Below are 110,837 nucleotides of genomic sequence, written 5' to 3' on the forward strand. Positions count from 1 at the left end.
ACCGTTCTCAGTTGATGTACCGGAAGGTTCCGACAGCATGGAGGCCAATCATAAGATTTTGGATAATCGGTTCTATGATTACCTTCGTATTACCAAGGAAGTTCTACGACGCTCTTCAAAAGTTGATGTTGTTCATGTATCCTCTAATGCTTGGTATATGTTCCCACTTATTTGGGCCTCGATCGGGAAGCCTATTGTGATTGGTCCAAATCTCACCTGGAAGACACATGGACCGATAGAAACGCTTAGCTCGGAAACAGTTTCGATCTTGAATGAGTATGATCCTGGCCGTGTTGAGAGGATGGAACTGTATGGAGAAGAAGTTGAGAAACTCAGATTTCTACTTGCCCATTACACTACCGTCGACCATACCCGTTTCGTATGTTTTAGTGACTATGTGAAACGAAATGCCCTGATTCAACGAGGCTTGCCTGAGAACATTATAGATGTTTTACCTTCGGGCGTGCCAAGAGACGTGTTCTACGCCGACGGACCTGAGGCCCCTAGATTAGGGTATGAGAAGGAGATCTTGTTTGTCGGTGGGAAGTCAACGAGTCAGTTTAAAGGACTTGGGGTTCTACTTGATAGCTTAGATATTGTAAATAATGACATTCATCTTCGCGTGATTGGTGCCAACGAGGTTGAAACCTCTCTGGAGACGAAATATCAGGCTGTCGCAGACAGAGTTCACTTTGAGGGCTGGATGCCACGCCGAAAATTAGCGAAATACTACCGGAGTGCAGATGCGTTTATACTTCCGAGTTATGCAGAAGCCGAGGCGACAACGAAGATCGAAGCTCTCGCATGTGGCACTCCCTGTATCGCTACTGATGATGGGGTTTTCCGTGAGAATGTCATTGGTGACAGTACAATTTTCTTCAAACGCGGTAATCCGGCGTCTCTGTCAAATTCTCTTCAAGATTTTTATGACAATGAGGCCTACTATAAAAGGGAGGCACACGCCAATGCTGAGAACTATGACATCGCAAAAACATTCAAACAGCTAAAACGGACATATCAAGCGGTCTGTGACTGAATTTCGTAGAGATCCGCGTAGACTTCGTCGTTCTCGATCAGCTTCGAATGCGTTCCTTGTTCGATAATCTCTCCATCATCTAGCGTATAAATCACATCCGCGTTCTCGACAGTGGAGAGTCGGTGGGCGATAACGACTAACGTTTTCTCTCCGCTGAGCGTTTCAATTCCCTGGTGGATGTTCTCTTCAAGATGGGAATCGAGGTCACTCGTCGCCTCGTCGAGGGCGATTATCTCCGAATCAGTCAACAGCGCTCGTGCGATAGCGATCCGCTGACGTTGCCCTCCGGAAAGTCGAACACCGTCGTCACCGAGTCTAGAGTCGTATCCACGCGGGAGGTCGTCGACGAATTCCGTTACGTGCGCGATTCGACAGGCCTCCCTGATCTCTTCGTCGCTCGCCGATGGGCGGCCAAGTGCCACGTTGTATTTTAGCGATTCATCGAAGATGAACGGGTCCTGTCTGACTATTGATATTTTTCGGCGCCACGCCGCGAGTTCAATTTCGTGTATCGGCATCCCATTAACATTGATCGAGCCGCTATCGGGGTTATACAGTCGAGTGAGAAGCGAAACAATCGTAGACTTACCAGCCCCTGACATACCGACGAAGGCAGCGAACTCCCCGCTATCGATCTGGAACGAGATGTCGGATAGAACCGTTTCATCTTCTTCGTAGCTGAACGAAACACTGTCAAAACTGAGGGTGTCTATTGATTTCGGTGGCTCCTCGGAGCCGCTATCGTCTTCGCGAGCTTCTTCGAGTTCATCGACGAAATTCTGAGTACGAACCAGATGTGGAAGGTTACCCTCTGCTTTGTAAATGAGATTATTAAGGGTGCTCACTCGCGGAGCCAGCCGAAACATGGCAAACAGGAAGACGCTGAGGGACGCAAGCGAGAGCGCTGCAACCTCAACTGCCACGTAGATGAGCCCGAAGACGACGACAGCAGTAAGTAGTTGATAGATGTTTTGAATCGCAGCTTCGTTTCGTCGCAGTAAAATAGTTGACTTGGCAAACCGGTCAACCGCTTCATTGAACTCGTCATAAACCCGTGCGGTGACTCCGAATAGTTTGACGTCCCGGATGCCTTGCGTTCCCGCCTGGACTGAGGTCTGAATTGATTCGTTGGCCTCTGCAACCTTGTCACCGACATCGTATCCGGATGTTAGAATTGACCGAATACTGTACGTGAGCGCACCAAGGATGATGCCAGTCGCGATGGTCAACACCGGTGCCAGATAAAGCGATAGAGCTAGGTACATCAAACACAGCATCGATTCCTGAACGATTCGGATGAGCCAGGAAATGACCTCGCCTGCTTGCTTGGATTGCGTGACGATAGCGTTGAGTATCTTGTCAGACCCGCGCTGGTCGAAATAGGAAATGCGGGCATCGAGAGTCTTTGAGAAGGTTTCTCGCTGAAGTGTTCTCACATAGTTTGTTTGAATAGAAAAACGAAGCCACGTAACGATAAACGACGAAATATATCGAAGTGAGATGACTGCTGAGACTCCTGCAATGATGTAGCCCAGAGTAAACGGTACGCCGATGAAGTTGTAGGCGGCCGTGAATATCTGAATGAGGCGTCCGCCATTGTCGCCACCGGCTTCAGTAGCACCCGCTTCTTGAATTATCGGGAGGAGAAAACTCAGCCCAATTCCCTCGAGGACAGCTGCTACGATGCTTAGAACGATAACGCCAACTACGAACGATGGGTTGTAGTGCGCGACTTCGAGAATGGCCTTCAGTCGTTTTCTAAATGAGTCCCTCATAATGAGAATCGAAAGCTAAACCTATACAACGATTTGTTCATAGCTTGGCTTAGTATATTCGATTCTCACAATAGTCGGCTCGATAACCCGATGCTGTTTTATCACTGGGGAGACGGCTCATCCTTTCGTGTTCTATCCGATATCAGTCCACTCATAGACCGTCCTGACGAACTGAAGTGGACCCGTTCCCACAGAGTTTATTAACTCGTTTCTACCTCAATACACCAATGGGAACCGGCTTGCGGTACCGGATTTTCGCCGTCGGCGGCGCACTGGTGCTTACTGCCATCGCCGTTGTCGTCGCCAACCACCCCCTGATCCAGATACTCGTCACCTCGATGCCGGTCCTCGACAATCTCCAGCCAATAACCAAGACGAACGGCGATCTCATCGACGAGATATTAACCACCTCTATCATCGTCCTCGCGGCCCTCTGGCCGCTTTTCAAGCCACAACCCCGCCGCATCCTCGACGCCGTCGCGCTGACGCACAAGCGGACGTTCCTGGCTGCGACGGCGCTCGCGACCATCGGATACTTCGACTGGTCGACGCGCCTCCCGCGCACTACACTCATCGCAACTGTCGCCATGCTTGGCGTCGTCTTCCCCATCTGGTTCGTCACCATCCGACGCCGCCCACTCTCTCCGACGCGCGCCGTCATCGTCGGTGACGACCGTTCGACCATCGAACGACTCTACGACGCCGCCGAGATGCCCATCCTCGGATACGTCTCTCCTGCGAGCGTCACACCAGACGATGGCCCGGCCATCACCGCCCGCGTCACAGACGGTGGCGTCACGACGGACACTGTCCCGGCCCATTCCAGACTCGGGGGCCTCTCGAAACTGGACGACGTCCTCGTCGAACACGACGTCGACACGGTCCTCCTGGCCTTCGACACGCCCGACCGCGAGGAGTTCTTCGGGACGCTCGCCACCTGCCATCAGCACGGCGTCCGGGCGTTCGTCCACCGCGACCACGCAGACCGCGTACTCGTTGCCGAATCGACCGGTGACGAACTCGTCAACACCGACCTCGAACCGTGGGACTGGCAGGACTATGCCGTCAAGCGACTCTTCGACGCCGTCTTCGCCGCGACGGGCATCGTCCTCCTCTCTCCAGTGATGGTCCTCATAGCCGTTGCCATCAAACTCGATACACCGGGACCGATCCTCTACAGCCAGCGCCGGACCGCGGAGTTCGGCGAGACGTTCACCGTCTACAAGTTCCGGACGATGACCGACGGGAAGGCGGACGTCCGGCCCTCCGAGGACGGCGAGAACCACCGCATCACCAGGATCGGGCGCGTCCTCCGGAAGACCCACCTCGACGAGATTCCACAGCTCTTCGCCATCCTCCGGGGCGACATGAGCGTCGTCGGCCCGCGCGCGGTCTGGACCGACGAGGAACACCACCTGGAACAGTCGGTGAGCAACTGGCGCAAGCGCTGGTTCGTCAAACCGGGCCTCACCGGCCTCGCCCAGATCAACGGCGTCTCCAGTACGGACCCCGACCGAAAGCTCCGCTACGACATCGAGTACATCCGCCAGCAGTCGTTCTGGTTCGACCTGAAGATCGTCACCCGACAGATCTACGGCGTCGTCGTCGACGCCGCGTCCATCATCTTCGGCTGGCCGGACGAGGACGAGGCGTAATCTACGGTGGGTAACTCTAAACCGGAGCTATCGTTTGCCTTTCCGCCGAGTAACAGCAAGGCGACGTGAGGAACTCCTGGTGGACTGAAAGGGCGAGGTGCGGTCGACGAAGTCCGACGAAGGTGAGCCGAGTGGAACAAGGCGAACGCCGGGAGAGCTTGCTCTCCCGGAATAAGCACCGAACAAAGTGAGGCGCGCAACGAGTCGCACGAGCCGAGCGCGCCGAGGGCTTTCTCCGTGTTTGCGGTAGGTACGTCGCTTCCTGCGAGTTCGCTCTATCGTATTCCATCCGATGATCGCCGGTACTGACTACACTTCGGCCTTATCGGACGAGGGCTCGTCGTCGACGAGCGGGACGGCGATGTCGACCTCGATGCGGTCGTACGGGACGATAGGTTGAGTCGACTGTCCCGGCCCGCTGTCCGCTAATTCGATGACGTCGAGGAGCGCTAACTGTTTGAGGTCGCCGTGGACGTCAGAGACGTCACGGTCGACGATTCGGGCGGTCTCGCGCATGCTTTCCGGTTCGTGCTCGGCGATGGCACGGACCAACGAGAGCCGCATCGGTGACAGGTGTTCGACGAGGTCGTCGTAGGAACCGAAGCTCAGGACGCGCCGATCTCCCCATTGCTCGACGTCGTCCTCGTCGCCGGCCGACGCGTCGTCGATCTGCCGGAGCGTTTCCTCTCGCAGGGAGTCGCGGTCTTCGATCGTGATGTGGAGCGTGGTCATGGTGCGTAGGTAGCAGGTTGTGGATTCGAGGCCGTTGTCAGTATCGACGGGGCGGGTCGCCACCGGCGGCGTTCCAGTACGCGTCCGCTTCACCCCAGAATTGCACGATGAGTGGTTCGATCCCGGGGAATTCGATCGTACTCTGGTCTGCCCCGACGTGCCGTTCGTGTCCTTTCGTGGATTCGTGGGCGTTGTCGTAGCGGAGGAGACCCAGGCCGTCAGTCGTTCCCAGGTGGAATTTGTAGTCCCACCCAGACGGATATTTGTCGAGCTGATCTGTCTCGCGAACGGTCACCGACTCGATCAACCCGTCTTCGACGTGGGTGTAGTTGGCCCGAGTCGAGTAGCCTGTGATCCCTACCCGTTGGTTTCTCTCCCAACAGGAAAACTGTTGGGATATTATCCAACGGTCGCGGTTCCTGACCGGTAATCAGATACAACGCTCCGTTCACTACGTCACATCGAGTTGCGGGTCAATGCCGATGGGAGCCCCTCTTCGCAATTGCACCACGAATACTACCGGCATCCACACTCCCAACTTACCTCCGACCCTCGAACACAACGACTTTCACAGGCTACTCCAACCAAACGCATAATGGAGATACTCGACGAGAAGGGGCGCCTGTTCGGCGTCGTGAACGTCGTCGACGCCCTGGTCGTGCTGCTGGTCCTCGCCGTCGTGGCTGCGGGCGTCGCGCTGGTCGTCGGGGGACAGGACTCACCCGACGCTGGCGGGACGAACGACACGGATTCAGAATCCACGCGATACGCGACGCTCTCCTACACCGTTCCCTACGAGAGCTCTGCCGCGACGCTCCGGAATAACGACACAGTACGATTCGTCGACGGCGGCGAGCACTACAACGTCAGCGACGTCTACCGGAGCTTCACGCCCGGTGGGTCGGTCCACGTCGTCACCACGGTCGCATACGACGAGGAGTTCACTGTGAACGGAAACCAGCTGTACGGCGGCCAGTCCACGCAACTGACCACCGGATCCTATCGCGTTACCGCCAACACCGTCGCCGTCAACCAGTCGACGGCGTCGATACCCACCCAGCAAGTTCCCGTCGTCCTATCGGCGAACGTCACCTCGTCGGTCGCCCAGGCCGTCGAGGAGGGTCAGGAGGCGACCATCGCTGGCGAGACCGTCGCCACCGTCGAGTCAGTCCGACGCGGTGAGACCAACGGCGACCGCCAGCAGGTGTGGCTCGGCGTCGAACTGCGTGCCTGGGACCGAACGACTGGCCCCGTCTTCGACGGCCAGTCGCTCCGCGTCGACAACCCGGTCACCGTCGTCACGGACACGGTCGTCGTCCGCGGCCGGCTCCACGAAGTCGGCACGACGGAGCTTCCCGAACCAGCCGACAGCTAACGCGTCACGTCCACTGCAGAAGCTCAGCTATCATGATCGGCCACTACTACGAGCATTCGATACTTCACTCGGTCGTCCAGCGATGGGGAACCAGTAGTACTCACCTCGACGAGGCCTATCGCAGGTCCTTACTCGGCCGAAGCCTCACTCGACTCGCCGCGATCACTCGCCAGTCGTACCTCTTCCGCTGGCTCACCGCCGAGCCAGACCCGGACGTCGTCGTCATCGACCTCCGGGAGACGTGGACCGTCGGCCCGGTCATCGCCGTCCTCGACTGGCTCGCGCCCCACGCCGCTCGCGCGTGGGACGGGTCGGGCGTCCGAACGAACGCGGAGCGAACGACCACCGCGTTCCGGGCCGCGCCGGTCCAGCTGTCGAGCGCACTCCTCTTGGGCGTCCTTGCCGTCCAGTTCGTCCTCTCCTGGAACAGCGCCAGCGACACCGCGCTCGCGGCCCTCTGTTTTCTCACCGCGATCGCTCTCCTCGGCCTGCGCGTCGACTGGACGTTGGAGGAACTCAGAGAGAGCTACGTCGGCCGAATCGCGGTGGCGTTGTTCGTCCCGCCAGATCCTCCTGAGGATGACGAACGAACGTAACGTTCTCACGTGACATGACTGACGATCTGGACGCCGAACGCGAACGCCTCCGCGAAGCGGTGCGTACCGCAGACAGTCCGGAGGAACGACGAACAGCGATTCGTCGTCTCGCTGCACTCGACCGCGAACGGAACCGGGAGACGTACGACGCGCTCGCAGACGAGTAGCCTTCTGCTGCTGAAATCGGCGCGGCACGAAACCCGGTGACTTTATTCTCGCGAGCGGACAGCACACGTACATGACAGACGCGGGCGGCCCGGCCGAGCTCCTGGACGAGCGTCCCGACCTGGCCGACCCCCTCGAAGCAGTTCTCGCCGTCGACGACCACGAGGACACCTGGTCGTTCGACGACGTCCCCGTCGACTCTGGGCCGTTCGGGGAACTCGTCTCGCGCGGCGTGGTCGAGCGCGCCGGCGACGACTACCGGGTCGCCGACCCCGCCGCCGCCCGCGCGGCCCTGAACGGTGACGCGGGCGCGGTCACCACCGACGCCGAGGACGCGTCGGGCCGCACCGTCCCCTCGTTCGAACTCCCGACCACCACCATCGACCGGATCTCGGCCGCCATCGTCGCCGCGGCCATCGTGTTCGTCGGGCTCGTCCGCGCCCACCCCATCCAGTCCGTCTACCGCGACGGGAACGTCGTCCTCTCCGGCAACGACCCGTACTACTACCGCTACTGGGTCGAGCAGGCGCTGGCCTCCGGCGAGAACATTCTCGACCTGAGCGCGCTGGCGACGCTTCCCAACGCGGTCCAGAAGGGCGAACCGCTCACTGTGGCGACGCTGTGGTGGGTGTCAGAACTCCTGGGCGGTACCCCCGACGTCGCCGGCCACGTCCTCGCGTGGTATCCCGTCGTCTCGGCCGTCGTCACGGCCGCGATGGTCTACCTCGTCGCGGTGTGGGTGACCGACGACAGGCGCGTCGGCGTCGCTGCCGTCCTCGTCTTCGCGCTGATTCCGGGCCACGCACTGCGGACGAGCCTGGGCTTCGCCGACCACCACGCCTTCGACTTTCCCTGGCTCGCTGCGACCGCGCTCTGCCTCGTCGCGCTCGCGCGGACGGGAGGGTCAGCTCTTCGAGCGCCGCGCACGTGGGCCGTGAGCACCGCACTGGGCATCGCTATCGCTGCCCAGACCCTGGCCTGGGAAGCGGGCCCGCTCCTCGTACTCGCAGTGGGCCTCGTCGTCGTCGCGAAGGCGCTCGCCGACATCCACGCGGGCCGCTCGCCGCTCCGTCAGGGCGTTCCGATCGTCGTCGGGATACTCACCGGGGCCGCGCTCGCTGCGCTCGTCCACGTCGTCGTGGGCTGGCACACGCAGCAAGTGGCGTTCGCCCCCGCGTTACTGTTCGTCGGGGCCGTCGGCGCGCTCCTGGCCGCCGAGGCCATCCATCGAACCACCGACGACGTCCGGCACCTGGCCGCCGTCGACGCGGTCGGCGCCGTCGTCGGCTTCCTCCTCTTCCGGGCCGCGCTCCCCGAGTACTGGACGCGCCTCCAGAGCGAACTGGACCGACTCTTCAGGAGCGACAGCATCGCCGAGACGGCCGGGCTGCTCTCCCCGGACTCGTTCGGCTTTCTCTACCTGTTCGGCTTCGCGCTCGCGCTCGCGCTCCCGTTCATGGCCATGGGTGCCTGGCGCGCGGTCGACGACGACCGCTGGCTCGTCGCGAGCGTCTACGGCTGGTACTTCTTCCTGCTCGCGACGTTCCAGGTCCGCTTCGTCGGCGAACTGGCGGCCTTCGCCGCCGTCTTCGCGGGCTACGGCTTCGTCTGGGTCGCCGCCTGGATCGACGCCGCGGGCCCGATCGGCGACCGCGTCGAACGTCTGCGCCTACCAAATCGCACCCAGCTCGGGACGCTGGTCCTGCTCTTCGTCCTCGTCGCCAGTCTCGGCATCGTCCAGGTCCCGGTCAAGACGAGCCAGGTGACCATCACCGACGATACGTATCACACCTCGCAGTTCCTCGCCGAGCACTCGGCCGACCTCGGCCAGGCGTACCCCGACAACTACGTCCTCAGCGAGTGGGGGCAGAACCGCCACTACAACTACTTCGTCAGCGGCGAGTCCCGGAGCTACGGCTACGCGCAGTCGAACTACGACCGATTCATCCGGAGTTCGAACCCCGACGAGTCCTACGACCGGCTGGAGGGCCGCGTCGGCTACGTCGTCCTCGAGACGGGCCGGCCGACCAGCGGCGAGGGAACGACGTACCAGCAGTTGACCGAAACGTACGGCAGTCGGTCCGACGGGACGCCCGGCCTCGCACACTACCGCGCGCTCTACGTCGCCCCGGGCGAGTCGCGCGTCGCCTACGCCGTCGTGCCCGGCGCGACGGTGACGGGCAACGCCCCGGCCAACGCGACAGTCTCGCTCGCGACGGACGTCTCTCTCCCGAACGCCGAGTTCACCTACGAGCGCCAGACGACGGTCAACGCCGACGGGACCTACAGCGTCCCGGTGGCCCACCCTGGGACGTATCGAGTGGTGGCCGACGGCGAGACGCGCGAGGTGACAGTGAACGAGTCGGCAGTGCGGAACGGAACGACGGTGTCCGGTTCGCGGGCCGAGTGAACGGCGCCCCTCGCTCGTCGCGTTCGACTGGTCACCACGTCCGGAAATCCGCCTGACGCGAGCGTTATCACCGATGAAAAATCGGCAGTCAGCTTTAGGCCGCCCGCTACCGGACCCGACGTATGAAAGACTGGTCGAACGAGTTCGGGCACGGAGCGATGAACGCCCGGCTCGACGTCGACGCCCTCGTCGACGAGTGCGGGCTTGACGAACGGGAGATCGCGTGGCGCAAGGAGTTCGTCGGATTCGACGAGACGGACGAACGACACCTCTCGAATCTGGAGTCGATGTTCCGTGACCACACCGAGGAGATCGCCGACGAGTTCTACGAGAACCTCACCGGTCACGACCAGACGACGGCGATCTTCGGCCGGTCCGAGAAAGGCCTCGAACAGCTCAAACGGACCCAGTCGGCCTACCTCGTGACGCTCGCCAGCGGCGAGTACGGCATGGACTACTTCAGGGACCGGGCCCGCATCGGGAAGATCCACGACATGCTGGAGATGCCGATGAAACACTACGTCGGCCAGTACGGCGTCTACTACGACCTCGTCTTCCCGCTATTGTTCGACCGTGTCGAGGATCGGCTGGTCGAGCGGCTGACGGGGGAGGACGGCGCCGCCGCGGGCGAGGACGGACCGCTCGCGAGTGACGGCGGTGCCGTCGCCGCGCAGGCCGACGCGGGGCCGTCGGTCCGGTCGACCGTCCGCGACGAACTGGACCGGGGGCTCGAAGAGATGCTCGCCGTGTTGCGTATCATCAACCTGGACATGCAGGTGGTCGCGGACACGTACATCCACTCGTACAGTCAGGAACTGGAGGCGTCGATCGAACAGCGGGAGGCACTGATGCGCGAGGTAGAGCGGGACCTGGCCCAGCCGATCGAGGGCCTGCACGAGTCGGCCACTGACGTGGCTGACAGCGCCGACGAGATCACCGCACTCGCGGATTCACAGGCCGAGTCGATGGCCGACGTCGGGAGCGAGGTCGGGAACATGAGCGCGACAGTCGAGGAGATCGCCGCCACTGCGGACGAAGTCGCAGCAACCAGCGAACGCGCCGAGGAACTGGCCTCGGACGGCCGTGCGGCTGCGACGGAAGCCATCGAAGTGATGGAACGGGTGACGGGGTCCTCACAGGACGTCGTCGCGGACGTCGACAGGCTCCACGAACGCATCGACGAGATCGACGAAATCGTCGAGGTGATCAACGACATCGCCGATCAGACGAACATGCTCGCGCTCAACGCGTCCATCGAGGCCGCCAGGGCGGGTGAGGCGGGCGATGGCTTCGCCGTCGTCGCCGACGAGGTCAAGAGCCTCGCCGAAGAGTCACAGGAGCACGCCGGCGAAATCGAGGGGATGGTCGACGACATCAAGGCCGAGACGACCAGCGCCGTCGAGAGTCTCGAGGAGACGACCGACGAGGTCGACCGCGGAATGGCACAGGTCGAATCCGCCATGGAGACGCTCCAGGACATCGCCGACGCCGTCGCCGAGGCGTCCCAGGGCATTCGCGAGGTCTCAGACGCGACCGACGACCAGGCCGCGTCGACGGAGGAAGTCGCGAGCATGGCCGACGAACTCGTCGCACAGGCCGACCGCGTCGCCGACGAGATCGAGTCTGTCGCCGCGGCCAACGAGGAACAGACCGTGAAAGTGAGTGAGATCCGCGAGACCGTCGACCGACTGACCGAGTGACCCGTCGGCGCCTACTCCACGGTGACGCTCTTCGCCAGGTTCCGCGGCTTGTCGATGGGGCGCCCGAGGAAGTTCGCGGTGTGGTAGCTCGCAAGTTGCAACTGGACGTTGGCGAGCGACGCAGCGGCCCGACGAGGCGCGGTTGTGCTGCTCTTAACGACTGTATTTTACAGCGGTATCGAGGCGAAAGCCCACCCCTAAAGGGGTGGGATGAAGCCGACAACTGGGAATCTATCCACATCCGTAGGCATGACTGGGGTTAGACAATTAAGTAACATCTATAGGTGTGGGAATTCTATATATTGACGATGCCTCGTGGGTTCGACAGGGAACGTACCTCGGTTCACAAACTCCAGTACCACTTCATCTGGTGTCCGAAGTACCGCAAGTCGGTACTGACTGGCGAGGTACGCGACCGTCTCGAAGCACTCATCGAGGAGAAAACCGACGAACTCGACCTCGAAATCTTGGAGTTGGCGATTCGCTCTGACCACGTCCACCTGTTTATCACGGGCGACCCGACGCTCGCTCCGAACAAGATAATGCAACAGGTCAAGGGCTATTCTTCTCGGCACCTCCGCGACGAGTTTGATTTCGGCCTGCCGACGCTGTGGACGCGCTCGTACTTCGTCTCGAGTGCGGGCGATGTATCCAGCGAGATCATCGAGGAGTACATCGACGCCCAAGCAGGGGAATAGCCATGCAACGGAATGTCTCGACCACGGTGCGGGTCAAACTCCACTCGCTCACCACCAGGAAGGCTGACCTGCTCGCTCGGGAGTACGAGGCGTTCCAGACCGCGGTTCACGGCGGAGACGCCGACCTCTACTCTGCGACCGACCAGCAGGCGTCGAAGGTTCAGCGACAGAAAGACCCGAACTCCGACACCGAACAACCCGTCGTGCTTCGCAACGACGTGTTCGACGTATCCCACGACGAGGACACCGTCCTGTCGTCGTGGTGGGTCAGCGTCCCCGTCTACGACCCCGAACGGGGACGGGGCAACTCCATCTGGTGTCCCGCACACGTCCCTCGGAAGGACGAACAACTCGTCCGTGACGGTAATATTCGGGACAGCGAACTGGTGTACCGGAACGGTGACTGGTACGTTCACCTCGTCGTCAAGCGGTCTGTGACCGTCAAAGACGAGTACGACGACGTGCTGGCCATCGACATGGGCGCACGGTGGGTAGCTACCTGCGCGTTCCTCTCCGACCGCAAAACTACATTCTACGGCGAGGAAGTCCGTCGTATCCGCGAACACTACAAGCAGTTGCGAAAGTCCATCGGGAAGGCCAAACCCCGACAGGGACAGCAGGTCGTGGAGCGTATCGGTGATGCAGAAGCGCGGAAGGTGGACGACCGCCTCCACAAGATTGCTCGACAGATCGTGGACGACGCCGACGAACGGAACGCAGTCATCGTCGTGGGCGACCTCGGTGGCATCCGCAAGGACAACGACAAGGGACGGTACGTCAACGACAAGACCCACAAGATGCCGTTCGCCCGCCTGCTCAACTACATCGAGTACAAAGCCCACGGCGCAGGTATCGACGTGCAGTTGGTAGGAGAATACGACACGTCGAAGACGTGCAATCGATGTGCCTGCGAAGGTGTCCGAGAGACGCAGGGACGGTTCGAGTGTCCCGAGTGTGGGTTGGACGACAACGCGGACAAGAACGGTGCGCTGAATATCGGCAAACGAGCCCTGGGCAAGTTCTCAAAACCGCTGTCCGAGGCGGGGGCTGTACTGGCACAGCCCGAAACGCAGGTCATCGTCCATCGTGACGACGAACCTGCGAACCTCTCCGTTTCCGTGGGTTCAACCCCCAGTGGGGGAACCCCACGGCTTTAGCCGTGGGAGGATGTCAGGTGGCGCACTGTCTGCAAATGTCCGTACCGACTCGGCTGCTAGGAGGCCCGAGAGTGGTTTCGGCAGGTCATCACAGGCCATCCTCATCGACGAGCCGTTCGTTCAGGAACGCCCGTCCCTCGATGACGACAGTCGACTCCTCGACGCCCATCGTTGCGAGCACGTCGGCGATCGCCCGCTCGGCAAGTCTGTCGCTGACCAGGACTGCCACGTGTGACGACTGGTCGGTCGCGTACTGGTACGCCAGACCAGCGAGGACGGCGTCGGTCGTCTCGACTTCGTCTTCCGTGACGTCGTCCGCGGAGAGACTGAAGATCCGTTCACGCGTTCTGTCGATCGCGTCGGAGACCTCGGGATCGGTAAAATCGACCTCGGCCCGATCGAGCCAGCCCGCATCTTGCGCCGACCGAAGCCGGTCACGCTGATATCGGTAGGTCTCCGGACTCTCACCGAGTTCTTCGGCGACGTGGTCGGGGATCCGGACAGCGATGTCTCGCCGAGTGACGTAGCTCTCGAACGCCTGGTACTTGTCGTTCGACGGGCCACCCATTGCGAATACGACGCTGGTGTCGACGATCGCGATGCTCCCGCGCGGAAGCTCCGGCCCCTGCATTTCTCAGGGCTCCACGTACGGGTCGTACGCGGTCGCGTCTTCGAGGACGTCCTGGAGAGCCGTGATGACGGTCGTTCCCTCGACGGGGTGGACGTCGAGCTTGTTGGCGGCCGTCCGCTGTGTCATTTCGCCGGCCCTTACGCGGAGCGTATAGTGCAGCGCTGCCGCCAGTTTCGGAATTCCCTGCCGCTCGACGAACACCCGAATATCCTCGTCGTCGTACTGTCGGCCGATGGCGTCGACGAGCACGGGCGTCGCGACCACTTCGCCGTGATCGGTGTCGACGGTGAGGTGAATCGGTTCGACGGAGATCCGTGTGGGCGTCTCGTCTTCTTGACGCGTCAGGATGCCCATCTCTTCGAGCTCGCCGACGTACTTGTACGTCGTCGAGTGGGGAACGTCGAGGTCCTCCTTGACCCTCTCGATAGCGACCGGGCCGTTTCGGAGGACGTAGACGTATAGTCTGGCCAACTGGGGTGTGGTCAGCAGTTCGGCGTAGGTGAGGACGTCACTGAGTGTCTCCTCGGGGTTGGCGGAGTCAGTGAGCCGATAATCCGTCGACATCACGATCCATATTATATGTATTGTGTATTAATCCTTCCGCTGCCCTGGATTAGTCGTCGAGACACCAGTGGGTTGTGGCAATCTCCAGTGGCTCTCTATCGCGTAGCTAGGGTGTTTCGAGCCTGTCTGATGAAATGTCAGTAGTCACAGCAAGGGCGGGTGTCGAATGGGTGCGCTCACTGGAAAGGGGACGACAGCAGCGTTCTTATTCCACTGTCACACTCTTCGCCAGGTTCCGCGGCTTGTCGATGGAGCGCCCGAGGAAGTTCGCGGTGTGATAGGCCGCCAGCTGGAGCTGGACGTTCGCCAGCACCGCGGCGGCGCGCGGATGAGTCTCCGGGATGGTCAGGACGTGGTCGGCGTAGCGTTCGATGTCCGACTGGCCGTCGGTGACGGCGACGACGGGGGCGTCGCGGGCCTCGACCTCCTTGACGTTGCCCACGGTCTTGGTCGCCTGCTCGCCGTCGCCGACCGTCGTGGCGAAGACGGGCGTGTCCTCGGTGACCAGCGCGAGGGTGCCGTGTTTCAGTTCGCCCGCGGCGAAGCCTTCGGCGTGTTTGTACGTTATCTCCTTCATCTTCAGCGCGCCCTCGAGGGCGACGGGGTGCATGTGGCCCCGGCCGATGAAGAAGTACGAGTCCGCGTCCTGGTAGTGCTCGGCGACTTCCTTCGCGTCGGAGTCGTCGATGAGCTCCTGGACCTGGCCGGGGAGGTCGCGCAGCGCGGCGATGATCTCCCGGGCCTCGTCGGAGCGCGTCGTCGCCAGCGCGAGCAGGTTGAGCGCGCCGAGCTGGCTGGAAAACGTCTTCGAGGCGGCGACGCCGATCTCCGGGCCGGCGCGGATGTACAGCGCGTGGTCGCACTCGCGGGCCGCCGTCGAGCCGACGACGTTTGTAACAGCCAGCGTGCGCGCGCCGCGGTGGCGCGCCTCTCGGAGCGCGGAGAGGGTGTCAGCGGTCTCCCCGCTCTGGGTGACGCCGACGACGAGCGCGTCGCCGATGGGCGGCGGGCTGGTGGCGTATTCGCTGGCGAGGAACGCCTGGGCGGGGATGCCCGCGGACTGGAACAGCTGGGCGGCGTAGAAGGCCGCGTGGTAGCTCGTGCCGCAGGCGACGAACTGGACGCCCGTTGGCGAGAGGTCGCCCAGGTCGCCGATGTCGACGGAGGCGGAGAGCTCGTCGACGCGCCCGCGCAGGCACTGCCGGAGCGCACGTGGTTGCTCGTGAATCTCCTTGAGCATGTAGTGGTCGTAGCCGCTCTTGCCGGTCTCCTCGGGGTCCCAGGAGACGGTGTCGACCGCCTTCTCGACGACGGTGCCGTCGACGTCCGACACTTCCCAGCCGTCGGGGCCGATGCGGGCGTACTCGCCGTCGTCCAGGTAGACGACCTGGTCGGTGAAATCGCGGAACGCGGGGACGTCGCTGGCGAAGAAGGTCGCGTCCTCTCCCAGGCCGAGCACGAGGGGGGAGTCGTTACGTGCGACGAACACCGACTCGGTGCCGGCGACGGTGAGCGCGACGGCGTAGCTCCCCTCGAGTTGCCCGACGGCCTGTCGGAACGCCGCTTCGGGGTCCAGCCCGTCGTTCAGCGCGTCCTCGACGAGGTGGGGGACGACCTCGGTGTCGGTGTCGGAGTGGAACGTGTGGCCCGCGGCGACGAGTTCGTCGCGCAGGGACTGGTAGTTCTCAATGATACCGTTGTGGACGACGGCGACGTTTCCGGTGCAGTCCTGGTGCGGGTGAGCGTTCTCGTCGGTCGGCGGGCCGTGTGTCGACCAGCGGGTGTGGCCCATGCCGACGGTCCCCTCGACAGTCATGCCGCTGAGGTGCTCGCGCAGGTCCTCGATCTCGCCGGCGCACTTGCGCACGTCGAGGCTCTCGTCGGCCAGCGCGACGCCCGCCGAGTCGTAGCCCCGGTACTCCAGTTTCGAGAGGCCGTGGACGAGCGTGTCGAGCGTGTCCTCACCGCGGCCGGCACAGCCGATTATCCCGCACATTATCGCACCACCTCCACGCCCTCGCCGACGTGGCCGTAGGCGTGCACGCCGGAGTGGAGCGTCGCCTTCGGGCCGACGAGCGTGCCCGGGGAGAGCGAGACGTTGCCACGGGCCCGCACGCGGTCGGCCAGTACCGCACCGAGTCGCTGGTCCTCGTAGACGTCGGTGCCGACCTGGACGTCGGCCGGGCCGCCCGGGATGGTGGTGTTCGCGCCGAGCGTGGTGTCCTGGCCGACGACGGCGTCGATGATGGTCGAGCCCGCGTCGACGCGCGCGTCCACGTCGAGCACCGAGTTCTGGACCGTCGCGTTCGCACCGACGGTCACGTTGTCGCCCAGCGCGGTGTTCGATCCGACGACGGCGTTGGGGCCGACCTCGCAGTCGGGGCCGACGACGACGGGGCCCTGGAGGGTGGCGTCCTCGTGGACCGTCGCGGAGTCGTCGACCCAGACGCCGTCGGCGCGTTCGTCTTCGACGACGCGTCCGCGGGCGAGCACCTCGCGGGCGACGGCGAGCAGGTCCCACGGGTAGGTCGCGTCGACCCACATCCCGTCGGTCATGATCGCCCGGACGCGCCCGCGCTCGATGAGCCGCGCGATGGTGTCGGTCAGGGCGAGTTCCCCGTCGGAGCGGGGCGTCTCGTCGATGGCGCCGAAGATGCTCTCCGGGAAGGCGTAGATCCCCCCGTTTATCAGTCGGTACTGGTTGGAGTCGGGCTTCTCGACGATGGAGACGAGGTCGCCGTCGCGGAGGTCGACGGCGCCGTAGCGCTGTGCGTCGGCGCGCTCGATCACCGCGAGCGCGGGCGTGTCCTGGTCCTCCTCGAAGTGGTCGACGACGGAGGCGACCGTCGCCCCGTCGATGAGGCGGTCGCCGTTGACGACGAGGACGGGGCCGTCGACGACGGAGCGGGCCTGGAGGAGGGCGTGGCCGCTGCCGAGCTGTTTTGCCTGGGTGACGTAGGAGATCGGGACGTCGCGGTACGTGGGACCGAAGTAGTCCTTGACGCGGTCGCGCTTGTAGCCGACGACGGCGACGATTCGGCTGATGCCGGCGTCGATCAGCGCGTCGAAGACGTACTCGAGGATGGGGCGGTTCGCCGCTGGCAGCATCGGCTTGGGGCGGTTACGCGTCATCGGACGCAACCTGGTCCCCTCACCTGCCGCGAGGACGACGGCTGTTCGAACGCTCATACAGCAGTAGACTGCGGGAGGCACTTTCAACGTTGTGTCCCTACTACCGTTCGCGAGAACGCTAGACGGTGGCTAATCCGCCCGTTCGTCCAGTTTTCTGTGGAACGCGCTCGCTACTGATCGGCAATTCTCCGGAGAGGAACACCCGGTACGACATTGCTTCGCATCGGCCCGGCTGGTTCACGAGAATCCGACTGGCAAAACTGGATAGCGCCGCCAACGACAAACCATTAGGCCCGCAGTCTCGAAACTCCGGCCATGACAGACGTGGACCTGGAGTCGGAGCAGTACGAGAAACACCGCGAAGCCGGGCGAATTCTGGCCGACGTGCGCGACGAGGCCGCGGAGATGGTCGAAGTCGGCGTCTCGCACCTGGAAGTCGCCGAGTGGGCCGAGGATCAGATCCGCGAACTCGGCGGCGAGCCGGCGTTCCCGGTCAACATCAGCATCGACCACGAGGCCGCACACGCCACGCCGAGCAAGGACGACGAGGCGACCTTCGGCGAGGAGATGGTGAACCTCGACATCGGAGTCCACGTCGACGGCTGGCTGGCTGACACCGCCGTGACGGTGGACCTGTCGGGCAACGACGACCTCGCGCAGGCCCCCGCGGACGCGCTGGAGGCCGCCATCGACACCGTCGCGCCGGGCGTCAGCACCGGCGAGGTCGGCGCCGCCATCGAAGAGCAGATCGAGGGCCACGGCTTCAACCCCGTCGTCAACCTCACCGGCCACGGCCTGGGCCACTGGGAGCAACACACCAAGCCGAACATCCCGAACCGCGAGATTGCCCAGGGTGCGACCTTCGACGTCGGCGACGTCGTCGCCGTCGAACCGTTCGCCACCACCGGCGGCGGCAAGGTCAACGAAGGCACCGACGAGGAGATCTTCGCGCTCGAACGCGAGGGCACGGTGCGCAACCGCGCCGCCCGCCAGGTCCTCGAACAGATCACCGAGGAGTTCAGGACGCTCCCCTTCGCGGCCCGGTGGCTCGACTCGCCGCGCGCGAAGATGGCGCTCCGCCGGCTCAAGCAGAACGACATCGTCCACGGCTACCCCGTGCTCCAGGAGGCCGAGGGCGAACTCGTGAGCCAGAAGGAACACACCCTCATCGTCACCGAGGACGGCTGTGAGGTCACCACGCGGTCGCGGTAGGTTTCGGACTCCAGCTCTCTTTGCTTGCTCCCGCCGAGAATGAGGCGAGTGGTCGCTGTCTTGAGAGCAACCGCGGCTGCGAAGCGACCTCTCACAATCGTGCCGTGTGGTCAGTACAGGAGGTTTCACTCATCGTTTAATGGCGATACTGGTAACAGCAGTCCCGGCTACCGCGAGAAGCAATCCCACTCCAGAAAGGGCATCGATTGATTCACCCACTATGAGGAAGACGATCGCGAGCAACGTTATTTGTACCCCCGCAAACATTGCTTTCACGTTCGGTTCATCTCCAGTCATACCGAACGACGACATGTAGGACTGCTAAATTGTTGCCGATCAGTTCACACGGCTACTGAACAGACAGTCCGGCAGACCGAACCTGCAACCAGAACCGACTCCATCCGCGGTGCTAGATGTCGTCCGACGGCTCGTGTTCGTCGCGCATTCGTTCGACTTCGGTGGCGTACCGTTCCCGAGTCGCCTCGTCCTCGACGGCACCGAGGTTCGAGCGGGAGACGAGTACCGATGCGCTCGTCCCGCGCGAGTCGCTGAAACTCGTGAGCGCCCGTTCCTTCCGGTAGTCACGGCGGCCGTCGGGCGTGGCGTAGGTGAGAATGATCAGGTTCTGTTCGTCGTCGGAGTAGGTGCGCTCGACGAGCCAGACGCGTTCCTCGTCGCTCGCCGCCGGTTCGCCCTCGTCCACCGAGTTCGCGACCATGCTCGTGCTTCGGACGCCAGCCGTTTCCCCTTTCCCCAGTCCGGGTGTGATACTGTCCCAGACGCCGCTTTCACTTTCGCCCCGGTACCCACACGTTTTTAGTTCAGCAGATATTTTATACAATTAGGGGTCAGGGCTAAAGTCACACGCTCCGGGACCCCGTTCCCATCCTCTCGACGTCGACACCGGACAGCTGCCGGACTACCGGGAGACCGTCGTCGGACTACCGCTGGACGAGGTCGAAGAGCCGGTCGAACCAGCCGGCGCGACCAGTGATCGGTCTGTCGGAGTCGAACAGTCGGACAGTCAGGTAGATCATCCCTGCGGCGAAGACGAGTTCGTAGGCGAGTCCGGCCACGACCAGCTCTGTCCCGCCGAACAGCAACTGCTTGGGCGCGATGACGGGGTGCGTGAACGGGATGAGGAACAGCACAGCCTGCATCGGGAGCGACAGCGAGGTGAAGTCGGTGAACATCGTCATGAAGAACGGCACCATCGTCAGTCCGACGAGGGGAAGGAGTAGCATCTGGGCGCCCTGCTGACTGTCCGCGAAGATGCCGAGCGAGAGAGCGAGCGCCAGCGTCCCGACGAGCGCCAGGAACAGCGAGAGCCCGATCAGAACGTATTCCAGCCCGCCGAGCGTGAGCGCACTGGTCGCCCCACCCGCGAAGTCACCGCCGACCTGGAGGAAGCTCAGACCAACCATGTAGACCGCGGTGGCGAACAGGCCGATGGCCGAGCCGCCGACCAGTTTCGCGGCGACGATGGTCCGGCGCGGCACCGGCATCGTCAACAGCGTCTCCAGCGTGCGATTCTCCGTCTCGCTGGCCATCGAGTTCATCACCATCTGACCGGAGAAGAGGATGGTCACGGTGATCACCGCCGGGACGAAGAAGAACTGGCCGGCCAGCGTCGCCGACAGTTCGGCCGGAGATGTCTCGATCCGCTCGCCGCGGACGATAGTCGTGTACGAGTGGCCAATGGGGTCGAGTTCGGCCCGCGTCGCGCCCGTCTTCGCCACGGTGACGTTCGTCGCGGCGCGCTGGAGCACGCGCTCGACGTCGGCCGACGAGACGGCGCCGAACAGACTGACACTGTCGGTGACCGTGTACACGTGGACGGTCCCGCGCTCCCCGTTCTCGATCCGCTCCGAGAAGTTCGTCGGTATCACCACCACCGACTCGCCGTCGGCGGCCCGCGTCTCACGAATGGCGGCCTCCCGGTCTGTCCCCCGATAGCTGACGTTGGCCTCCGACCGGAGCGTCTCGGCGACAACGGTCCCGTACTCCCCGTCGTCGTGGTCGACGACGCCGACAATGGGGTCGCCCGCACCCGAATCAGCCACCGCGCCGATGCCCTGCCCCATGCCGACGAACAGCACCGGAATCAGCAGGATCGGGAGGATGTACTGGGGCCGGAGGAGTTCGCGGGCCTCCTTCCAGACGAGCCTGAGGAAGGGCCTCACGAGACCACCTCCGGACCGACGGTCCGGCGTAGCCGCGCTCGCTCTCGACGGTCGTTCACGCGACCACCTCCATGAACACGTCCTCGAGGTTGGCAACGTCGTAGCGCTCCAGCAGTTCCGCGGGCGACCCCTGGGCGACGATCTGTCCGTCGTCGAGCAGCCCCACCCGGTCACAGAGGTACTCGACTTCGAGCATGTCGTGGGAGGACAGCAGAACCGAGCGGTCCTCGTCGGGGTAGGACTTGATGATCTCCCGGACCTTGCGGGAGTTGCGCACGTCCAGTCCCGACGTCGGTTCGTCGAGGATGACCAGTTCGGGTTCGGTCATCAGCGCGCTGGCGAGCAACAGTTTCCGCGTCATTCCTTTGCTGTACTCGCCCGCGGTGTCGTCGATGCGCTCGCCCAGGTCGGCCATCTCGACGCCCTGAGCCACGTACTCGTCGGCGTCCCCGTAGAAGTCCGCGACGAACCGGAGGTTCTTCCGCCCCGAGATGGACTCGTAGGCGCCGGCCTCGTCGGGCAGGTACCGTATCGACTCCCGCACGTCGATCGCCGCCTGCTCGACGTCGTGTCCGCAGACGGTGACGTCGCCGTCGTCGACGTGCAACAGCGTCGCTAGCGTCCGAAGGGTCGTCGACTTGCCCGCGCCGTTCGGGCCGACGAGGCCGAATATCTCCCCGCGGCGGACCTCGAAAGAGACGCTGTCCAGCGCCTGTACGTCGCCGTAGCGCTTCGCCAGTTCGTCCACAGAAACCGATGGCGGCGACATCTCGTATCTTGCCGACACGTCCGAAGGAACGGGTTTGAACGTACCGGTACGCGGCCGAAAACTACTCCGCGAAACCCTGCAGGACGCCCTGGCCGTCGACCGCCCCGATGTCGGGGAGCGACGCCCGCTCGGGGTGGGGCATCATCACTGCCACGTTGCCACTCTCGCCGACGATGCCAGCGACGTTGTGTTTCGACCCGTTGGGATTCGACTCAGGCGTCACCTCGCCCTGGGCGTCGCAGTACTTGAACAGGATCCGGTCGTCGGCTTCGAGTTCGTCGAGGCGGTCGTCGTCGATCTCGTAGCGACCCTCGCCGTGGGCGATGGGAAACTCGACGACCTCGCCCTCCTCGTACGCGCTGGTCCATGGCGTGTCGGCGTTCTCCACGCGGAGATGGACGTGCTCGCACTGAAACCGCGCGCTCTCGTTGGTCGTGAACGCCCCCGGCGTCAGTCGTGACTCACAGCCCACCTGGGCGCCGTTGCAGACCCCCAGCACCGGGACACCATCGTTCGCTGCGTCGCGGACTTCGGCCATGATCGGCGACCGCGCTGCCATCGCTCCCGCGCGAAGGTAGTCCCCGTAGGAGAACCCACCAGGGAGCATGATCCCAGAGACGTCCTCGGGCAGGCCGTCCTCGTGCCAGACGATCTCGGCGTCGATACCCAGGTGCTCCAGCGCCTGCACGGAGTCGCGGTCGCAGTTCGACCCGCCGAATCGGATGACGGCGACTGTCACAGTGACCACCCCGTGTGGGAACAGAGAGTCGTCGTCATGGAGACGGCGACGGTCATTCGGCCTGCTCGACCTCCACGTCGTAGTCGTGGATGGTCGGATTCGCCAGGAGCCGCTCGGCCATCTCGCCGGCCCGCTCGGCGGCGTCGTCGGCGTCCGCGGCGTCGAGGTCGATCTCGTAGCGGTCGGTCGAGCGCAACGCGTCGAGTTCGAAGCCCAGCCGGTCGAGCGCGCGCTTGGTGGTCTCGGCCTCGGGGTCCAGGACGCCCCGCTTGAGCCGAACCGTCACCGTGGCAGTGTACGCGGTCATTACGTGTTGGGCGGTGTGGGCCGGAGAAAACGCTTGTGTTCTGGCGGGCATGAATTATTGACCATAGAACAAGCCATTTCAAATTTTATTAATTTTCGTACTTGTAAAACGCCGGCCCTGGCTCAAATGTATTATAATATTTTAATATGAATTTGGATATACTCATATTTCCATTTTTGACTTCCTTCGCATCATTGTACCTCATATATCCAGTATAGTAAACACCTCCCTCAGGGGATATCGCCGTTACATTAACTGATTTTGGAATCCATGATTCGTCTGCCCAAGTTCTACTTTCGTTCAAATAACCATCTACTGTGGCAGCGTAACCCTTAGCAAGTTCTCTTGATTCATTACGAGTGGTCTGGTTGTTTTCTGGGGCCTTCATTTCATAAGTTAAGAAAACTGTCTGGTTGTCAACATCCATGGTTGTATTGACTACGGTGATATCATTATCCCCCAACCCAGCAAGATACGCATCCATGAAATAACCGTACTTTTCTCGCGTTGAGAAGTTTTCTAGCTCAGTATTCGTTTCTGACACCTTGATTTCGGTAGTAGTGGTATCTATGGAAGGTGACGCTGTTTCGTCTTCATCAATAGAAGTTGGCGTGGTATTAGCCTGAAAATCACTACATCCAGAGAAAAATATTAGTAATATTATAATTGCCCCAGAGATTTTTAAATCATTTATCATTTAGGGAGCACCCCCAATAGACACGACCTATCATTTTCCTTATCCAACCATTGTGGCAGAGATTCGTTGATGTCGTCATAGTTATTGCTAGGGGTAATTAGGTGGTAATGTCGGCGTTGGGACTGTTGGGCCACTTGCGTCATCGGTTGAACCGGAAGAGCTAGATGAGTCGGATTCCGATTGATATCGGTCTGGGGCATTGTTCGAGATTCTTGTATTGTAGTTAGGCTGAGTATCCCTATCATATGAATTATCTACTGTGCTTCTGGTCAAAGGTGAGTTAATTGATTCTCGAAGATTGACAATCGCTTCCTGGCTCACCATCTCAACCAGTTCCGTACCGCCCTGGAAAAGTTGCAGCCCTTCCTCGCCGTTCTGTTCCAGCACTCGGTCTTCGTAGATCATGTCGGCGTCGCCTTCGCCAGTACAGCCGATGAACTCGCCGTCGAAGCCGAAGTACGGTGACCCGCCGTCGGGACAGTGCTCGTAATCACTGGAACTGCCGAGGACGGGACCGGAATCGACGTAGACGAGGCGCGACGTGGTTTGCGAGTACCCCTTCATGTCGAGAACGGTGGCGTTGAGTCGGTAGGGCTTCGTCTCGGAGAACGAACGGTTCACCGTCACGGTCTCGTTCTCGCCGGAGAGGTCGACCGTCCGTTCGACCGAGCCGTTCTCGATCCAGTACAACTGGCTGAGGTTGGCGCTGCCGGCCGAGGCGTTGACAACGAACGATGTCTGCGAGTCCGGCGTCGTCTCTCCCGGCCCCAGAATACCCACCGACGGACCGCTCGACTCCTCGACGGTGACGTAGAGTATGTCGGTCCGGGTCGCGCCGTCGTCGTCGGTGACGGTGAGGTTCGCCGTGTAGTTGCCGGTCTCGCTGGGCGTGAACCGCGTCCGGACGCTGGCGTCGTCGGCAGTGTCGATACTCGCTCCGTCCGGACCGGTGATCTCCCACGACACGGTGGCGAGGGAGCCGTCGGGGTCCACCGAGCCGCCGGCGTCGAGGTAGACCGTTGTGCCGTTGTCGACGGTCTGGTCGAGGCCGGCCTCCGCGAGCGGGGGTTCGTTCCCGTCCGCGGCACTGGCGCCGGCGAACAGCACCGCTATCGCGACGACTACCAAGACGGTGACCCCCAGCCGTGCCATCGTACGTCCAGTTGGTCCCGGATTGGGTTATAAAATTTCGGTTCGTGTCTGGGAAATTAATAGGTGCTCGTTCCCGACGAGAGAGGACGCTCTGATGGGGTCGTGCGAACGGAGTCCCGTCCTAGCGGGAGCTACGGTCCCCGTGAGCGATGGCTGTGACTCGGTGGCAGGAGCGGGTGGTCGAAACACGAAGGCTTTTGGCTCGCGCTGTCGGATTCTGGAGCAATGACCGCCGGTAGCGCGACGAGGTGGGCCACATGACGCGCCACCTCACGGAGATAACCGTCGTCGGCGAGGACGACACTGGCCTCATCGCGGAGGTCACCTCGCTGCTGTTCGAGCGAAGCATCAACATCGAGGACCTGGACCAGGCCGTCCGCGAGGGCGTCTTCCGGATGACGATGCACGTGGACACCGAGGGGATGGTCTGCACGGAGGAGAAGCTCCGGGAGGACCTCGACGAACTCGGGGACAACCTCGGCGTCGACGTCCAGGTTCGCTTCCCAGCCGAGCGCGAGACCCAGTCGATCGCCGTCCTCGTCACGAAGGAGAGTCACTGCCTGGAGGCGCTGTTCGAGGCGTGGGCAAGCGGCGACCTGGAGGCCGACATCGACGTCGTCATCGGCAACCACTCCGACCTCCAGCCGCTCGCCGAGAAGTACGACGTCCCCTTCCACGACATCGGCGACGAGAAGGGGACCCCCGACGAGGACGAACTGCTGGACCTGCTGGCCGAGTACAACGCGGACCTGATCGTCCTCGCGCGCTACATGCGCATCCTCAGCCCCGACGTCGTCTTCCGGTACGAGAGCCGGATCATCAATGTCCACCCGAGCCTGTTGCCCTCGTTCCCGGGTGCCTCCGCGTACATGCAGGCCATCGAGGAGGGCGTCCGCATCGCTGGCGTCACCGCCCACTACGTGACGACGGACCTCGACCAGGGCCCGATCATCACTCAGCGGGCGTTCAACGTTCCCGACGACGCCAGCGAGGAGGAACTCCAGCAGATCGGCCAGCCCCTGGAAGCCGAGGCGCTGCTGGAGGGCATCAGACTCCACCTCGCCGACGAGGTCACCGTCCACCGCGGCCGGACCAAGCTCCGGGACGCCGACGACGTCGACGCCCAGCTGGGAGCACCCGCCGAACTCGACGATATCAATCCAGACCGACCCATCGACGGGCTCGGCGAGTTCGTCGCGGGAGCGGACGACGAGGACGCCGAGGTCGAAGCGGACGACTAGGCCAGGGAGGGCCGCTCGCAAGAGCGTGCCCGACCCCGTAGTCGGACGGTTCGCAGAGGCGGACGACTAACCGCTGGACGACGACTTATTCTCCGACGGCGAAGTAGCGGTCCCGGTGGCGCCGGCAACCCGGATTGAACGCCGCTCCGCACTCGGGACAGCTGTCGTCGCAGTCGAGGTACGCGTCGACCGACAGCGTCACGCCGCAGCCACCGCAGAGGACTGCAGGCCGGTCGAACCGATCCGGCGAGATTCGCTCGGGCTCGTGATCGGTGACCGTCTCGTGGCAGCGGAAACACGGGTAGTAACAGTCACAACAGGCGAACCGTATCGCGACCACGTCGCGGTCCGAGTCGTAGTGGTCGCAGCGGGTCGCAGGGTCGACGGCGACGCCGCGAAGCGGGACGGAGAACCGGTCGTCAGCGTCCGGGGGCGCCGTGGTTCGCCGACGAGTGCCGTTCACGTCCGTGTGGTCAGTCATAGATTGCTGTCGTCCCCCTGAAGAGCGAGATAGCCGCCGTCGAACTCAGAGGTCCCCGACCGTCTCGACGGCGTCGTCGAGCGACGGCGCGTCGAACACCGCACGGCCGACGTACGCGTTCGTTCCGGCACAGTAGAGATCACGAGCGGCCTGGATCACGCCCCCATCGAGCGGTTCGGGCGACTGCTCGCACAGCGACTTCCAGTCTGCGACGCCCTCGACGTCGGCCCGCTCCTTGGCCTCGGAGACGGCGGCGACCCAGTCTGGCTGGGTCCGCTTGTGGTACTGGCGGACGACTTCCTTCGAGACCTGCTGGCCGTCGTAGGCGAAGCGGTTCTCGTCGAAGGTGCCGACGACGTCCGCGACGCGAATCTCGCCCTGGTAGTTGAGACACTCGATCTTGCCGTCCTGGTGGACGAGGCCGGCCTCGGCGGCCTGCTCGGTGACGACGCGGTTGACCTCACGGGCGACCGCTTCCAGGTCGTCGACGTCGGCGACACCGGCGATACGGTCGGCCTCCGCTCGGTCGAGATAGCGGTCCTGCTCCTCGTACTTCGTGGAGAACTCGACGATGGGGTCGTCCAGTTCGACGGTCTCGTCGGGCCACTCGTCGAGGTCGAGGCCGTGGTCGGCGGGGTCGGTGCGGGAGCGTAGCGAGGAGCCGACGCCGACCCGGTTCCGGAAGACGATCTCCAGGGGGACCAGGTAGTTATCGCCGGCGTCGGCGTGGTAGGCGTCGTAGGCGTAGCTCCCGTCCTCGAAGGGGAGGTCGGGCACCTGCGTGAGTTCGATGGCCATCTCCCGGGGCGCGACGCCGTCGTCGAGGGCCGCGTCGAGCGAGACGGTCTCGCCGACTCGCGGTTCGTCACCGCTCGCGCGTTCGGAGGCGCGTGGCGCCTCCCCGTCGACCACGACGCCATCGTAGTGCGTGGGGACTCCCTCGTCCTCCAGCAGTTCGAAGTTGAACGCGCCCATGGTACACAGCGAGGCGCCCTTGTCGGGAATCTCGTCGGGCATCTTCCCCCAGTCGAAGACGGAGTAGTCGTCGGTGAAGACGAACGCGCCCCGGCCGAGGTCGGCGGCGGTGGCGGGTTCGTCCACGCGGAACTCCTTCACAGAGGTCATTGGCGAAGGCTCTCGGGCCCGGACCAAAGACGTTTCTCACTCGCGGTTCCGCTCCGTCCGCGCGCACTGGCCGCCGTCCCAAAACAGCTATTCGGCTGGTCTGACCAGTGTGACGCCATGGCTGGATCGACCGCCTTCGCAGCGGGGATCGTCGTGGTCGCGACCGGGGCCGTCTGGCTCGGGAGCGCCTGGCTAGAGGGTGCCAGCGAGGATCTCTCGGGGTACTACGGCCTCCCGCAGGTCGTCCAGGGATCCATCGTCGCCGCGGTCGGGTCGAGCTTTCCGGAGCTGGCGACGGTCGTCTTCTCCGCGGTCCTCACGGAATCGCTCGGGCTCGGTGCCGGCGCCATCGTCGGCTCGGCTATCTTCAACATCCTCGTCATCCCGGCGCTCGCCGGCATCTCGACCGAGGAGGACATCGAGGCCAACCGGACGCTCGTGTACAAGGAAGCCCAGTTCTACATGCTCGCCGTCTCCGCGCTGGTGATCACCTTCGCGATGGCGGTCATCTACAACCCCGATACGACCGTCGACTACATCGCCGGGACGCTCACCCGCCCACTGGCGCTGATCCCGCTCGGTCTCTACGGGCTCTACCTCTTCATCCAGGCCCAGGACACGGCCGACTACGTCGCCGATCCGTCCGCCGGCGAGGGGGTCGACGTCGGTCGGCAGTGGGGTTTCCTGCTGGCCGGACTGGTCGTCATCCTGGTGGCCGTCCACGAACTCGTCGGCGCGGTGGAGACGCTCGGGACGGTCGCCGGCGTCCCGGAGTTCATCATGGGCGTGACCGTGCTCGCGGCCGCGACGAGCCTCCCCGACGCGCTGGTGAGCGTCCGGGCCGCCCGCGACGACCGCGGCGTCGCCTCGCTGGCGAACGTCCTCGGGTCGAACACCTTCGACCTGCTCGTCGCCATCCCCGTCGGCGTCCTCATCGTCGGCCAGTGGTCGTTCAACTTCGCGCTCGCCGTCCCGATGTTCGCCGTCCTGACGCTGGCGACGGTCCTGCTGTTCACCGTCCTCCGGACCGAGCTCGCCCTCTCGACGGCCGAATCGGTCGCCTTGCTTGTCGCTTACGGGCTCTTCGTCGCGTGGGTCGTCCTCGAAACCGCGACGAGCGTCGTCGACTACCTCCCCGCCGGCGGGTGAGAGCGGCCCTGGAAAGCCCTCGTTTGTCCGCACTAGGGTCGGACAATCCCCAGCACGCGAGCGTTCTCGTCCCCCTACTCGGCCCGGCTGTGGCGCGTCTCGCTCAACGGACCCGCTAACAATAGGCCGGTGGCCCCATGCCCGGGTATGCATCGAGCGAAATCGACAGTCGTCGCCGTCGCCGTCCTGCTCACGACCGCGATCGCCGCGCCCGCGCTGGTCGGAACCGTCGCCGCACAAGAACAGGGCCAGCAGATCGACGAGTGTACGACCATCGACGAGTCCGGAACGTACGAACTGAACAGGTCCATCGGCGTGAACGACTCGGCGAACGAGGCCGCCGCCAGCGACGACGGATCCACCGACGTCGTCGCCACGTCCGGGGATTCGAACGAGACAGCCCTCCCGGCCGAGACCGGCGTCGTCGCAGCCGACGCGAACGCGAGCGCCTGCATCGCCGTCGAAGCCAGCGACGTCACCCTCGACGGCAACGGCTACACCGTCGACGGGAGCGACGCGAGCGCGCTGAACATCTCGGGATCCCAGGTCGACGCGACGAACGCGTCAGACGGTGCGACCGTCTCCGACGGTGCGAACGCCTCGGCCGACGTCAACGAGTCGGTCGTCAACGGCATCGTCGTCCGCCCGGGGACCGAGAACGGCACCGTCTCCAACGTCACCATCAGCAACGTGACCGTCCAGCACTGGTACGTCGGCGTGTACGTGCAGAACGCGGACGGCGTGACGCTCCGCAACGTGACCATGGCGAACAACACGGTGCCCGGCTTCCGCCTGGACAACTCCACCGGCCTGTCGATCCAGAACACGAATCAGAACACGAATCAGAACACGAATCAGACCGCAACCCGGGGAAACTGACGGAAAACCAGTCGTTTCCGGCTTCCCGCACGTTTTTACTGTGGTCACCGTAGGCAGAGGCAGATGTCGGACGCCTCACGGTCGCCAAACGTCCCCCGCGACGAGTTCGACTTCCGTCACCGGCCGGAGACGGACCAGTCTTTCGAGAACGCGCTGGCGAAGGCCCGCGACGGCGAGCGCCTGACGGTCGACGACGGCGTCGAACTGCTGACGACGGGCACGGACCACCAGGGGATCGACCCCGTCCGGAAAGAGCAGGTACTGGAGGCCGCAGACCGCCGCCGCGCCGAGGTGGTCGGCGACGAGGTGACCTTCGTCGCGAACCTGAACAACAACGTCACCACCGCGTGCAACACGGGCTGCCTGTTCTGTAACTTCAAGGACCGCTCGGAGCAGTTCCGCTCGGCGAACGACGAGGATCACGGAGGCTTCACCAAGACGCCAGCGGAGTCCCGCCGGATCGTCGCGGACGCCCTGGAGACGGGCATCTACGAAGTGACCTCCGTCTCGGGGCTCCACCCCGCCTTCGCGCTGGACGACGAACACCGCGAAATCCTGGAGGCGAGCGACCGCGAGGACCTGAACTACCGCCCGCCCGCCGAGTACGACGTCGACCCGGGCACCTACTGCGAGCAGATGGAGGCCATGTCCGTCGGCGGCGTCCACCTCCACTCGATGACGCCCGAAGAGGCCTACCACGCCCGCCGCGGCACCGACTGGAGCTACGAGGAGGTGTACGGCCGCCTGAAGGACGCGGGCCTCGATTCGGTACCCGGCACCGCCGCCGAGATCCTCGTCGACGAGGTTCGCGCGGAAATCTGTCCCGGGAAGATCCGCACCGACGAGTGGCTGGAGGCAATGGAAGCGGCCGCCAGCGTCGGGCTCCCGATGACCTCCACGATCATGTACGGCCACGTCGAGAACGAGATGCACCGCGTCATGCACCTCGAACGTCTCCGGGAACTTCAGGACCGGACGGGGAACATCACCGAGTTCGTCCCCCTGTCGTTCATCCACCCCGATACGCCGCTGTTCGAGCGCGGCATGGTCTCCGGCGGCGCGACGACGGCCGAGGACGAACTGATGATCGCCGTCTCGCGACTCTTCCTGGACAACGTCGACCACATTCAATCCTCGTGGGTGAAGTACGGCGACGAACAGGGCCTGAAGATGCTCTCCTGCGGCGCCGACGACTTCATGGGGACCATCCTCTCCGAGGAGATTACCAAGCGCGCGGGCGGGGGCTACGGCGAGGCCCGCTCCTTCGCGGAGTACGTCGAGATGATATCGGCCATCGGCCGGACGCCCGTCGAACGCTCGACGGACTACGAGCAGCGCCGCCGAATCGACCCCGACGACCCACCCTTCGGGCCGGAACTCGGGCCCCAGGCCGACGGGACGCCGCTGGTGGCGCGACGGGAATGATTATTTGACGGGAGTCTGAATCGGCTCCCGATGCCCGATCCCCTCCACGCCGCCCTCCAAGAACGAACGATGCTGGGTTCCGTTCTCGGCTGGGCGACCGTTGCCGGCATATTCTGGCTCATGTTCGACGGTGCGCTGGTCCAGGTCGCACTCGTCGTCGCACTCCTCTTCAGTATCGATTCGATCGACGTCCTGCGCGACGTCTACGGGTTCAGTTCCGCTATCAAGCCGCTCGTCGTCGGCACCGTGGGCCTCGCCGGCATCGGTGCGGTACTGTCCCTCGATTCGCTGGCGATGTTCGACGAGCCAGGAGGAACGTGGCGGTTCCTGTTCTTCGCTGCCCTCACCGCTGCCGCCTGCTGGATCCTGTACGACGGCGTTCGACGACTCCGCCGCGAAGGCGTCTGGTCAGACGACGCCGGATAGCGCCGCCACGCAGGTGTCACTGGTGCGGCAGGCGGCGCGAAGGAAACGGTTATTTGACACGACCGAGAGACGACGATCGATGGCAGATGTCCTCCAGCACGCGATTCGGGACCGGGTAGACCCCGAGTCACTGCTGGAGAATCTCGTCCTCGTCGCTTTCATCTACTGGCGAATCCGAACGTCGACGCTATCGTTTATCGACGCTGCTGTCGGTATCGGCGTCTCTGTCGTAATTATCGGTCTGGCGGGTTGGCTGGTCGAGCGGTACGACCTGCGGTCGGCAGTGAAGTCACTCGCTGTCGGCGCGGTCGCGACGACCTACGGCGCGACCCTGTTCGTCTTCGGCGGGGTGCCACAGGCCGCCGCCGTCGGATTGTTCGTCGTCGGCATCTGGTTCCTCTTCGACGCCGTCCAGGTCGTCCGACACGACGGTCTGTACGCCGACGGGAGGGGTCCTCCCGACCGACCCGGCGTCCCTCGCGACGACGTTGCCCGGAACGTCGACTACGCGCTGCGCGACAGGCCCAGAACGAAGCGCGAACTCTGCGACGAACTCGACCTGGTCGAGGCGGCCGTCGACGACGCCCTGGCGACGCTCGACGAGCGGCGCGTGCTCACCCGCCAGGGGAGCGAACTCAGGACCAGTCGGACGCCAGTCGAAGAGCCAGGTTCCGTCGCCAGGATTCAGCGCGCAGTCCGACGGAGCGTCAGCCGCCTGGCGCGTCCGGTCACCGTGGAGTTGCAGGGCTGAACGGTCGGTTGGGACGGCGTGTTACGCCGGATTCTCGCCCGTCCGAAGCTCCGACCGGTAGCGACCGGTGCGGCCATCGTCGATCGAAATCGGGCGGCAGCTCGACGGAAATGATTATCTGACGACACGCCAAACCGTCGTCCGATGGCAGAGACCCTCCGCGGTGCGGTTCGAGAGCGAGCGACCGCGCGAGCGGTGGTCGGGTGGATCGTGGTCGTCACCGTCCTGTACGCGCTGCTCGGGTCCTCGCCGCTCCAGCTGACGACGTCGCTCGCGACCGGTGCCGTCGTCGGCACCGCCGGCGTCCTCACCGAGGTGTACGACCTCCGGGACGAGATCGAGTCCCTCGCGCTCGGCGTGGTGTCACTGGCCGGGGGCGCCGCGCTGGTCGCCGTCGAAGGCGGCCACCAGTCCGCCGGCGTCTCCTTTCTCCTGGTCGGGGCGTGGACGACCCTCGACGCCGGCCAGGTGCTTCGTCACAGAGGGATCGCCGACCCCTCGAAAGCGCGGGACGGGCGCGAGGTCTACCGCGAGTACGTCGGTCGACGGGTTCACGAGGCCGTCCGGGACCGACCGCGAACGCCGCGCGAACTGCGGGAATCACTCGACCCGGACGGCGAGGACGTCGACCGGGCCGTCGAGGAACTCCAGGATCGCGGCGTCCTCCGGCGCGTCGGCGGCGAACTCCGTGCCGACGACGACGAGCAGGCCGACCGCGGACCGCTCGCGCGGGCTCGGTCCGCAGTCGCGGCGGGCCTCCGCCGGCTGGCGCGACCGGTCGCGATAGAGTTCGAGTCGGAGTCGTCGGCCACGGGCGACGTTCGATGAGGTCGGGCAGCGACCGACGTCGTCAGGCCGGATTCTCGCCCGTCCGGAGCACCGACCGGAAGCGCTCGCCGTGGACGTCGTCGGCGTCGATGGCCTCGCGGATCCGGTCCGACACCCACTCCTCGTCGCTCTCGTCCACGAACCGCTCGTACACCGGGAGCCGCTCGCGGAGCGGGACGCCGGCCTCGTCGGCGATCTCCTCCAGTTCCCGGAGCGCGGGCCAGGCGTAGTCGGGGTTGATGTGGTCGTCCGTGACGGGCGATACCCCACCCAGGTCGTCGACGCCGCAGTCGAGGAGGTCGCGGGCCGGCGCGAGGTTCGGCGGGACCTGGACACTGACCTCGTCGGGCAGCCCCACCCGGGCCATCGCCGTCACGCGCCGCATCGTCTCCAGGTCGGGCGTCCCGTCCTGCCAGCGCTCGTTCTCGACGACGGGCTGGACGATGACCTCCTGGATGTGGCCGTAGCGTTCGTGCATCTCGCGGATGGCCAGGATGCTCTCCGCCCTGTCGGCCCAGTCCTCGCCGATGCCGACCAGAATCCCCGTCGTGAACGGCACGGAGAGCTCGCCGGCGTTCCGCAACGTGTTGAGCCGCTGGCCGGGGTTCTTCGCCCGCGGACCACCGTGAGCCTGCACGTCCGCCGTCGTCTCCAGCATCACGCCCATCGAGGCGTTGACGTCGGCGACGGTGGCCATCTGCTCGCGCGTCTGGTCGCCGGGGTTTGCGTGGGGGAGGAGGCCCTCGTCCAGCGCTATCTCGCAGGCCTCCCGGAGGTAGGTGTGGATAGAGTCGTGGCCCCACTCGGCTAACTGGTCGTGGACGGCGGTGTAGCGATCGTCCGGGTCGTCGCCGAAGGTAAACAGCGCCTCCGTACACCCTGCGTCGGCGCCGCGGGCGCAGACGTTCCGGACCTCGTCGGGCGACATGAGTTCGGCCTGTCCGGGCGGGTCGTAGTACGTGCAGTAGGTGCAGGTGTACCGGCACGCCGTCGTGAGTGGGACGAAGACGTTCCGCGCGAAGGAGAGTTCCGGCGCCGAGTCGACGTCCGCGGGCGTGACCGCCAGGAGGCATTCGATACGCTCCTCGTCGACGGTCAGGTCCACGTCGTACTCGGCGGCGCCGGGTATCACTGCTACTGGCTGGGAGTGCCTCGCTCAAAAGGGTTCAGTATCGGTAGCGCACGCGGAGGTGGCGGACGACCACTCACGCGGACCGCCGACCGGCCAGCACGATGAGGACGGCGACGGCCAGCGGCGGCACCAGACCGGCCAGGCGGGGCAGGCCGTAGAGGAACTCGACCAGCGGGGCGAACGCGCCCGTGACGAGTTCCTGCTGTTCGGCCGGCGTCGAGATGATTCCGGCGACGTACAGCGACCCCACGAACAGGTAGCCCAGCGCCGCGAGCGTGGCGTCGTACCGGGCGGTCGAAACCCCGCGGCGGTGCCGGCGGGCGACGAACAGAATGGGGGCCAGCAACGGGGCCACGACGGTCAGGCCGACGAAGATGAAGAAGGCCCGCGAGAAGGAGAACGACCCGCCGGGGGCGCCGGCCGTCGCACCGAGCAACACGACGACCGACAGCCCGAACAGCAGCGCGACGGCGAGCGCCAGGAACCCGCCGACCAGGGCGTAGCTCTTGAACAGGTACGACTGGCTCGACCAGAAGGCGTAGGGAAACGCGCCGAACACCCCGGCGTACGAGTCGTCGTCGGAAACGGACGCGTCGGCCTGGTCGTCCGAATCGCCCGAGTCGTCGGACGTCGCACGTCCGTCGGCGTCGTCCCCGGGAACGGCGGCGGCGAAGGAGTCGGCGACATCGTCACTGTCGACTGAATCACCGACCTCGTCGGTCGAGTCGTCGGCCATTGGCCGGAGGTTACCCCGCTCCGGGGTTAAGCCCGGTGGTTTCACCAGCCCGCGGGGCGACGGAAGTGGCGGGTACTTTTATCGGCGCCAGTCGAGGACCGAACCATGTACGTGGACATCGGAAACGCGCTGGCGTCCGTCGCCGACCCGGGCGTCACGCGGTCCGAACTCGAGGGCATCGACGACCAGGTCGCAGCCGCCCACTCGCGCATCGCCGAGGGACGCGCGGACAACGAGTTCGGCTACGCGGCGCTGAACCTGCCCGACCTCGTCGACGCCGGAAGCATCCGCCGCGCGGTCGAACCGGTCGCCGACGCCGGGACCGTCGTCACCGTCGGCATCGGCGGGAGCGCGCTCGGTGCGCGAACGATCACCACCGCGCTCACCTACGACGCCGGCGACAGTCACGTCGTCCTCGACAACGTCGACCCCGACGAGATCGAGGGCGTGCTCGCGGATCTCTCCTTCGAGGACGTCGCGGTCAACGTCGTCTCCAAGTCCGGGACGACGGCGGAGACCCTCGCGAACTTCCTCGTCGTCCGCGAGGCGATGGCGGCGGCCGGCGTCGACTGGACCGAGCGGACCGTCGTCACGACCGGGCAGTCCGGCCCGCTCGCGGATCTGGCCGCCGAACACGACCTGCCGACGCTCGCGGTTCCGGCGGGCGTCCCCGGCCGATTCTCCGCGCTCTCCGCCGTCGGGCTCGTGCCCGCGGCGATCCTCGGCTGCGACGTGGAGGCGGTCCTCGATGGGGCCGCGGAGGCCGCTGAGAGTCTGGGGCCGTCGCTGTTCGACTGCCCGGGCTACGCCTACGGCGCCGTCTCCTATGCGCTGGAGGCCCGCGGCGCGACCGTCAACGCGTTCATGCCCTACGCCGAGCGGCTGGAGCCGTTCGCCGAGTGGTTCGCCCAGCTGTGGGCCGAGAGCCTCGGCAAGGACGGCAGGGGCCAGACCCCCGCACGCGCCCTCGGCGCCACCGACCAGCACTCCCAGCTCCAGCTCTACCGGGCCGGCCGGCGGAACACGATGGTGAGCTTCGTCACGCCGCGCGAACGGCCCGCGGTCGAGGTGCCCGAGCCCGACGCCGAAGCCCTGGCGTATCTCGCCGGGACCGACCTCGGGGAGTTGCTCGACGCCGAACTCCAGGCGACAGAGGCGAGCCTGGCCGAAGCCGGTCGCCCCAACGTCCGCATCGAGATCGACCGGCTGGACGCCCACAGCCTCGGGGAACTGCTGTATGGAATGTGCGCCGCGTGTATCGTGGCCGGCGAACTGGCCGGCGTCGACACGTTCACCCAGCCGGCCGTCGAGTGGGGGAAAGAGACCGCCCGCGACCTGCTCCAGGACGAGGAGACCGACCGGACGACCGCCGTCGAGGACAAGACCGAACTCGTCGTCGAGTAACCGGTGCAATCTTGGCTCTCGGTCCCGAACGGTGCCGTAGCTTCGCATGGAATCTACTGGTGCTGCCGTCGACCGGGTCGACGAGCGCTTGCTGGTGGTGAGTCTGTTCGGCGCGGTGGCCGTCATCTCCGGCGCCTTCCTGCTGGCGGTCATCTTCCAGTCCGTCGTGGCCCTGGCGCTGGGCGTGCAATCGCCCGAAGCGATTCAGGGCCAGCCCGGCCTCTACACGGTCCTCAGCGCGAGCACCTTCGTCGGGTTCATCGTCGCCGCCGTCGGCTTCCTCTCGATTCGCGAGGAGTGGGACGTCCTGCACGTCCGCCGACCGACGCTCCGGGACGTGGCGTTCGTCGTCGCCGGCCTGCTCGCCCTCGCTATCGCGGCGACGGTGACTTCCGCGCTCGTCTCGGCGATCATCGCCGTACTGGATTCGGCGTTCGGCGTCGACGCGCAGTTCGCGACGAACGAGGTCATCGAGACCGGCCAGCGGAACCCGACGACGTTCCTCTACATGATTCCGGTCGCTATCCTGCTCGTCGGCCCGGGCGAGGAACTCGTCTTCCGCGGCGTCGTCCAGGGACTGCTCCGGCGGGCCGTCGGCGTCGTCCCGGCGATACTGCTGGCCAGCCTCCTGTTCGGCCTGGGTCACTACCTCGCCATCGCCAGCGGGAACGCCTGGACGTACGTCTTCGTCGCTGGCGCGATGGGTATCGTCCTCGGCGCCATCTACGAGTACACGGAGAACATCGCCGTCCCCGTGGCCATCCACGGCCTCTGGAACGCCGCGATTTTCGCGAACCAGTGGGCCAACGCGACCGGCGCTTCGCTCCCGTTCTGACCCGTCGCTGGCGTCAGACAGCGGTCTGACGGGTTTTTATAACACGAAATCGCATACCTGAATTCCCATGCCAACCCGGTTCGCCGTCGCGTGCGACGAGGATCAAGCCCAGGCGGTATCGCGCCTCGCCCACCGGTACGGCATCACCGAGGAGGAGGTCGTCAAACAGCTGATCGACCTCGGCCTGGAGTCGCTGGAAGAGGAGGCCCAGTAGCGCACCCAGGCGAGCCGTCCACTTCGCTATCGCTCCGAGTTCTCGTCGTCCGGTAACCGTTCGATGGCTTTCTCCCAGTCGTAACGCGCGATACCGCCCAGCTCGGCGAACCGGCCAGCGTACTGTTCCGTGGGTATCGGCCCCCACATAGAACCGCTCCCCTCCCAGCCGCGCGACCGCCAGAGCCACAGGCCAGACAGGCCGACCCACAGCACGCCGAAGATGGCGAGCCCCACGAACCCGTCGGGGTACGCGACGGCGATCCCGACCGCATCGAGCGCCACCAGGAGCGCCTGCCCGCCGAAGACCAGCCCGGAGCATACGGCGAACGCGGCGACCAGGAACCGAAACACCCGCTTCGGCACGCCGGAGACCGAAATCGTCCGGGACATGGTCGACGGTAGTCGGCCCACTGACAAGAAGCTAGCCGGTCGCGGGCGACTGTGACGCGAGTGACCGTCGGTCCGTACCCTACGCCGGGTTCTTCCGCGAGAGGTCGCTGCCACACACCGGACAGCGGTCGTGGTTCTCGTCGAACTCGCGGCCGCAGCCCGCACACTGGAAGCGCCAGTCGCGCTGCTCGTCGATGCCCTCCTGTGCGATGACCTCGACGGAGACGTTCAGCTTCTCGGCGACGTTCTGCATCGCGTAGTCGTCGGTGACGAGGCGAGCGTCGAGTTCGAAGGATGCGGCCACGAGACGAACGTCGGTGTCGGAGAGCGTCGCCAGGTCGCCGGTCTCCCGGGCGGCCCGCTCGACGCGCTCGACGGTCTCGGGTTCGGGGATGTGCATGTGCATGCCCGAGCCCTCCAGCGCGTCGAAGCGGAACGCGCTCTCGTCTTCGAGTTCCTCGCGGACGAGCGGGATGGAAGCGATGGGCTCGTCGGTGTGATACTCGTTGATAAACGCGGACGAATCGAGAACGTACATCTAGCGCTTGATGATCATGTGGTCCTTGACCGCCTGGACCCGGTTGACGGGGACGAGGATCCGTCCGGTCTCGTCGCGGTCGAAGCCGGTCTCGCCCACCGACTCGTTGGCGTCGATCACCAGGTCGTGGAGCGCGCCGGACTTGAGGTCCATCGTGATGTTGTACAGGCTACCCAGCTCGGCACCGTCAGTGCCCATGACGTCTTTCCCCGAGAGATTCTCGGCGAGGATCTCTGGCATACCGACTCTTTCCGAGTGCGTGAATATAAACGCCACGGGCTGTCTGACAGACGTCAGCGGTGAGAGGGAAGCACGGCGTGGGAACGCTCCGAGAACGCCTCGATAACGACGGCTCTAATTCGGAGGAGCCGCTAGGGTCGCTACATGGCTACCGTCGGCGCGCTACGCAGGTCCACGCCCGACGTGACGTCGGTCCAGCGTGATCGGGCCATCCTGGCGCTCACTATCTTCGTCGTGCTGTTCGCGCAGGTGCTGCTCTATCCCGGTGTCACCGACTTAGTCGCCGCACTGGGCGCGGTGGGGGACCTCGACGCGAGCACGTGGTTCCTGGGGTCGGAGTTCGCCGCGTTCGTCCTCTTCGCGGGCCTGTGGGGCGTCGTCAGCGACCGGACCGGGCGGCGCGTCCCGTTCATCGTCGCCGGCGCGGTGGGCGGGTCGGCCGGCTACGCCGCCCTCGTCGTCCTCGGCGGGACGCCCGGTGCGACCTTCGAGTCGGTGATCGTCGTCCGGTTCCTCCAGGGCATCGCGACGATCAGCGCGTTCTCGCTGGCGATGACGATGCTGATGGATCTCGAGGGAGGGAACGGCCAGAACATGGGCGCGGCGGGCATCGCCATCGGCCTCGGGACCGCCTCGGGCGCGCCGGTCGGCGGCGCCCTCACCGAGATCGGCCCGTTCGTCCCGCTGTGGGTCGCCAGCGGCGCGCTGCTACTTGCCGGCCTGCTCGCCCTCCTCCTCGTCGACCGGGCGCCGACCGGGAAGCGGGTCGGCCTCCGGAGCGCCGTCCGTCGCCTCCGCGAGACGCCGGCGCTGGGGTTCCCCTACGCCTTCGGCTTCATGGACCGGCTCACCGCCGGCTTCTTCGCGCTCGTCGGGACGGTCTATTTCAGGGACGTCTTCGAACTCGACGCGGCCGGCGCGGGGATCATGCTCGGGCTCTTCTTCGTCCCCTTCGCTCTCCTCCAGTACCCCTTCGGTATCCTCTCGGACAGGGTCGGTCGACAGGTTCCGGTTGCGGTCGGCTCGATATGCTACGGCGGCGCCGTCGTCGCGGTGTACCTCGCGCCGACGGTGTGGCTCGCTGGCGCGACGATGGTGCTACTGGGCGTGCTGGGTGCGCTCATCTCGCCGGCGACGATGGCGCTGGTGTCGGATCTGTCCGGTGAGACCGACCGCGGCGTCGCCATGGGCGGGTTCAACGTCTTCGGCAACCTCGGCTTCCTCGCGGGCTTCGTCGTCGGGAGCGTCGTCACCGATACCTTCGGCTACGGCGCGGCGTTCGCCACCGCGGGACTGCTGGAAGCCGGCATCGTGGTCGTGGCCCTGCCCGCGTTCCTGCGCCTCGACCTCGCCCGGACGGCGACGTTCACCGAGTGAGGGCCGGATCGAACACCGCCGAGGGCGTGGCGGCGAGAACCGGCCCGCCCTCCGGCGGCGGCCATTACGATGCACTTATCCGGCACCACCGGCTTCTTTCTGACAACTTCTGGACGGTGACTTCTATGGCAGAAACAGACGCAGACTCCGACGACGGACCGGACGCGGGCGCCCTTCGTACCCCCATCGTCGCGGTTCTCGGGCACGTCGACCACGGCAAGACCAGCCTGCTCGACAAGATCCGCGGCTCCGCAGTGACCGCCGGCGAGTCCGGCGCTATCACCCAGCACATCGGCTCGACCGCGGTCCCCCTGGACGTCATCTCGACGATGGCGGGGGACCTGGTCGACCCGACGGACTTCGACCTCCCCGGCCTGCTCTTTATCGACACGCCGGGTCACCACTCGTTCTCGACGTTGCGCTCGCGTGGCGGCGCGCTGGCGGACATCGCCATCCTCGTCGTCGACGTCAACGACGGGTTCCAGCCCCAGACCCTCGAAGCGGTGGACATCCTCAAGCGCACCGCGACGCCCTTCATCGTCGCCGCGAACAAGGTCGACACCGTCCCCGGGTGGAACCCGAACCCGGACGAACCGATCCAGGTGACCAAGGAGAAACAGTCCGATCGGGCGAGTTCGGACCTGGACGAGAAACTCTACGAGATCATCGGCGAACTCTCCGACAACGGCTTCTCCGCGGACATGTACTGGCGCGTCCAGAACTTCCAGGCCAACGTCGGCGTCGTCCCCGTCTCCGCCGAGACCGGCGAGGGCGTTCCCGACCTTTTGACGGTCCTCATGGGCCTCTCCCAGCGCTACCTCAAAGAGGAGATGTCCGTCGACGTCGGCGGCCCCGGCGTCGGCACGGTGCTCGAAGTCAAGGAGGCCCGCGGGTTCGGCACCACCGTCGACGCAGTCGTCTACGACGGCACCGTCCGCGAGGACGACCAGATCGTCGTCGGGGGTCTCAACGGCCCCATCGTCACGGACGTGCGCGCCCTGCTCAAACCCAAACCGCTCGCCGAGATCCGGACCGAGCAGGAGTTCGAGCGCGTCGAAGAGGTCGCCGCCGCCGACGGCGTGAAGATCGCCGCGCCGGACCTCGACGCCGCGATGGCCGGCGCGCCCGTTCGCGTCGTCCGCGACCAGGACGTCGACGAGGTCGTCGAGGCCGTCGAGGCGGAACTGGCCGACATCGCCGTCTCCACCGCGGAGGAGGGCCTCGTCGTCAAGGCCGACACGCTCGGGTCACTCGAAGCGCTCTCGGGCACGCTCGAGGAACACGAGATACCGATCGTTCGCGCGGAAGTCGGCGACGTCGCCCCGCGCGACGTCCGCGTCGCCGGGACCGCCAACGAACCGACCAACCGGACCATCCTCGCCTTCGGCGTCGACGTGCTGGACGACGCTCGCGATCTTGCCGACCAGGAGGACGTCAACCTCTTCGAGAACGACGTCATCTACCAGCTGATCGAGGACTACGAGGACCACGTCGAGGCCATCGAGACGGCCCAGCAGGACCAGATCCTCGACAACATCACCCGGCCCGCTCGCTTCCAGATACTCCCCGACCACACGTTCCGCCAGTCCGACCCCGCCGTCGTCGGCGTGGAGGTCCTCTCCGGGACCGTCACCCGCAACTCCAACGTCGCGCTGTTCGAGGACGCCGAACCGGAGCGCGTCGGCCGGATGAAGTCCATCCAGGACGAGGGCGAGGACGTCGACGAGGCCCGGATGGGCGACCGCGTCGCCGTCTCCATCGACGGCCCCACCGTCGGCCGACAGATCGAGGAGGGCGACGAACTGTGGACCGAACTCCCAGAGAAACACGCCAAGATCCTCGAACAGGAGCTCAAGGAGGACATCCCCGGCGACGAGCGCGAGGCGCTCGGCCTCTACCTCGAGAAACAGCGCAACCGCGACCCCTTCTGGGGCAAGTAACGGCCGGTTCGCTGTCGCTGTCACAGGCCGACGCACGGACTAGTCGTGGAGGCCGTGTGCCGGTCCGACCGTCCGGTCGCTGCTCCGGTAGAGGTCCCGTTTCGTGTAGAGATAGCCCAGAACCACGACCGAGATGGCGATGCCGACGACGTTCACGTTGAACAGGTCGACCACGAGACCGAGCCCGAGGACGACCATCGCGATCGTCCAGGCCCACGAGTAGAGTTTTATCAGTCCGATCGCGGTAAACAGCTGAACGACGCCGAGGAAGATGACGAAGGGGCCGAGTACCAGTCCGAGCAACCCCGAGACGGAGACGGCGAGGCCGGTGACGATGGCCAGCAACGCGTCGAGGATCGCAGCGGCGCTGATGATCGTGACGCCGAGCGGTGCTGTGTTCGAACGCATGGAAACCAACTGGAGGCAACAGGGTATAATTCTTCCCTCGGGCCAACGAACCAATGTCGTCTCGACGCGCTCACCGGAGAGAGCGGGCGGCGGGTCGCGGTCGCGTGAAGTGGTGCGATCGCTGCCGGTAATAACATTTAATTAGAAAACGCCCGTCCGTTGAGGTAGCATGTTCCCCTCCGTCCCCATCGCGACGGCGGACGTCGTGCTGGCCGCCGTCGCCCTCCCGATGGTGCTCGCGACGCTGGTCGGACTCTTCTACTCCGTCCAGTTCGCCGTCGCGCTCGGCGCGGGGAGCGTCCCCGCCGGCGGTACCATCGGCTACGCGCTGTTCTACGACCCGCCGAACGAAACGTAGCGACCGCAGAGAGGAGAGAGAAACCGCCGTTACTGTGCGACTGCCGGCGCGTCGCCGCCCATCGCGTTCTTGACCTGGAGCGCCGCCGAGGCCGCGAGTCCGTGGACCAGGTCGTCCAGTTCGTCGTCGTCGATGCGGGCGTCGTCAGACTCGGGCGTGAAGTTCGCGCTCACGACCGCGCCCATCGGCGGCTGGACCGCGATCGTCGCGCGGACGCCCGCGTCGTCGTTCGTGATCTCCGAGCCGACGACGAACTCGGCGGGCAGCACGTCACGCATGCGCGCCGCCATCGTCGAGAGGTCCTGCCGAAGCAACTGCCGCTGCTCGGCCGTCAGGGAGACGGTTTCGGGCTCTGCGCCGAGGGGAGAGTTTCCATACATGAAGGGTTCGACTCCTCTTCGGCGACGGCGCTTAAAAGCCCGGCGGTGCTCGCAGTTGCAGCCCATTCGCGGCTATCGCCGTTCGCTCGTTCGTTGGCGCTTCGCTTCGCTTTCACGGCTGCGCCGTTCGAGCGACCGCGGCGCGTCGCGCCGCTCTGTCAGCGCCGGCCGGCCCACGGGTCACTTCGTTCCCCGTTCCCCCGTAAGCCGGCCCCTCCCTTCGGTCGGCGCCGGCCTGCTCGCGTGTCGCTAGCGCTCCCGCTCGCTCGTTCGCCGGCCCCTCCCTTCGGTCGGCGCCGGCCTGCTCGCGTGTCGCTAGCGCTCCCGCTCGCTCGTTCGTCGGCGCTTCGCTTCGCTCAGCGCCGGCCTGCTCACGGGTCACTCCGTTCCCCGTTCGCTCGTAAGCCGGTCCTCCGCTTTGCTCAGGACCGGCCGGCTCGCGTGTCGCTAGCGCTCCCGCTCGCTCGTTCGTCGGCGCTTCGCTTCGCTCAGCGCCGACCGGCCCTCCCCATACACCGCACAAACCACTGCACTCGCGTACTCGTCGGTCGCCGTCGCGGACTCGACGACGACCTGCTCGTCGACGAAGGCCCAGTCCCGGAGTTCCCGGCCGGCAGCGAGGCCCTCGCTGATCTCGGACTCCACCGATTCGGGGTCGTCGCCGTCGACCTCGTAGAAGATGCCACGTCCCGACTCGCTTCGGGCCCAGCCGACGCCCGCCGCGACGGACTCGCCCGGCGCGGCGACGGCGGAAGACTCGACGACGTGGAGTTCGTCGCCGACGGGGCCCAGATCCGGGGCAGTCCCGACCACCTCGATGTCGGGACCGGCGGGGATGACCGACGACAGCGTCACGAGGTTGTAGTTGTGGACGCCGGCGTCGGCCAGTGCCGTATCGAAGGCCGACAGCTCCGTGGGACCCTCGCCTGCGCCCCAGACGACCCTGATGAGACTCATTATCGGATCTGAACGACCTGCGGGGTAAGGCGTTTCGCTTCCGGGCGTCGCCGGTCTCTCGTCGAGAGCGCCGGGATCAGCGAGAGCGACCGCGTGGGTCAGTTGCGGCGGCCGTCTGCCCGGATGTTGCTTCCCGGCAACAACCCCGGATGCAAACGAGGCCTTACCGTAACAACCCATTTTGCGCAGACTGTCGTTACGTACCCCTACGGATGCAACGGCCACGTCCCGGACTCCTGACCACGGCGCTGATCCTCTGCGTGGCCGTGGTGCCACTGGCGACGAGCGTCCAGGCCGTGCCGTACGCACAGGCGGTCGCACCCGACCAGCACCTGCCGGCCCAGCAGGTCGAAGGGACCGACACCGGATCGCCGCCAGCCAGCAACGAGACGACGCCGACGGGCACCGACGGCGTCATCCTCTCGGTCGACCTCTACGAGAACGGGACGGCAGGCTGGGAGATCGAGTACCGGACGCGACTCGAGAACCGTGACGACAGGACGGCGTTCTCGCGCCTCCAGCGGAACCTCGAGTCGGACGCTCGAAACGCCAGCGGCGGGTTCCACGACCGGATCCGGGGGACCGTCGCGGCCGCCGAGTCGGCGACGGGTCGAGAGATGGCCGCGACGGAGTTCGACGTCCGAACGACGGTCCGGCGGATCCCCCGCGAGTACGGGGTCGTCGTCTACAGCTTCCGGTGGGACGGGTTCGCGACCGGCGAGGACGGGGAGGACGGGGAGCTCCGCGCCGGCGACGCCCTCGAGGGGTTCTTCCTCAGCGGCGGCGAGCGCCTCGTGGTCACCTGGCCCGAGGGATACGAACTCGACGCGGTCGAACCGACGCCGGACGCACAGCGCAAGCGGACCGTCGTCTGGCGCGGCCCGACGACGTTCGGGGCGGGCGGGCCACAGCTCACCCTCAGCCAGCAGCCACTGGCCGGCACGAGCCCCGTCCCCGTCGCCGCAGCGGTCGGCGTCGTCGCGCTCGCCGCGGGCGCCTGGGCCCTCCGGGGCCGCGTCGGAACGCCCCCAGCCCCCTCCCTGGCGCGACTGCTCGACGACGGCAACGGGAGCGACGACGCGGAACTCCTGAGCAACGAGGAACGCGTCGTCCGCCTGCTGGAGGAACGCGGCGGTCGCGTCAAGCAGCAGGAGGTCGCCAACGAACTCGGCTGGACCGAGGCCAAGACCAGCTACGTCGTCTCCAACCTCCGCGAGGAGCAGTGGATCCGGAGCTTCCGGATGGGACGCGAGAACGTCCTGTCGCTCGCAGACTCGTTCGACGGCCAGGGATCCAGGACATGAGTCCGCACCGTACGACGCGACAACGCCACGCCCGACTTTCGATACGATGACCGACGACTCCACGTCCGACGCGCGACCGATCGCTCTCCTCCTCCTGGCAGCCGCGGTCGGGCTCGTCCTCTTCGTCCCGACCGCGTCGGCCCAGGACGTATCGTGTACCGAGGTACTCGAGAACCAGAGCGACGCCCACAACGCCACCACCGGCCCCGGCGGGCTGCTCGCCGACGCCATCGGCGACCAGCGCGACGAGATCGGCAACGAACTCGACGAGGACGGGTTCGAGGCGCGCCTCGACAACGCCACCTCGACCCGGGAACGGGCCAGGGTGATCGCCGAGGAGGTCCGGCGCATCGAGGCGAACGTCTCCACGGTCGAACGGTGCTGGGGGACCAACGGGACCGAACCGGTCGCGAACAGGACTCTCGACGAACTCGACGCGAGCGAGCGCGCGACGCTGGAGAACCACACGGCGTCGCTGCAGGACCGTCTCAACGCGACGCGGAACGCGACCGACCGGCTTCCCCGGTCGGTGCGTCGCAGCCACGACGTCGACGCCCGACGGCTGACGTCCCTGGAGCGACGAGTCGTCGCGGTCCGAAACGCCACGGCCCGAGCGGAGCCGACGACGGACGACCGGTTCCCCTTCTGACGAATTCGGCGGAGAGACCGCACCTGTCACGCGCAGAAAACGCGCTCGCAGGCCTCACCCGAGGTCGGCCGGATCAACGACCTGGCCGTCGAGCAGCACCACCACGTTGTCGGTCGCCGTCTCGAACGCCGTCACCTCACCGCTGAACAGGTACTCGTCGACGCTGCTCCCGGTCACGCGCCCCGTCACGGCGTCGACCAGGTTCCCGTCCGGGTCGGCCGGGGTCCCCCCGGAGATGGACTCGACGGCGCCGGAGACGGCGAGCTCGTAGTCGACCGCCGGACCCTGGGCGTGAACGGAGAGCCGCGTCGGCCCCTCGCGTTCGCCCGGACCGTCCCGCCGGAAGTCGAGTTCGACCGCGACCTCACCCTCGACCACTTCGAGGTCCACCATCGGGCCGGAGAAGCGGTAGCCCTCGCGCTCGCCCTCGCCGTCCAGCCGACAGATGGCGACGTCGTCGTACGATGGCTCCGAGTCGCCCAGCAGGCAGTCCGATCCGATCTCGCCGCCGACCTCGACCCTGACGATGGCCCGCTCGGAACGGGCCTCGAGGACGAGCCTGTTCGGCTTCGGGTGGCCGCGGGCCGCGTCGGCGTCGGTCCCGGCGACGTCGGCCTCGCCGGGTCCGGCCGGGCTGTCCGTGGAGGGCTGTCCGTCGACGCCGCCGGTCGCGCGTCCCGCGTCGGCGGCCTGGTCGTTGTGTGACATCACCAGACACCGGGACCGGACACTGTGTCAAGGCCGAATATCGTTCAGTTCCGTTGGCGAGAATCGGGGTGAGTTCGACCCGATCAAGGCCGATTCAACCGAACAAGGGGGGCCTTACCGCCAGACGGAGCCGCGATAGCCCGCGATTTCGAACGCGTGTCGCACCGATTACGAGTGCCCGTCACTGGGTACTCGACCGGCCCAGCACCCGAATTTAGCGCAGTTCGGCATCGAAAACAGTCGTTCGGGACCGGATCAGGCGAACGCGACCGGGAGGCTGCCGTCCTCCGTCTCCGATTCGATCTTCTCGAGCGCGTCGTCGAAGTCGACCTTTCGGACCTCGGTTCGCTCGTCACGAATGGCGAACATCCCCGCCTCCGTGGCGACGGAGGCGATTTCGGCCCCCGAGAGGCCGTCGGTCTGCTGTGCGATCGGGGCCAGGTCCACGTCGTCGGCGAGGTTCATCTCCTGGGTGTGAATCTCCAGGATGCGCTGGCGGCCGTCGAACGCCGGGTTGGGCACCTCGATGAGGCGGTCGAAGCGGCCGGGCCGCAGGATGGCCCGGTCGAGCATGTCGAAGCGGTTGGTGGCGGCGATGATGCGTATCTCGCCGCGCTCGTCGAAGCCGTCCATCTCCGAGAGGAGTTGCATCATCGTCCGCTGGACCTCGGCGTCGCCAGAGGTCTTGGATTCGGTCCGCTTGGCGGCGATGGCGTCGATCTCGTCGATGAAGATGACGGCCGGTTCCCGCTCGGAGGCGAGTTCGAACAGGTCACGAACCAGTCGCGAGCCCTCGCCGATGAACTTCCGCACGAGTTCGGAGCCGGCCATCTTGATGAACGTCGCGTCGGTCTCGTTGGCGACGGCCTTCGCGAGCATCGTCTTCCCGGTCCCCGGCGGCCCGTGGAGCAGGACGCCGCTCGGCGGTTCGATGCCGACCTCGCGGAACTGGTCGGCGTTGATTAGCGGCTCCTCGACGGCCTCGCGGACCTCGCGGATCTGCTCTTCGAGGCCGCCGATGTCATCGTAGGTGACTTCGGGCGAGCCGGTGACCTCCATCGCCTGGGCGCGGGCGTCCGTCTCGGCTTCGAGGATCTGCTTGACGCTGAAGGAGTCGTTGATGGCGACCCGGTCGCCAGCGTCGAGGTTCTCGCGGATGGAGGGGGCGACTTCGGTCAGCACCTCCTGGTTGTTGCCGTGCTGTTTGACGATGACGCCGTCCTCGGTAACCTCCTCGGCCGTGGCGATGTACAGCGACGACGTCTTGAGCATCTCGTTTTCGCGTTCGAGCTGGTCGACGTCGTCGGTCAGGTCGGCCTGTCGGCCGCGGGCGGCCTCGAGTTGCGATTCCAGTTCACGGTGGACCGTCGAGAGCTTGACGAAGTGCTCCCGGAGCGCCTCGAGGCGCTCGTCGGGGGTCATTTCCGGGTCCAGGTCCAGCCGGGGTCTGTCGGGAAGCGAAGGGCTGCGCGACATCGGATATCGGTCGTACGGCATGGAACTACAAAGTGCCTTTGGGTGCGCCAGGGTTCGCCGTCTGTCGAAGCCGTCGCTATCGGGCCGTCGGGGAGCTGGGCGACGCGGCCGGCGGCCGGCCGGCTACAGCGTCTCGAACCCGTAGACGAACCCCTCGTCGCTAGGGGCCGCGACGGTGCCGTCGACGACGGCCGGCCTGTCGTGGAGGCCGTGGTACGCGTCGTAGGACTGCCGGAGTTCACCGGTTTCCGGGTCGAACCCGTGGAGGCGCCCGCCTGCAGTCGCGGCGTACGCCGTGCCGTCCGAGATCGTCGGCATCGAGATGGGGCCCTCGTCGGCCGAGAACTCCCACAGCGGCGAGCCGTCGGCCAGCGACAGGGCCCGGTAGTGGCTCGCCGGGGACCCGACGGTTCGGGCGACCACGACGCCATCCGATCCCGCGTCAGCGATCACTTCGAGCCCCGTGACGTTGTTCGACAGATCGCGCGTCCACACCGTCGTCCCCTCCTGGTCGACGGCCCGCACGGCGTTCCGCCAGGACGCGACGGCGTGGTCCGATCCGCCGGCGAGCGCGTACACCCGCTGGTCCACCGACCAGCGTTCGGAGCCGTCGGCGGCGTCGTACCCGTGCAGGCCGTCGTCGACCTCGGCGACCACCACGTCGCCGGCGACGGCGGGCGTCGCTCCCCCGACGTCGATAGACGGCGCACAACGGCCGGCACCGACGGCCCACTGCTCACTCCCGTCGGCGGCATCGACGGCGTAGATAGCGCCGCCACCGTCACCCCAGCCGAAGTAGAGGGTCCCGTCGTGCAGGCAGAGACCGGTCCGCGCCTCGCCGGGAGTGCTCGCCCGCCACGCGACGGAGCCGTCCGACGGATCGCGGGCGAGGAGGGAGAACGACGCGTGAAAGCAGTACTCGTCGTTCGCGACCGGCCGGCCGACGAGGTCGTCGTCGCTGATCTCCCAGCGGGTCGCGCCCGTTGCGGGTTCGAGTGCGGCCAGGGCGCCGTCGTCGCCCGACGTCGAGGCGGCGTAGACGACGCCGTCCCCCGCGACGGCCACCCGGTCCGGTTCGTCGCCGACCTCGGCCCGCCAGCGGACCCCGTCCGGGCGCTCGTCGATCCGGTAGACGTCGTCGTCGTCGACGACGGCGTACAGCGCGTCTCCCGCCGATACGGTGCGGACCGGTTCCGAACCGACGGTGTCGATATAGCGACGGGAGAAACGCCAGCGTTCGGAGCCGTCGGCCGGGTCGAGGGCCGCGACCTCGTCGAGGACGCCCGCCCCGTTCTCCACGACCGACTGCAGCGGCACGTAGAGGTGTTCGCCGTCGGCGACGAGTGTGGAACGTCGGTCGGCGATCGCCAGATCGACCGTCCACAGCGTCTCCCCCGTGCCCGCGTCGAGCGCGCGAACGCCCCGGGGGTAGTGCTGGACGAACAGGCGACCGTCCGCGAGGACCGGTGCCGTGTCGACGTTCTCGTCGAACGTTCGCTCCCAGACGAGAGTGCCATCGGCGGGCGAGAACGCACGGACGGCGTCGTGAGCCGTCACGTAGACGGCGTCCGCGGCGACGGGAGCCGCGTACGGCGACGCGGCGACACGCCAGCGTTCGGTGCCGGCGGCCGGGTCGAGCGAGTACAGGAACTCGCCGTCGGTGACGTAGACGGCCGACCCGTCCGGGGCGACCGCGGGAGCCTTCCGCGAATCGTTCGCCATCGATATCGACGCGACGTCGTCCGCGAAGCGCCACTGCTCGTCGCCGGTCTCGACGTCGAACGCCAGGAACGCCCCGTTCGCCATCGCCAGGAAGACGGTTCCGTCGGCGACCGTCGGCGTCGACAGTTCGGCGTCGAGGTGGTGGGACCACTGGACCGTGCCGTCGGTCGCGTCGAACGCGTATACGCAGTTCCCGAGGGCCGCGACGAGCGTCCCGTTAGCCAGCGCGAGTGCCGTTTCGTCTCTGTTGCGGTCGACCTCGCCGTCGACCGTCTCGGCCCAGCTGACGGCACCGGTGTCGCGGTCGAGCGCCGTGACCGTCGCCCCGGACTGAACCGTGAACACGCACTCGCTACCGATGACGGGGCCGCTCGCGTCCCGGTCGAGTCCGGTTCGCCACGAGTACATCGGGTCCGCCAGCCCGGCCCCGCCGGGATTGTATCCCGTGTTAGCTGGGTCGAACTGGTACGAACCCCAGCCGGAGGGATCAGTCGTCGCGGAGTCGGACTCCGTTTCGCCGGAGCCGCGGGACGCGCTCGTAAGGGCGCCGAGACCGAGCGCGCCCGAACCGACGACGCCGAGCGCCTGGAGGACCGTCCGTCGCGAGCGAGGATGCTTCGACATTGTCCGTCCGGAATCGGTCCGGAGACAATCCTATGCAGCAGATAAGGATCGTTTAGCTGGTATCTAAGCTGGCGACACCGCCCTCAGACCAGCGCTGACAGTTCGTCCAGGTAGTCACCGTACGTCGACACCGCGCGCTCGACGGGCTCGGGCGAGGCCATGTCGACGCCAGCGCCCCGCAGGAGTTCGAGCGGGTACTCCCTGGATCCGTTGGAGAGGAAGTCGACGTAGCGCTCGGCGGCGGGCTCGCCCTCCTCCAGGATGCCGTCGACCAGCGCGACGGCGGCGGAGATGCCGGTGGCGTACTGGTAGACGTAGAACGCGCGGTAGAAGTGCGGGATGCGCATCCACTCGCGGGCGATACGGTCGTCGACGGCGGCCGGTTCGTAGTACGTGCCCTTGAGGTCGCGGTACAGGTCGTCGAGCCGGTCCGGCGTCAGGGGCTCGCCGGCCTCGTCCATCTCGTGGGTCCGGTGTTCGAACTCGGCGAACATCGTCTGGCGATAGAGGGTCGAGCGGAACCGTTCGAGGTACTCGTTGAGGACGTGTCGTCGCAGTCGCTCGTCCTCGACCGTCTCGAGCAGGTGGTGGGTCAGCAGTGTCTCGTTGACCGTGGAGGCCACCTCGGCCACGAATATCTCGTAACCCGAGTAGACGTAGGGCTGGTGGTCGCTGGTGTACTCCGAGTGCAGCGAGTGGCCGAGTTCGTGGGCCAGCGTGTACATCGACTCGACGTCGTCCTGGTAGTTCATGAGGATGAACGGCTGGGAGTCGTAGGTGCCCCCGGAGTACGCGCCGGACTGCTTGTTGGCGGTCTCGTAGACGTCGACCCACCGTGATTCGAGTCCGTCGGCGACGCGGTCCTGGTACGCCTCCCCCAGCGGCGCCATCGCGTCGACGACGAATTCGCAGGCCTGCTCGTACTCGAGTTCGGGCGACTCCTCCTGGACGACCGGGACGTACAGGTCCCACATCTGCAGTTCGTCCGCCCCGATTGCGTCGCGTTTCAGCTCGGCGTGACGATGCAGTTTGTCGAGGTTGTCGTTGACCGTCTCGACGAGGTTGTCGTACACCTCGACGGGGACGTTCGGCCCGTCGAGGGCGGCCTCGCGCGCCGTGTCGTAGTCGCGCGCCTGGGCCATCTTCACGTCCGTCTTGACGCTGTTCTTGTAGGCCGCCCCGACCGCGTTGCGCACCGTCTCCCACTCGTCGTAGAACGTCTCGTACACCCGCTGTCGGAACTCCCGGTCCGGGTTCTTCTGCAGCGTCGTGAAGTTGTTCAGGGTAATTGGCTGAGGCTCACCGTCCGGATCGTCGACAGTCGGGAACGCCATGTCCGCGTTGGCGAGCATGTTGTACACCTCGCCGGGCGCGCCCGTGACCTCGCCCAGTTCCGCGAGCAGGTTCTCGATTTCGGCCGAGCGGGTGTGTTCCTTCATCCGGAGCACGTCGTCGAAGTAGTGCTCGTACTCGGCGAGTGCGGACTCCTCGTCCATCATCGCCTCGACGTCGTCCCACGCCAGTTCCTGGAGGGCCGGTTCGAGGAAGCTCGCCGCGCTCGACGCATCCGACGAGAGTGACTGGGAGCGAGCCGTCAGGGCCTGGTATCTGTCCCGCGTCGTGTCCTCGTCCTTGCGCATCCGGGCGTAGGAGGCGACGTTGGCGACGGTCCGCATCAGCTCCTCGTAGGTCTCCAGCGTCGCGAGGAGCGTGGCGGCGTCGTCGGTCGCCCGCCCTTCGTAACTCTCCAGGTCCGCGACGAGTTCCTCGGCCGACTCGTAGGCCGCCTCCCACGCCTCGTCGTCGGCGAACAGGGACTCCAGGTCCCACTTGTGCTCCGCTGCGATCTCCGACCGTTCGGGCACCGAACTCATTACCCGGGCTTGGGTCGGTCCCCTCCTAAGCCTTTCCTGGCAGTCGTCTCGGGGGACGCGAGCCCGCGACCACAGCGTCGGTTCCGTCCCCACACCGCTAGTCCAGTCCGTCCAGAATCGATCCGGCCACGCGCGCGTTCGTCGCGTGCTCGACGCGGCGTTCCGAGAACACCGACCGCGCGCTCGCTGCAGCCTCCGCGTCGACCGCGAAGTCGACGTCGTAGACCACGTCCCACAGCACGAGCGGTGGGGCTGGTGCGGTCGGAACGCCGGCCGGCCCGGAGAGCGATTCGTTCGAGAGCACTCGCTGGACGCGCTCCGGCGCGGCCGCGTCGCTGCCTACCTCGTCGACCAGCCCGACGACGCGACGGACCATGTGTCGCGCGAATCCGCCGGCGCGCAGGCGAAGGACCAGAAAGTCGCCGTCGCGCTCGACGCTCGTCTCCAGCGTCCGGACGGTCCCCCGCTCGTCGGGCGTCAGGTTGTGGAAGTCGTGCTCGCCGGCGAGCGCAGCGACGGCCTCCTCGGCCAGCGCGTCCTCGGCGTCAGGCGCGTACAGGTGATACAGGTACTCGCGCTCGAGTGCGTCGTGGGTCGCGTGGAAGGAATCGGAGACGGTCGCGCTCGCCCAGACGCGCACGTCGGCGGGGAGTTCGCTGTTGAACGCCGCAGGCGTGAGCCACTCGGGGGCGTCGAAGGCGACGGTCTGAGCGAGCGCCGAGACGCCGGCGTCGGTCCGACCCGCCGCCGCGTAGGCCGGCGGTTCGTCGCCGTCGACGGCACCGAGGCGACCGAGCGCGTCGAACAGCACGTCCTCGACGGTGGGGACGTCCGGCTGGCGCTGGAAGCCGTAGTAGGGCCGGCCGTCGTAGGCGACGCGATAGGCGCGCATGCTCTCTCGTCGCCGGGGGAGACACTTAGCGCGCACGGCTCCGGGCGAGCCCGTCGGACCACCGCCGACCGGATTCCCAGTTTCCCGGAACGGCGTCTGGGGTTTAGATGGCTGGAGGACGTAGGGACATCCAATGGCAGCCTCCCCACCGACGGCCGACGAGTCCTTCCCGCGTCCACCGCTGTCGTTCGTCGACGGCGACGACCGCCGGATCGCTCTCGAGGCGACCGACGGCGACGACGCGTACCAGGACCTCGTGGCCATGTACGACGACTTCGCCGACGAGGACCTCTCGCAGGGAGTCCCGCCCCGCGACGAGCAGCGCCGGCACGGGTGGGTCGAGGAACTGCTGGCCAACGGCGTGAACGTGCTCGCCCGGCACGAGGACAGCGTCGTCGGTCACGCCGTCCTCGTTCCGTTCGACGACAGGTCGGAACTGGCCATCTTCGTCCACCAGGACTACCAGCACGCCGGCATCGGGTCGAAGCTCATCCGCGCGCTCCTCGGCGAGGGGGAAGCCGCCGACATCGACCGCGTCTGGCTCTGCGTCGAGCGCTCGAACAACGTCGCCATCAACCTCTACCGCTCCGTCGGGTTCGAGACGACGGTCGACCGGATGGAACTGGAGATGGAACTGGAGTTCGGGGACGAGTCGGAGACGGAGGATACCGCGTAATCACTCGACTTCGAGGGGGCGCCCGTGTTCGTCCGTTCGGGCGTCCAGATCCTCCGTCTGCAGCAACCGTTCGATCTTTCGCTCGAACTCGTCCTCACTCAGTTCGCCGTCGACGTATCGCCCGCAGAGCCGGTCCACTGTGATGGGTGGCACTATTGCAGTACCCAATTCGGTCGCCTCGTCGCTGGTAATTACCGCTCCGCACCGGTAGCGACCACGAACGCCGTCGTTGGCCTGATCTTGGCTTCTCCGTGCGCGGTGCTACCCAATCTCGGCGCCCGGTGAGTGACCCGGACAGTAGCCGTGGTGGAACCGGGACGGACCAGTGTCACCGACGAGATAGCGACGAGCTGGGAAATTTTTGTCCCCCCCGGTTAGAAATGTAGGACCGATGGTACAGAAAGTGTACAGGCGGATCGGCCTGTCGATAGCGGTCGGAGTGATTTACGCCGCGTCGATGTACGTAAACGCGTACGTGGCACTGGGATACACGCTCTCGGGGAACACGTTGTGGTGGACAGTGGGCATCGCCTACCAGCTTATCGGTATGTTCGTGCTCGCGGCTAGTTCGACCTATCTGTTGCTCCGCCTCGGTCTCCTCGTTCCGCTGCTCGTGACGGCCCTGTTCACGGCACTAAGCGTCGGCGATCACTTCGTCGCTGGGCTTGAGGACTTCACACCGCTCTATCTCGGGATCTGGTTCGTCTTCGCGGGGTTCGTCGCGGCCAGCGCCGCCCTCGAGTACGGACTCCGGGCGGGCCTCTCACTGTACCCGCCCGAACCGCTCGCGTAGTTCAAGGAGAACTCACACCGAAAGGGCAGTCAATCCCTACGGTTGGATCAGGTCAACGACGGAGGCAAGGGGAATGGAACGGTCCGCGGGCTGCCGAAGGGGGGTTGAAAATTCGGTTCCGAGGATGGCTATAGGGACCTAAATTCCATGCATACGCAGGTCCAAGCACACGGATATGAGAAGCACGAACATTAGCGTCCGCGACGACTTCTACCGGGCGCTGAAAAACGCCAAGGGCGAAGATGAGAGCTTCTCCGACGTCATCGACCGCCTGCTGACGAGGAGCGATGGGGAGCATCCGCTGTGCGAACTCGTGGGGACGCTCGACAAGGACGAGGTCGAACGCGTTCGCGACCGGCGTGACGCGTTCCGCGAGAACAACGCCCAGCAGTAAATCAGGTTCAGGCGAAGTCGTCGTACGTCGGCCGGTCGCGGTCGCCGGGGAACTCGTCGACCGGCGCGGTCGTCTGGTCGCCGCTCTCCATGTCCTTGACAGTCACTTCGTCATTCTCCAGGTCCTGTTCGCCGACGATGACGACCGTCTCGGCGTTGATGGAGTCGGCGTAGCCCATCTGGGCGCCGAAGCTCCGGTCGGAGACGTCCGTCTCGACGACGTGGCCCGCCTCGCGCAGGTCGCGAGCGATGCGGGCGGCGACCGAACGCGTGTCGCCGACCTGCAGGAGGTAGTAATCGGTCGACAGTTCCTCCTCGGGCCAGACGCCGGCCCGCTGGAGAAGCAGCGGGAGCGTTGAGTTCATCACACCCGGGGCGAACCCGACCGCCGGCGTGGGCTGGCCACCGAACCCCTCTATGAGGCCGTCGTAACGCCCGCCGCCGAAGACGGAGCGGGAGACCTCGCCAGTGGAGTCGAAGCACTCGAAGACGACGCCGGTGTAGTAGTCCAGCCCGCGGGCCGTCGTCAGCGACACCGTACAGTACTCGCGGACGCCGAAGTCCTCGGCGGCCGAGAGCACGGCCTCCAGGTTCTCGACCGCGGCCGCGACGTCGTCGGAGCCGGTCATCTCCGCCAGCGTCCCGAGTTCGTCGGCGTCGGTGTGGAGCATCTCGTCGAAGTTGTCCGCCTGGCCGTAGTTCAGGCCCGCGTCGGTGAGCAGGTCCATGTACTCCTCCTCGTCTATCTTGGCGCGCTTGTCGACGGCCCTGATCGCGTCCTGGACGTCCACGTCCGCCTCGAACGATTCGAGGAGACCAGAGAGGATGTCCCTGTGTGAAACCCGGAAGTCGAAGTCGTCGCTCGTCAGCCCCAGACCGGTGAGCACGTCCACGGCGACGGCCATAACCTCGGCGTCGGCCGAGGGGTCGCTAGATCCGAAGATGTCGATGTTGGTCTGGTAGAACTCCCGGAATCGCCCCTGCTGGGGCTCCTCGTAGCGCCAGAACGGCCGCGTCGAGACCCACTTGATCGGCTTGGGGAGTTCCTGTTGCTTGGCGACGACCATCCGCGCGACCGTCGGCGTGAGTTCCGGGGTCAGCGCCACGTCGCGGCCCCCCTTGTCCTCGAAGCTGTACAGTTCCTCGACGATCTCTTCGCCGGACTTGTCGACGTACATTGCCGTCGGTTCCATCGCCGGCGTGGCTATCTCCCGGAACCCGTAGTTCCGGGCCGTCTCCTCGACGGTGTCGATGACCTCCCGGTGGGCGGCCATCTCCTCGGGATAGAAGTCGCGAAACCCCTTGATCCGGTCGTACATGTCACGCGCTTCGCCGAGCGCACAATTGAAACTGTCCTTCTGTGCGTCGGCGACGTCGGCCCACGTCACCTATTCGCTCTCGTCCGCCGTGGAAGGCTCGCGCTGGACGACGAGCACTGGCCCGAGAAACTGCTCGGCAACCTGGTCGGCCGGCATCCCGAACACGAAGGTCGTCAGGGACGGGTCGGTCTCGCCCATCACGACGGCGTCGTACTCGTCTGCTGCGCCGACGATGGCTTTGAGAGGGCCGCTGTCGCGCTCGATACGCGTCTGGACCCCCGGTCTGTCGAGCCCGAGGTCGCGCATCCGGTCGACGACGCCGTCGAGGAGCGTCTGGACGTCCTCGTCGGTCTCGTCTTCGTCGGCGACGTGGTACAGCGTCACCGAGACGTCGGTGTCGGCGAAGAGTCCGACGACCGCGCGGGCCAGTCGGTCGACGCCGACCGCGCCGCGGACCGCGACGAGGACGTCCTCCGGGGGGCGCGTGGCGTTGGGGACGAGGACGGCCAGCGCGTCGTACTCGGTGATCATCCGGTCGATCGTCTTCTGCCCGTCGTGGGTGAACACGAGCCGCCGCTCGACGCTGGCGCCCGCGTCCTCGAATATCGACTCGTACTCGTCGAGGCGCTTGATCGCGCGCTCCTCGAACTGCATCTGGGCCTGTCCCGTCGCTGTCTGGTCCGGCACGACGTGATAACCCAGCAGGACGACGTGGGCGTTCGCCAGGAGCTCGGGCACTCCCTCCGGAATCGATTCCCCCTCGAGCACGCGAACCGGGACGAGTATCGACGGTCTCTCTGTCATGGCTAGATGTCTCCTTCGAGGACGACGTCGCCCGCGTAGTATCTGTACCAGAGGTACGAGACGAGCATAACTGCGACGCCGATGACGATAGAGGCGGGTTGCATGAACGCGATCAGGCCGAAACTGGCGAGCGCGCCGACCGCCGGAACCAGCGGATAGGCCGGCGTTCGGAAGTCGGGGTCGTACCAGTCCGGGTCCCGGCGGCGCACGACGATCAGCGCGACGCAGATCAGGCCGTACATCACCAGGTGGAGGAACGAGGCGACCTCGGCGAGCAGTTCGACCTCGCCGGTCGCGACGAGGACCAGGATCGGGCCACCGGCGGCGAGCAAGGCGACGTGTGGCGTGCCGTACCGGAGGTTCACCTCGCTCGCCCGGCGCGGGAGCAGGGCGTCCCGGCTGAGCGCGTACACCGCCCGCGAGGCGCTGAGTATCGACGCGTTCGCGCTGGAGAACGTCGCCAGGAGTCCGGCACACAGGATCGCTATCGCACCGGGCAGCCCGAGGAACTCCCGGGCCACCTCGACCATGGCCGTCTCTCCGAACCTGCCCAGCTGGTCCGCGCCGAAGGCGCTCGTCGCGACGAAGATGGTGACGACGTAGAACACGGTGACGACGACGACCGAGCCGACCATCGCCAGCGGGAGGTTCCGCCCCGGCTGCTTGATCTCCCCCGCGACGGTCGCGACCTGGGCGAACCCGAGGTACGACGTGAACACGAGCGCGGCGGTCGTCAACACTGGGACGTACCCCTGAGAGAAGAACGTCTCCGGGACGGCGCCGCCGCCGAAGACGCCGGCCGCGTCGAGGACGCCGTAGGAGAGAAATCCCGTGAGGACCACCAGCAGGATCCCGACGACGCCGTTCTGGAGTTTCGCGGTGTTCTCCGTGCCGCCGATGCTCAGCGCGGTCAGTCCGGCGCCGAACACGACCCCGATGGCGATGACCGGATTGATGGAGAGCGAGAGGCCGACTTCGGCGAGGACGGCGGTGGCGTAGTGACCCAGTCCGACGAGGTAGAACGCGGCGGCGAAGACGAGCCCCAGCCACAGGCCGAGGCCGACTATCGCGCCGAATCCAGTGCCCATTCCCCGCGAGATGAAGAAGTAGCCGCCGCCGCTCCGGGGCATCGACGTGGCGAGTTCCGAAGTCGGCAGCGCCACCAGCAGGGCGATCACACCGCCGATTGCGAAGGAGAGCGTCGCCGCGAGACCGGCGTTTTCGGCCGCCAGCCCCGGAAAGACGAAGATACCCGCGCCGATCATGGTACCGATCCCGATCGCCAGCCCGCCGGTGAGCCCGATAGTGCGTTCGAGTTCGACGTCCTCGTCGTGGACCGTCGCCTCGTCGGTGACCGCGTCAGGCTCCTCGGCAGGCGCCTCACCGGCGACGTTCTCGCCCGTGGACACCGCTTCCACCGGACGGTCGACCATACAGGATCGTTTTCACATCACGTAGAAAAAGCCGGCGGCGGGAACTGGGGCCAGAGCACCGATTCCCGTGCGACCGTCACCGAAGGCCGACGACGCGGGACTGCGTGTGTTCGGGGAAGACGTCGTCGACCGTCGCCGTCCCGTACTCGTCGGCCAGCAGCGCGCGCAACTCGGTCTCGTAGTCGGCCTTGGGAACTGTCTCGCTGGGCCCGGACTCGACGACCAGCCGCTCCTCGACGAGCCGGTCGATAGCGCCGCGCCCGAAGCCGGCCAGCGGCGCCACGTACTCCACGCCGAACCGGTCCTCGACGCTCTGGGCCAGCGGCCGGTCGACCGTGGGCGCCCGGTCGTCCCGGCGCGTTCCGTCGGCGACCGCGTCGAACGCTCCCACGTCTGCGATTCGCTCCAGGGCGTGTTCGTGGACCAGCTGGATACCCCCGCTGGGGTAGCCGTCCGCAACCATCCGCTCGACCGCTGCCTCGGCGACGTCGGCGTCGAGAGTCAACGCCTCGAAGGGGAGTCCCACCGCCTCGGCCGCGTCGCGACCGTTCTCCACGACGCCGTCGTCGATGCCGAAGCTGCCGCTCACGAGCGTCACGTCGAAGAAGTCGTCCAGCAGGAGCGCGGCGAGCGTGGAGTCCTTGCCGGCGCTGTACAGCAACCCGCAGTCCATCTACCGGCGCCGGATGTCGAAGCTCTTCGAGTCCGGCGTCATCTCCTTGAGCAACTCCTTCATCTTCTCGTCGTCGATCTTCCCCTGGACGCGACCACTCTGGGCGAGAGCGACCATCTGCTGTTCGACCTGCTCGCCGACCTGGGGCTTTGACATCTTCAGCGTGTTCAGGCGCTGGCGCGCGTCGTCGGTGAGGTGCTGGCGCAGGACGGCCTTCTTCTGGGCCTCGGCCCGGTCCTGGGCGGCCTGCTGAGCCTCGGCGTCCTGGCCGCCGCCCTCCTGTTGCTCCCGGAGCTGTTCCATCTTCTTCTGGCGCAGTTCGTCGAGCTCTTCCTCGTTTGGTTCCCCACTCATGGCTTACGCTATATACCGACTTCTGGGGGAAAGGAGTTTCGACCCCACCTTTTTCTTCGTCGGGTTCGCGCTCCGCGCGAACCACTCCTCGAAAAACGTGGGCGAAAAAGGCCGGTCGCGCGGAGCGCGACCGATGAACCGGCTCGCTTCGCTCGCTGGATGCTTGACCGCAACTACCGGTTCAGCCACGCCCGGTACACTCCGCGAATAGCTGTTCAAACCTCAATGAGACCTAATCGAGATCCATCTACGTATCTTGACTGGCCATCGACGGCATCTTTGCAGGCCACCAAGAGCGGGCAACACGAGCATACCGCTCGCCGAAGGCGAGCGGTTTCACCGTCAGAGCGGAGCTCTGACGAGCCCAACGTCGTTGCACTCCGTTAGACACCGGACGCGAACGGAGTGAGCGTCCGGCTTTTTTCGCGAACGTTTTTCGAGGAGTGGTGCCCGCAGCGGGTCACGAAGTGACCCGCGAGGACACCCGACGAAGAAAAAGGCTCAGGCGTAGCGCTCGAGGTCCGGTCGGTCGAGGTCCTGGAGGACCTCACCGGCGAGTTCGTCGAGGAACGCGGTGCCCTCGGCGGAGACGCGCCGTCCCTCACCGCCGGCGGCCTCGATGTAGCCGACTTCCTCGAGCTGCTGGAGCGCGGTGCGGATGACGTTCCCGGAGGCCTGGGCCTTCTGCGGGGGGCGGACCTGGTAGCGGTTGGATCCGCCCTTGGCATCGCCGTACTCGGTCCGGAGGCTGTTGACGCCGACGGGGCCGTCGACGGCGACCTTGCGCAGGAGGCTGGCGGCGCGGCGCTGCCAGAAGTCGTCCTGTTCGGGGGGCAGTTCGCGGGAGTTGCCGGTCTTGGTGAACTCGGCCCAGTCGGGGGCCTCGATTTCGTCCTCGTCGGCGAGCTCGACTGCGGCGGCCTCGATGAGGTCCTCCGCGGGTACGTCGTAGAGCGTCGTCATTGCAGAAGGATTCCCGTCGGCGTCATTTAAGGCCATCGTTAGCGACCGGTGACGTCGCTCCGGTCGGCCCCGAGCGCGCTGGCGACGCCGCCGCCGAGCAGCGTCGGGAGCCAGTAGGTCGCACCGCGGTGGATCAGCACCGCCGACGTCGCGATGGCCGGTGACACGGGCGTGAGCGAGACGAGCAACGTCGCGATGACCGTCTCGATGGCGCCGGACCCCCCGGGGAGCGGCGTCACGCTGGCGATAGAGCCGACGGGGATTACGAGGAGCATCGCTGCGAAGGGGACGTCGATGGCCGGAGCCAGCGAGTACAGCGACAGCCACAGCGACGTCGAGAGGGCGAGCCAACCGAGCGCGGAGAACCCCAGGGCGCGAAACAGCGTCGAGCGGTCGCCCGCGACCCGGTCGATGGCCAGGAAGAAGCGCTCGATGCGCTCCGCGATGGCGGCCGGCGTCGGTGCGGACCGCCCGGGGAGCAGGCGTCCGAAAGCCCGGACGACCGGGGTCAGCAGGCGGACGACGGCAGCCTCGAGTTCGTACCGGTAGCGCCAGCCGAGGTACGAGCCGACGGGGAGGGCGACGGCCAGTACGGCCACGGCGCCGGCGGCAAACAGGAGGTTCCGGCCCAGTCGCACGGTACCGGCGATGACGAAGGTGAACCCCACCAGCGAGAACCCGATAGTCGGGACGAAGTGGAGCGCGTCGACGCTGGCGATGGCGGCGAGTCCCGTCTCGTACTCGCTGTCGGCGGCCTCCGAGATGAGGAGTGCGCTCACCGGTTCGCCGCCGGCCTGGCCGAACGGAGTGACGTTGTTGGAGAACACGGCGGCGGCGTAGACGAGGATCGCAGTCCGGGCCGACACCGGCGAGCCGAGGGCGTCGAGGACGGTCTGCAGCGCGAGCCCCCACGAAGTGAGCCAGACGGCCGCGACGACGATGACGAGCCCGATGACGGGGAGACTGGCCTGCGTAAGGGCTCGAACGATGTCGTCGACGCCGACGACCCACACCAGGATCGCGAGCACGACCAGCGCCCCCGCGAAGCCGAGTACGGTCGGGAGCCGGTCGCTTTCCATGGCGGTACAGAGGCGTGGCGGCCGTTTCAACCCCACGATGGCGGAGACCGACGGTTTTAGTGGTTCGCCGTCGACCCACGTCCATGGACGAACGGGCGGCCCTCGACGCGCTCGCCGACCGCCTCCCGACTGCGGGCGACGACTGCGCGGTCGTCGACGGGCAGGTGCTCACGACAGACATGCTCCACGCCTCGACCGACTTCCCGGCGGGGACGACCCACTACACCGCCGGCTGGCGCGCAGTCGGCGCCTCGCTCTCCGACGTCGCCTCGATGGGGGCCGAGCCGACCGCCACCGTCGCCGTCTACGGCGCACCGACGTTCGACGAACAGGACCTGCTCGCGTTCGTCGACGGCGCCACCGACGTCTGCGACGCGGTCGACACCGAATACGTCGGCGGCGACCTCGACAGCACGAGCGAACTCACCGTCGTGTCGACCGCACTGGGCCGGACGGACGACCCGGTGTTTCGTTCCGGCGCCGAAGTCGGGGACGCCGTCTGCGTGACCGGGACGCTGGGCCGGAGCGGGGCGGCGTTCCGGCGCTTCGAACGGGGCGACGTCGAGATAGCCAACGACCTCTACCAGTTCCTCCCGCGCGTGGCCGCGGGCGTCGCGCTCCGCGAGCACGCGACGGCGATGATGGACTCCAGCGACGGCCTGGCCCGGTCGCTCCACCAGCTCGCCGAGGCCTCCGGCTGCGGATTCGCCGTCGAACCCCCGCTCCCCATCGATCCCAGCGTCGACGCGGTGGCCGCTGACGAGACAGACCGACTCGAACTGGGCGCGTTCTTCGGCGAGGACTTCGAACTGGTGTGTACGATGCCGAAGGGTGATGTCTCACGTGCACGCGAGGCGGTGCCCTGCGATTTGACCAGAATCGGGACGGCGACGGAGTCGGGTGTGGCCCTCGACGGGGACCCGCTACCGGATCGGGGCTGGACGCACTAAGGGTGAGAGTGGGCGTTCGATTGCTGGCTTTGCTTCTCCGAGTGGTCTGTACAGATCAAGGACTGAGCGAATAGTGGCGTCGGGTTCGGCGCTGATAGCACGAACTCAAAAACTCGAAAGCCCTCGGCGCGCTCGACTCGTGCGAACCCGCTGTCGTCCGAAAATCGAAGATTTTCGTGATGACGAGAGAGCGAAGCTCTCTCGAACCATGCGCGCTCGTTCCTCGCGTGCTTGCGGGTCCGGACGTCGTCGACCCCGCCTCGCCCTTTCAGTCCACCAGGGACAGCCGTTGCTCGCGCGATGAAACGCGCTCGCGATTAGAACCACCACTCCTCCCCGGTCGCTCGCCGTCCGGCGAGCGACACGCTTCCTGACCGCAACCGCCCGGCGGTCGGCCGGGAGGCCGTCTCGTCGGCCGACCAGGGGAAGGGCAGGGCTGCGGTGCTGTGCTGGGCCTGGAGGACTGAAAGGGCGAGTGCGTTTCCGGGAACCTGGACGACGCAAGCACCGCAGGCGAAGCCGAGGAGCGCAGCGAGTCCCGGGACCGGAAACGCGCGAGGGCTTTCTGGGTGTTGGCGTTCTCATTTCTTCCACACCCCTCTCTTGAGAACCCACTGTTCCATACACACAAGCCACACATCAGGAGTCTCTGCGACCGAAGATAGCGCGAAGACCAACGATCACACCTGGGCGCCGAGTTCGAACGGAACGGGCGTGAAACAGAGGATGCCGAGGACGAAGGTCAGGATGGCCAGCGCGACCCGTTTACTGTCCAGCGGCGTGTCCCGGATTGGGGTTGCCGGCCCGGCGTAGGCGAGCCCGGTCGCCAGCAGCCCCCACATCACCCAGATGCCGACGGCATTGGTGACGTCCGAGATGAAGTAGAGATAACCGGCGAGTCCGAACAGGGCGGCCGGGACGGCCGCGGCGACCGTCTCCTGGCGCTGGCCGAACACCGAACGCACGATGTGGCCGCCGTCGAGCTGGCCGACGGGCAGGAGGTTCAGGAACGTGATGAACATCCCGACCCAGCCGCCGAAGACGACCGGGTGGTACGCGTTCTCGGCGAGCTTCGCCGACGTGCCGGTCGCGGCGGCGATGCCCTGGAGCAGGAGCGGGAAGTGGAACTCGACGACGGTGGCGCCGGGTTCCGGCGTCCCCTGCTGGACGGCCAGGGGGTCCAGCTGGAGGCCGATGGCCGAGACGACGATAGTCGCGACCAGTCCGGCCAGCGGGCCCGACGCACCGATGTCGAACAGCGCCTTGCGGTCCGGGATCCGGCCCTTCATCCGAATCACCGCGCCCATCGTCCCGATGAGCGTCGGAAAGGGGATGAAGTAGGGCAGGCTCGCCTCGACGCCGTGGTACCGGCTGGCGACGTAGTGGCCGAGTTCGTGGACGGCGAGCACGCCGAGGACGGCCGCGGCGAACGGCCAGGCCCGGAGCAGCGCGAGGGGGTTGCCGGTCGGGTCGATCTGGTACCACTGGACGGCACCGACCAGAAGCGTCGAGCCGATGGTGAGCAAGAGGAGGACGACGTTGGTCCACGGGATCCCGTCGATGCCGGGCGTGCGCGGCCGGGCGACGAGCACCCACCCGTGGGTCGGGATCTGTACGTCGGATTCCGGGTCGTAATCGCGCTCCAGCGAGAGCTCGTACCCCGCCTCGTGGAAGGGCTCCCAGAGTCGCCGTTCGATGGCGTCGGGCGTGGTTCGCGGGTCGCCGACGTACAGCAATCGGTCGCCGTCGCGCCGGACCTGGTAGACGTGGAAAACCGGCTTGAGTTGCTCGACCGACGGCGCACCCGCCAGCGAGTCGCCCGCGTCCATTACCGGAAGTTAGGCCGCGCGCCTGCATAAAACCCCGGACGGGCGACTGTCCAGGGGCGACGGGTCACGGTCGAGCGACTGGCCGTAGGCTGTTCGCAGGAGTACCTCACAATCAGGGCGAAAGGGGAACGAAAGGAGAACGAAAACAGGGTGCGTGGAGGGGACCGCGGGCGGCCTAGACCGATTCGACGCGCCAGGTCGTCGCGCTCGTGTACGACCACTTCTCGACCTCGAGTTCGGCCGAGTCCTTGAGCTTGACCATCAGCGCGCCGATCTCCTTGGGGGAGAGGCCGACTTCGTCGGCGATGAACTTGCTCTTGAAGTACATCTCGCCGTCGGCCGCCTTGTCCTGCAGGAAGGCCTTCAGTCGGTCTTCCTTACTGAGCTGTTCGCGGGAGGGCTGCGCAGTTACGCTCATGTTGTTGACCTCAACTATCCATTACCCCGGGATGAGTATATAAAGAAAGGAAGCTTCGAGTCACTTCGGGCACTTTCAGGTTGAAACGTCGGTACGCCGATTTTTCACGACTTTTCGAGAGACGCTTAGACCTTTTACAATCTGATCTGAGGGCGTATTACGACGACCCAAACGGAGTTTCTGAACGGTTCAGAAAGGGTCGATTGAACGGCAAACGGGGCGTAAAACAAGCATTTATTGCCGATAGTTTCCGCCGGTCTGACGGTCGTCTGACGACCAGATAGACCCGGAGCCCCGGGTATCGAGTCAGTAGGTCGTGGTCCCGGTGCCGGCGTCGTTCGGGGTTGACAACCCTTAAGACCGCCACGGGGGTACGCCGACCCAATGAAGGTAGTCGTCTCCGTCGGCGGGAGCGTCCTCGCGCCGGACCTCGAAGCCGACCGGGTCTCCCAGTACGCCGCAGCGCTCGAAGGCCTCGACGACGAGGGCCACGAACTCGGCGTCGTCGTCGGCGGCGGGCCCACTGCACGCGAGTACATCGAGACCGCCAGGGAACTGGGCGCCAACGAGATCGAACTCGACGAGATCGGGATCGCCGTGACGCGACTGAACGGCCGATTGCTCATCGCCGCCCTCGACGAGCGCGCCGCACCCACGCCCTCGGAGACGTACGAAGACGGGCGGGAGGCCCTGCGTCGCGGCGACATCCCGGTCCTCGGCGGCACCGTCGCGGCCCAGACCACCGACGCCGTCAGCGCGGCCTTCGCCGAGTACGTCAACGCCGACCTGCTCGTCTACGCGACGAGCGTCCCAGGCGTCTTTAGCGCCGACCCGAACGTCGATTCGGCGGCCGAGAAGTACGAGGAGATGACCGCCGACGAACTGGTTGACCTGATCGCCGGCCTGGAGATGAACGCCGGGAGCAACGCCCCCGTCGACCTGCTGGCCGCGAAGGTCATCCAGCGCGCCGGACTGCGAGCCATCGTCCTCGACGGCAACGACCCCGAGGCGGTCGCACGCGCCATCCGAACCGGTGAGCACGACGGGACCGACGTCCTCCCGAACGGCCACGAGACGGACCCCGAGCAGTGGGACCGAGAATGAGCGACAGCGACGCGGACTCGGCGACGACCGATCCGTACGCCGTCGGTGGACGAGAGAGCGGCGAGGACGATGGCGCGGACGCACGGCACGTCTTCTGGGCCGACGAGGTCGCCGACCGCATCCTCGAACGTGATCCGAGTGAACCCATCGTCGTGAAGGGCGGCATCTCGCCCTCGGGCGTCCCCCACCTCGGCAACGTCAACGAGATTATGCGGGGCTACGTCGTCGCCGAGGTCCTGCGCGAGCGCGGCCACGAGGTCCGGCAGGTGTTCACCACCGACGACCGCGACCCCCTGCGAAAACTGCCCCGGAAGCTCGCCGACCTCGACGGCAACGTCGTCGACCTGGGCGACGTGAACGCCGGGGCGCTGGGGAAGAACCTCGGCCATCCCTACACGGACATCCCGGACCCCTTCGGCTGCTGCGACTCCTACGGCGACCACTTCTCGTCGCTCATCGAGGACTCGGCGACCCTCCTGGGCGTCGACATCGACGTCGTCTCGACGACCGACCTCTACGAAGCGGGCGAGTTCGAGGAACTCACCCGCTACGTCCTCGAACATCAGGACGAGGCGCGCGAGGTCCTCTCGGAGTACCAGGACAAGATCGACGAGGAGTACGTCCCGTTCAACCCCATCTGTGGCGAGTGCGGGAAGATTACGGAGACGGTGACGGCGGTGGACCTCGATTCGGAGACGGTCGAGTACGAGTGCACCGACATGGAGGCCGGCGACCAGACCATCCAGGGCTGTGGCCACGAGGGTACCGCCACCTTCCGCGAGGGGAAACTCCCCTGGCGCTTCGAGTGGCCCGCCGGCTGGGACGTCCTCGGCGTCGACTTCGAGCCGTTCGGCAAGGACCACGCCGAGGGCTCGTGGCCCTCCGGCGTCGACGTCGCCGAGAACGTCTTCGACATCCAGCCGCCGGTCCCGATGGTGTACGAGTGGTTCACCCTCGACGGACAGCCCTTCTCCTCCTCGGAGGGCCACGTCGTGCTGGTCCACGACCTCCTCAAGATCATCGAACCCGAGGTCCTCCGGTACTTCTTCACGAAGGACCCGGGCAAGGCCCGGGACTTCAGCGTCGAGCGACTGGACCAGACCGTCGACGACTTCGACCGCACCGAGGCCATCTACTTCGGCGAGGAGTCCGGAAGCGAGCGCGAGGAAGCGCTGGCGTCCCGGACCTATCCGCTCTCCGTCCGCGCCACCGTCGCCGACGCGTTCAGTTCAGAACTCGACGAGACAGCGTGGCAGACCCTCGCCGACGACCCCGAGGGTCGCGTGCGCGTGAACGAACTGCTCGACGACGAGTTCGCCGACCGTGTCCGGATCCCCTACACGTTCGCCGCCGTCCTCGGGATGTTCGACGACCCAGACCTCCGCGAACAAGTGGCCCGGAAGGAGGGGCACCTCACCGACGCGACGCCCGCGTGGGCCGTCGACACCGCGCTCGGACGGGTCGACCTCGCCGCCGAGTGGGCCCGCCGTACCGACAACGAGTTCAACTACGAACTGAAGCGCGCCGAGATTCCCGACGCCGACTTCGACGCGGCGACCGAGGCCGCGCTGGACGAACTGGCCGACTTCGTCGCCGAGGGCCACGACGGCGAGGAAATCCAGGGCGAAATCTACGAGACCGCCCGGCGTCACGACCTGGAACTGGGCGACTTCTTCGGCGCCGGCTATCGTCTCCTGTTCGACGAGGATGAGGGGCCCCAGCTCGGACCGTTCATCGCCAAACTCGACCGGGAGTTCGTCGTCGAGCGCCTGCGACGGGAGGAGTGAGTTTCGCGGGACAGCGCGATTTCCGGGGGCTAACGGGAGCCATCGACTTGAAAAACCCTAAGCGACTGGTCTGTCAAAATGGGTGGGACTGAAAGGGGCCGCTTCCTCGTCGAGCGAGACGAAGCAAGCACCGTAGTGAGCGCTAGCGAACGAGGAGCACAGCGAGTCGCAGCCGGCGAGGAAGCGGGGGCTTTCTGGTTGTTCGCGGTATCGAATGATCCCACGACGGCTGGAACACATCGTCGCCATTCCAAACCCTCTTTGTCGGGCGCCGCCAGGGTTACGACGAATGGTGAGCACGCTGACGTGGGTCCTCGCCGGCCTCGTCGGATATTCGATACTCGTGATGGCGTTGCGGACCCGCGGACTGCTGCCGGAGTCGGTCAAGGTCTCCGGGCCGATTACGACGATACACACGAAGCGGGGGCGCGAGTTCCTCGACTGGGCCGCCCAGCCGAAGCGCTTCTGGCGGGCCTGGGGGAACCTCGGTATCGGCATCGCGCTCGTGGTGATGGCCGGTGCGTTCGTCGCGGTGCTGTTCGCCGGCTACCAGTCGGCGATCCAGCCGGCCGCCCAGCCGGTCCAGAACCCCCAGAACATTCTGGTGATCCCCGGCGTCAACGACTTCCTGCCGCTGTCGGCGACCCCGGAGATCGTCTTCGGGCTGGCACTCGGCCTGGTCATCCACGAAGGTGGCCACGGCCTCCTCTGTCGCGTCGAGGATATCAAGATAGACTCGATGGGGCTGGCGCTGCTGACGGTGGTCCCGCTCGGTGCGTTCGTCGAACCCGACGAGGAGGACCGGGCACAGGCGGACCGGGGCGCCCAGACGCGGATGTTCGCCGCGGGCGTCACCAACAACTTCGCTATCTCCATCGTCGCGTTCATCCTGCTGTTCGGCCCCGTCGCGGGTTCCATCGCCGTCGTCGACGGCGTCACGGTCGGCGACGCCGCGCCGGGTTCGTCAGCCGCTGAAGCCGGCCTCGAACACGGCGACGTCGTCACCGAGGTGGCGGGAACCCCCGTGGCGAACGCGAGTGAGATGGAACGCGTCCTCGGGGAGACCGACGACCGAAACGTGACGATCCGCCTCGCCTCCGGCGAACAGAAAACCGTCGAACGGCGACTGGTGATAACCCGTGCCGTCCCGAGCGCAGTGCCGGGTATCGACCTGGACGGGGAGCGGCCACCGCAGGTGCTGGCCGTCAACGGGTCCGAAGTCCACACTGAGCGGGGCTTCCACCGTGCCGTGGCAAATCGGAGCATCGCCGAAATAGAGACCGATAGCGGCTCCACGACCGTGCCCGTGGGCGTGTACGTCGCGCAGGTCGTAGCGGACGGACCGCTCGACGGGGCCGGCGCCCCCACCGACGGCACCCCCGTAGTCGTCACCCAGATAGGTGGCGAGCGCGTCCCCAACGCGACCGCGCTCTCGACCGTGCTCGACGGACACGAACCCGGCGACACGGCGACGGTCGTCGCCTACGTGGACGGAGAGCGACAGAGCTACGACGTCACTTTCACCGATGGCGACGACGGCGGCGCGCACCTGGGAGTCTTCCTCCGTGCCGGGACGACGGGGCTGACCGTCGACGACCTCGGCATCCACGAGTACCCCGCGTCGGGCTTCCTGCAGGCCATCGGTGGCGGCGGTGACTTCCTCGGCGGCCTCTCGGCCGACAGGGTCTACATGCAGATCCAGTTCATGCTCGTCTCGCCGTTCCTGAGCCTCATCCAGCCTGGCGCAGTGTTCAACTTCGCCGGCTTCACCGGCGGCGTCGAGAACTTCTACCGGGCGGCGGGACCGCTGTCGTTCCTCGGTGGCGGCGTCATCGCACTCGCGAACGTCCTGTTCTGGACGGCCTGGATAAACTTCCAGATCGCGCTGTTCAACTGCATCCCGACGTTCCCGCTGGACGGCGGCCACATCCTCCGGACCAGTACGGAGGCCATCGTCTCGCGGCTCCCCATCGAGGGGAAGCGGTCGGTCGCGACCGCCATCACGGGGACGATTACGATCACGATGATCGCCGCGCTCATACTGATGATCTTCGGGCCGCAGCTACTCTCCTGACCACCGCTCGGCGGCGGTCGCGGACGGGACATTCGTTATTCCTATACCGACGCCCCTGATAGCGCGAGTATGTTCCTGCAGCTCCGCGCGGAGGTCGAGGACGCCCTGACCGGGGCGCTCGACGCGCTCGACCTCCCGACCGACGACCTTGGGATAGAAGAGCCGCCGGAGGACGTGCCGGCCGTCGTGGCCTCCAGCGCCTCCTACCGGCTGGCCGGTGAGCTGGGCGCGCCGCCGCCGGAGGTAGCCACTGAGATAGCCAGTGAAATCGACGCCGGCGACCTCGACTACGTCGGGAGCGTCGAGACCCAGGGCCCCTACGTGAACTTCCTGCCGAGCGAGTCGTACTTCGCCGAAACCCTCGAAGCGGCCCAATCCGAGGAGTTCGGCCACCTCCCCGATCGCGACACCAGCGTCGTCGTCGAACACACCTCCGCGAACCCGACCGGCCCGGTCCACGTCGGCCGGGCGCGCAACCCGATCATCGGCGACGCGCTGGCGCGCGTGCTCGACTACGCCGGCTACGACGTCGAGACGAACTACTACGTCAACGACGCCGGCCGACAGATAGCCGTCTTTACCTGGGCCTACGAAACCTTCGACGAGGACGACCTGCCCGAACCCGACCGAGACTCGCCGGAGTACGACATGGTCCGGTACTACCGCAAGGGGAACACCTTCCTCGAAGACGCCGACGCCGACCGCGTCGACGAGGCCGAGAGCGAGATTCAGTCGATCCTCCAGGGCCTGGAGGAAGACGACGAAGAGACCTACGAGCGCGTCGGCGAAGTCGTCGACACGGTGCTTTCGGGCATGACCGACACGCTGGCTCGCCTCCCCGCGGAGTTCGACGAGTTCGTCAAGGAGACCCGCTTCATGCGCGACGGGGCGACCGACGACCTGGTCGACCGGCTGAAGGAGCTCGACGAGGCCGTCTTCGAGGACGAGGCCTGGCAGCTCGAACTCGACGAGTACGGCATCGAGAAGAACATGGTGTTCCTCCGCTCGGACGGCACCTCGCTGTACACCACGCGCGACCTGGCCCACCACGAGTGGAAGCTCGCCAACTTCGACGAGGCCGTCACCGTCCTCGGCGAGGACCACAAGCTCCAGGCCGACCAGCTCGACGCGACCCTCGACCTGCTCGGCAACGACACCGACCGCATCCGCTCGATCCACTACTCGTGGGTCAACCTCCCCGAGGGCGGGATGAGTACGCGCGAGGGGACCGGCATCGACCTCGACGACCTGCTGGACGAGGCCGTCTCGCGCGCCCGCGACGAAGTGGAAGAGCGCATGGACGACCGCATCCGCGACGACGACCTGACCGACGACGACGTCGAGCGCATCGCCCACCAGGTCGGCGTCGGCGCCGTCCGATACGACATCGTCTCCAAACAGCCGACCAAGGGCATCACCTTCGAGTGGGAACGGGCCCTGGACTTCGAGGCCCAGTCGGCCCCCTACGTCCAGTACGTCCACGCGCGCTGTTGCGGGATCCTGGACGAAGTGGATTCGGGAGTGCCCGAAGCGGTCGACTTCGACGCGCTCGACGCCCAGGAGGCCGAAGACCTCCTGCGGGCCATCGCGCGCTTCCCGGCCGTCGTCGAGCAGTCCGCCGAGGAACTCCGGCCCCACGTCGTCGCGACCTACACGCGCACGCTGGCCGAGCGGTTCAACGCCTTCTACCGCGAGTGCCCGGTGCTGACTGCCGACGACGAGGAAACGCGAAACGCCCGGCTCGCACTCGTGGCCGCCGCTCGCCACGCCGTGGCGAACTCGCTGGACGCGCTCGGCGTCGAGGCGCCCGACTCGATGTGATCGTCGAGGGGACTTGGTGTTCGTTTCCTGTGTTTGTCCGTTAGCGCCAGTGCAGGGCCGGTTTTGTGAACTGAGCGGATGATTCGCGTTTGAACGAGTGAAGCAAACACCGACAGCAAGACCCAGAAAGCCCTCGGCACGCTCGGGTCGCGGGGACCACCTTGCGCTCCTCGCTCCGCTGTCGTTCGAAAGGCGCGGAGCGCCTTTCGTGATGACGAGAGAGCTTCGCTCTCTCGAACCACGGTGCCAAGGGCCCGGCTTCCCCGACCCCGCCTCGCCCTTTCAGTCCACCGTCAGAGCAAGCTCTGACGAGCCCTGCCTCGCTACGCTCGGCAGGACCCCAGGACAGCACCGGCCCTTCCCTTCCCCTTCCACGCGAGCGAAGCGAGTGTGGGCTCGAAAGACGAGGTGTGCCGAGTCTTTCGGTGGGTCGCGCGATGAAACGCGCTCCCGGCCGTGCGGTTGCGGAAGGAAGCGTGATTCGGCGCGGACGCGCCGAATCCGGGGAGGAGTGGTGGACTCAATCGCGAGCGCCTCTGTGGCGCGAGCGAAGCTGAGCCTGGAGGACTGAAAGGGCGAGGTGGGCTCGGCGAAGCACGAGCCCGCAAGCACCTACGGCGCGCAGCGGGTTCGCGCGAGTCGAGCGCGCCGAGGGCTTTCGGGGCGTTTATTTTCATGCTCTCTGCTGGAACGTCGAAACCCGCCAATCGCTACGTAGCTGATCTGTACTGAACAGGTCAGGTAGTCATCAGCAATAGAGACGAACAACACCACGACTCCCGCGGACACATCGCCACCTAGTTGAACAGGCCGAAGACGCCGCCCGACCCATCTTCTTCCTCGTCCTCGCTCTCTTCCTCCGCGACGTCGCCGTCGACGAACCACTCCTCCTCGAACACCGTCTCCAGTTCTCCCACGGTCTTGCCGCCGAAGAAGAGACCGTCGAGGTTGTCGGTCAGCTGCCGGAACGCCTCGGCGGCGGGGCTCTCGGGCGTGTTGACGACGAGCGGTTCCTCGCTGGTCGCCTTCTGGTCGTCGGGGACGACGGCGAGCAACTGGAAGCCCAGCCGGTCCTGGATCTCGGCGACGTCGGTGTGGCGAGTCACCCGGTTGAGGACGGCGCCGATGACGTCGCCGTCGATGCGGTCGGCCAGCTGGGCCGTCTTGACGGTGTCGCCGACGGCGACGTCGTCGGGCGTCGTCACGAGGACGATGCCGTCGGCCAGCCCGAGCGGGACCGCCACCTCGTGGCTCAGCCCCGCGCCGGTGTCGATCATGACGACGTCGTAGGCGTTTCGTAGCGTCTTGATCACCTGCCTGAGCTTCGCCGGGTCGGCGTCGGCGAAGGCATCGAGGCTCTGCTCGCCGGGGATTATCGTGAGCCCGCCCGGCGCGTCGGTCAGTGCCTCGCTCACGGCCGCGTCGCCGGCGAGTATCTCGTGGAGACTGGTCGCGTGGTCGATACCGAGCATGGCCCCCAGATTCGCCATCCCCAGGTCTGCGTCCACCACCACCACGTCGTGACCCTTCTCCTGCAGCGCGGCACCGACGTTGACCGCGGTGGTGGTCTTGCCGACCCCTCCTTTCCCGCCCGCGATCGTACAAACGTACCCCGCCATAGTGTGCTAGGTAGGGGCAGGAATGGCTATCATATAAAGCCGTCCGTCGCAGCGGCCGGAGCGACCCGTCACACGCCACACAGGTTCTGTGCCCGCGACCCACTGCTTATCATCGACCGAGCCCTGGCCGAGGGTATGACTGTCACCACGCTGGTCGTCGCCGACGACCGCTCGGGCGCCTGCGACACGGGACACCAGTTCGCCGCCCGCGGACGCGAGACGGTCGTCGTCGGCCGCCGCGACCGGTCTGCCACCGCAGACGTCCTCGTCGTCGACACCGACTCGCGCTACGCCGACGCGAGTACCGCCGCCGAGCGAGTTCGCGACGCCGTGACGACCCGGGACCCCGACCGGGTCTACAAGAAGGTCGACTCGACGCTCAGGGGCAACCTCGTCGCGGAGGTCGACGCCGCGCTCACTGCCAGCGGCGCGGACCTGGCGCTGGTCGCCCCGGCGTTCCCCGCCGAGGGCCGGACCACCGTCGGCGGCTACCACCTCGTCGACGGGACCCCCGTCGCCGAGACGGCCGCCGGATCCGACTCAGACGCCCCCGTGGAGACCTCCCACCTGCCGACGCGATTCTCGGGCTCGAACTACCAGGTCGACCACCTCCCCATCGACGCCGTCGGCGACGCGTCGACGGTCGCGGGTCGACTCGCCGACGCTGCAAGTGGGGATGACCCGACGGTCCTCACCTGCGACGCGGCGACGGACGACCACCTCGCGGCCATCGCCGCCGGCGCCGCAGACGCCACCGACGCCGCGGACAGCCCGCTCGACGTACTGTACGTGGGCAGCGCCGGCCTCGCCCGCCACGTCACCGTCGGGAGCGAAAGCGGCCCGATCCTCGGTGTCGTCGGCAGCGCCAGCCCCAGAACCTTCGACCAGCTCGACGCACTCCCCGACGAACAGGTCGTCGTCCTGGACGGCCCGGCCCTGATCGACGACGAGGCGACGGCCGTCTCCGCGGCCGTCGACCAGGCCCTCGACCGACTCGGAAAGGGGACGTCGACCGTCGGAACGGCCGTCGTCGTCACCGCAGCGAAATCGCCCACCGACGTCGACGCCACTCTCCAGGCGGCAGAGGAGGCCGGTCTCTCGGGAGCAAGTGCACGGGAGCACGTCGCGTCGGGACTGGCGACCGTCGCGGCGCGAGTCACCGAGGTGTCGTCGCCGGGGGCCTACCTGCTCTCCGGCGGGGCCGTCGCCGCGGCGACGGTCGACGCGCTCGACGCCGAGGGTATCCGCCTCACCGGGCAGGCCGTCGAGGACGGCGTCCCTATCGGCCGCGTCGTCGGTGGCGCCGCGGCGACGTCGCCCGTCGCGACGAAGGCCGGCGCCTTCGGCGACCGCAGGACAATCCGTAACTGCCTCGGCGCCCTCGCTGGGTACGATGAGTGAGCACAAGCCGGTCGTCGCCGTGACGATGGGTGACCCCGCCGGCGTCGGTAGCGAAGTGATAGTGAAGGGCCACGCGCGAGCGAGTCGGGACGCGGTCCCCCTCGTCGTGGGCGACGCCGACGTCCTCAGGGACGCCGTCGAAGTCTGCGGGTCGGCGCTGGCGATCCATCCCGTCGACGACCCCGCCGACGCCCGCGACGACCCGGAGACCATCGATGTGCTCGATCTCGACAACGTCGACGACCCCTCCTACGGCGACCTCCGGGAGGCCTACGGCGCGGCGAGCCTGGAGTACGTCGAGCGCGCCATCGAACTCGCCAGAGCAGGCGCCGTCGACGCCATCACGACGGCGCCGATCAACAAGCAGGCCACCCGCCTGGCCGGCAGCGAGTACGCCGGGCACACGGGGATGCTCGCCGACGCCACCGACACCGACCACTACTCGATGCTGCTCGTCGAGGACGACCTGCGCGTCTCCCACGTCAGCACGCACGTCCCACTGGCCGAGGCCTGCGACCTCGTCACGGCGGAGCGCGTGTTCCAGACGGTCCGCGTCACCGACGAGGCGCTGCGCTCCCTGGGCGTCGCCGATCCAACCGTCGCCGTCGCGGGGCTCAACCCCCACGCCAGCGACGGCGGCCTGCTCGGCGACGCGGAGGCCGAAGCAATCGAGCCAGCTATCGAGCGCGCCCGGAAGGAGGGCATCGACGTCGTCGGCCCCGAATCGCCGGACACCGTCTTCTCGCAGGCCGCCGCGGGCGACGACGTCGACTGCGTCGTCGCGATGTACCACGACCAGGGCCACATCCCCATCAAGATGCTCGGCTTCCAGTCCGGCGGCGTCAGCGGCGTCAACGTCACCATCGGGCTCCCCATCGTCCGGACGAGCGTCGACCACGGGACGGCCTTCGACATCGCCGGCGAGGGAATCGCCTCCGAGGAGAGCCTCGTCGACGCCGTCGACCTCGCGGCGCGGATGGCCTCGAACTAGAGCGGCGTCTCCAGTTCGCCGTCGGCGTCGAACGCGAGCGGTTCGAGCTCCCCGACGGTCACCTCCGGGTTGTCGGCGAGTTCGTCGGCCACCGGTTCGGACACCAGCAGGTCGTCGGGTTCCAGCGTGTTCTCGATGCGCGCGACCCGAAGGTCCGCCGGGTCGCGGACACCGGTCATCGAGCAGGCCACGAGGAGCGCCGTCGCGTCCGCCGGGACGGTGTAGGGCAGGCGCGCCCGCGAGGGCTCGCCGCTCGTCGCGATGTTGACGTACGTGTCGCCCAGGTCGATGGCGTCGAGGACGTCGACGTGGGCGAAGTCGGCCAGCCCGACGCCCACCGCGTTCCCGTGGGACGCCTCGGTGAGCGAGCGGACGTAGATACGGGTGATATCAGGTGCGTCGGGCTCGGCCTGGCCGTGGAAGTTCACGCGCCCGAGGACGTTGGTGTCCATCCCGGTGCCGCTTACCTCCTTGCCCATCTCGTCGACGACCAGCAGGTCCAGGTCGTCGACCGGCAGCGTCGCGAGCAGGTCCTTCGAACGGTCCAGCAGTTCGGGCTCCTCGTCGAGGATCCGGTCCGCGGGGAGGCCGACGATTTCGGCCGCCCGCTCGTGAGCGTTCTCCAGCAAGGCCAGGCCGCCGACCACCGGTGCGGCGTCGAGGACTATCTCGGCGCGCTCGCCGATCACCGCGTCGAACCCGCGGGCCAGCGCGGCGTTGTGGGTCACTTCGGCGCCGCGGTGTTTCCCCATCCCGACGACCGCCATCTTCGACAGTCCGCTCTCCAGCCCGCCGCTGTAGTCAGTGTGGGCCTTCACCCGGTTCGCCAGGACGACGCCGTCGGCCGCCAGCGCGTCCGCCGCGACGTATACCGGCCGTCCTTCCTCGTCGGTTCCGACCTCTTCGACCGCCATCGACGACCGGATCGGACAGCCCACTCGCTCCTCGGTTATCCCCACCGACCGGAGCGTCTCGACCTGCCCCTCCGCGGTCGCCCCGCCGTGGCTCCCCATCGACGGGAAGACGAACGGCTCGTACCCCCGCGAGTCGAGGGCCTCGACGAGGGCCGAAAGCAGTTCGGGCGCGTCCGCGATACCCCGACTCCCGGCGGTTATCGCCACCTCGCCGCCGGCCGGGACGGCCGAGAAGTCTAGCTCTTCGACCGCTGCCTCCGTCGCCACGCGGACGTCGTCGACCGCCGGCGGGTCGCGGTGGCGCGTCGCTCGTGCGAACCGCGGCAGGTCCCCCAGGTCGTAGTCGTTGGCCCCCTCCAGCCGTTCGCGGCCGGGGATCGAGAGATCGACCATGTTGCTAGCTGTTGGCGGTCCCGGATGCTTGACGGTGTCGGCGGTGAAAGAAGACCGACCGCTGCTCACGGGTCGCTAGCGCTCCCCGTTCGCAATAAGGCGCCCCCTCGCTGCGCTCGGCGGCGCCCTGCTCACGGGTCGCTAGCGCTCCCCGCTCGCTCATACGTCGGGCCGTTCGCTTCGCTCGCGCCCCGACCGCTGCTCACGGGTCGTTCCTCCCCGTTCGCAATAAGGCGCCCCCTCGCTGCGCTCGGCGGCGCCCTGCTCACGGCTCACTTCGTTCGCCGGAAGACTCACTCTGTTCGTCTTCCGAGCCCTGGCTCGCTCCGCTCGCCAGGACGCCGTTCGCGTTCTGCAGGCCCCTCACTTCGTTCGGCGCCTGCCTGCTCGCGTGTCGCTAGCGCTCCCGCTCGCAACAAGGCGCCACCTCACTTCGTTCGGCGGCGCCCTGTCAACACTTTCTTACGCGCCCTCGGCCAATTCATGCCTAATGAGCGAGCAAGAGCAGGAGCAGACAGACAAACAGAAGTACGAGTTCCGGAAGGTGATAGAGGAACTCAAGGGCTACGACGGGTCCGGGACCCAGCTCGTCTCTATCTACGTTCCCGAGGACAAGCTCATCAGCGACGTCGTCGCCCACGTCACGCAGGAGCACTCCGAGGCGTCGAACATCAAGTCGAAGGACACCCGAACGAACGTCCAGGACGCCCTGACCAGCATCAAGGACCGGCTGCGCTACTACGACCACCACCCGCCGGAGAACGGCACCGTACTGTTCTCCGGGGCGGTCGACGCCGGCGGCGGCCAGACCAACATGGTCACCGAAGTGCTCGACAGCCCGCCCGAGCCCATCCAGTCGTTCCGCTACCACTGCGACTCCCATTTCCTGACCGAGCCCCTGGAGAACATGCTGGCCGACAGCGGCCTGTTCGGTCTCATCGTCCTCGACCGGCGCGAGGCCAACGTCGGCTGGCTCAAGGGCAAGCGCGTCGAACCGGTCAAGTCAGCCTCGTCGCTGGTCCCCGGCAAGCAGCGCAAAGGTGGCCAGTCCGCCCAGCGATTCGCCCGGCTGCGACTGGAGGCCATCGACAACTTCTACCAGGAGGTCGCCGGGATGGCCAACGACCTGTTCGTCTCGCGGCGCCACGAACTCGACGGCGTCCTCGTCGGCGGCCCCTCGCCGACGAAAGACGAGTTCCTCGACGGCGACTACCTCCACCACGAGCTCCAGGACAGCGTCCTCGGCAAGTTCGACGTCGCCTACACCGACGAGTCGGGACTGTACGACCTGGTCGACGCCGCCAGCGAGGTGCTGGCCGAACGCGAGATGCTGGAGGACAAGCAGGCGATGGAACAGTTCTTCAAGGAGCTCCACGACGGCAACGAGGCCACCTACGGCTTCGAGCCGACCCGGGAGAACCTCATCATGGGCGCCGTCGACCAGCTCCTCATCTCCGAGGACCTGCGCCAGGACGTCGTCACCTACACCTGCGAGAACGGCCACGACGAGCGCGAGATGCTCGACCGCCGCAAGTCGACGCCCGACCACGAGTGCTCGCGCTGTGGCGCCACCGTCGACGCCGAGCAGGCCGAGCGCGAAGACGCCATCGACCACCTGATGGAGATCGCCGGCCAGCGCGGGACCGAGACGCTGTTCATCTCCACGGACTTCGAGAAGGGCGACCAGCTACTGTCGGCGTTCGGCGGCGTTGCCGGCCTGCTCCGCTACTCCACTGGCGTCTGATCAGTTTTCTACCCGTCGCTCGCGAACGAGCAGAGGCACAAGTGTGGACGCCCCCGGAGGGGACGCCCACGATGCGGCAGTCCGGATGGTGGCATGGGACGGGTCGAAGGCGGACCCGGGGACTACGGAATGCCAAACTGTCAGAGGGATGGCTGCGTCCTCGGCATCCGCCGTGCCGTCGTTGCCGCAGCAGTTGGTATACAAGGCTTGCGTAAATCAGTCCTGCCTTACTAGTTAGGATTTCACAGCAATTGGGCCAGTTGACGCCGCCGTCCCCGGAGATCCGTCGCCGGTTCGAGCGCCGGGTCGTCCGCCAACCGGTCGACGACGAGCAACGGATCCGCGCCCGCCCGCTCGACTTGTTCGAGGAGCGCCGAGATCTCCTGGCGATAGAGCGCGAGCGACGAGAGGAGGCCGACCATCAGGGCCGCCGGCACCGCCGCGTCGTCGTTCGACGGGAACGCGTCGCTGATCGCCGTGAAGTCGGGAATCTCGTCGGGGGGATCCGACGTCGGGTGGAGCGTCAGGCACCGCCGGCAGATGGCCGCGCCCGATTCGTCGCCCGGGAGATACTCGCGATAGGCCTGTTCGACGGGGAAGACGAGCGTCGGCGCACCGCACTCCGGACAGTCCATGGCGCTACTGGACGCGGCACGGGGAAAAAGGACGCGGCGGTGGCACTCGCCACCCAGCCGGAGTCACTGCAGGTAGCCGAGCCGTTCGAGCTGGGCCTTCCGGCGACCGTCGATAGTGACGGCGTCGTCGACGTTCGCGTGTTCGAACGAGTCCAGCCACTCGTCGAGCGTCTCTCCGAGGTCCGCCGCCGTCCTGGGATTCGACGCCGCGACGTCGGTGGTCTCACCCGGATCCGACCGGAGGTCGTACAGCGACCGCGACCCGTCGGACCCGCGGACGAGCGCGTGCGATCTCGTCCGGATCGCACGGAGCGACCGGTCGTGTTTCTCGACGTGGGCAGGCAGGTCGCCGACGTGGTGTTCGAGCGCCGCCATCGACGGCTGGGGTGCCATGTACTCGCTGACGACGAACTCCCGGCTGCGCGCGTGCGTCGCCGGGTGGAACGAGCGCCCCTGGAACGTCGCCCGTGCGTCGTCGGCCCGGACCCCGGCCGCGTCGAGGAGCGTCGGCGCCAGGTCCACCAGGCTCACCAGGTCGGTCAGGTCGCCGTACCCGGTGAACGCGCCGCCGTGGACGACGAGGGGCACGTGGACCAGCGTGTCGTACAGACAGTACTGGTGGTCCATCATGCCGTGGTCGCCGACGTTCTCGCCGTGGTCCGCCGTGACGACGAACACCGTGTCCTCCCACTCTCCCGTCTCGCGGAGTGCCTCGCTGATGGCGGCGATCTGTTCGTCGACGGCGGCGATTTCGGCACGGTAGAGCCCCCGGAGGGCACGCAACTCCCGGTCGCTGAGAGTGACGTTCCCGGCGAGGTACTCCCAGGGCTCCTGTGGGACCGCCATCGCCTCGTCGTAGGTGACGTCGGCCGGCAGGTGCTCCTCGGCGAGTCGCCGCGGCGGACGGTAGTCGAGATGTGGTTCGATGTAGTTGGCCAGCAGAAAGAACGGCCGATCACCGGAGCGGTCACTCAGCCAGTGCTCGATCCACCGCGTCGACCGGGCGGCGCCGTCGTCGTTCCGGTCGCGGTTCCGGACGAGCGACTGGTAGAGCGCGTTGACACCGTTGACCACCGGGTTCCCCTCGAACAGCTTTCGGCCGACGGCGTCCACGCTACTCCCCTCGGTGACCTGCACGATCTCGCCCAGGCTCGTGTCCGACTGGACGAGCTGCCACATCTGGCGGAACTCGTCGAACCCCCGGTCGAAGCCCGAGGCCGAACTCAGCCACGTGTTGTTCGAGACGCAGACCGTCTCGTAGCCGGCGTCGCCGAGAAGTGCCGGGAGCGTCGGAAGTGACCCGTCGAGGCGCTCGTGACCAGTGTAGGCGCCGTGTTTCGACGGATACGAGCCGGTGAGCATCGACGCGTGGGCGGGGAGCGTCCACGGTGCGGTGGAGAACGCCCGCGTGACCCTGGTCCCCGCCTCTGCGAGCTGGGCGAGCGTCGGTGCGACGCTCGGATCGAAGGCATCGTCTGCGCGTGTCGTGTCGGCGACGAAGAGAACGACGTTCGGCTGCCCAACCATTTGAGAGGGGTTGGGGTCTCGCGGGTAAATTCATTCGGCGCTTACTCGGGCTATCCACAGCTTACCGAAATCGCCAGACGCGACCGTCGCCACCGCGTGCGTTTCCGTCGAAAGACAGTGGCCAGGAACCAGACCGGAGCGACGTCCCGTGACTGGCCGTCTCTGTAGCCCTCACCATCACTCGGAACTGAACCTCGGAGCGGCTAGAGGGAACGCAACCGCAATACGACACCTTACGCTCGCGAGTCGGTGACGAGGTATCTTCCAGCTACGTTCCCTTACATATCAATATTATAAAATTTAACTGCCGATCTATGCGCGCCGAACGGTATGGATCCACAAGATCCACCCGAACACGACGCGACGGGACAGAACCGGCGACAGTTCATGCGACGCACCGGCGCCGCCTCCATCGCAGCCGCCGTGGGCGTCACCGGTCAGGCGACGGCGATGACCGACGACGGCGAGTTCGAGACAGACCCGTACTCGCTGGGGGTCGCGTCCGGCGATCCGCTCCCGACGGCAGTGGTCATCTGGACGCGGCTCGCACCGGACCCGCGGACGGCCGACGGCGCGATGCCCGACGAGGCTGTCGACGTCGAGTGGACCGTCGCCAACGACGAGTCGATGAGCGACGTCGTCAAGCGCGGCACCGCGACGGCCGATCCCTCCTCGGCGCACACGGTCCACGTCGACGTCCGCGACCTGGACCCGAACACGGAGTACTACTACCAGTTCGAGGCCCGCGGGAAGGCCAGCCCGGTCGGGCGAACGAAGACCGCACCGTCGCCCGACGCGAGCCCCGAGGAGTTCAACTTCGCGTTCGCCTCCTGCCAGCGCTGGGTCGACGGCTACTACACGGCCTACGAACACATGGCCGAGGAGGAACTCGACCTCGTCGTCCACCTCGGCGACTACATCTACGAGTACGGCATCGGTGCGAACGGTGGAGCCCGCGACGAGTCGGTCCCGACCCAGTACCGGGAGGAGATCACCACGCTCGACGACTACCGCCTGCGCTACGGGCTCTACAAGTCCGACCCCGACCTGAAGGACGCCCACGCCAGCGCCCCCTGGCTCGTCACTCGCGACGACCACGAGGTCGACAACAACTGGGCCGGCGACGTGCCGGAGGACGACCAGTCCACCGAGGCGTTCCGCCAGCGCCGGACCGCGGCGCTCCAGGCCTACTACGAACACATGCCGTTCCGGATGGCACAGAAGCCCGACGGGCCCGACCAGAAGCTCTACCGGAACTTCTCGTTCGGTGACCTCGTCGAGTTCAACGTCCTCGACACGCGTCACTACCGCGACGACCAGGCCTGTGGCGACGTCGGCGCCGCCGTCGGCTGCGACGAGCGCTTCGAACGCCAGATCCTCGGCGACGCCCAGCGCGAGTGGCTGCTCGACAACCTGCAGAACTCGACGGCGACCTGGGACGTGCTGGCCAATCAACTCCCCATCGCCCGGGTCGACCGCGTCGAAGGCGAAGAAGAGGGGTACCGGACCGACCAGTGGGACGGCTACGTGCCGAGCCAGGAGGTCGTCTTCGGCGCCTTCGAGGAGCACGTCGACAATCCCGTCGTCGTCACGGGCGACGTCCACTCCCACTGGGCCAACGAGATCCGCAGCTTCGACGACCCCGCCAGGCCCATCGGGACCGAGTTCGTCGGCACCTCCATCGCGTCGAACGGTGACGGACGCGAGACGACCGAGTTCGGACAGATGGTGCTAGCGGAGAACGACAACGTCGTCTACCACAGCGCGAAGCGGGGCTACGTCCGCTGTCGGATCACGCCCGACCAGTGGCAGACCGACTACAGGGTCGTCGACTACGTCACCGAACGCGGCGCATCGATCCGGACCGACGCCCGGTTCGTCGTCGACGAGGGGCAACCGGGGCTCCAGGGCCAGACGACCGTCGCGCCGACCCCGACCACGATGGCCAACGGCGAGTCGGCCGCTGCCGACCTCGTCGCCCGGTGGCTGCCCGACGGGCTGGCCGGCGGGAAGGTCACCGTCTCCGTCGCCGACCCGACCGTCGCCGTCATCGACGACGTGACGGTCGCCGACGCGTTCGGCGCCCAGACCGTCTCCGTCGCCGAGGACGGGAGCGAGGCGACGATCCGATTCGTCGACCTGGAGGACGAAATTCAGACCGTGGGCTCCGACGGCGAGGTTACCCTCGCCGCCGTGGCACTGTCGGGCACCGGGGCCGGTGGGACCGACCTCGACGTCGCCGTCGACCGACTGAGCGACGACGACGGTGCAGACGTCCCCACCGCGGCCGAGTCCGGGCCCGTCTACGTCGGCCCGCCCGCCGTCGGCGGCACCCCGCCGACCGACCCCGACGACGACGGCCTGTACGAGGACGTCAACGGGAACGGACGGCTGGACTACGACGACGTGGTCGCGTTCTTCGAGGACCTGGAGTCCGACCCCATCGCCAGCTACCCGAACGCTTACGACTTCAACCAGAACGGCGACATCGACTACGACGACGTCGTCGCACTCTACCGCGAGATGAACTGAGAGAGACGAAGAATCGGCGGCGCGGCCGCCGCCGCACCGATACGGCGTCGAACGGAGGAACGCATAGTGTCGGTTGTACGCCCTACCGGCGTTCGACGCGACCGGTGCCGTCTACCGCCGGTGAAAAGTCACAACCGACGCTATCAGTCGTCGTCGGCCGCGACGGTCGCCAGTTCCTCTTCGGCCGCTTCTTCCGCACGCTCGGCCTTCTCCTCTTCTTCCTTCTTGGCCTTGATCTTCTTCATGCGGAAGATCTCCTCACGCTCCTGCTCTTCGAGTTTCTGCTCGATGTACTCCTGGTTGTCGTAGAGGTCGGGCAGGAGCTTGAACTCCAGGGCGTTGACGCGACGCTTGGTGGTCTCGATCTCTTCGAGCATCTTCTTCATCGCCGTCTCGACCTCCGCGGCGAGGATGATGTTCTCGATGAGTGCCTCGTAGGAGTCGGCCGCCTCGTCGATGCGTGCGGAGGTGCCCATCACGCCGTACCCACGCTCGTCCAGGGACTTGCGGACCTTCGAGGACTCGATCTGTGGGACGACGACGCCCATGATGTTCTTCGACTGGGTCGTGATCTCCGGGTGTTCCTTGAGCGCCGCGGCGGCCCCGCGGACGGCGACGTCGCCCTCCATCGCGCGGGCCATGTTGATGGCACGCTGGGCGCGCTCGTAGGAGTCGTCCAGGTCCGAGCGGACGTCCTGGGCCTGGTCCAAGATGTCCATGAACTCCATGATGAGCCCGTCGCGTTTCTTTTCGAGGGTGTCGTGGCCACGCTCGGAGAGCTCGATGCGGTCCTCGATCTGCATGAGCTCCTTGCGCGTGGGTTTGACGTCCTTTGCCATTACTGGGGGCTTACGGACCGAGGCAGTTAATCGTTTTCAGTTGTTCGCGGCGGTTTCGGCCGTTCTCGTCAGGCGGACGGGGCAGATGGCACAGACGTGGCTCGGAACTGCTGGTGACGGAGAGAAAACGGATCGGGTACCGTGCGGGGTCCGGACTCACGGAGCCCGATTCCGGGGTGAACGTACGGCTCACGGCTCACTCCGTTCGCCGTTCGCCCGCAAGCGGCCCCTCCCGGTAGTCGGCGCCGGCCCGACTAGGCCGCCACGATCTGCTGGTAGTCGAACTCCTCGGCCATGCGCTGGAGGTCCTGCAGCGCCGACTGTTCGTCCGCCAGGTTTCCCTCGATGGCCTCGATGATCTCCCGGTCCATGTCGGCTTCCTGGGCCCACTGGAGCATGTTCTCGTAGGCCGTTATCTCGTAGCGTTCGGTCTTCTGGGCGGCGCCGATGGCGTAGCGGTTGGCGACCTGCTCGGCCGGGGCTTTCTCCTCGAAGAACTCCTCGGTCTCCTCGATCATCCCCTGGATGCCCTCGCACTCCACGCGTTCGGGCTCCTCGCCGAGCGTCTCGAACGCCTGCTCCAGGTGCTGGATGTGTCGCTCCGTCTCCTCCCTGTGTTCCTCGAAGGCCTGCTGGGCCTCCTCCTGCGTCGTCTGCTGGCTCAACTCGTCGAGCGCGCCCAGCAGGCGGTGTTCGGTGTCGTAGACGTCTTTCAGTTCGATCAGGAACAGGTCTTCGAGTGATTCTGCGGGCATACGGATCGACAGACGGGCCTCCGGTGGGTAGTCGTAGTGCCTGCAGTGGCAACCCGCAGACGGCGGCGTGACTGGCGGTTTGAGAAACAGAAAACGGGGATAGAGAACTGCGGCGTCAGTCCGCGGCGACTTCTTCGGCTTCCTGTTCCTCGTAGTACTCCTCGATGAGGTCCTCGTCGATACGGTTGAGTTCCTCCTTCGGGAGCATCGAGAGCAGGTCCCAGCCGATGTCCAGCGTCTCGTCGATGGAGAGGTCGGCGTCCGACCCCTGGTCGACGAACTCCGCCTCGAAGCGGTCGGCGAAGTCGAGGAACCGGTTGTCACGCTCGGAGAGCGCCTCGCGACCGACAATGTTCACGAGGTCGCGCAGGTCCTCACCCTCCGCGTACGCGGCGTACATCTGGTCGGAGACGTCGGCGTGGTCCTCGCGGGTGAGGCCCTCGCCGATCCCGTCGTCCATCAGCCGCGACAGGCTCGGCAGCACGTTGACGGGGGGTTCGATCCCCTCGCTGTGCAGGTCACGGTCCATCATGATCTGCCCCTCCGTGATGTACCCCGTCAGGTCGGGGATCGGGTGCGTGTCGTCGTCACCCGGCATCGTGAGGATGGGGATCTGCGTGACAGAGCCCTCGCGACCCTTGATTCGACCCGCGCGCTCGTAGAGCTGCGCCAGGTCGGTGTACATGTACCCGGGGTAGCCACGGCGACCCGGGACCTCCTCACGCGCGGCGCCGATCTCTCGCAGCGCCTCGCAGTAGTTGGTCATGTCCGTCAGGATGACCAGCACGTGGTATCCCTTGTCGAAGGCGAGATACTCGGCGGTGGTCAGCGCGAGTCGCGGCGTGATCGTCCGCTCGACGGCGGGGTCGTCCGCCAGGTTGGTGAAGACGACGGAGCGTTCCAGCGCACCGGTGCGCTCGAAGTCCGCCATGAACTCGTTTGCCTCCTCCTGGGTGATCCCCATGGCGCCGAAGATCACTGCGAACTCGGAGCCCTCGTCGTCCTCGCCCTCCGCTTCCTCCGGCACCGTCGCCTGGCGTGCGATCTGCAGTGCCAGGTCGTTGTGCGGAAGCCCGGAGGCCGAGAAGATCGGCAGTTTCTGGCCGCGGACGAGCGTGTTCATGCCGTCGATGGCCGAGACCCCGGTCTGGATGAACTCCTCGGGGTACTCCCGGGAGTAGGGGTTGATGGCCTCGCCGACGATGTCCCGGCGTTCGTCCGGGACGATCTCCGGGCCGCCGTCGATGGGCTGGCCGGAGCCGTCGAGGACCCGACCGAGCAGGTCCTCGGTGACGGGCATCTTCATCGTCTCGCCCAGGAAGCGAACCGAGGAGTTGCGGTCGATACCCTCGGTCCCCTCGAACACCTGGATGGCGACGTGGTCGCTGGCCGATTCGAGCACCTGGCCGCGGCGCGTCTGGCCGTCGCCGGTCTCGATCTCGACGATCTCGTCGTAGCCGACCGGTTCGTCGGTCTCGACGAACACCAGCGGACCGCTGATTTCGGTGATGGTCTGGTATTCTTTCATCGTTAGTACATCTCCTGGAGTTCGGACTCGATGTCGTCGACGAGCTCGTCGACGAACTCGTCGTAGTCCTCCTGGACGCCGATGCGGTTGATGCGCGGCGCGGCGTCGATGTCGGTGATCTCCTCGACGGGAACGCCCGCGTCGAGCGCCTCGAAGGCCGCGTCGTTGTACGCGCGGATGGCGCCGAGGAGGAGGTAGGTCTTCTCCGGCGGACAGTAGGTGTCGACCGGGTGGAAGCCGTTCTGCTGGAGCCATGCCTCACGGAGGTAGCGTGCGACCTCGAGGGTCAGCTGCTGGTCCTCCGGCAGCGCGTCCTTGCCGACGAGCTGGACGATCTCCTGTAGCTCTGCCTCCTCGTCGAGCACGTCGATGGCCCACTGGCGCTGTTCCGGCCAGTCGTCCTCGACGTTGTCGACGAACCACGGGTCGAGCTGGTCTCGGTAGAGCGAGTACGACTCGTTCCAGTTGATAGCCGGGAAGTGCCGACGTTCCGCGAGGTCGGCGTCCAGCGCCCAGAACGTCTTGACGATACGCAGCGTGTTCTGGGTGACCGGCTCCGAGAAGTCACCGCCCGGGGGCGAGACCGCGCCGATGACCGACACGGAGCCCTCGGTGCCGTTGACGTTCTGGAAGTAGCCGGCGCGCTCGTAGAACTCCGAGAGGCGCGCGGCGAGGTAGGCCGGGTAGCCCTCCTCGCCGGGCATCTCTTCGAGACGCGAGGAGATCTCGCGCATGGCCTCGGCCCACCGGGAGGTGGAGTCGGCCATCAGTGCGACGTCGTAGCCCATGTCGCGGAAGTACTCCGCGATGGTGATCCCGGTGTAGACGCAGGATTCACGCGCGGCGACGGGCATGTTCGACGTGTTCGCGATGAGGCACGTCCGGTCCATCAGCGTGTTGCCGGTGGTCGGGTCCTCCAGCTCCGGGAAGTCCTCGATGACTTCCGTCATCTCGTTCCCGCGCTCGCCGCAGCCGACGTAGACGACGATGTCCGCGTCGGCGTACTTGGCGAGCTGGTGCTGAGTGACCGTCTTGCCCGAGCCGAACGGGCCCGGAATCGCGGCCGTCCCGCCCTTCGCGATGGGGAACAGGCCGTCGAGGATGCGCTGCCCCGAGATGAGGGGCGTCGTCGGCGTCTGCTTCTCCTCGGCCGGTCGCTGCTGGCGGACCGGCCACTCCTGGCGCATCTGGATCTCCTCGCCGGAGTCCAGTTCGACGACCGTCTCCTCGACGGTGAACTCGCCCGATTCGATCGAGACGACTTCGCCGCCCTCGGAGCCGGGCGGTACCATCACTTTGTGGTCGATACTCGGCGTCTCGGGAACGGTGCCGACGATGTCGCCGGTCTCGACGACGTCGCCTTCGTCGACCTCGGGCTCGAACTCCCAGGTCTTCTCCAGGTCGATACCCGGGGCGTCGACGCCCCGATCCAGGTACGGCGACCCCATCTTCTCCTCGAGGACGTCGAGGGGGCGCTGGACGCCGTCGTAGATGGCGTCGAGCATGCCCGGCCCGAGGTCCACGGAGAGGGGTGCACCGGTCCCTTCGACCGGTTCGCCGGGGGAGACGTCGGAGGTCTCCTCGTACACCTGAATCGTGGTGATGTTTCCTTCGATCTCGATGACTTCACCCATCAGCCCTTCGTGACCGACGTACACGACGTCGTTCATCCGGGCGTCGAGGTCGGTCGCGGTGACGACCGGTCCCGAGACGCTCTCGATAACGCCGTCCTCTCGGACGTCAGATTCTGTGGCTTGACTCATGTTAGTCTTCCTCCATCAGGTCGATACCGATCGCTCGCTTGATCTGCTCGCGCAATCCGCCGCTGCCGGCGCCGCCGCCGAGCGTCACCAGCACCGGTTCGACGCTGGTCTCGGCGTCCTGGCGCACCCCGCGGGAGAGCGCGTCCATGTCCTCGCTGTGCATCACGACGATGCCGACGTCGTCGTCGTCGAGCATCTCCTCGACGGCCTCGTCGAGGCGTTCGTCCTTCTCGTCGTCGGGAACGTCGGCGAACTTCCGGACGCCGGCCAGCCGAAAGCCGGTCGTGAAGCTCGGGCTCCCGATCACGCCTATCTCCTGGCTCATAGGGTCACCAGCTCCTGTTCGATCTCGTCGGGTTCGAGCCCCGCCTCGCGGCCGCGGGCGATGGCCCGGATGTTGTCGACCTCGCGCTCCTTGGCGAGGACGTACGAGAGAACCGGACAGACAGACAGCGTGTAGCGGTTCGATAACCGGTCGGCGTACTCCAGCAGGGCCGCGTCCAGCGCCCGCTCGAAGTCGATGAGGTTGTTCGCGTCCTCGAGGGCGTCGAGCGCCGCATCGAGGTCGTCCCCGTACGTGCTCTCGCGGACGCGCTGGACGAGCTGGTCCGTGTTCGTCGCCAGCTGCCGGATGGTCGTTTCGTCGAAAAGCTGTCCGCCCTCGATGTAGTACTCGGAGGGGTCGATGTCGGCCCCGCTGCGTGCGAGCCGCAGTGCGTTCCGGAGGTTCCGGAAGTCGATCTCCGTGGTGAGGAACTCGACGTACAGCGCGGTCGGCGTGTCGGGCTCCGTCACCGTCGGGAGTCCGTCGACGAGCAGCTCGTAGAAGGCGCGGTCGAGCGCGTTCTCGAGCGGGACGAGCACGTCCATCTCCTCGAAGACCTCGTAGGCCGCCGACAGGCCCTCGTCGTACACGGTGCCGTCCAGAATGGTGACGACCTCCTCGATGGACCCCGCGTTGACGAGCTGGTCGACGACGTCGTCGGGGAGCTCGCCGGCGCGGATGAGGTCGTCCTCGATGTGGCTCGCGTCGGCGCCCGCGTAGATGCCGCGGATGACCGTCTTGACGTTCCAGACGTCGAACTTTCGCAGGTAGCGGGCGATGTAGTCGTACAGCTCGCCCTCTGCCCACCGGAGCAGGTCGTCGAAGTGCTTGGCGAGGTTCCGGTTGAGCGCGTACTCGACGAGATCGACGCCCCCGTACCGCGAGCCGAGGGCGTTCATCTCGGTCTCGTACTCGGTCTCCTCCATGAACCGAGCGATCTCGCCGGTTCCCATGCGGACCAGTTTCCGGTAGTCGTCGTCGTCGAACAGGGCCGCCCGGCGGGCGCGGACGCGAGCGTTGACGTACTCGTAGTTCCCGGCCCCGCCACTTGTCTGTTCGTCGACTTGCACGGTCATTGCTCCTCGAACAGCCGCGAGCTGACGTCTCGCAGGTTGTCCTCCCACACCGATTCGATAACCGAGTCGAAGGTGTTGTTGACCCGGACGCGCGAGGCGTCACTTTCGACGACGACGCCACCGAGGCAGTCGTACTCGCCGGCGTAACTGAAGCCGTCGTAGTCGGCGAGGACGCCCTCGATCAGTTCCTCGTCGTCAGCGCGGCCGTAGACGTCAACGTCGGCGTCGGCGTCGAACTCGGCGGCGGCCGCGTCGACGAGCGACCGGGTGAGTTCCTCGCGAGTGTCGCCCTCGAGGCCGGCGATTTCGGCCTCGACCTGTTCGCGGACGTCTTCGAGGACGTCGCGGCGGGCCGAGAGCCGTTCCTGCTTGGCCTCGAGCTTGGCACTGGAGAGGCGCTGTTCGCGCTCCTGCTCCACCTCGCGCTCGGCCTCGCGCTCGCGCTCTTCGCGGATCGACTCGGCGTCGGCCTCCGCGTCGGCGATGATTTCGTCGGCCTCTGCCTCGGCCTCCGACCGGAGCGCTTCCGCGCGTTCCTGGGCCTCCTCTCTGATGTCCTCTACGACAGTCTCCATGCTCATAGTTCGACGGAAGACGTCCCCGGGCTCGGTTCGTGCGACGTCGATCGACGCCGTCCGGCCGGCCTGGACGGTTTCAGTGGGGTAGCGAGTGTATCCAAGTTCATGATCGTGAGCCTCCTGTAGTTGATCGTCCGAACGGGTCAATCTCGGCCTAGACGACCCATAAAACTTCCCAAACGCGCCGATATTCACGCCCCAGACAGCAACCCTCGCCGTCCGTCGAGACCGCGTCGAGCAAGCCGAAAAGGCCGTCACGGCTCGCGGGTCGTTCGTCGGGCCGATACGCCGACGGGTGATGGCCGGTCGCCCCGGCCGTCCGCCCGGTGATCGCTACCGTCGCGATCAGGCCAGGAAGAAGACGACGAACGCGATGATAATCAGGGTCTCGGGGAGCGCAGTGAAGATCAGCGCCGAGACGAACAGATCGTCGTCCTCGGCGATGGCGCCGACCGCGGCCGACCCGATACCACGCTGTGCGTAGCCGGTACCGAGGGCGGCGAGCCCGACGGCGATCGCGGCGGCGGCAGGTCCCTCGAGCGCAGGGGCGGCAGCGGCTGCCCCCTCTGATTGCAGTGCGACGTTGGCGAGTTCTGTGATAGTTGCAGTCATTGTTTTAGGTCGCGTTTACTTCTCTCCGAACAGTTTGCCGTTCTGCGGTTGCGTTCTTAAACCTTCCCAAATACACTGACCGATTCGGCCGAAAACGGGTGATACGGTGGCCACTACTGGCGTGTCAGGGGTTTCCACATGTAGAAAATCGGAAGGATCTTCGCGCTACTCCTCGGCGGTGTACTCGCGCTCGTGACCGAACGGCGAGTAGGCCGTGCCGCCACCGTCGTAGAACTTCGAGAAGAACTCGAAGTACTCGAGTCGGATTGCCTGGATGCCCGAGGACGTGACGCCGAGCACGAGCACGACCAGGTGGCCGACGATCAGGACGGCGATGCCAGCGACCGTCAGCGCGATGCCGCCGTGCATCATCCCGCCGAACATGACCTCCGCTTCCGGATAGTGTTCGGCCACGTACTCCGGCCCGTAGCTCAGCATGAAGTGGAACTCGCCGTGGTGCTCGTAGGCACCGAAGAACAGGAGATTGACCGCGAAAGCCATCCCCGCCTTGGCGAGCAGCACTGCGCTGATACGCAGGTACGAGAGGGCGTGAGCGAGCACGACGTGGATCTCGACGAGCTCGTGGGTCGGTCCCACGAGGATCATCAGGATGGCGACGAGCAGCATGGCCGCACCGAGCAGGCCGACCCACTCCGGGAGCCCGGTGAAGCCGAGTTTGAAGGCCGCTTTCTCCCCGCTAGCGAACGCGGTGTAGAGGAACTCGGGCTTCGAGTTCGCGCCGAGCCGGCTGAAGATGAACAGCCAGAGACCGGACAGGGCGAACAGCCAGGAGCCCGTTTCGAGCATCGCCTCCTTGAATCCGTGGAGCGAGTAGTTCTCGGCGAACTCGAAGACGTAGCCCAGGCCCATGTGGACGACGCCGAACAGGGCGGTGATGAGGAACCAGGCCTCGGCCCAGTACGCGTTGGCCGGCATGAGTCCCTTCTTGATCGGCGCCCCACCGATCAGCGGGTCCCACAGCAGGGTCGAGATCGTGTGCAGACCGAATATCTCACCGTAGAGGACGCCGAAGACGAGCGTCGAGATCCCGGCCGCGGCGGTGATGAGGCCGAAGTTCTTCATCGCGTCGCCGTCGAACGACTTGTACATGTAGTAGCCGATACCGGTGTAGATGGCACCGTACCCGACGTCGCCAATCATGAACCCGAACATGAGCGGGAACGTCAGGAACAGGATTATCGTCGGGTCGAACTCCGAGTACTTCGGGTTACCGACGGCGTTCGTCAGCAGCTCGAAGGGCTTCGTCGCCTTTGGGTTGTCCTGGACGACCGGCGGGTCGTCGTCGCCCATGGTCACGACGCCGCCGTCGGCGACCGTCTCTTTCTCCTGACTCGTCTCTTCCTCGGCGGCGGCCGCTTCGTCGGTCTCGCCTTCGTCTTCGAGCCTGACGGTCGACCCGTGTCCGTCGACCGTCTTGCCGGGACCGGCTTCCTCCGCGACGGCCTCGTGGCCCTCGTGGTGGCTGACCCGGTCGTACTCGGCCTGTTCGAGCTCCTCGACCTCGACGTGGTCACCGACGGCCGCTTCGAGCGCCGAGACCAGCTCGTCGTAGCGGTCGGTCGGCACCCATCCCTCGGCGACGAAGGCGTTGTCGGTCGTCGCGAAGCTCAGCGGCGCCTCGCGCTTCTGCACTGCGATGGTGAGCGTCTCCTCGGCCGCCAGGAGGAAGCCCGCGACGTCGTCCTTGATGCCCTCAAGGTCCCGGTCGACGCCGTCGAGTTCGGATTCGAGTTCCGCCTTCCGCTCGCGCAACTCGGCCAGTTTTGCCTCCGGGTTCCCCTCGGCTTCGGGGACGTCGTAGGCCTGGAACGGCACACCGACGAGCAGGTCGGCGACGGTGACGTCCTCGTTGGCCGGGTAGACGAACACCGCGACGGCGCCGTCCTCGGCGAACACCTCGTAGGCATCGACGGCGTTCGAGCCCGCAAGCTCCGATTCGATCAGCTCGGCGTCGCCCTCTCCGACGGCGACTTCGAGCGAGTCGTACCCGGAGAGCAGGTCGAGGTCGATCCCCAGGTCGACGAAGGGCTCGAACGAGCCGATACGGTCCTCGACGGTCCGTAACTCGTCGCGAAGCTCGGAGCGGCGGTCGTCGAGTTCGTTGACGTCGGCCTGGATCGAGGCGACCTCCGATTCGAGCGCGTCCCGTTCGACGAGCTGCGTCGGTCCCGCGTCCTCGTCCTCGACGTCGAGGATGGACTCCAGTGACCGGACCGTGACGAGCAGTTCGGAGGCCTCGTTAGCCCCCTCGGCTGGGTCTCCTGGCTCGAACCCCTCCCACGAGCCGTCGTACTCGGAGAGGTGGAGCAGGTCGAGACCGTGGACCTTCTCGACGACGTCGTCGACGACGCGTTTGGATCCCGTGACCGAGACCCGGCTCATTCGCTCAGGTCTGAGCATGCACCGCCTCCTCGAACAGCTCCGTCACGTAGTCGACCACCTCGTCCGTTCGGTCCTGCGCGGTCGCCTCGAGTTCCTGGCGGGCCTGTTCACCCTCCTCGAGAATGCGGTCGCGCTCGGCCTCGATCTCCTCGCGTGCCTCGGCGAGGCGCTCCTCTGCGGCCGAATCGGCCTCGTCGCGAGCCTCCTCCCGGATCGCTTCGGCCTCCTCCCTGGCCTCCGCGACGATCTCCTCGCGGTCACGCTCGGCCTCGTCGACGATCTCGTCGGCCTCCTGTTCGGCCTCCTTGATCTGGTCGAGAACTTGTGGCCGTGGCATTTTCTAATCGTCTTCAGGTAGCTCTAGGGAGTATTTGGTAGTTGCGAAGTAAGCTTGGTTCTGATCGGAGTGAAGAACCAAGTTATTGCGAACGGGGAGCGCCAGCGACCCGTGAGCAGCGGGGTCGCGAACGGAGTGAGCGACCAAGTTATAGCAAACGGCGACCGGAGGGAGCCGTGAGCAGCCGGGTCGCTCGCACCGCTCAGAACCAGGGTATAGCGAACCGAGTTGAGAGCCCCACGAACAGCCCGGTAGCCCCCAGACCGAAATCCCCGGAGTTAATGCCCGACCCCTCGAAATCGCCCGTAGCAATGGGAGTGCTCGAAGACAAGTCCCGCGCGCGCACGTTCTACAAATATCTCTCGAAGGTGTACGACCGGGTGAACCCGTTCATCTGGAACGAAGAGATGCGCGACGAGGCCATCGGGCTGCTGGGGCTGGAGCCGGAAGACGACGTCCTCGACGTGGGGTGTGGCACTGGTTTCGCCACGGAGGGCCTGCTCGAACACGTCGACCGGGTTCACGGCCTCGACCAGAGCGAGCACCAGCTCGAACGAGCCATCGGCAAGTTCGGGACGGACGGGCCGGTGGAGTTCTGCCGCGGCGACGCCGAGCGCCTCCCCTTCGACGACGACTCCTTCGACGTCGTCTGGTCCTCGGGATCCATCGAGTACTGGCCCAACCCCGTCGTCGCGCTGCGGGAGTGCCGGCGCGTGACGCGGCCGGGTGGCCAGGTGCTCATCGTCGGCCCGGACTACCCCAACCAGACAGTGTTCCAGAAGCTCGCTGACGCCATCATGCTGTTCTACGACGAGGAGGAGGCCGACCGGATGTTCCACGAGGCGGGCTTCGACAGCTGGCGCCACCACATCCAGCAGTCTCGGCCAGGGAGCCCGCGGGCGATTACGACGCACGCGCAGGTTCCCGAAAACTAGCTCGCCCGCGAACGCACCACGACGACAGTCTGTTTCTCCCGCGCGATCCGGGCAGTCACCTGATCGCCCTCGTCGATAGTCGGCGAGTTCGTCGAGGCGAGCCTGAACCCGGCGGTCTCGCCAGCGCGCCAGCGCGTGTCGCCGCCGCTGTTGAACGGCCCGGTCGGCCCGCTCACGAAGCCGGTCGCAGCGAAGAAGGGGACCGGGGGTTGCTCGGCGAGCGGCGTCCCATCGACCGTGATCGAGAGGGAGAGGCGACTGACGTTTAGCGTGTCTCCGCCGCGGTGGGTGAACCGGAGGCGGTCGGTTTCGGCGTCGACCGAGAGCGAGACAGCGGCACTGGTGGGTTCGTCCGGCGTTTCGAGCACGAGTACCGCAGTTCCGACGGCGGACGCCGTCAGCACTGTAATCGCGAGGAGGAGAGCGACCCCGACGACGGGCGCCACGGCGCGGTCCATGGCGGCGCTGGCACCCTCATCGTATATGAATGTCCGCCCTCAGTCGGGGAGGTAGACGCTCACGGACTCGTTGTCCTCGGTCGTCGCGGTGATCCGGTCGGGGCCCCGTGGTTCCACGAGCCAGAGACTCCCGTCGGCCCCGGTGTGGCCGACCGGTTCGCCGTTGACCGTGACCGTCGCGTTCGTCGGGACGGCGGTCTCGTTGTGCGAGAGGTCGACGTGGAGCGGCCCGCTCTCGTAGGTCTTGTTCACGCGCATGTCGAGCGATTCGTTGTGGGCGGTTATCGTGTTGCTGACCGGCATGGCCGAGAGTTTGTGGCGCTGGGACTCGCGGAACACGTTCGTCGTGGCGCCGTCGATGTACGCGGTCAGTTCCCCGTTGGTGAAGTCCGCAGTGAACCGGTAGATGCCGGTCCGTCCCAGGCCCTGGATGGCAGGGGAGAGCGAGTGGTTCGTGACCCACGGGTACAGTTCGTAGCCGCGGAGCCGAGCGGCGTTGCCGCGCGGGACGTCGGCCTCCATGAAGGTATCAGTCGCGTTCTCGTCCCGTTCCGTGGCGAGATACGTCTCGCGAACGTAGGAGTCGTCGGTGACGTACGCCAACGTGTACCCGTCGCCGGAGGTCTCGGCGTAGATTGTCTGGCCGGCCGTCTCTCCCCCAGCGGCCCGGCTGACGTGTTCGCTTGCCGGCCCCTGGAGCACCTCCAGTTCGCCGTTGATATCCGCCAGCCTGACTCGAATTCTCGTGGAGGGGGAGTAGTCGTCGTCAGCGCGAGCGACGGCGTCGACGTGCTGGATCGTCGCCCGCAGGTGTTCGGAAGCATTGTGGATCCGGGCCCGTTCGCGGGTGAACTCGGCTGCGGTCATCGATCCGTTGGCGTACGCGGACACGGCGGCCTTGTCACGGCGTTCGAGGGCCTGCTGGCGGCGTTCCACGCTATCGGCGGCGTTCCGTATCGCGGCAGTCTTCTCGGTATCGTTCGCCGCCGATTCGAACGATCGCTCGAAGGAGATTCTGATGAACTCGCTCTGCATCCCGGTCGTGTCGCCGTCGATAGCGGTCGCGAGTGAGAGACCGTCGGCAGTCGTTCCGGTCGTCGTGACTTCGTTCGTCGGGACGGTGAGGTAGTTCGACGTGTTGTCCATCGACACGATCAGTGGACTGGTCTGGGCGGCGTCGTCGGCACCGGCACCCAGCGGTGCGAAGGCGCCGACGACGAGGAGGAAGAGGAGGGAGACCAGTAGGGCGAAACTTCGACGCATTTCCGAGTGGGTACAGGACGAATCACCAAAAACCCATCTCTTTGTCCACCCCGAGCGGACACCCGAGAGGAGTGAAGACGTTTTAAAACGGCCGCTGACGTTTTATTTGCGGATGGAAAGGGTTTTCCTCCCGGGCACTGGAATCACCACAGAGAGATGTCCGCCCGGTTTCGTCCCGCCCTCCTCGCCCTCCTCGCGCTCACGGTGGCCGTCGCGCCGCTCGCAGCCACCGGAGCGTCCCTCCCGTCAGCGACTGGGTCCGCCAGCGCTGCCCAGACGACGGCGACGCCCACGGAGACGATCCCCCCGGAGACGACCCAGATCGAGATCCAGCTGCAAGCGAACGGCGACGCCGCCTGGACGATAACGACGCGCCTCGACGCCACGACCGAGGAAGAGAACGCGACGTTCCGCGACCTGGCGGACCAGTACGAGAGCGGACAGAAGACTCCGCCGTGGCTCGATACGGTTCGCGCCGCTGCCGCCGCGTCGTCCCAGGCGAGCGGCCGTCAGATGAACGTCACCGACGAGCGTTTCACCAGCGACGTCAACAGCTCCACGTTCACTCTTCGCTTCACCTGGACCGACTTCGCGCGCGAAGATGGCGATTACATGGCTGTCGACGACGCGTTCAACACGACACGGGGCACCTGGCTCGACGGGCTGACCGAGAGCCAGGAGCTAACCATCGAACTACCGGATGGATATGCGGCTGTCAGCGCTCCCAAGGCAGTTCAGAACGGTCAGTTCCACTGGCAAGGCCCCCAGCAGTTCGAGCCGGGCTACATGACCATCGTCTACGACGGTGATGGCGGTGTCGTCAGTCCGAATCCGGATCCCCCACGCGAGAGCCTCATCTGGGGCGGGTTCTTCGTCGTCGGCATCATCGCTGTCGGCGCGTACGTCTTCGCCAGGCGAAACGGGGGCCTGCCGTCGCCAGTGCTTGGAGGAGGGGACGGAACCGATTCCCCGTCCGCGAGTCCGCCCACGTCGCCGTCAACCGGTGACGCAGACGAAGAGACGGTCACGACGGGTACCGTCGAACCGACCACCGAGGAGTCCGAACCGGACGACGACGTCGACGAGGAACTGCTCAGCGACGAAGAGCGCGTCGAACGGCTCCTCGAAGCCAACGGCGGCCGCATGAAACAGGCGAGCATCGTCAAGGAGACCGGCTGGTCGAACGCGAAGGTGTCCCAGTTGCTCTCCGCGATGGAGGACGACGGGGCCATCAACAAGCTCCGCATCGGTCGCGAGAACCTTATTTCGTTCCCGGACGAGGACGTGACCGAATTCGATCAGAACTGATAGTGGTGGTTGTAACTTTGTACCGACGTTCGCCGGAACCGTCCACGTCGAACGCCGGTAAGGGCTTACAACCACCACTATGAGACCTGCGGCCGAGCATTCGGGACACGGCGGCCGGAAACGGATGTCACGTGGGTGAGAGTTCGGAAACGTTTATTCGCCCGCCGGACCCACGTCTGGTGTGAAAATTCTTGTCACGGTCAAGGAGGTGACCGTCGTCGACGACGAGTTCGAGATCGACGGGCTCTCGATCGACGACCGGTACGTGACCTACGACCTCAACGAGTGGGACGAGTACGCCGTCGAGGAGGCCGTCACGATAGCCGAAGACGTCGAGGACGTCGAGGTGGTGACCGTCACCATCGGCCCGGAACGCGCCGACGAGACCATCCGGCAGGCGCTGGCCAAGGGCGCCGACCGCGCCGTTCGCGTCTGGGACGACCGACTGGCAGAGGCGAGCATGCTGGACCCGGCGACGAAGGCCCGGCTACTCGGTGCCGTCGCCGAGGAAGAGGACCCGGACCTCGTCCTGACCGGCGTGCAGTCGGGCGACGATAGCCTGGGCGCCACCGGCGTCTCGCTGGCCGAACGGCTCGAGATGGGCTGGGCGGCGGTCGTCAACCAGCTGGATCTCAGTGCGGACGAGGGTGTGGCGCACGTCCACCGCGAGCTGGAGGGCGGCGTCGACGAGATATCCGACGTCGAGCTCCCGGCGGTGTTGACCATCCAGACGGGCATCAACGACCCGCGGTACGCCAGCCTCCGCGGGATTCGCCAGGCCCAGAGCAAGGACTTAGCCGTGAAGTCGCTCGACGACCTCGGGCTGGGCCCCGACGCCCTCGACAGCCCGATCGAACAGACGGCGCTGTACGAACCCGAGACCGAAGGCGAAGCGACCCTGTTCGAAGGCGGTGCCGGGGAGACAGCCGGTGAACTCGCCGGACTACTCCGGGAGAAGGGGGTGGGCCAGTGACGGTCCTCGCCGTCGCGGAACACCGCCGCGGGGAACTCCGTGACGTGAGCGACCAGCTCGTCGCCGCCGGGTACGACCTCGCGGACGAGACCGACAGCGAGCTCCACGTGGCCGTCGTCGGCGGCGACACGGCGGAGTACGGCGACCGGCTGAACCGACCGAGCGTCGACGTCGTCCACACCGTCGAGGCCGGTGCGGAGTTCAACCACGACGTCTCCGTCCAGGCGGTCGAACAGCTGGTCGACGCAGTCGACCCGACCGTCCTCCTCCTGCCACACACCGTCAACGGGATGGACTACGCCCCCGCCGTGGCGAGCCGGCTCGACCGACCGCTGGTCACCGACGCGGTCGACCTGGCCGTCGACGACGACCTGACGGTGACGCGCGAACTGTACGGCTCGAAGGTGGAGACGACCGTCGACGTCCACGCTGACCGCGCCGTCGTGACGGTCCGGCCCGGCGAGTGGCCACCGGCGGACGGGAACGGCGAGGCCAGCGTCGAGGCATTCGACGCGACTATCGACGAGTCACAGGTCCGCTCGACGGTCACCGGATTCGAGGAGGCCGTCAGCGGCGACGTCGACATCACGGACGCCGACGTCCTGGTCTCGGTCGGCCGCGGCATCGAGGAAGAGGAGAACCTCGACCTCGTCCGCGACCTGGCCGACGCCCTCGGCGCGACGCTGTCGGCGTCCCGACCGATCGTCGACAACGGCTGGCTCCCCGCCGACCGCCAGGTCGGTCAGTCCGGCAAGGTCGTCACGCCGGACGTCTACCTCGCCATCGGCATCTCCGGCGCCGTCCAGCACGTCGCCGGCATGAAGGGCGCCGACACCATCGTCGCCATCAACAAAGACCCCAACGCGCCCATCTTCGACATCGCCGACTACGGCATCGTCGACGACCTCTTCGACGTCGTCCCGGCCCTGACCGAGGAGTTCAGGTAAGCGATCACGCCCGAGCACCGCGAGGGCGTGCCTTTTTCTCCCACGTTTTTCGACGAGCGGTTCGCGAGCACAGCGAGCGGACCCGAGGAGAAAAAGGTGGTACTGGCATCGTCGACGATCTCTTCGACGTCGTCCCGGCCCTGACCGAGGAGTTCAGGTAAGCGATCACGCCCGAGCACAGCGAGGGCGTGCCTTTTTCGCCCACGTTTTTCGACGAGCGGTTCGCGAGCACAGCGAGCGGACCCGAGGAGAAAAAGGTGGTACTGGCATCGTCGACGACCTCTTCGACGTCGTCCCGGCCCTGACCGAGGAGTTCAGGTAAGCGATCACGCCCGAGCACAGCGAGGGCGTGCCTTTTTCGCCACCGGGAGAGCAGCGCTCTCCCGAGCCCACGCTCGCTCCGCTCGCGTGGACCACGTTTTTCGACGAGTGGTTCGCGAGCACAGCGAGAGACCGGATCCGACAGAGCCACGCGTCCAGGGGGTACCGTTCCTGGACGAACGACGACACCGTCGTCGAAAACACACCCACGATCGCATCCGTCAGCTACTTGCCCACCTCTCCCAAAGCCACGCCACATGGAATACCTGGAACGGCGCCGGGACCAGGTGGAGGACCGCCTGGTCGAGGTGCTCGACGCCGTCGAGCCCGGCGAGCTCGCCGACCAGGTCCGGCACGTCACGCTCGCGGGCGGCAAGCGCGTTCGCCCGACAGTGACCGTCCTCGTCTGTGAGGCACTGGGCGGCGAGCCGACCGACGCCACAGACTACGCCGTCGGTATCGAACTCGTCCACAACGCTTCGCTCGTCATCGACGACATCATCGACGAGTCCGACGTCCGCCGGGGGACGCCCTCCGCGTGGGCCGAGTACGGTCACGGGCCGGCGATCATCGCCTCCGACGGGTTACTCGGCGAGGCGTTCGGCCTCTTCTCCGCCGACGAACGCGCGATGCAGGCCGTCTCCGAAGCGATGGTCGAACTCGGCGAAGGGGAGGCGACGGAACTCGTCGCCCGGCCCGCCTCGGAGGACGAATACATGGAGCTCGCCCGGCGGAAGACCGGCGCGCTCTTTCGTGCCGCCGCGGAGCTGGGGGCCATCGCCGCCGACGCCGACGCCTACACCGTCGAGGCTTTCGGCACCTACGCCGAGCGCGTCGGCGTCGCCTTCCAGATCCGCGACGACGTGCTGGACGCGACGGCCGACGCCGAGAAACTCGGCAAACCCGCCGGCCAGGACGCCGAGATGGAGCGACCCTCGTTCGTGGAGGTGACCGGCCTGGCGCCCGAGGAGGCCAACGAGCGGGCCCGCGCCGAGTCCGACGCCGCCCTGGAGGCGCTGTCGACCGTCGACGCGCCCGACTCCCAGGCCATCGAGTACCTCCGGGACCTGGCGGAGTTCGTCGTCGTAAGAGAAAAGTAGGACGCTCCGACCGCAGGGAGGAGCATCTTCAAACCGAACGGGAAGTGGAACGACCCGTGAGAAGGCCGGCGCGATCGAGTGCCTACCCGTGGAACCGGTACAGCGACGTGACGTAGGGGAGGCGGTTGAACATCCAGATGGCCAGCGGCAGCCCGACGATAGTTATCGCCAGGAACGACGCGACGTTGGCCCAGAGCCACGAGAGCCACCAGCCGACGAAGACGAAGTAGACCGCCCGTATCGCGAGCGACTGCTGCCCGCGAGCGGAATCGGGGTCGTCGAGTGACCGGGGTTCGGCCAGCGTGAGCGCCGTCGGAACCAGGTTCGTCAGCTTGATCCCGACCGGGATGAGGACGATGGTCGCGTTGCAGAACCAGGCGACGTTGACGAGTATCGGCGTGAGCCACCAGCCGACGAAGACGAACCAGAGGGCGCGGACCGGGAACGAGCGCTGGGCCATACCAGGGGTAGGGCCTCATCGCACAAAGCGTTGGCCGAACGTAGTCCTTAAGCGCGGCGTGGGACAACGAAGTGGCAATGACAGTCATCGCGACGGTCGGTCTGCCCGGCAGCGGCAAGGGCGAGGCCGCGAACGTCGCCGAGGAACTCGACGTCCCCGTCGTGACGATGGGCGACGTCATCCGCGCGGAGTGTCGCGACCGCGACCTCGACCCGGCCACCCACCACGGGCAGGTCGCACAGGCGCTCCGGGAGGAAAACGGCCCGGCAGCCATCGCCGAGCGCTCGCTCCCGCTGATCGAAGACGCGCTGGAAGACAGCGACGTCGTCCTCGTCGACGGCGTTCGCTCGGGCGTCGAGGTCGACGAGTTCGAGACGGCCTTCGACGGGGAGTTCGCGCTCGTCAGCATCGAGGCCCCCTTCGACGTGCGCGCGGAACGAATCGACGAGCGCGGCCGCGACAAGGGGAGCGACGAGGGCGGCGAGTCCCTCGAAGCGCGCGACGAGCGCGAACTCGGCTTCGGCATGGGCGAGGCCATCGACCGCGCCGACGTCAGCATCGACAACACGGACAGCCTCGACGCGTTCCGCGCCCGCGTACGGACACTGCTGACCGAGGGCGTCGCCGCCTACCGGAGCCAGTACAGCCAGTGACAATGACCGCGCTCGATTCCACCACTCGCGCTCTCCAGCAATGACCACCATCTACCAGATCGACGTTCAGATAACGGCTCCCGTCGCCGACACCGAGGTGACCGACCGGGTCGCCGACGCCATCACGAACCTCTTCCCGAACGCCGACCCGGAGTTCCGCCACGGCGAGCTGTTGGCGGAGACCCACGACATGGACCACTTCTCCGAGTTGCTCCACCGCTTCGAGATCCTCGACACCGCCCGCTCGGTGTTCTTCGACGAACTGGATGGGGACACCATCGCCTTCGACCTGAAGAAACAGGCCGCCTTCGAGGAGCGGATCAACTTCGCCGTCGGCGACCCCGCCGAACTGGGCGACGTCCACGTCCGCGTGCGCGTGAACGAACCCTCCGCCGAGGAGTTCATCGACCACGTCGCGCCGCCGACAGAGGAAGGAAAACCGGTCGACCTCGACGGGTGAGCGTCCGCAAGCGCCGCCGCTGACGGCGCCGCACTGGCCCGCCGCAATCCCCATCCGCCGCAATCCCGGCCCGTCGCAACCCATTTGTCCCCGACTCCCGACCGCCCGGTATGGCCACCGACACCGTCGTCTGTTTCGACCTCGACGGGACCCTGGTCCACTTCGACCGGGCGTACGACCGCATCCTCACCGAAGCATTCGACCAGCACCTCGACGGAACCGACGACGTCCACCTCGACGCGTACGACGAGGCCTTCTTCGCCGCGTTCGACGAGCTGGAGGCCGACCCCTACGCCGCCGGCGTTTCGGCCGTGCAAGAACGGCTGGCCGACGATGCAGCGCAGAACGACGAACTGGACCACGACGAACTGGTCGCGACCGTCCGCGAGGCCGAGTTCGCGGCGTCGTCCGTCCCCGACGCCGCCCGGGAGTGCCTGGCGGAACTGGCCGACGACGACCACACCAGCCTCGCCGTCGTCACTGACGGCGTCGGCGAGTGGCAGCGAGCGAAACTGGACCACCACGGGCTGACCGACTACTTCGACGAGGTGGTCGTCTCCTACGACGTCGGCGGCCACAAGGCCGACGGCGCACCCTACGACGCGATTCGGGACCGGTTCGAAGCAGACGAGTACGTCATGGTCGGCGACGACTACGAATCCGACGTCGAGGGCGCGCGTGCTGCTGGTTTCGTTCCCATCCACTACGAGGACGACAGTGAGGGACCGGAACTGTTCGCGACTCTGCGGGCGATGCTCTGACCAGGATCTGTTGCTGAAGTAGTTTTCAGGAGTACACTAGCGAGTGCCAACAGCCCGAAAGCCCTCGCGCCGCTCGACCGCTCCGGGGCTCGCTGCGCTCCAGCGGGTGCTTGCGTCGCCCGGGAGGGTTCGACCGCCGCTCGCCCTTTCATTCCTCCAGGGCCAGCACAGCACCGCAGCCCTGCCCTTCCCCTGGTCGCGCGATGAAACGCGCTCCCGGCCGAGCGGTTGCTGAAGGAAGTGTGATTCGCGCCGGACGGCGCGAATCCGGGGAGGTTTGGTGGATTTAACCGCGAGCGCGTGCCGCAGGCCGCGCGAGCAATGCAGTGCCTGGTGGACTGAAAGGGCGAGTGCGTTTCCGGGAACCCGGAGCCCCCAAGCACCACAGCGGAGCGAGGAGCGCAGGGTGGCTCCCGGGACTGGAAACGCACGAGGGCTTTCGAGTTCTTGGTAGAGAGTCGTCCAATACTCAACTATCACTCCTCAAACCCGCTCACGAAAATCGCGACGGACTCACTCACGTCGCGCCGTCTGGTCACCCGGACGTCGGTCACCCACTTGACCCACTGGAAGCCGCGGCGACCCGGCGCGACGAGTCGCATCGGGAAGCCGTGGTCGTGGCTGATCCGCTCGCCGTCGACGTGGGTGGCCAGCAGCGCGTCGCGGGCTTCCTCCACTGGCAGCGACCACCGGTAGCCCGTCACCGAGCGGAACTGGACCCAGCGGGCGTCGTCGGTCGGTTCCGCGGCGTCGAGCAGGTCGCTGACGGCCAGCCCCTGCCAGTCGTGGTCGGAGTACCAGCCGCTGGTGCAATCGAGCACGGCGCGTTGTTCAGCATCGGTCCCGAGTTCGTCGATGCCCAGGGCGTCCACACCGAGCGTCGCGGGCTCGTCGACGAGCCCGTCGACCCGGAGTTCCCAGTCCTCGGCGTCGATAGGGGCGGGGTCGTCGGCGACCCAGCTGGTCACCGGGAAGGCGTTCCCGTCGCCGCTGCCCTCCTCGCGGGAACCGGTGAACCGACGGTCAGCGCCGGCGGTGTCGAGCAGGTCGTTGGCGGCCCGCTGGCCGCGCCAGGCCAATGCGCTCAGACCCACGACGGCGGCGTACTGGAGCGCGGTCCGTCGACCGCCGCTGGTCGTGCCCGCCGGCGAGTGATAGCGGTGCCGCAGGTGCCAGAGGAGCACCAGCGGCACCGCGACGCCGAGGGTCATGTGGACCATCAGGAGCCCCCACGGGCCGACGCGGACCGAGCCACCGAAGGCCCACCAGAGGCCCGTCCCGAGCGCGCCGAGGGAGGTGACCGCCAGCAGAACGGAGACGAGACGGACGCGCGTGAGCCGGTCCGGACGGAGGCGAGCGGCGACGCGGCGGAGTTTGAAGGCCAGCAACGCGACGAGCGAGAACGCCGCAACGGCGTGGACGTCGAACACCCACGCGCCGCTCGGGTCGCCGACGACGAGGCTGTAGAGGCCCGTGCCGACCAGAATCGCGACCGCTGCGGCGAGGGTCCAGTCGACGACGCGGGCTGGGGGTTCGAGGCGTCGGAGCGGATTCACCGTGAGCCGATCTTTGGTACGCAGACGCATGGATTGTGCGGTCGGCGAGAACTGGCGAGGATCACGGGTCTGAGCCCGTCAGCGACTGCAGCCGCCACGGTCAGTACGACTCCTGCACGACCACGGCACCACTGTCGTCCCGCACGGTGGCGGTGTCGCCGTCGTTGTTCCAGATGGCGCCGTTCGAACTCCAGAAGTAGGCGGTCCCGTCGTCGGTGCCGGACCCGGAGTAGAGCCGGATCGAGTCCTCGGCCGGGACCCTCGCATCCGCGGGGAAGGTGTACTCGCGGTCCGCGGCGTCGTCGACCGTCCAGCCACCGATGTCCCGTGGCCCCTCGCCGCCGTTTGTCAGCACCACGAACTCGCCGTTCAGGTTCTCGTTGTCGTTGCCGGGCGCGTCGGCGACGACGCGGACGTCGAGACCGTCGCTCGCACTCCGGGATGCGGGGTCGGCGCACTGCCACACGCCGATGCCAGCCTGCCGGGCCTCGGCTTCGGCGGCGTAGAACGAGTCGGCGCGGGTGAACGAGGTGTCGTAGACGCGGGCGTACCCACGGGCGACGAGCTGGTAGTTCAGGTTCGCATCGTCCCGCACGACGTATGCGAGCAGGCGGTCGTACCGGTCCCGGGTGTCGGTCTCGGGGTCGACGACGAGGGTGACGTCGGCCCCGTCGACCCACTCGGTCAGGGCGGTGGACGCCCGGTCACCCGCGTCGGCGAGACAGGCCCGCCCGGACTCGTTGTCGGGAACGCCCTCGAACTCCGCCGGGTCGGTCTGGCCGCGGGTCTCCGGGGTGTCGACGCCGACCAGCCGGACGGTGTCCGTGGAGCCGTCGGCGTAGCGAACCTCGACCGTGTCGCCGTCGACGACTCTCGTCACCGTGGCTTCGCGGCTCTCCCCCTCCGCCGGGACGCCCGGGTCGCCCGTCGCGTTCGGTGCCGCCGGGCTGGCCGGTCCGTCCAGGCCGTTGGCCGGCCCCTCGGTGGTGACCGAAACCGCGCCACAGCCCGATAGCGCGACGGCGAGCATGACCAGGAGCATCAGCGAGTGGTGGCGCCGGCGGCGGCGGTCCATACCGCACCTGCACCGCGCCGGCCTACAAACCTGGCGACCCGGTGGCGCGAACGTCGCGTTGATCGGGGCCGATCGCACAAACAGTCAAATGGCTACCAGTCAACGACTAGACCAGAGATGCTCGTGCCGACCCCGGTCCGGGAGATAATGCGGTCGCCCGTCGAACGGATATCGCCAGAAGCGGCCGTCGTCGAGGCGGCAGAACGGCTCCGCGACGGGGACGTCGGGTCGCTCGTCGTCGTCCACGGTGGCGAGCCAGTGGGGATCATCACCGAGAGCGACGTGGTCGCAGTGGCGGCCGCCCGCGGGGACACGGACGCACTCACCGTCGGGGACGTGATGTCGGAGGACCTGGTGACCGTCGACCCCGACGCCACCGTGGAAGCGGCCGTCGAGTCCCTGCGGGCCCACGACGTCGAGAAGTTGCCGGTACTCGAAGACGGGGCGCTGGTCGGCATCGTCACGACGACGGACGTCGCCGACTACGTCCCCCGCGGCACCTGGACGGCGGGCGAGTCCGTCCCCCGCACCGATCGCCAACCCTTCACCCGCCCGGACACGTCCTACGAGGACGAGGAGTGGGACTTCGAGAGCTACGGTACCGAGGACGGCATCGACGTCGGCGACCACGTCACCTTCACGAAGACGCTCGCCGAGAGCGACGTCCGGGCCTTCGCCGAGGCCTCGGGCGACACGAACCGGCTCCACCTCGACGCGGAGTACGCCGAGGAGACGCGCTTCGGTCGGCGAATCGTCCACGGGACGCTCGTCGCCGGGCTGATCAGCGCGGCACTCGCCCGGCTCCCCGGCCTCACCATCTACCTCTCACAGGAAGTGAGCTACCGCGGCCCGGTCGACCTGAACGAGCGAGTCACGGCCCGTTGCGACGTCGTCGAAGCCCTGGGCGAGCGCCGCTTCCGGCTCACGACCGCAGTAGAGGACGCCGACGGCGAGACGGTCGTCGACGGCCAGGCGGTCGTCCTCTCCGACCCGCATCCCGAGGGCGTCTGAACGCAGTTCGGACGCGACGAAGCAGGCGTCGCGGTCCGAACGTCGCGATCCGGACGCCTCTGCACCCGAAACGGGGGTTTATGCCGCCTGCAACCGTATACCAATGCACGAATGAGTGACGACGTGTTCACGGATCCCGAGGACGAAGCGCGGTCGCCAGGCGAGAACGGGACGGACCGGGCGGACGACGAGTGGGTCGACATCCGCATGACGGACCCGGCGGCCGGCGAGTGGAACCTCGACGCCGTCGTCGTGGACGGGCAGGTCGAGTACGTCGACCTGCAGGTCCGCCCGGACGTGCTCGCCGACTTCGTCGACTGCCTCGTCGCCGACGTGAGTCCGGAGCGCGCGAGGCGGATCCTGGAGCGCGTCGCCGCCGGCCAGGACATCGACCTCGGGGCCGAGCGCACCGACGCTTAGTCCTGCGAGCGACGACACGAGTGCGGCCGGCGTCTCCCCGTTTCCGCGTTCCTCATCCGGCATATGTCCCGCCTCTCCCGCGTCCTGACCGCTGTGCTGACCGTCGCCCGAACCGCGGACGACCACGACGTCAAGTACCCGGCGGCGGCGATGGCCTACTACGCGTTCGTCTCGTTTCTCCCCCTGTCGGTGCTCGTCCTCGCGATCGTGGGCGAGTCCCTCGCGGGCGAACTCCAGCGAACCACGCCGCGCTTTCTCACGCCCGAGGCCCAGGCGCTCGTCCGGGAGGGGTTGACGGCGGCGTCGGGCCGGGCCGGCGCCGTGGCCTTCGCCGTAGTCGTCATCGCCTGGGGCGGGGCCAACGTCGTCCTCGGCTTCCAGACCGCCGTCGAGCGCGTCGAGGAGCGCGAGGGGGACCCGCTCGGCGAGCAGTTGCGGGCCGCCGCCAGCATCCTGGGGTCGCTCGCCATCGCCGTGGTCCTCATCGTCCTCACGAGCGTCACCTTCGCGTTGCTCCCCTCGGGGTCGCCGTTCGCGTTCGTCGGTCACGCCGTCCTGCTGCTCGTGCTCACCGTCGCCTTCCTCCCGATGTACACCGTCCCCTCGCAGGAGGTGACCCGCTTCGTCGAGGCCGTCCCCGGCGCGTTCGTCGGAGCGCTGGGCTGGACGATACTGCTGACGATCGCCCAGGCCTACGCCGCCAACGCGGCGAGCTACGCGATATACGGCGTCCTCAGCGGAGTCATCATCATCCTCACCAGCCTCTACCTGGGTGCTATCTTCCTCATGCTCGGTCTCGTGGTCAACGCGATTCGCGCCGACGGGACAGCGGTCAACAGGTAGGGACCCGGGCGCCGACGTGCGGTGGTGCCGTCACGCCAGCAACGCGACCACGGCGATACCGATGAAGACGACCTTCAGCGCGGTGTTGACGGCGACGACTTTCGACCCGAACTCTGCGCCCCAGATGCCGTACTGGAACGGGATCGACCGTTTGAACGTCGACACCGCGAAGGAGACGATACCGCCGATGAGCATCGTCGCGACGGCCTGTCGCGGGGTGAACACCCCCTGTTCTATCAGCGGCGCGATGACGATGGCGCCGTTGGTCGTCTCGATAGCGAACACCGCGATGACCGGCACGGCGGCGCCGGGAAGCCCGACGAGCCCCGCCAGCGTCTCCACGGGCGCGGCGAGGCCCGGAATCGACACGCCGACCGTGGCCTCCATGAACGCCGAGACAGCGTCCTGCCGGGCGATCAGGACGGCCACGAGCACGTACACCACCAGCAATCGCGGCAGGATCGAACGGAGTTTGTCGCCCGTGCTCCAGACCGCCTCCTGGACCTTCCCGCGCGCCGTCGTCGGGCCGTCGTCGTCCTGGTCGCCGCCGGCCGCGTTCGACCCGTCGACGGCCGACATTGCGGCGGTGTCGACGTTCCCGCCGGAGAGGAGGAGACGGCCGGCCAGGATGCCCACGAGCGTGATTGCCAGCGCGATGGCCGCCCGGAACCCGACGTACAGCAGGCCGACTTCGAGGCCGAGGATGGGGATCAACACGGGCGCGTAGAAGGTGAAGATGTGCTGGGCGAAGCCGAAGAACGTGTTGATGGTGACGGCCACCAGCGTGGCGCGGTCGTCCAGCACCCCGGACTCGCGGTACTCGGCGAGCATGCCGTAGCCCGCCGTCGGCGAGGCCGTCGTCGCCAGGATGGCCGTCCCCACCTCTCTCGGGAGGTTGGCTGGCTCGGTCAGGTAGCGGGAGAGCGCCGCGACGCGGTCGACGAGGCCGAACGACACTGCCAGGTTCGCCAGCAACACCCCGATGGCGACGAGCACGCCGATACGGGCCACTCTGGGGAGGACGGTCCCGACGAGCAGGTCCACCAGCCACTCGGTCACGGGAGGGGGTTTCGACCCCGGCGGCTAATGGCCGTCGTTTTCGGCGAACGTGCGCGTCGTCGAACGCGTCACGTCGGCGGACGAAGCCGGCGGAATGCGACCATCAGCGGACAGGATACCACGACTCGGGCCCTTTCGACGGCTCGCAGGGCTCGTCCGTACGTCCCTGTTTGTCACTGGTCCGACTTCAAACGTGAAAGGAAAGGGCTGATAACAGGGGAGCGAAATCTGATTGACATGGCGGCGACCTCGTGGAAGCGGGACTTCGCGAGCGGACTCATCATCCTCCTGCCGATACTGGTCAGTCTGTACGTCCTCGCGTACCTCTACGGTATCCTCGCCGGCGCGCCGTTCTCGCTCGTCATCGATGCGGGAACGCTCCGCGACCTGAACCTCCCGTCGATGCTCGTCAACAGCGCTTGGTTCCTCACCTTCGTGCGCGTGATGACGACGCTGTCCGTGTTCGTCCTGCTGGTGTTCTCCATCGGCTACCTGATGCGGACGGCGATGGGCGACTACGCCGAGGGAAAACTCGACGAGCTGATGAACCAGCTCCCGGGGCTGCGGGTGGTGTACAACGCCTCGAAGATGGCCGTCGAGACGGCCGTCTCGGGGACGGAGGACCTCCAGGCGCCGGTGAAAGTCGAGCCCTGGAACGGAATGCGGATGACGGCGTTCAAGACCGGCAAGTCCACGCCGGACGGCCGGGACCTGCTCTTCCTGCCGACCGCGCCGAACATCACCAGCGGCTACGTCATCGAGGTCGAACCCGAAGACTACGAGGAGGTGAACGAGAGCGTCGAGGACGCGCTCACTCGCATCCTCTCGGCCGGCTTCGGCGACACGGACGACGACACCCCGGCGATGACCATCGGCGTCGGGGCCGACGACGACGACGACGACTGACGACGCGACGACTGGCAGCCCAACGACTGTTTTCGCGAACGGACTGACTGAAATCGAAGCAGCGCTCGCCCGCTCAGACGTACGTGAACCAGTCGTCGTACTGCTCGGGGGCTTCGTCGAGGACGTCGAAGAAGCGAGTCTGGATCTCGTCGGTGACGGGGCCCTTGGTGCCGGCACCGATCTCGTTGTCGTCGACGCTCCGGATGGGGGTCACTTCGGCCGCCGTCCCGGAGAAGAACAGTTCGTCGGCGGTGTACAGTTCACCCCGCGAGATGGTGGCACCCTCGTGGACGGTGTAGCCCAGGTCCTCGGCCAGGTCGATCACCGACTGGCGGGTGATGCCGTCGAGGATGGACTCGGCGAGGCCGGGGGTGTGGATCTCGCCGTCCCGGACGAGGAAGATGTTCTCGCCCGGGCCTTCCGCGACGTTCCCCTCCTTGTTGAGGACGATGGCCTCGGTGTAGCCGTTACCCGTCGCCTCCAGGTTGGCGAGGACGCTGTTGACGTACGCGCCCGTGGTCTTCGCGTTCGTCGGGATCTGGCTGGAGGCGTGCTTGCGCCACGAGGAGATGGCGACGTCGACGCCCTCTTCCAGAGCCTCCTCACCGAGGTAGGCGCCCCAGGGCCACACCGCGATGGCGGTCTCGACGGGCGACTTCGAGGGGTTCAGCCCGAGCGGGCCGTAGCCGTAGTAGGCGATGGGCCGGATGTAACACGACTGGAGCTCCTCGCGACG

At 66.4% G+C, this 110,837-nt stretch carries 110 protein-coding genes (1 of these 110 running past the window's edge); 49 read left to right on the top strand and 61 right to left on the bottom strand.

Annotated features, from left to right (window positions below; translation table 11 throughout):
• Window positions 1-1,036: glycosyltransferase family 4 protein (locus AC5FRV_RS17875; protein WP_493562444.1), on the top strand; the 1,036-nt coding region annotated here is incomplete at its 5' end.
• Here AC5FRV_RS17875 and AC5FRV_RS17880 read toward each other — a convergent pair.
• Window positions 1,018-2,811 (bottom strand): ABC transporter ATP-binding protein, encoded by a 1,794-nt coding sequence (locus tag AC5FRV_RS17880; protein WP_493562445.1) that lies wholly within the window; start codon window positions 2,809-2,811, stop codon window positions 1,018-1,020. The genes AC5FRV_RS17875 and AC5FRV_RS17880 overlap by 19 nt on opposite strands.
• Window positions 2,812-3,038: 227 nt before the next feature.
• Here AC5FRV_RS17880 and AC5FRV_RS17885 point away from each other — a divergent pair, with 227 nt between their 5' ends.
• Window positions 3,039-4,466, top strand: coding sequence for a sugar transferase (locus tag AC5FRV_RS17885; RefSeq protein WP_493562446.1), 1,428 nt, complete (start codon window positions 3,039-3,041; stop codon window positions 4,464-4,466).
• A 309-nt stretch (window positions 4,467-4,775) separates the two neighbouring features.
• On the opposite strand, the gene AC5FRV_RS17890 is transcribed toward AC5FRV_RS17885, so the two are convergent.
• Window positions 4,776-5,198, bottom strand: coding sequence for an HVO_A0114 family putative DNA-binding protein (locus tag AC5FRV_RS17890; RefSeq protein WP_493562447.1), 423 nt, complete (start codon window positions 5,196-5,198; stop codon window positions 4,776-4,778).
• 37 nt (window positions 5,199-5,235) lie between these two features.
• Window positions 5,236-5,553, bottom strand: coding sequence for a toxin-antitoxin system TumE family protein (locus AC5FRV_RS17895; protein WP_493562598.1), 318 nt, complete (start codon window positions 5,551-5,553; stop codon window positions 5,236-5,238).
• Between the two features lie 240 nt (window positions 5,554-5,793).
• Here AC5FRV_RS17895 and AC5FRV_RS17900 point away from each other — a divergent pair, with 240 nt between their 5' ends.
• The 7 genes from AC5FRV_RS17900 (at window position 5,794) to AC5FRV_RS17930 (ending at window position 13,299) form a co-directional block, all read left to right on the top strand.
• Entirely contained in the window at window positions 5,794-6,573 is a 780-nt protein-coding gene (locus tag AC5FRV_RS17900; protein WP_493562448.1) for a DUF4330 family protein, read from the top strand.
• Between the two features lie 32 nt (window positions 6,574-6,605).
• The gene (locus tag AC5FRV_RS17905) at window positions 6,606-7,169 is read left to right on the top strand and encodes a hypothetical protein (RefSeq protein WP_493562449.1); all 564 of its coding nucleotides are present in this window, start codon (window positions 6,606-6,608) and stop codon (window positions 7,167-7,169) included.
• Between the two features lie 14 nt (window positions 7,170-7,183).
• Window positions 7,184-7,336: a hypothetical protein gene (locus AC5FRV_RS17910; protein ID WP_493562450.1), complete on the top strand. Its 153-nt coding sequence runs from the start codon at window positions 7,184-7,186 to the stop codon at window positions 7,334-7,336.
• Window positions 7,337-7,407: 71 nt separating this feature from the next.
• Entirely contained in the window at window positions 7,408-9,744 is a 2,337-nt protein-coding gene (locus tag AC5FRV_RS17915) for an STT3 domain-containing protein (protein ID WP_493562451.1), read from the top strand.
• A gap of 122 nt (window positions 9,745-9,866) precedes the next feature.
• Window positions 9,867-11,444 (top strand): globin-coupled sensor protein, encoded by a 1,578-nt coding sequence (locus tag AC5FRV_RS17920; protein WP_493562452.1) that lies wholly within the window; start codon window positions 9,867-9,869, stop codon window positions 11,442-11,444.
• 308 nt (window positions 11,445-11,752) lie between these two features.
• Entirely contained in the window at window positions 11,753-12,142 is a 390-nt protein-coding gene (gene tnpA, locus AC5FRV_RS17925) for an IS200/IS605 family transposase (RefSeq protein WP_493562453.1), read from the top strand.
• A gap of 2 nt (window positions 12,143-12,144) precedes the next feature.
• Entirely contained in the window at window positions 12,145-13,299 is a 1,155-nt protein-coding gene (locus AC5FRV_RS17930) for an RNA-guided endonuclease InsQ/TnpB family protein (RefSeq protein ID WP_493562454.1), read from the top strand.
• 88 nt (window positions 13,300-13,387) lie between these two features.
• On the opposite strand, the gene AC5FRV_RS17935 is transcribed toward AC5FRV_RS17930, so the two are convergent.
• The 4 genes from AC5FRV_RS17935 to glmU form a co-directional block, all read right to left on the bottom strand.
• Window positions 13,388-13,930 (bottom strand): PIN domain-containing protein, encoded by a 543-nt coding sequence (locus AC5FRV_RS17935; RefSeq protein WP_493562455.1) that lies wholly within the window; start codon window positions 13,928-13,930, stop codon window positions 13,388-13,390.
• A 3-nt stretch (window positions 13,931-13,933) separates the two neighbouring features.
• A complete protein-coding gene (locus AC5FRV_RS17940) occupies window positions 13,934-14,494 on the bottom strand; it encodes a DUF7437 domain-containing protein (RefSeq protein WP_493562456.1) in 561 nt (186 codons plus the stop codon).
• Window positions 14,495-14,699: 205 nt separating this feature from the next.
• On the bottom strand, window positions 14,700-16,490 hold the full coding sequence (gene glmS / locus AC5FRV_RS17945; RefSeq protein WP_493562457.1) for a glutamine--fructose-6-phosphate transaminase (isomerizing): 1,791 nt from the start codon (window positions 16,488-16,490) through the stop codon (window positions 14,700-14,702).
• Complete coding sequence (glmU, locus tag AC5FRV_RS17950; RefSeq protein WP_493562458.1) at window positions 16,490-17,683, bottom strand: bifunctional sugar-1-phosphate nucleotidylyltransferase/acetyltransferase; 1,194 nt, start codon at window positions 17,681-17,683, stop codon at window positions 16,490-16,492. The genes glmS and glmU overlap by 1 nt, the downstream gene beginning before the upstream one ends.
• A 258-nt stretch (window positions 17,684-17,941) precedes the next feature.
• Here glmU and map point away from each other — a divergent pair, with 258 nt between their 5' ends.
• Entirely contained in the window at window positions 17,942-18,838 is an 897-nt protein-coding gene (gene map / locus AC5FRV_RS17955) for a type II methionyl aminopeptidase (RefSeq protein WP_493562459.1), read from the top strand.
• Window positions 18,839-18,967: 129 nt separating this feature from the next.
• On the opposite strand, the gene AC5FRV_RS17960 is transcribed toward map, so the two are convergent.
• The 8 genes from AC5FRV_RS17960 to AC5FRV_RS17995 form a co-directional block, all read right to left on the bottom strand.
• Window positions 18,968-19,135 carry a hypothetical protein gene (locus tag AC5FRV_RS17960; RefSeq protein WP_493562460.1) on the bottom strand — a complete coding sequence of 56 codons (168 nt, stop codon included), beginning with the start codon at window positions 19,133-19,135 and terminating at the stop codon, window positions 18,968-18,970.
• Between the two features lie 112 nt (window positions 19,136-19,247).
• Window positions 19,248-19,556 carry a DUF7967 family protein gene (locus tag AC5FRV_RS17965; RefSeq protein WP_493562461.1) on the bottom strand — a complete coding sequence of 103 codons (309 nt, stop codon included), beginning with the start codon at window positions 19,554-19,556 and terminating at the stop codon, window positions 19,248-19,250.
• A 223-nt stretch (window positions 19,557-19,779) separates the two neighbouring features.
• Window positions 19,780-21,021: an ABC transporter permease gene (locus tag AC5FRV_RS17970; protein ID WP_493562462.1), complete on the bottom strand. Its 1,242-nt coding sequence runs from the start codon at window positions 21,019-21,021 to the stop codon at window positions 19,780-19,782.
• 55 nt (window positions 21,022-21,076) lie between these two features.
• Window positions 21,077-21,790: an ABC transporter ATP-binding protein gene (locus tag AC5FRV_RS17975; protein ID WP_493562463.1), complete on the bottom strand. Its 714-nt coding sequence runs from the start codon at window positions 21,788-21,790 to the stop codon at window positions 21,077-21,079.
• A 61-nt stretch (window positions 21,791-21,851) separates the two neighbouring features.
• Entirely contained in the window at window positions 21,852-22,529 is a 678-nt protein-coding gene (gene purQ / locus AC5FRV_RS17980) for a phosphoribosylformylglycinamidine synthase I (protein ID WP_493562464.1), read from the bottom strand.
• Between the two features lie 52 nt (window positions 22,530-22,581).
• The gene (gene purS / locus AC5FRV_RS17985; RefSeq protein WP_089813971.1) at window positions 22,582-22,836 is read right to left on the bottom strand and encodes a phosphoribosylformylglycinamidine synthase subunit PurS; all 255 of its coding nucleotides are present in this window, start codon (window positions 22,834-22,836) and stop codon (window positions 22,582-22,584) included.
• Between the two features lie 88 nt (window positions 22,837-22,924).
• On the bottom strand, window positions 22,925-23,533 hold the full coding sequence (locus AC5FRV_RS17990; protein ID WP_493562465.1) for a hypothetical protein: 609 nt from the start codon (window positions 23,531-23,533) through the stop codon (window positions 22,925-22,927).
• Between the two features lie 87 nt (window positions 23,534-23,620).
• Complete coding sequence (locus tag AC5FRV_RS17995; RefSeq protein ID WP_493562466.1) at window positions 23,621-24,685, bottom strand: PKD domain-containing protein; 1,065 nt, start codon at window positions 24,683-24,685, stop codon at window positions 23,621-23,623.
• A 257-nt stretch (window positions 24,686-24,942) separates the two neighbouring features.
• On the opposite strand from AC5FRV_RS17995, the gene AC5FRV_RS18000 reads away from it, so the two are divergent.
• Window positions 24,943-25,926: a formyltetrahydrofolate deformylase gene (locus tag AC5FRV_RS18000; protein ID WP_493562467.1), complete on the top strand. Its 984-nt coding sequence runs from the start codon at window positions 24,943-24,945 to the stop codon at window positions 25,924-25,926.
• 85 nt (window positions 25,927-26,011) lie between these two features.
• Here AC5FRV_RS18000 and AC5FRV_RS18005 read toward each other — a convergent pair whose 3' ends face one another.
• Together AC5FRV_RS18005 and AC5FRV_RS18010 are read right to left on the bottom strand one after the other, a co-directional pair.
• Window positions 26,012-26,407: a CHY zinc finger protein gene (locus AC5FRV_RS18005; protein ID WP_493562468.1), complete on the bottom strand. Its 396-nt coding sequence runs from the start codon at window positions 26,405-26,407 to the stop codon at window positions 26,012-26,014.
• A gap of 45 nt (window positions 26,408-26,452) precedes the next feature.
• Window positions 26,453-27,532 carry a phosphoribosylaminoimidazolesuccinocarboxamide synthase gene (locus tag AC5FRV_RS18010; RefSeq protein ID WP_493562469.1) on the bottom strand — a complete coding sequence of 360 codons (1,080 nt, stop codon included), beginning with the start codon at window positions 27,530-27,532 and terminating at the stop codon, window positions 26,453-26,455.
• Between the two features lie 117 nt (window positions 27,533-27,649).
• Here AC5FRV_RS18010 and AC5FRV_RS18015 point away from each other — a divergent pair, with 117 nt between their 5' ends.
• From AC5FRV_RS18015 to AC5FRV_RS18040, 6 genes are all read left to right on the top strand, one after another.
• On the top strand, window positions 27,650-28,681 hold the full coding sequence (locus AC5FRV_RS18015) for a sodium:calcium antiporter (RefSeq protein ID WP_493562470.1): 1,032 nt from the start codon (window positions 27,650-27,652) through the stop codon (window positions 28,679-28,681).
• Window positions 28,682-28,828: 147 nt separating this feature from the next.
• Window positions 28,829-29,560 carry a right-handed parallel beta-helix repeat-containing protein gene (locus AC5FRV_RS18020; protein ID WP_493562471.1) on the top strand — a complete coding sequence of 244 codons (732 nt, stop codon included), beginning with the start codon at window positions 28,829-28,831 and terminating at the stop codon, window positions 29,558-29,560.
• A gap of 63 nt (window positions 29,561-29,623) precedes the next feature.
• Window positions 29,624-30,985, top strand: coding sequence for a 7,8-didemethyl-8-hydroxy-5-deazariboflavin synthase subunit CofH (gene cofH, locus AC5FRV_RS18025; RefSeq protein WP_493562472.1), 1,362 nt, complete (start codon window positions 29,624-29,626; stop codon window positions 30,983-30,985).
• Window positions 30,986-31,015: 30 nt separating this feature from the next.
• Window positions 31,016-31,411: a hypothetical protein gene (locus tag AC5FRV_RS18030; protein WP_493562473.1), complete on the top strand. Its 396-nt coding sequence runs from the start codon at window positions 31,016-31,018 to the stop codon at window positions 31,409-31,411.
• Between the two features lie 79 nt (window positions 31,412-31,490).
• A complete protein-coding gene (locus AC5FRV_RS18035; protein WP_493562474.1) occupies window positions 31,491-32,162 on the top strand; it encodes an MFS transporter in 672 nt (223 codons plus the stop codon).
• Between the two features lie 144 nt (window positions 32,163-32,306).
• Window positions 32,307-32,990 carry an MFS transporter gene (locus AC5FRV_RS18040; protein WP_493562475.1) on the top strand — a complete coding sequence of 228 codons (684 nt, stop codon included), beginning with the start codon at window positions 32,307-32,309 and terminating at the stop codon, window positions 32,988-32,990.
• A gap of 22 nt (window positions 32,991-33,012) precedes the next feature.
• Here the strand turns inward: AC5FRV_RS18040 and cofG are convergent, their stop codons facing one another.
• Both cofG and AC5FRV_RS18050 read right to left on the bottom strand, forming a co-directional pair.
• Window positions 33,013-34,122, bottom strand: coding sequence for a 7,8-didemethyl-8-hydroxy-5-deazariboflavin synthase subunit CofG (gene cofG / locus AC5FRV_RS18045; RefSeq protein ID WP_493562476.1), 1,110 nt, complete (start codon window positions 34,120-34,122; stop codon window positions 33,013-33,015).
• Window positions 34,123-34,195: 73 nt separating this feature from the next.
• Window positions 34,196-34,858 carry a DUF8056 family protein gene (locus AC5FRV_RS18050; RefSeq protein WP_493562477.1) on the bottom strand — a complete coding sequence of 221 codons (663 nt, stop codon included), beginning with the start codon at window positions 34,856-34,858 and terminating at the stop codon, window positions 34,196-34,198.
• A 105-nt stretch (window positions 34,859-34,963) separates the two neighbouring features.
• Between AC5FRV_RS18050 and AC5FRV_RS18055 the strand changes: the two genes are divergently transcribed.
• From AC5FRV_RS18055 to AC5FRV_RS18065, 3 genes are all read left to right on the top strand, one after another.
• Entirely contained in the window at window positions 34,964-36,262 is a 1,299-nt protein-coding gene (locus AC5FRV_RS18055) for a phosphoglucose isomerase-related protein (protein ID WP_493562478.1), read from the top strand.
• A 46-nt stretch (window positions 36,263-36,308) separates the two neighbouring features.
• On the top strand, window positions 36,309-37,097 hold the full coding sequence (locus AC5FRV_RS18060) for a CPBP family intramembrane glutamic endopeptidase (RefSeq protein ID WP_493562479.1): 789 nt from the start codon (window positions 36,309-36,311) through the stop codon (window positions 37,095-37,097).
• A 67-nt stretch (window positions 37,098-37,164) separates the two neighbouring features.
• Window positions 37,165-37,311, top strand: coding sequence for a CopG family transcriptional regulator (locus AC5FRV_RS18065; protein WP_493562480.1), 147 nt, complete (start codon window positions 37,165-37,167; stop codon window positions 37,309-37,311).
• A gap of 26 nt (window positions 37,312-37,337) precedes the next feature.
• Here AC5FRV_RS18065 and AC5FRV_RS18070 read toward each other — a convergent pair whose 3' ends face one another.
• The 3 genes from AC5FRV_RS18070 to AC5FRV_RS18080 form a co-directional block, all read right to left on the bottom strand.
• Window positions 37,338-37,703 carry a DUF8000 family membrane protein gene (locus AC5FRV_RS18070; protein ID WP_493562481.1) on the bottom strand — a complete coding sequence of 122 codons (366 nt, stop codon included), beginning with the start codon at window positions 37,701-37,703 and terminating at the stop codon, window positions 37,338-37,340.
• Between the two features lie 79 nt (window positions 37,704-37,782).
• Window positions 37,783-38,241 (bottom strand): NOB1 family endonuclease, encoded by a 459-nt coding sequence (locus tag AC5FRV_RS18075; RefSeq protein ID WP_493562482.1) that lies wholly within the window; start codon window positions 38,239-38,241, stop codon window positions 37,783-37,785.
• Window positions 38,242-38,481 (bottom strand): PRC-barrel domain-containing protein, encoded by a 240-nt coding sequence (locus tag AC5FRV_RS18080; protein ID WP_493562483.1) that lies wholly within the window; start codon window positions 38,479-38,481, stop codon window positions 38,242-38,244. It abuts the gene before it with no gap.
• 144 nt (window positions 38,482-38,625) lie between these two features.
• Between AC5FRV_RS18080 and AC5FRV_RS18085 the strand changes: the two genes are divergently transcribed.
• Both AC5FRV_RS18085 and infB read left to right on the top strand, forming a co-directional pair.
• Window positions 38,626-39,858: an MFS transporter gene (locus AC5FRV_RS18085; RefSeq protein ID WP_493562484.1), complete on the top strand. Its 1,233-nt coding sequence runs from the start codon at window positions 38,626-38,628 to the stop codon at window positions 39,856-39,858.
• A gap of 125 nt (window positions 39,859-39,983) precedes the next feature.
• Window positions 39,984-41,798 (top strand): translation initiation factor IF-2, encoded by a 1,815-nt coding sequence (gene infB / locus AC5FRV_RS18090; protein WP_493562485.1) that lies wholly within the window; start codon window positions 39,984-39,986, stop codon window positions 41,796-41,798.
• 39 nt (window positions 41,799-41,837) lie between these two features.
• On the opposite strand, the gene AC5FRV_RS18095 is transcribed toward infB, so the two are convergent.
• Window positions 41,838-42,206, bottom strand: a complete 369-nt coding sequence (locus tag AC5FRV_RS18095; RefSeq protein WP_493562486.1) for a hypothetical protein — start codon at window positions 42,204-42,206, stop codon at window positions 41,838-41,840.
• 169 nt (window positions 42,207-42,375) lie between these two features.
• On the opposite strand from AC5FRV_RS18095, the gene AC5FRV_RS18100 reads away from it, so the two are divergent.
• Complete coding sequence (locus tag AC5FRV_RS18100; RefSeq protein ID WP_493562487.1) at window positions 42,376-42,564, top strand: DUF8015 family protein; 189 nt, start codon at window positions 42,376-42,378, stop codon at window positions 42,562-42,564.
• A 29-nt stretch (window positions 42,565-42,593) separates the two neighbouring features.
• On the opposite strand, the gene AC5FRV_RS18105 is transcribed toward AC5FRV_RS18100, so the two are convergent.
• Complete coding sequence (locus AC5FRV_RS18105) at window positions 42,594-42,944, bottom strand: DUF5811 family protein (RefSeq protein WP_493562488.1); 351 nt, start codon at window positions 42,942-42,944, stop codon at window positions 42,594-42,596.
• A gap of 447 nt (window positions 42,945-43,391) precedes the next feature.
• Window positions 43,392-43,901: a pyruvoyl-dependent arginine decarboxylase gene (locus AC5FRV_RS18110; RefSeq protein ID WP_493562489.1), complete on the bottom strand. Its 510-nt coding sequence runs from the start codon at window positions 43,899-43,901 to the stop codon at window positions 43,392-43,394.
• 212 nt (window positions 43,902-44,113) lie between these two features.
• Between AC5FRV_RS18110 and AC5FRV_RS18115 the strand changes: the two genes are divergently transcribed.
• Both AC5FRV_RS18115 and AC5FRV_RS18120 read left to right on the top strand, forming a co-directional pair.
• Window positions 44,114-45,205 (top strand): DUF7345 domain-containing protein, encoded by a 1,092-nt coding sequence (locus AC5FRV_RS18115; RefSeq protein ID WP_493562490.1) that lies wholly within the window; start codon window positions 44,114-44,116, stop codon window positions 45,203-45,205.
• Between the two features lie 46 nt (window positions 45,206-45,251).
• Window positions 45,252-45,854: a hypothetical protein gene (locus AC5FRV_RS18120; protein WP_493562491.1), complete on the top strand. Its 603-nt coding sequence runs from the start codon at window positions 45,252-45,254 to the stop codon at window positions 45,852-45,854.
• Window positions 45,855-45,908: 54 nt separating this feature from the next.
• On the opposite strand, the gene AC5FRV_RS18125 is transcribed toward AC5FRV_RS18120, so the two are convergent.
• The 5 genes from AC5FRV_RS18125 to truA all read right to left on the bottom strand — a co-directional run bounded on the left by AC5FRV_RS18125 (window position 45,909) and on the right by truA (window position 53,150).
• Entirely contained in the window at window positions 45,909-46,562 is a 654-nt protein-coding gene (locus AC5FRV_RS18125) for a hypothetical protein (protein WP_493562492.1), read from the bottom strand.
• A gap of 255 nt (window positions 46,563-46,817) precedes the next feature.
• On the bottom strand, window positions 46,818-48,038 hold the full coding sequence (gene pan2 / locus AC5FRV_RS18130; RefSeq protein WP_493562493.1) for a proteasome-activating nucleotidase Pan2: 1,221 nt from the start codon (window positions 48,036-48,038) through the stop codon (window positions 46,818-46,820).
• 123 nt (window positions 48,039-48,161) lie between these two features.
• Window positions 48,162-50,384 (bottom strand): outer membrane protein assembly factor BamB family protein, encoded by a 2,223-nt coding sequence (locus AC5FRV_RS18135; RefSeq protein ID WP_493562494.1) that lies wholly within the window; start codon window positions 50,382-50,384, stop codon window positions 48,162-48,164.
• Between the two features lie 83 nt (window positions 50,385-50,467).
• Window positions 50,468-52,258, bottom strand: coding sequence for an oligoendopeptidase F (gene pepF, locus AC5FRV_RS18140; protein WP_493562495.1), 1,791 nt, complete (start codon window positions 52,256-52,258; stop codon window positions 50,468-50,470).
• A gap of 97 nt (window positions 52,259-52,355) precedes the next feature.
• Complete coding sequence (truA, locus tag AC5FRV_RS18145; protein WP_493562496.1) at window positions 52,356-53,150, bottom strand: tRNA pseudouridine(38-40) synthase TruA; 795 nt, start codon at window positions 53,148-53,150, stop codon at window positions 52,356-52,358.
• Window positions 53,151-53,283: 133 nt separating this feature from the next.
• On the opposite strand from truA, the gene AC5FRV_RS18150 reads away from it, so the two are divergent.
• Complete coding sequence (locus AC5FRV_RS18150; protein WP_493562497.1) at window positions 53,284-53,826, top strand: GNAT family N-acetyltransferase; 543 nt, start codon at window positions 53,284-53,286, stop codon at window positions 53,824-53,826.
• On the opposite strand, the gene AC5FRV_RS18155 is transcribed toward AC5FRV_RS18150, so the two are convergent.
• Window positions 53,827-53,979 carry a hypothetical protein gene (locus AC5FRV_RS18155; protein ID WP_493562498.1) on the bottom strand — a complete coding sequence of 51 codons (153 nt, stop codon included), beginning with the start codon at window positions 53,977-53,979 and terminating at the stop codon, window positions 53,827-53,829.
• A gap of 238 nt (window positions 53,980-54,217) precedes the next feature.
• Here AC5FRV_RS18155 and AC5FRV_RS18160 point away from each other — a divergent pair, with 238 nt between their 5' ends.
• Window positions 54,218-54,619: a hypothetical protein gene (locus tag AC5FRV_RS18160; protein ID WP_493562499.1), complete on the top strand. Its 402-nt coding sequence runs from the start codon at window positions 54,218-54,220 to the stop codon at window positions 54,617-54,619.
• Window positions 54,620-54,794: 175 nt separating this feature from the next.
• Window positions 54,795-55,013 carry an antitoxin VapB family protein gene (locus AC5FRV_RS18165; RefSeq protein WP_493562500.1) on the top strand — a complete coding sequence of 73 codons (219 nt, stop codon included), beginning with the start codon at window positions 54,795-54,797 and terminating at the stop codon, window positions 55,011-55,013.
• Window positions 55,014-55,020: 7 nt separating this feature from the next.
• Here the strand turns inward: AC5FRV_RS18165 and hisS are convergent, their stop codons facing one another.
• From hisS to AC5FRV_RS18200, 7 genes are all read right to left on the bottom strand, one after another.
• Entirely contained in the window at window positions 55,021-56,331 is a 1,311-nt protein-coding gene (gene hisS / locus AC5FRV_RS18170; RefSeq protein WP_493562599.1) for a histidine--tRNA ligase, read from the bottom strand.
• A gap of 69 nt (window positions 56,332-56,400) precedes the next feature.
• Complete coding sequence (locus AC5FRV_RS18175) at window positions 56,401-57,135, bottom strand: universal stress protein (RefSeq protein ID WP_493562501.1); 735 nt, start codon at window positions 57,133-57,135, stop codon at window positions 56,401-56,403.
• A gap of 2 nt (window positions 57,136-57,137) precedes the next feature.
• Window positions 57,138-58,568, bottom strand: coding sequence for an APC family permease (locus AC5FRV_RS18180; RefSeq protein WP_493562502.1), 1,431 nt, complete (start codon window positions 58,566-58,568; stop codon window positions 57,138-57,140).
• 76 nt (window positions 58,569-58,644) lie between these two features.
• A complete protein-coding gene (locus tag AC5FRV_RS18185) occupies window positions 58,645-59,241 on the bottom strand; it encodes a DUF7411 family protein (protein ID WP_493562503.1) in 597 nt (198 codons plus the stop codon).
• Entirely contained in the window at window positions 59,242-59,595 is a 354-nt protein-coding gene (locus AC5FRV_RS18190) for a DNA-binding protein (RefSeq protein ID WP_493562504.1), read from the bottom strand.
• Window positions 59,596-60,096: 501 nt separating this feature from the next.
• Window positions 60,097-60,558 carry a 30S ribosomal protein S19e gene (locus AC5FRV_RS18195; protein ID WP_493562505.1) on the bottom strand — a complete coding sequence of 154 codons (462 nt, stop codon included), beginning with the start codon at window positions 60,556-60,558 and terminating at the stop codon, window positions 60,097-60,099.
• A gap of 38 nt (window positions 60,559-60,596) precedes the next feature.
• Window positions 60,597-61,637, bottom strand: a complete 1,041-nt coding sequence (locus AC5FRV_RS18200) for a lysylphosphatidylglycerol synthase transmembrane domain-containing protein (RefSeq protein WP_493562506.1) — start codon at window positions 61,635-61,637, stop codon at window positions 60,597-60,599.
• An 83-nt stretch (window positions 61,638-61,720) separates the two neighbouring features.
• On the opposite strand from AC5FRV_RS18200, the gene thiL reads away from it, so the two are divergent.
• Window positions 61,721-62,587 (top strand): thiamine-phosphate kinase, encoded by an 867-nt coding sequence (gene thiL / locus AC5FRV_RS18205; protein WP_493562507.1) that lies wholly within the window; start codon window positions 61,721-61,723, stop codon window positions 62,585-62,587.
• 680 nt (window positions 62,588-63,267) lie between these two features.
• Here thiL and AC5FRV_RS18210 read toward each other — a convergent pair.
• Window positions 63,268-64,416, bottom strand: coding sequence for a site-2 protease family protein (locus tag AC5FRV_RS18210; RefSeq protein ID WP_493562508.1), 1,149 nt, complete (start codon window positions 64,414-64,416; stop codon window positions 63,268-63,270).
• Window positions 64,417-64,591: 175 nt separating this feature from the next.
• Entirely contained in the window at window positions 64,592-64,834 is a 243-nt protein-coding gene (locus tag AC5FRV_RS18215) for a DUF7123 family protein (protein WP_089813892.1), read from the bottom strand.
• Between the two features lie 384 nt (window positions 64,835-65,218).
• Here AC5FRV_RS18215 and pyrH point away from each other — a divergent pair, with 384 nt between their 5' ends.
• From pyrH to argS, 4 genes are all read left to right on the top strand, one after another.
• Complete coding sequence (pyrH, locus tag AC5FRV_RS18220) at window positions 65,219-65,938, top strand: UMP kinase (protein WP_493562509.1); 720 nt, start codon at window positions 65,219-65,221, stop codon at window positions 65,936-65,938.
• Window positions 65,935-67,725 carry a lysine--tRNA ligase gene (gene lysS / locus AC5FRV_RS18225; RefSeq protein WP_493562510.1) on the top strand — a complete coding sequence of 597 codons (1,791 nt, stop codon included), beginning with the start codon at window positions 65,935-65,937 and terminating at the stop codon, window positions 67,723-67,725. The genes pyrH and lysS overlap by 4 nt, the downstream gene beginning before the upstream one ends.
• Window positions 67,726-68,014: 289 nt before the next feature.
• Window positions 68,015-69,799, top strand: coding sequence for a site-2 protease family protein (locus tag AC5FRV_RS18230; RefSeq protein ID WP_493562511.1), 1,785 nt, complete (start codon window positions 68,015-68,017; stop codon window positions 69,797-69,799).
• 69 nt (window positions 69,800-69,868) lie between these two features.
• Window positions 69,869-71,620, top strand: coding sequence for an arginine--tRNA ligase (gene argS / locus AC5FRV_RS18235; RefSeq protein WP_493562512.1), 1,752 nt, complete (start codon window positions 69,869-69,871; stop codon window positions 71,618-71,620).
• Between the two features lie 797 nt (window positions 71,621-72,417).
• On the opposite strand, the gene AC5FRV_RS18240 is transcribed toward argS, so the two are convergent.
• Entirely contained in the window at window positions 72,418-73,239 is an 822-nt protein-coding gene (locus AC5FRV_RS18240) for a MinD/ParA family ATP-binding protein (RefSeq protein ID WP_493562513.1), read from the bottom strand.
• A gap of 135 nt (window positions 73,240-73,374) precedes the next feature.
• Here AC5FRV_RS18240 and AC5FRV_RS18245 point away from each other — a divergent pair, with 135 nt between their 5' ends.
• The gene (locus AC5FRV_RS18245; protein WP_493562514.1) at window positions 73,375-74,640 is read left to right on the top strand and encodes a four-carbon acid sugar kinase family protein; all 1,266 of its coding nucleotides are present in this window, start codon (window positions 73,375-73,377) and stop codon (window positions 74,638-74,640) included.
• Window positions 74,633-75,631: a 4-hydroxythreonine-4-phosphate dehydrogenase PdxA gene (gene pdxA / locus AC5FRV_RS18250; RefSeq protein ID WP_493562515.1), complete on the top strand. Its 999-nt coding sequence runs from the start codon at window positions 74,633-74,635 to the stop codon at window positions 75,629-75,631. Before AC5FRV_RS18245 ends, pdxA begins: the two co-directional genes overlap by 8 nt.
• On the opposite strand, the gene AC5FRV_RS18255 is transcribed toward pdxA, so the two are convergent.
• A complete protein-coding gene (locus AC5FRV_RS18255) occupies window positions 75,628-76,938 on the bottom strand; it encodes a nickel pincer cofactor-dependent isomerase, group 22 (protein WP_493562516.1) in 1,311 nt (436 codons plus the stop codon). The two genes, pdxA and AC5FRV_RS18255, sit on opposite strands and share 4 nt — an antisense overlap.
• Before the next feature lie 490 nt (window positions 76,939-77,428).
• Here AC5FRV_RS18255 and prf1 point away from each other — a divergent pair, with 490 nt between their 5' ends.
• A complete protein-coding gene (prf1, locus tag AC5FRV_RS18260) occupies window positions 77,429-78,682 on the top strand; it encodes a peptide chain release factor aRF-1 (protein WP_493562517.1) in 1,254 nt (417 codons plus the stop codon).
• Between the two features lie 242 nt (window positions 78,683-78,924).
• Here prf1 and AC5FRV_RS18265 read toward each other — a convergent pair whose 3' ends face one another.
• Window positions 78,925-79,317: a DUF6276 family protein gene (locus tag AC5FRV_RS18265; RefSeq protein WP_493562518.1), complete on the bottom strand. Its 393-nt coding sequence runs from the start codon at window positions 79,315-79,317 to the stop codon at window positions 78,925-78,927.
• A 63-nt stretch (window positions 79,318-79,380) separates the two neighbouring features.
• Complete coding sequence (locus tag AC5FRV_RS18270) at window positions 79,381-80,844, bottom strand: sulfatase (RefSeq protein ID WP_493562519.1); 1,464 nt, start codon at window positions 80,842-80,844, stop codon at window positions 79,381-79,383.
• Between the two features lie 330 nt (window positions 80,845-81,174).
• Here AC5FRV_RS18270 and AC5FRV_RS18275 point away from each other — a divergent pair, with 330 nt between their 5' ends.
• A complete protein-coding gene (locus AC5FRV_RS18275) occupies window positions 81,175-83,376 on the top strand; it encodes an alkaline phosphatase D family protein (protein WP_493562520.1) in 2,202 nt (733 codons plus the stop codon).
• 143 nt (window positions 83,377-83,519) lie between these two features.
• On the opposite strand, the gene AC5FRV_RS18280 is transcribed toward AC5FRV_RS18275, so the two are convergent.
• From AC5FRV_RS18280 to ahaH, 10 genes are all read right to left on the bottom strand, one after another.
• Entirely contained in the window at window positions 83,520-84,215 is a 696-nt protein-coding gene (locus AC5FRV_RS18280; RefSeq protein ID WP_493562521.1) for a V-type ATP synthase subunit D, read from the bottom strand.
• A 254-nt stretch (window positions 84,216-84,469) separates the two neighbouring features.
• Window positions 84,470-84,970: a YciE/YciF ferroxidase family protein gene (locus tag AC5FRV_RS18285; RefSeq protein ID WP_493562522.1), complete on the bottom strand. Its 501-nt coding sequence runs from the start codon at window positions 84,968-84,970 to the stop codon at window positions 84,470-84,472.
• A 115-nt stretch (window positions 84,971-85,085) separates the two neighbouring features.
• Window positions 85,086-86,498 carry an ATP synthase subunit B gene (locus AC5FRV_RS18290; RefSeq protein ID WP_493562523.1) on the bottom strand — a complete coding sequence of 471 codons (1,413 nt, stop codon included), beginning with the start codon at window positions 86,496-86,498 and terminating at the stop codon, window positions 85,086-85,088.
• A 2-nt stretch (window positions 86,499-86,500) separates the two neighbouring features.
• On the bottom strand, window positions 86,501-88,261 hold the full coding sequence (locus tag AC5FRV_RS18295) for an ATP synthase subunit A (protein ID WP_493562524.1): 1,761 nt from the start codon (window positions 88,259-88,261) through the stop codon (window positions 86,501-86,503).
• A gap of 1 nt (window position 88,262) precedes the next feature.
• Complete coding sequence (locus tag AC5FRV_RS18300; protein ID WP_493562525.1) at window positions 88,263-88,586, bottom strand: V-type ATP synthase subunit F; 324 nt, start codon at window positions 88,584-88,586, stop codon at window positions 88,263-88,265.
• Window positions 88,583-89,662: a V-type ATP synthase subunit C gene (locus AC5FRV_RS18305; RefSeq protein ID WP_493562526.1), complete on the bottom strand. Its 1,080-nt coding sequence runs from the start codon at window positions 89,660-89,662 to the stop codon at window positions 88,583-88,585. The genes AC5FRV_RS18300 and AC5FRV_RS18305 overlap by 4 nt, the downstream gene beginning before the upstream one ends.
• Window positions 89,659-90,243 (bottom strand): V-type ATP synthase subunit E, encoded by a 585-nt coding sequence (locus AC5FRV_RS18310; RefSeq protein WP_493562527.1) that lies wholly within the window; start codon window positions 90,241-90,243, stop codon window positions 89,659-89,661. The genes AC5FRV_RS18305 and AC5FRV_RS18310 overlap by 4 nt, the downstream gene beginning before the upstream one ends.
• Before the next feature lie 342 nt (window positions 90,244-90,585).
• Entirely contained in the window at window positions 90,586-90,852 is a 267-nt protein-coding gene (locus tag AC5FRV_RS18315) for a F0F1 ATP synthase subunit C (protein WP_493562528.1), read from the bottom strand.
• A 165-nt stretch (window positions 90,853-91,017) separates the two neighbouring features.
• Window positions 91,018-93,273, bottom strand: coding sequence for a V-type ATP synthase subunit I (locus AC5FRV_RS18320; protein WP_493562529.1), 2,256 nt, complete (start codon window positions 93,271-93,273; stop codon window positions 91,018-91,020).
• Window positions 93,260-93,592: an ATP synthase archaeal subunit H gene (gene ahaH, locus AC5FRV_RS18325; RefSeq protein ID WP_493562530.1), complete on the bottom strand. Its 333-nt coding sequence runs from the start codon at window positions 93,590-93,592 to the stop codon at window positions 93,260-93,262. Before ahaH ends, AC5FRV_RS18320 begins: the two co-directional genes overlap by 14 nt.
• A gap of 311 nt (window positions 93,593-93,903) precedes the next feature.
• On the opposite strand from ahaH, the gene AC5FRV_RS18330 reads away from it, so the two are divergent.
• Complete coding sequence (locus tag AC5FRV_RS18330; protein ID WP_493562531.1) at window positions 93,904-94,527, top strand: methyltransferase domain-containing protein; 624 nt, start codon at window positions 93,904-93,906, stop codon at window positions 94,525-94,527.
• Here the strand turns inward: AC5FRV_RS18330 and AC5FRV_RS18335 are convergent.
• Together AC5FRV_RS18335 and AC5FRV_RS18340 are read right to left on the bottom strand one after the other, a co-directional pair.
• Window positions 94,524-94,985 (bottom strand): type IV pilin domain-containing protein, encoded by a 462-nt coding sequence (locus AC5FRV_RS18335; protein WP_493562532.1) that lies wholly within the window; start codon window positions 94,983-94,985, stop codon window positions 94,524-94,526. The two genes, AC5FRV_RS18330 and AC5FRV_RS18335, sit on opposite strands and share 4 nt — an antisense overlap.
• A gap of 39 nt (window positions 94,986-95,024) precedes the next feature.
• On the bottom strand, window positions 95,025-96,248 hold the full coding sequence (locus AC5FRV_RS18340) for a DUF7096 domain-containing protein (RefSeq protein WP_493562533.1): 1,224 nt from the start codon (window positions 96,246-96,248) through the stop codon (window positions 95,025-95,027).
• A 156-nt stretch (window positions 96,249-96,404) separates the two neighbouring features.
• Between AC5FRV_RS18340 and AC5FRV_RS18345 the strand changes: the two genes are divergently transcribed.
• The 4 genes from AC5FRV_RS18345 to AC5FRV_RS18360 all read left to right on the top strand — a co-directional run bounded on the left by AC5FRV_RS18345 (window position 96,405) and on the right by AC5FRV_RS18360 (window position 100,897).
• On the top strand, window positions 96,405-97,556 hold the full coding sequence (locus AC5FRV_RS18345; RefSeq protein WP_493562534.1) for a helix-turn-helix transcriptional regulator: 1,152 nt from the start codon (window positions 96,405-96,407) through the stop codon (window positions 97,554-97,556).
• 181 nt (window positions 97,557-97,737) lie between these two features.
• Window positions 97,738-98,529 (top strand): electron transfer flavoprotein subunit beta/FixA family protein, encoded by a 792-nt coding sequence (locus AC5FRV_RS18350; protein ID WP_493562535.1) that lies wholly within the window; start codon window positions 97,738-97,740, stop codon window positions 98,527-98,529.
• The gene (locus tag AC5FRV_RS18355; RefSeq protein ID WP_493562536.1) at window positions 98,526-99,476 is read left to right on the top strand and encodes an electron transfer flavoprotein subunit alpha/FixB family protein; all 951 of its coding nucleotides are present in this window, start codon (window positions 98,526-98,528) and stop codon (window positions 99,474-99,476) included. Before AC5FRV_RS18350 ends, AC5FRV_RS18355 begins: the two co-directional genes overlap by 4 nt.
• 578 nt (window positions 99,477-100,054) lie before the next feature.
• Window positions 100,055-100,897 (top strand): polyprenyl synthetase family protein, encoded by an 843-nt coding sequence (locus AC5FRV_RS18360; protein WP_493562537.1) that lies wholly within the window; start codon window positions 100,055-100,057, stop codon window positions 100,895-100,897.
• 82 nt (window positions 100,898-100,979) lie between these two features.
• Here the strand turns inward: AC5FRV_RS18360 and AC5FRV_RS18365 are convergent, their stop codons facing one another.
• Window positions 100,980-101,357: a YccF domain-containing protein gene (locus AC5FRV_RS18365; RefSeq protein ID WP_493562538.1), complete on the bottom strand. Its 378-nt coding sequence runs from the start codon at window positions 101,355-101,357 to the stop codon at window positions 100,980-100,982.
• 77 nt (window positions 101,358-101,434) lie between these two features.
• Between AC5FRV_RS18365 and AC5FRV_RS18370 the strand changes: the two genes are divergently transcribed.
• The 3 genes from AC5FRV_RS18370 (at window position 101,435) to AC5FRV_RS18380 (ending at window position 103,231) form a co-directional block, all read left to right on the top strand.
• On the top strand, window positions 101,435-102,010 hold the full coding sequence (locus AC5FRV_RS18370; protein WP_493562539.1) for an AAA family ATPase: 576 nt from the start codon (window positions 101,435-101,437) through the stop codon (window positions 102,008-102,010).
• 40 nt (window positions 102,011-102,050) lie between these two features.
• Window positions 102,051-102,470, top strand: a complete 420-nt coding sequence (locus tag AC5FRV_RS18375) for an RNA-binding domain-containing protein (RefSeq protein ID WP_493562540.1) — start codon at window positions 102,051-102,053, stop codon at window positions 102,468-102,470.
• A gap of 110 nt (window positions 102,471-102,580) precedes the next feature.
• The gene (locus AC5FRV_RS18380; RefSeq protein WP_493562541.1) at window positions 102,581-103,231 is read left to right on the top strand and encodes an HAD family hydrolase; all 651 of its coding nucleotides are present in this window, start codon (window positions 102,581-102,583) and stop codon (window positions 103,229-103,231) included.
• A gap of 476 nt (window positions 103,232-103,707) precedes the next feature.
• On the opposite strand, the gene AC5FRV_RS18385 is transcribed toward AC5FRV_RS18380, so the two are convergent.
• Window positions 103,708-104,817 carry a molybdopterin-dependent oxidoreductase gene (locus tag AC5FRV_RS18385; protein WP_493562542.1) on the bottom strand — a complete coding sequence of 370 codons (1,110 nt, stop codon included), beginning with the start codon at window positions 104,815-104,817 and terminating at the stop codon, window positions 103,708-103,710.
• A gap of 70 nt (window positions 104,818-104,887) precedes the next feature.
• Window positions 104,888-105,862 (bottom strand): thermonuclease family protein, encoded by a 975-nt coding sequence (locus tag AC5FRV_RS18390; protein WP_493562543.1) that lies wholly within the window; start codon window positions 105,860-105,862, stop codon window positions 104,888-104,890.
• A 117-nt stretch (window positions 105,863-105,979) separates the two neighbouring features.
• Between AC5FRV_RS18390 and AC5FRV_RS18395 the strand changes: the two genes are divergently transcribed.
• From AC5FRV_RS18395 to AC5FRV_RS18405, 3 genes are all read left to right on the top strand, one after another.
• Window positions 105,980-106,873 carry a CBS domain-containing protein gene (locus AC5FRV_RS18395; RefSeq protein ID WP_493562544.1) on the top strand — a complete coding sequence of 298 codons (894 nt, stop codon included), beginning with the start codon at window positions 105,980-105,982 and terminating at the stop codon, window positions 106,871-106,873.
• Window positions 106,874-106,984: 111 nt separating this feature from the next.
• Window positions 106,985-107,293, top strand: coding sequence for a hypothetical protein (locus AC5FRV_RS18400; RefSeq protein WP_493562545.1), 309 nt, complete (start codon window positions 106,985-106,987; stop codon window positions 107,291-107,293).
• A gap of 63 nt (window positions 107,294-107,356) precedes the next feature.
• Window positions 107,357-108,136: a YhjD/YihY/BrkB family envelope integrity protein gene (locus tag AC5FRV_RS18405; RefSeq protein ID WP_493562546.1), complete on the top strand. Its 780-nt coding sequence runs from the start codon at window positions 107,357-107,359 to the stop codon at window positions 108,134-108,136.
• 30 nt (window positions 108,137-108,166) lie between these two features.
• On the opposite strand, the gene AC5FRV_RS18410 is transcribed toward AC5FRV_RS18405, so the two are convergent.
• The gene (locus tag AC5FRV_RS18410; RefSeq protein WP_493562547.1) at window positions 108,167-109,195 is read right to left on the bottom strand and encodes a nucleoside recognition protein; all 1,029 of its coding nucleotides are present in this window, start codon (window positions 109,193-109,195) and stop codon (window positions 108,167-108,169) included.
• Window positions 109,196-109,432: 237 nt separating this feature from the next.
• Between AC5FRV_RS18410 and AC5FRV_RS18415 the strand changes: the two genes are divergently transcribed.
• On the top strand, window positions 109,433-110,101 hold the full coding sequence (locus AC5FRV_RS18415) for a DUF502 domain-containing protein (RefSeq protein WP_493562548.1): 669 nt from the start codon (window positions 109,433-109,435) through the stop codon (window positions 110,099-110,101).
• A 73-nt stretch (window positions 110,102-110,174) separates the two neighbouring features.
• On the opposite strand, the gene AC5FRV_RS18420 is transcribed toward AC5FRV_RS18415, so the two are convergent.
• A protein-coding gene (locus AC5FRV_RS18420) for a branched-chain amino acid transaminase (RefSeq protein ID WP_493562549.1) crosses the window boundary here: on the bottom strand, window positions 110,175-110,837 show its 3' portion. Its footprint extends 276 nt past the window's final position; only the last 663 of its 939 coding nucleotides appear in the window; its start codon lies beyond the right edge, outside the window — the gene reads right to left on this strand; the stop codon is at window positions 110,175-110,177.

The sequence above is a fragment of the Halomicrobium sp. HArcel3 genome (assembly GCF_058933135.1).

What these genes read in the sequence shown, in the direction of transcription:
- AC5FRV_RS18195 (WP_493562505.1), bottom strand. Translation starts at nt 60,558, where the DNA reads ATGACGACGCTCTACGACGTACCCGCGGAGGACCTCATCGAGGCCGCC.
- AC5FRV_RS18080 (WP_493562483.1), bottom strand. Translation starts at nt 38,481, where the DNA reads ATGCCAGAGATCCTCGCCGAGAATCTCTCGGGGAAAGACGTCATGGGC.
- AC5FRV_RS18150 (WP_493562497.1), top strand. Translation starts at nt 53,284, where the DNA reads ATGGCAGCCTCCCCACCGACGGCCGACGAGTCCTTCCCGCGTCCACCG.
- AC5FRV_RS18265 (WP_493562518.1), bottom strand. Translation starts at nt 79,317, where the DNA reads ATGGACTGTCCGGAGTGCGGTGCGCCGACGCTCGTCTTCCCCGTCGAA.
- lysS (WP_493562510.1), top strand. Translation starts at nt 65,935, where the DNA reads ATGAGCGACAGCGACGCGGACTCGGCGACGACCGATCCGTACGCCGTC.
- AC5FRV_RS18390 (WP_493562543.1), bottom strand. Translation starts at nt 105,862, where the DNA reads ATGGACCGCCGCCGCCGGCGCCACCACTCGCTGATGCTCCTGGTCATG.
- AC5FRV_RS18040 (WP_493562475.1), top strand. Translation starts at nt 32,307, where the DNA reads ATGGCAGAGACCCTCCGCGGTGCGGTTCGAGAGCGAGCGACCGCGCGA.
- AC5FRV_RS18070 (WP_493562481.1), bottom strand. Translation starts at nt 37,703, where the DNA reads ATGTCCCGGACGATTTCGGTCTCCGGCGTGCCGAAGCGGGTGTTTCGG.
- AC5FRV_RS18085 (WP_493562484.1), top strand. Translation starts at nt 38,626, where the DNA reads ATGGCTACCGTCGGCGCGCTACGCAGGTCCACGCCCGACGTGACGTCG.
- AC5FRV_RS17965 (WP_493562461.1), bottom strand. Translation starts at nt 19,556, where the DNA reads ATGGTCGCGAACTCGGTGGACGAGGGCGAACCGGCGGCGAGCGACGAG.
- AC5FRV_RS18190 (WP_493562504.1), bottom strand. Translation starts at nt 59,595, where the DNA reads ATGAGTGGGGAACCAAACGAGGAAGAGCTCGACGAACTGCGCCAGAAG.
- AC5FRV_RS17930 (WP_493562454.1), top strand. Translation starts at nt 12,145, where the DNA reads ATGCAACGGAATGTCTCGACCACGGTGCGGGTCAAACTCCACTCGCTC.
- pdxA (WP_493562515.1), top strand. Translation starts at nt 74,633, where the DNA reads ATGAGTGAGCACAAGCCGGTCGTCGCCGTGACGATGGGTGACCCCGCC.
- AC5FRV_RS18320 (WP_493562529.1), bottom strand. Translation starts at nt 93,273, where the DNA reads ATGCTCAGACCTGAGCGAATGAGCCGGGTCTCGGTCACGGGATCCAAA.
- glmS (WP_493562457.1), bottom strand. Translation starts at nt 16,490, where the DNA reads ATGTGCGGGATAATCGGCTGTGCCGGCCGCGGTGAGGACACGCTCGAC.
- AC5FRV_RS17975 (WP_493562463.1), bottom strand. Translation starts at nt 21,790, where the DNA reads ATGTCGCCGCCATCGGTTTCTGTGGACGAACTGGCGAAGCGCTACGGC.
- map (WP_493562459.1), top strand. Translation starts at nt 17,942, where the DNA reads ATGACAGACGTGGACCTGGAGTCGGAGCAGTACGAGAAACACCGCGAA.
- prf1 (WP_493562517.1), top strand. Translation starts at nt 77,429, where the DNA reads ATGAGCGAGCAAGAGCAGGAGCAGACAGACAAACAGAAGTACGAGTTC.
- AC5FRV_RS18125 (WP_493562492.1), bottom strand. Translation starts at nt 46,562, where the DNA reads ATGTCACACAACGACCAGGCCGCCGACGCGGGACGCGCGACCGGCGGC.
- AC5FRV_RS18245 (WP_493562514.1), top strand. Translation starts at nt 73,375, where the DNA reads ATGACTGTCACCACGCTGGTCGTCGCCGACGACCGCTCGGGCGCCTGC.
- AC5FRV_RS18005 (WP_493562468.1), bottom strand. Translation starts at nt 26,407, where the DNA reads ATGACTGACCACACGGACGTGAACGGCACTCGTCGGCGAACCACGGCG.
- AC5FRV_RS17920 (WP_493562452.1), top strand. Translation starts at nt 9,867, where the DNA reads ATGAAAGACTGGTCGAACGAGTTCGGGCACGGAGCGATGAACGCCCGG.
- AC5FRV_RS18315 (WP_493562528.1), bottom strand. Translation starts at nt 90,852, where the DNA reads ATGACTGCAACTATCACAGAACTCGCCAACGTCGCACTGCAATCAGAG.
- AC5FRV_RS18385 (WP_493562542.1), bottom strand. Translation starts at nt 104,817, where the DNA reads ATGCGTCTGCGTACCAAAGATCGGCTCACGGTGAATCCGCTCCGACGC.
- AC5FRV_RS18340 (WP_493562533.1), bottom strand. Translation starts at nt 96,248, where the DNA reads ATGCGTCGAAGTTTCGCCCTACTGGTCTCCCTCCTCTTCCTCCTCGTC.
- AC5FRV_RS18215 (WP_089813892.1), bottom strand. Translation starts at nt 64,834, where the DNA reads ATGAGCGTAACTGCGCAGCCCTCCCGCGAACAGCTCAGTAAGGAAGAC.
- AC5FRV_RS18300 (WP_493562525.1), bottom strand. Translation starts at nt 88,586, where the DNA reads ATGAGCCAGGAGATAGGCGTGATCGGGAGCCCGAGCTTCACGACCGGC.
- AC5FRV_RS18180 (WP_493562502.1), bottom strand. Translation starts at nt 58,568, where the DNA reads ATGGTCGACCGTCCGGTGGAAGCGGTGTCCACGGGCGAGAACGTCGCC.
- AC5FRV_RS18360 (WP_493562537.1), top strand. Translation starts at nt 100,055, where the DNA reads ATGGAATACCTGGAACGGCGCCGGGACCAGGTGGAGGACCGCCTGGTC.
- AC5FRV_RS18295 (WP_493562524.1), bottom strand. Translation starts at nt 88,261, where the DNA reads ATGAGTCAAGCCACAGAATCTGACGTCCGAGAGGACGGCGTTATCGAG.
- AC5FRV_RS18345 (WP_493562534.1), top strand. Translation starts at nt 96,405, where the DNA reads ATGTCCGCCCGGTTTCGTCCCGCCCTCCTCGCCCTCCTCGCGCTCACG.
- cofH (WP_493562472.1), top strand. Translation starts at nt 29,624, where the DNA reads ATGTCGGACGCCTCACGGTCGCCAAACGTCCCCCGCGACGAGTTCGAC.
- AC5FRV_RS18000 (WP_493562467.1), top strand. Translation starts at nt 24,943, where the DNA reads ATGACGCGCCACCTCACGGAGATAACCGTCGTCGGCGAGGACGACACT.
- AC5FRV_RS18095 (WP_493562486.1), bottom strand. Translation starts at nt 42,206, where the DNA reads ATGCGTTCGAACACAGCACCGCTCGGCGTCACGATCATCAGCGCCGCT.
- AC5FRV_RS18035 (WP_493562474.1), top strand. Translation starts at nt 31,491, where the DNA reads ATGGCAGATGTCCTCCAGCACGCGATTCGGGACCGGGTAGACCCCGAG.
- pan2 (WP_493562493.1), bottom strand. Translation starts at nt 48,038, where the DNA reads ATGTCGCGCAGCCCTTCGCTTCCCGACAGACCCCGGCTGGACCTGGAC.
- AC5FRV_RS18415 (WP_493562548.1), top strand. Translation starts at nt 109,433, where the DNA reads ATGGCGGCGACCTCGTGGAAGCGGGACTTCGCGAGCGGACTCATCATC.
- AC5FRV_RS18165 (WP_493562500.1), top strand. Translation starts at nt 54,795, where the DNA reads ATGAGAAGCACGAACATTAGCGTCCGCGACGACTTCTACCGGGCGCTG.
- pepF (WP_493562495.1), bottom strand. Translation starts at nt 52,258, where the DNA reads ATGAGTTCGGTGCCCGAACGGTCGGAGATCGCAGCGGAGCACAAGTGG.
- AC5FRV_RS18240 (WP_493562513.1), bottom strand. Translation starts at nt 73,239, where the DNA reads ATGGCGGGGTACGTTTGTACGATCGCGGGCGGGAAAGGAGGGGTCGGC.
- AC5FRV_RS18100 (WP_493562487.1), top strand. Translation starts at nt 42,376, where the DNA reads ATGTTCCCCTCCGTCCCCATCGCGACGGCGGACGTCGTGCTGGCCGCC.
- AC5FRV_RS18185 (WP_493562503.1), bottom strand. Translation starts at nt 59,241, where the DNA reads ATGGACTGCGGGTTGCTGTACAGCGCCGGCAAGGACTCCACGCTCGCC.
- AC5FRV_RS18060 (WP_493562479.1), top strand. Translation starts at nt 36,309, where the DNA reads ATGGAATCTACTGGTGCTGCCGTCGACCGGGTCGACGAGCGCTTGCTG.
- AC5FRV_RS18305 (WP_493562526.1), bottom strand. Translation starts at nt 89,662, where the DNA reads ATGACCGTGCAAGTCGACGAACAGACAAGTGGCGGGGCCGGGAACTAC.
- AC5FRV_RS18210 (WP_493562508.1), bottom strand. Translation starts at nt 64,416, where the DNA reads ATGGACGCGGGCGACTCGCTGGCGGGTGCGCCGTCGGTCGAGCAACTC.
- AC5FRV_RS18075 (WP_493562482.1), bottom strand. Translation starts at nt 38,241, where the DNA reads ATGTACGTTCTCGATTCGTCCGCGTTTATCAACGAGTATCACACCGAC.
- AC5FRV_RS17935 (WP_493562455.1), bottom strand. Translation starts at nt 13,930, where the DNA reads ATGCAGGGGCCGGAGCTTCCGCGCGGGAGCATCGCGATCGTCGACACC.
- AC5FRV_RS18400 (WP_493562545.1), top strand. Translation starts at nt 106,985, where the DNA reads ATGAGTGACGACGTGTTCACGGATCCCGAGGACGAAGCGCGGTCGCCA.
- AC5FRV_RS18310 (WP_493562527.1), bottom strand. Translation starts at nt 90,243, where the DNA reads ATGAGCATGGAGACTGTCGTAGAGGACATCAGAGAGGAGGCCCAGGAA.
- AC5FRV_RS18200 (WP_493562506.1), bottom strand. Translation starts at nt 61,637, where the DNA reads ATGGAAAGCGACCGGCTCCCGACCGTACTCGGCTTCGCGGGGGCGCTG.
- AC5FRV_RS18405 (WP_493562546.1), top strand. Translation starts at nt 107,357, where the DNA reads ATGTCCCGCCTCTCCCGCGTCCTGACCGCTGTGCTGACCGTCGCCCGA.
- AC5FRV_RS18065 (WP_493562480.1), top strand. Translation starts at nt 37,165, where the DNA reads ATGCCAACCCGGTTCGCCGTCGCGTGCGACGAGGATCAAGCCCAGGCG.
- AC5FRV_RS18375 (WP_493562540.1), top strand. Translation starts at nt 102,051, where the DNA reads ATGACCACCATCTACCAGATCGACGTTCAGATAACGGCTCCCGTCGCC.
- AC5FRV_RS18015 (WP_493562470.1), top strand. Translation starts at nt 27,650, where the DNA reads ATGGCTGGATCGACCGCCTTCGCAGCGGGGATCGTCGTGGTCGCGACC.
- infB (WP_493562485.1), top strand. Translation starts at nt 39,984, where the DNA reads ATGGCAGAAACAGACGCAGACTCCGACGACGGACCGGACGCGGGCGCC.
- ahaH (WP_493562530.1), bottom strand. Translation starts at nt 93,592, where the DNA reads ATGCCACGGCCACAAGTTCTCGACCAGATCAAGGAGGCCGAACAGGAG.
- thiL (WP_493562507.1), top strand. Translation starts at nt 61,721, where the DNA reads ATGGACGAACGGGCGGCCCTCGACGCGCTCGCCGACCGCCTCCCGACT.
- AC5FRV_RS18230 (WP_493562511.1), top strand. Translation starts at nt 68,015, where the DNA reads ATGGTGAGCACGCTGACGTGGGTCCTCGCCGGCCTCGTCGGATATTCG.
- AC5FRV_RS18330 (WP_493562531.1), top strand. Translation starts at nt 93,904, where the DNA reads ATGGGAGTGCTCGAAGACAAGTCCCGCGCGCGCACGTTCTACAAATAT.
- AC5FRV_RS17915 (WP_493562451.1), top strand. Translation starts at nt 7,408, where the DNA reads ATGACAGACGCGGGCGGCCCGGCCGAGCTCCTGGACGAGCGTCCCGAC.
- AC5FRV_RS17960 (WP_493562460.1), bottom strand. Translation starts at nt 19,135, where the DNA reads ATGACTGGAGATGAACCGAACGTGAAAGCAATGTTTGCGGGGGTACAA.
- purS (WP_089813971.1), bottom strand. Translation starts at nt 22,836, where the DNA reads ATGACCGCGTACACTGCCACGGTGACGGTTCGGCTCAAGCGGGGCGTC.
- AC5FRV_RS18285 (WP_493562522.1), bottom strand. Translation starts at nt 84,970, where the DNA reads ATGCCCGCAGAATCACTCGAAGACCTGTTCCTGATCGAACTGAAAGAC.
- AC5FRV_RS18055 (WP_493562478.1), top strand. Translation starts at nt 34,964, where the DNA reads ATGTACGTGGACATCGGAAACGCGCTGGCGTCCGTCGCCGACCCGGGC.
- AC5FRV_RS17880 (WP_493562445.1), bottom strand. Translation starts at nt 2,811, where the DNA reads ATGAGGGACTCATTTAGAAAACGACTGAAGGCCATTCTCGAAGTCGCG.
- AC5FRV_RS17990 (WP_493562465.1), bottom strand. Translation starts at nt 23,533, where the DNA reads ATGATAAATGATTTAAAAATCTCTGGGGCAATTATAATATTACTAATA.
- glmU (WP_493562458.1), bottom strand. Translation starts at nt 17,683, where the DNA reads ATGAGCGTTCGAACAGCCGTCGTCCTCGCGGCAGGTGAGGGGACCAGG.
- AC5FRV_RS17995 (WP_493562466.1), bottom strand. Translation starts at nt 24,685, where the DNA reads ATGGCACGGCTGGGGGTCACCGTCTTGGTAGTCGTCGCGATAGCGGTG.
- AC5FRV_RS18370 (WP_493562539.1), top strand. Translation starts at nt 101,435, where the DNA reads ATGACAGTCATCGCGACGGTCGGTCTGCCCGGCAGCGGCAAGGGCGAG.
- AC5FRV_RS17910 (WP_493562450.1), top strand. Translation starts at nt 7,184, where the DNA reads ATGACTGACGATCTGGACGCCGAACGCGAACGCCTCCGCGAAGCGGTG.
- AC5FRV_RS17905 (WP_493562449.1), top strand. Translation starts at nt 6,606, where the DNA reads ATGATCGGCCACTACTACGAGCATTCGATACTTCACTCGGTCGTCCAG.
- truA (WP_493562496.1), bottom strand. Translation starts at nt 53,150, where the DNA reads ATGCGCGCCTATCGCGTCGCCTACGACGGCCGGCCCTACTACGGCTTC.
- AC5FRV_RS17900 (WP_493562448.1), top strand. Translation starts at nt 5,794, where the DNA reads ATGGAGATACTCGACGAGAAGGGGCGCCTGTTCGGCGTCGTGAACGTC.
- AC5FRV_RS18120 (WP_493562491.1), top strand. Translation starts at nt 45,252, where the DNA reads ATGACCGACGACTCCACGTCCGACGCGCGACCGATCGCTCTCCTCCTC.
- AC5FRV_RS18395 (WP_493562544.1), top strand. Translation starts at nt 105,980, where the DNA reads ATGCTCGTGCCGACCCCGGTCCGGGAGATAATGCGGTCGCCCGTCGAA.
- AC5FRV_RS18270 (WP_493562519.1), bottom strand. Translation starts at nt 80,844, where the DNA reads ATGGTTGGGCAGCCGAACGTCGTTCTCTTCGTCGCCGACACGACACGC.
- tnpA (WP_493562453.1), top strand. Translation starts at nt 11,753, where the DNA reads ATGCCTCGTGGGTTCGACAGGGAACGTACCTCGGTTCACAAACTCCAG.
- AC5FRV_RS18160 (WP_493562499.1), top strand. Translation starts at nt 54,218, where the DNA reads ATGGTACAGAAAGTGTACAGGCGGATCGGCCTGTCGATAGCGGTCGGA.
- AC5FRV_RS18290 (WP_493562523.1), bottom strand. Translation starts at nt 86,498, where the DNA reads ATGAAAGAATACCAGACCATCACCGAAATCAGCGGTCCGCTGGTGTTC.
- AC5FRV_RS18050 (WP_493562477.1), bottom strand. Translation starts at nt 34,858, where the DNA reads ATGGCCGACGACTCGACCGACGAGGTCGGTGATTCAGTCGACAGTGAC.
- AC5FRV_RS17885 (WP_493562446.1), top strand. Translation starts at nt 3,039, where the DNA reads ATGGGAACCGGCTTGCGGTACCGGATTTTCGCCGTCGGCGGCGCACTG.
- AC5FRV_RS18365 (WP_493562538.1), bottom strand. Translation starts at nt 101,357, where the DNA reads ATGGCCCAGCGCTCGTTCCCGGTCCGCGCCCTCTGGTTCGTCTTCGTC.
- AC5FRV_RS18105 (WP_493562488.1), bottom strand. Translation starts at nt 42,944, where the DNA reads ATGTATGGAAACTCTCCCCTCGGCGCAGAGCCCGAAACCGTCTCCCTG.
- AC5FRV_RS18255 (WP_493562516.1), bottom strand. Translation starts at nt 76,938, where the DNA reads ATGGTCGATCTCTCGATCCCCGGCCGCGAACGGCTGGAGGGGGCCAAC.
- AC5FRV_RS18135 (WP_493562494.1), bottom strand. Translation starts at nt 50,384, where the DNA reads ATGTCGAAGCATCCTCGCTCGCGACGGACGGTCCTCCAGGCGCTCGGC.
- AC5FRV_RS18175 (WP_493562501.1), bottom strand. Translation starts at nt 57,135, where the DNA reads ATGACAGAGAGACCGTCGATACTCGTCCCGGTTCGCGTGCTCGAGGGG.
- AC5FRV_RS18335 (WP_493562532.1), bottom strand. Translation starts at nt 94,985, where the DNA reads ATGGACCGCGCCGTGGCGCCCGTCGTCGGGGTCGCTCTCCTCCTCGCG.
- AC5FRV_RS17940 (WP_493562456.1), bottom strand. Translation starts at nt 14,494, where the DNA reads ATGTCGACGGATTATCGGCTCACTGACTCCGCCAACCCCGAGGAGACA.
- AC5FRV_RS18115 (WP_493562490.1), top strand. Translation starts at nt 44,114, where the DNA reads ATGCAACGGCCACGTCCCGGACTCCTGACCACGGCGCTGATCCTCTGC.
- AC5FRV_RS18275 (WP_493562520.1), top strand. Translation starts at nt 81,175, where the DNA reads ATGGATCCACAAGATCCACCCGAACACGACGCGACGGGACAGAACCGG.
- AC5FRV_RS17890 (WP_493562447.1), bottom strand. Translation starts at nt 5,198, where the DNA reads ATGACCACGCTCCACATCACGATCGAAGACCGCGACTCCCTGCGAGAG.
- hisS (WP_493562599.1), bottom strand. Translation starts at nt 56,331, where the DNA reads ATGTACGACCGGATCAAGGGGTTTCGCGACTTCTATCCCGAGGAGATG.
- AC5FRV_RS18030 (WP_493562473.1), top strand. Translation starts at nt 31,016, where the DNA reads ATGCCCGATCCCCTCCACGCCGCCCTCCAAGAACGAACGATGCTGGGT.
- AC5FRV_RS18010 (WP_493562469.1), bottom strand. Translation starts at nt 27,532, where the DNA reads ATGACCTCTGTGAAGGAGTTCCGCGTGGACGAACCCGCCACCGCCGCC.
- argS (WP_493562512.1), top strand. Translation starts at nt 69,869, where the DNA reads ATGTTCCTGCAGCTCCGCGCGGAGGTCGAGGACGCCCTGACCGGGGCG.
- pyrH (WP_493562509.1), top strand. Translation starts at nt 65,219, where the DNA reads ATGAAGGTAGTCGTCTCCGTCGGCGGGAGCGTCCTCGCGCCGGACCTC.
- AC5FRV_RS18110 (WP_493562489.1), bottom strand. Translation starts at nt 43,901, where the DNA reads ATGAGTCTCATCAGGGTCGTCTGGGGCGCAGGCGAGGGTCCCACGGAG.
- AC5FRV_RS18020 (WP_493562471.1), top strand. Translation starts at nt 28,829, where the DNA reads ATGCATCGAGCGAAATCGACAGTCGTCGCCGTCGCCGTCCTGCTCACG.
- AC5FRV_RS18280 (WP_493562521.1), bottom strand. Translation starts at nt 84,215, where the DNA reads ATGGCAAAGGACGTCAAACCCACGCGCAAGGAGCTCATGCAGATCGAG.
- AC5FRV_RS18380 (WP_493562541.1), top strand. Translation starts at nt 102,581, where the DNA reads ATGGCCACCGACACCGTCGTCTGTTTCGACCTCGACGGGACCCTGGTC.